This window comes from Roseibium litorale (assembly GCF_014842915.1).
GTDB classification, from domain to species: domain Bacteria; phylum Pseudomonadota; class Alphaproteobacteria; order Rhizobiales; family Stappiaceae; genus Roseibium; species Roseibium litorale.
This window is the reverse complement of record NZ_JACYXI010000007.1, coordinates 56,318-171,010: the sequence shown is the minus strand read 5'-3', so window position 1 is coordinate 171,010 and position 114,693 is coordinate 56,318. Positions and strand designations below refer to the sequence as shown.

Annotated in this window: 105 protein-coding genes and 1 tRNA gene (2 of these 106 only partly in view); 64 read left to right on the top strand and 42 right to left on the bottom strand. The window is 59.0% G+C overall.

Features of this window, described 5'->3' with window-relative positions:
- From IG616_RS12500 to IG616_RS12470, 7 genes are all read right to left on the bottom strand, one after another.
- Window positions 1-936: the 5' portion of a B12-binding domain-containing radical SAM protein gene (locus tag IG616_RS12500; RefSeq protein ID WP_192148503.1), read on the bottom strand. It extends 672 nt beyond the left edge of the window; only the first 936 of its 1,608 coding nucleotides appear in the window; the start codon lies at window positions 934-936; its stop codon lies beyond the left edge, outside the window.
- A 310-nt stretch (window positions 937-1,246) separates the two neighbouring features.
- Window positions 1,247-1,447 (bottom strand): cold-shock protein, encoded by a 201-nt coding sequence (locus IG616_RS12495; RefSeq protein ID WP_192148502.1) that lies wholly within the window; start codon window positions 1,445-1,447, stop codon window positions 1,247-1,249.
- A gap of 394 nt (window positions 1,448-1,841) precedes the next feature.
- A complete protein-coding gene (locus IG616_RS12490; RefSeq protein WP_192148501.1) occupies window positions 1,842-3,527 on the bottom strand; it encodes a methyl-accepting chemotaxis protein in 1,686 nt (561 codons plus the stop codon).
- A gap of 27 nt (window positions 3,528-3,554) precedes the next feature.
- On the bottom strand, window positions 3,555-4,172 hold the full coding sequence (locus IG616_RS12485) for a hypothetical protein (protein ID WP_192148500.1): 618 nt from the start codon (window positions 4,170-4,172) through the stop codon (window positions 3,555-3,557).
- A 172-nt stretch (window positions 4,173-4,344) separates the two neighbouring features.
- The gene (locus tag IG616_RS12480) at window positions 4,345-5,208 is read right to left on the bottom strand and encodes an SDR family oxidoreductase (protein ID WP_192148499.1); all 864 of its coding nucleotides are present in this window, start codon (window positions 5,206-5,208) and stop codon (window positions 4,345-4,347) included.
- A 38-nt stretch (window positions 5,209-5,246) separates the two neighbouring features.
- On the bottom strand, window positions 5,247-6,086 hold the full coding sequence (locus tag IG616_RS12475; RefSeq protein WP_192148498.1) for a TrmH family RNA methyltransferase: 840 nt from the start codon (window positions 6,084-6,086) through the stop codon (window positions 5,247-5,249).
- Window positions 6,083-7,024 (bottom strand): class I SAM-dependent rRNA methyltransferase, encoded by a 942-nt coding sequence (locus tag IG616_RS12470; RefSeq protein WP_209007476.1) that lies wholly within the window; start codon window positions 7,022-7,024, stop codon window positions 6,083-6,085. The genes IG616_RS12475 and IG616_RS12470 overlap by 4 nt, the downstream gene beginning before the upstream one ends.
- A 226-nt stretch (window positions 7,025-7,250) precedes the next feature.
- On the opposite strand from IG616_RS12470, the gene IG616_RS12465 reads away from it, so the two are divergent.
- From IG616_RS12465 to IG616_RS12445, 5 genes are all read left to right on the top strand, one after another.
- Window positions 7,251-8,231, top strand: a complete 981-nt coding sequence (locus IG616_RS12465) for a GAF domain-containing protein (protein ID WP_192148497.1) — start codon at window positions 7,251-7,253, stop codon at window positions 8,229-8,231.
- A 444-nt stretch (window positions 8,232-8,675) separates the two neighbouring features.
- Window positions 8,676-9,362, top strand: a complete 687-nt coding sequence (locus IG616_RS12460) for an SRPBCC family protein (RefSeq protein ID WP_192148496.1) — start codon at window positions 8,676-8,678, stop codon at window positions 9,360-9,362.
- Between the two features lie 75 nt (window positions 9,363-9,437).
- A complete protein-coding gene (locus IG616_RS12455) occupies window positions 9,438-9,926 on the top strand; it encodes a (2Fe-2S)-binding protein (RefSeq protein ID WP_192148495.1) in 489 nt (162 codons plus the stop codon).
- Between the two features lie 65 nt (window positions 9,927-9,991).
- Window positions 9,992-12,352, top strand: a complete 2,361-nt coding sequence (locus IG616_RS12450; protein ID WP_192148494.1) for a xanthine dehydrogenase family protein molybdopterin-binding subunit — start codon at window positions 9,992-9,994, stop codon at window positions 12,350-12,352.
- Window positions 12,353-12,364: 12 nt separating this feature from the next.
- Entirely contained in the window at window positions 12,365-13,162 is a 798-nt protein-coding gene (locus IG616_RS12445) for an FAD binding domain-containing protein (RefSeq protein ID WP_192148493.1), read from the top strand.
- 83 nt (window positions 13,163-13,245) lie between these two features.
- On the opposite strand, the gene IG616_RS12440 is transcribed toward IG616_RS12445, so the two are convergent.
- Together IG616_RS12440 and IG616_RS12435 are read right to left on the bottom strand one after the other, a co-directional pair.
- The gene (locus IG616_RS12440) at window positions 13,246-15,681 is read right to left on the bottom strand and encodes a methyl-accepting chemotaxis protein (protein ID WP_192148492.1); all 2,436 of its coding nucleotides are present in this window, start codon (window positions 15,679-15,681) and stop codon (window positions 13,246-13,248) included.
- A 312-nt stretch (window positions 15,682-15,993) separates the two neighbouring features.
- A complete protein-coding gene (locus IG616_RS12435; RefSeq protein ID WP_192148491.1) occupies window positions 15,994-16,752 on the bottom strand; it encodes an SDR family NAD(P)-dependent oxidoreductase in 759 nt (252 codons plus the stop codon).
- Between the two features lie 138 nt (window positions 16,753-16,890).
- Between IG616_RS12435 and IG616_RS12430 the strand changes: the two genes are divergently transcribed.
- Together IG616_RS12430 and bfr are read left to right on the top strand one after the other, a co-directional pair.
- A complete protein-coding gene (locus IG616_RS12430) occupies window positions 16,891-17,127 on the top strand; it encodes a (2Fe-2S)-binding protein (protein ID WP_192148490.1) in 237 nt (78 codons plus the stop codon).
- A 27-nt stretch (window positions 17,128-17,154) separates the two neighbouring features.
- Window positions 17,155-17,640, top strand: a complete 486-nt coding sequence (bfr, locus tag IG616_RS12425) for a bacterioferritin (protein WP_192148489.1) — start codon at window positions 17,155-17,157, stop codon at window positions 17,638-17,640.
- Window positions 17,641-17,662: 22 nt separating this feature from the next.
- On the opposite strand, the gene IG616_RS12420 is transcribed toward bfr, so the two are convergent.
- The 5 genes from IG616_RS12420 to IG616_RS12400 form a co-directional block, all read right to left on the bottom strand.
- Window positions 17,663-18,496: a DUF1186 domain-containing protein gene (locus IG616_RS12420; protein ID WP_192148488.1), complete on the bottom strand. Its 834-nt coding sequence runs from the start codon at window positions 18,494-18,496 to the stop codon at window positions 17,663-17,665.
- 91 nt (window positions 18,497-18,587) lie between these two features.
- Window positions 18,588-21,059 carry an ATP-dependent helicase HrpB gene (gene hrpB, locus IG616_RS12415; protein ID WP_192148487.1) on the bottom strand — a complete coding sequence of 824 codons (2,472 nt, stop codon included), beginning with the start codon at window positions 21,057-21,059 and terminating at the stop codon, window positions 18,588-18,590.
- A gap of 12 nt (window positions 21,060-21,071) precedes the next feature.
- Complete coding sequence (gene glk / locus IG616_RS12410; RefSeq protein WP_192148486.1) at window positions 21,072-22,112, bottom strand: glucokinase; 1,041 nt, start codon at window positions 22,110-22,112, stop codon at window positions 21,072-21,074.
- A complete protein-coding gene (locus IG616_RS12405; RefSeq protein WP_192148485.1) occupies window positions 22,109-22,540 on the bottom strand; it encodes a methylglyoxal synthase in 432 nt (143 codons plus the stop codon). Before IG616_RS12405 ends, glk begins: the two co-directional genes overlap by 4 nt.
- 171 nt (window positions 22,541-22,711) lie before the next feature.
- Window positions 22,712-23,509: a DUF1194 domain-containing protein gene (locus IG616_RS12400; RefSeq protein WP_425504185.1), complete on the bottom strand. Its 798-nt coding sequence runs from the start codon at window positions 23,507-23,509 to the stop codon at window positions 22,712-22,714.
- Window positions 23,510-24,146: 637 nt separating this feature from the next.
- Here IG616_RS12400 and IG616_RS12395 point away from each other — a divergent pair.
- From IG616_RS12395 to IG616_RS12340, 12 genes are all read left to right on the top strand, one after another.
- A complete protein-coding gene (locus tag IG616_RS12395) occupies window positions 24,147-25,130 on the top strand; it encodes a sugar-binding transcriptional regulator (RefSeq protein ID WP_192148483.1) in 984 nt (327 codons plus the stop codon).
- Window positions 25,131-25,203: 73 nt separating this feature from the next.
- On the top strand, window positions 25,204-26,202 hold the full coding sequence (locus tag IG616_RS12390) for a BMP family lipoprotein (RefSeq protein ID WP_425504183.1): 999 nt from the start codon (window positions 25,204-25,206) through the stop codon (window positions 26,200-26,202).
- A 95-nt stretch (window positions 26,203-26,297) separates the two neighbouring features.
- On the top strand, window positions 26,298-27,296 hold the full coding sequence (locus tag IG616_RS12385) for a BMP family lipoprotein (RefSeq protein ID WP_192148482.1): 999 nt from the start codon (window positions 26,298-26,300) through the stop codon (window positions 27,294-27,296).
- Window positions 27,297-27,360: 64 nt separating this feature from the next.
- Entirely contained in the window at window positions 27,361-28,893 is a 1,533-nt protein-coding gene (locus IG616_RS12380; RefSeq protein ID WP_192148481.1) for an ABC transporter ATP-binding protein, read from the top strand.
- Window positions 28,890-29,996: an ABC transporter permease gene (locus IG616_RS12375; protein ID WP_192148480.1), complete on the top strand. Its 1,107-nt coding sequence runs from the start codon at window positions 28,890-28,892 to the stop codon at window positions 29,994-29,996. The genes IG616_RS12380 and IG616_RS12375 overlap by 4 nt, the downstream gene beginning before the upstream one ends.
- A gap of 9 nt (window positions 29,997-30,005) precedes the next feature.
- Complete coding sequence (locus IG616_RS12370) at window positions 30,006-30,974, top strand: ABC transporter permease (RefSeq protein WP_192148479.1); 969 nt, start codon at window positions 30,006-30,008, stop codon at window positions 30,972-30,974.
- Entirely contained in the window at window positions 30,971-31,366 is a 396-nt protein-coding gene (locus IG616_RS12365) for a cytidine deaminase (protein WP_192148478.1), read from the top strand. Before IG616_RS12370 ends, IG616_RS12365 begins: the two co-directional genes overlap by 4 nt.
- Before the next feature lie 6 nt (window positions 31,367-31,372).
- Window positions 31,373-32,185, top strand: coding sequence for a purine-nucleoside phosphorylase (locus IG616_RS12360; RefSeq protein ID WP_192148477.1), 813 nt, complete (start codon window positions 31,373-31,375; stop codon window positions 32,183-32,185).
- The gene (deoC, locus tag IG616_RS12355; RefSeq protein ID WP_192148476.1) at window positions 32,178-32,957 is read left to right on the top strand and encodes a deoxyribose-phosphate aldolase; all 780 of its coding nucleotides are present in this window, start codon (window positions 32,178-32,180) and stop codon (window positions 32,955-32,957) included. Before IG616_RS12360 ends, deoC begins: the two co-directional genes overlap by 8 nt.
- A gap of 1 nt (window position 32,958) precedes the next feature.
- A complete protein-coding gene (gene deoA, locus IG616_RS12350) occupies window positions 32,959-34,275 on the top strand; it encodes a thymidine phosphorylase (RefSeq protein WP_192148475.1) in 1,317 nt (438 codons plus the stop codon).
- Window positions 34,276-34,353: 78 nt separating this feature from the next.
- Window positions 34,354-35,574 carry a phosphopentomutase gene (locus IG616_RS12345; RefSeq protein WP_192148474.1) on the top strand — a complete coding sequence of 407 codons (1,221 nt, stop codon included), beginning with the start codon at window positions 34,354-34,356 and terminating at the stop codon, window positions 35,572-35,574.
- 104 nt (window positions 35,575-35,678) lie between these two features.
- Window positions 35,679-36,674 (top strand): adenosine deaminase, encoded by a 996-nt coding sequence (locus tag IG616_RS12340; protein WP_192148473.1) that lies wholly within the window; start codon window positions 35,679-35,681, stop codon window positions 36,672-36,674.
- Window positions 36,675-36,681: 7 nt separating this feature from the next.
- Here IG616_RS12340 and IG616_RS12335 read toward each other — a convergent pair whose 3' ends face one another.
- Entirely contained in the window at window positions 36,682-37,947 is a 1,266-nt protein-coding gene (locus IG616_RS12335) for an MFS transporter (protein ID WP_192148472.1), read from the bottom strand.
- Window positions 37,948-38,170: 223 nt separating this feature from the next.
- On the opposite strand from IG616_RS12335, the gene IG616_RS12330 reads away from it, so the two are divergent.
- The 6 genes from IG616_RS12330 to IG616_RS12305 all read left to right on the top strand — a co-directional run bounded on the left by IG616_RS12330 (window position 38,171) and on the right by IG616_RS12305 (window position 44,567).
- On the top strand, window positions 38,171-39,436 hold the full coding sequence (locus IG616_RS12330; protein WP_192148471.1) for a DUF1688 family protein: 1,266 nt from the start codon (window positions 38,171-38,173) through the stop codon (window positions 39,434-39,436).
- Window positions 39,437-39,500: 64 nt separating this feature from the next.
- On the top strand, window positions 39,501-40,130 hold the full coding sequence (gene upp, locus IG616_RS12325) for a uracil phosphoribosyltransferase (protein ID WP_192148470.1): 630 nt from the start codon (window positions 39,501-39,503) through the stop codon (window positions 40,128-40,130).
- Window positions 40,131-40,281: 151 nt separating this feature from the next.
- Window positions 40,282-40,812 (top strand): retropepsin-like aspartic protease family protein, encoded by a 531-nt coding sequence (locus IG616_RS12320; protein WP_192148469.1) that lies wholly within the window; start codon window positions 40,282-40,284, stop codon window positions 40,810-40,812.
- 71 nt (window positions 40,813-40,883) lie between these two features.
- Window positions 40,884-42,383, top strand: coding sequence for a phosphomannomutase/phosphoglucomutase (locus IG616_RS12315; RefSeq protein WP_192148468.1), 1,500 nt, complete (start codon window positions 40,884-40,886; stop codon window positions 42,381-42,383).
- A 117-nt stretch (window positions 42,384-42,500) separates the two neighbouring features.
- Window positions 42,501-43,499, top strand: a complete 999-nt coding sequence (locus tag IG616_RS12310; protein WP_192148467.1) for an aldose epimerase family protein — start codon at window positions 42,501-42,503, stop codon at window positions 43,497-43,499.
- A 30-nt stretch (window positions 43,500-43,529) separates the two neighbouring features.
- Window positions 43,530-44,567, top strand: coding sequence for a histone deacetylase family protein (locus IG616_RS12305; RefSeq protein ID WP_192148466.1), 1,038 nt, complete (start codon window positions 43,530-43,532; stop codon window positions 44,565-44,567).
- 56 nt (window positions 44,568-44,623) lie between these two features.
- Here IG616_RS12305 and IG616_RS12300 read toward each other — a convergent pair whose 3' ends face one another.
- Complete coding sequence (locus IG616_RS12300; protein WP_192148465.1) at window positions 44,624-45,241, bottom strand: HAD family hydrolase; 618 nt, start codon at window positions 45,239-45,241, stop codon at window positions 44,624-44,626.
- Window positions 45,242-45,362: 121 nt separating this feature from the next.
- Between IG616_RS12300 and IG616_RS12295 the strand changes: the two genes are divergently transcribed.
- The gene (locus IG616_RS12295) at window positions 45,363-46,277 is read left to right on the top strand and encodes a PhnD/SsuA/transferrin family substrate-binding protein (RefSeq protein WP_192148464.1); all 915 of its coding nucleotides are present in this window, start codon (window positions 45,363-45,365) and stop codon (window positions 46,275-46,277) included.
- Window positions 46,278-46,285: 8 nt separating this feature from the next.
- On the opposite strand, the gene IG616_RS12290 is transcribed toward IG616_RS12295, so the two are convergent.
- The 5 genes from IG616_RS12290 to IG616_RS12270 all read right to left on the bottom strand — a co-directional run bounded on the left by IG616_RS12290 (window position 46,286) and on the right by IG616_RS12270 (window position 50,664).
- Window positions 46,286-47,461: an acetate/propionate family kinase gene (locus IG616_RS12290; protein ID WP_192148463.1), complete on the bottom strand. Its 1,176-nt coding sequence runs from the start codon at window positions 47,459-47,461 to the stop codon at window positions 46,286-46,288.
- A 5-nt stretch (window positions 47,462-47,466) separates the two neighbouring features.
- Window positions 47,467-48,876 (bottom strand): bifunctional enoyl-CoA hydratase/phosphate acetyltransferase, encoded by a 1,410-nt coding sequence (locus IG616_RS12285; protein WP_192148462.1) that lies wholly within the window; start codon window positions 48,874-48,876, stop codon window positions 47,467-47,469.
- Between the two features lie 129 nt (window positions 48,877-49,005).
- Window positions 49,006-49,572 (bottom strand): TadE/TadG family type IV pilus assembly protein, encoded by a 567-nt coding sequence (locus tag IG616_RS12280; RefSeq protein ID WP_192148461.1) that lies wholly within the window; start codon window positions 49,570-49,572, stop codon window positions 49,006-49,008.
- Between the two features lie 11 nt (window positions 49,573-49,583).
- Window positions 49,584-50,132, bottom strand: coding sequence for a TadE/TadG family type IV pilus assembly protein (locus IG616_RS12275; protein WP_192148460.1), 549 nt, complete (start codon window positions 50,130-50,132; stop codon window positions 49,584-49,586).
- A 49-nt stretch (window positions 50,133-50,181) separates the two neighbouring features.
- On the bottom strand, window positions 50,182-50,664 hold the full coding sequence (locus IG616_RS12270) for a pilus assembly protein N-terminal domain-containing protein (RefSeq protein ID WP_192148459.1): 483 nt from the start codon (window positions 50,662-50,664) through the stop codon (window positions 50,182-50,184).
- 511 nt (window positions 50,665-51,175) lie between these two features.
- Between IG616_RS12270 and IG616_RS12265 the strand changes: the two genes are divergently transcribed.
- From IG616_RS12265 to IG616_RS12225, 9 genes are all read left to right on the top strand, one after another.
- Entirely contained in the window at window positions 51,176-51,349 is a 174-nt protein-coding gene (locus tag IG616_RS12265; protein WP_192148458.1) for a Flp family type IVb pilin, read from the top strand.
- 174 nt (window positions 51,350-51,523) lie between these two features.
- Window positions 51,524-52,030 carry an A24 family peptidase gene (locus IG616_RS12260; protein ID WP_192148457.1) on the top strand — a complete coding sequence of 169 codons (507 nt, stop codon included), beginning with the start codon at window positions 51,524-51,526 and terminating at the stop codon, window positions 52,028-52,030.
- 218 nt (window positions 52,031-52,248) lie between these two features.
- Window positions 52,249-53,028, top strand: coding sequence for a Flp pilus assembly protein CpaB (cpaB, locus tag IG616_RS12255; RefSeq protein ID WP_192148456.1), 780 nt, complete (start codon window positions 52,249-52,251; stop codon window positions 53,026-53,028).
- Complete coding sequence (locus IG616_RS12250; RefSeq protein WP_192148455.1) at window positions 53,025-54,491, top strand: type II and III secretion system protein family protein; 1,467 nt, start codon at window positions 53,025-53,027, stop codon at window positions 54,489-54,491. Before cpaB ends, IG616_RS12250 begins: the two co-directional genes overlap by 4 nt.
- 9 nt (window positions 54,492-54,500) lie before the next feature.
- On the top strand, window positions 54,501-55,214 hold the full coding sequence (locus IG616_RS12245; RefSeq protein ID WP_192148454.1) for a CpaD family pilus assembly protein: 714 nt from the start codon (window positions 54,501-54,503) through the stop codon (window positions 55,212-55,214).
- On the top strand, window positions 55,214-56,521 hold the full coding sequence (locus IG616_RS12240; protein WP_246476214.1) for a CpaE/TadZ family protein: 1,308 nt from the start codon (window positions 55,214-55,216) through the stop codon (window positions 56,519-56,521). The genes IG616_RS12245 and IG616_RS12240 overlap by 1 nt, the downstream gene beginning before the upstream one ends.
- A gap of 30 nt (window positions 56,522-56,551) precedes the next feature.
- The gene (locus IG616_RS12235) at window positions 56,552-58,042 is read left to right on the top strand and encodes a TadA family conjugal transfer-associated ATPase (protein ID WP_192148453.1); all 1,491 of its coding nucleotides are present in this window, start codon (window positions 56,552-56,554) and stop codon (window positions 58,040-58,042) included.
- A gap of 8 nt (window positions 58,043-58,050) precedes the next feature.
- Window positions 58,051-59,061, top strand: a complete 1,011-nt coding sequence (locus tag IG616_RS12230; RefSeq protein WP_192148452.1) for a type II secretion system F family protein — start codon at window positions 58,051-58,053, stop codon at window positions 59,059-59,061.
- 11 nt (window positions 59,062-59,072) lie between these two features.
- Window positions 59,073-60,053: a type II secretion system F family protein gene (locus IG616_RS12225; RefSeq protein ID WP_192148451.1), complete on the top strand. Its 981-nt coding sequence runs from the start codon at window positions 59,073-59,075 to the stop codon at window positions 60,051-60,053.
- 97 nt (window positions 60,054-60,150) lie between these two features.
- On the opposite strand, the gene IG616_RS12220 is transcribed toward IG616_RS12225, so the two are convergent.
- Window positions 60,151-60,933, bottom strand: coding sequence for a tetratricopeptide repeat protein (locus tag IG616_RS12220; protein ID WP_192148450.1), 783 nt, complete (start codon window positions 60,931-60,933; stop codon window positions 60,151-60,153).
- Window positions 60,934-61,144: 211 nt separating this feature from the next.
- Between IG616_RS12220 and IG616_RS12215 the strand changes: the two genes are divergently transcribed.
- The 3 genes from IG616_RS12215 (at window position 61,145) to IG616_RS12205 (ending at window position 63,882) form a co-directional block, all read left to right on the top strand.
- Entirely contained in the window at window positions 61,145-62,539 is a 1,395-nt protein-coding gene (locus IG616_RS12215; RefSeq protein ID WP_246476213.1) for a leucyl aminopeptidase family protein, read from the top strand.
- Window positions 62,540-62,605: 66 nt separating this feature from the next.
- Window positions 62,606-62,956, top strand: a complete 351-nt coding sequence (locus IG616_RS12210) for a MarR family transcriptional regulator (RefSeq protein ID WP_073008195.1) — start codon at window positions 62,606-62,608, stop codon at window positions 62,954-62,956.
- A 44-nt stretch (window positions 62,957-63,000) separates the two neighbouring features.
- A complete protein-coding gene (locus IG616_RS12205) occupies window positions 63,001-63,882 on the top strand; it encodes a C40 family peptidase (protein ID WP_192148448.1) in 882 nt (293 codons plus the stop codon).
- Window positions 63,883-63,909: 27 nt separating this feature from the next.
- Here the strand turns inward: IG616_RS12205 and IG616_RS12200 are convergent, their stop codons facing one another.
- The gene (locus IG616_RS12200; RefSeq protein WP_192148447.1) at window positions 63,910-65,082 is read right to left on the bottom strand and encodes a DNA recombination protein RmuC; all 1,173 of its coding nucleotides are present in this window, start codon (window positions 65,080-65,082) and stop codon (window positions 63,910-63,912) included.
- Between the two features lie 91 nt (window positions 65,083-65,173).
- On the opposite strand from IG616_RS12200, the gene def reads away from it, so the two are divergent.
- The 5 genes from def to truA are packed head-to-tail and all read left to right on the top strand — an operon-like array spanning window position 65,174 to window position 68,765.
- A complete protein-coding gene (gene def, locus IG616_RS12195; protein ID WP_192148593.1) occupies window positions 65,174-65,692 on the top strand; it encodes a peptide deformylase in 519 nt (172 codons plus the stop codon).
- 44 nt (window positions 65,693-65,736) lie between these two features.
- Complete coding sequence (locus IG616_RS12190; protein ID WP_192148446.1) at window positions 65,737-66,369, top strand: MarC family protein; 633 nt, start codon at window positions 65,737-65,739, stop codon at window positions 66,367-66,369.
- A 46-nt stretch (window positions 66,370-66,415) separates the two neighbouring features.
- Entirely contained in the window at window positions 66,416-67,357 is a 942-nt protein-coding gene (gene fmt / locus IG616_RS12185) for a methionyl-tRNA formyltransferase (RefSeq protein WP_192148445.1), read from the top strand.
- A 17-nt stretch (window positions 67,358-67,374) separates the two neighbouring features.
- Window positions 67,375-67,914, top strand: a complete 540-nt coding sequence (locus IG616_RS12180) for a GNAT family N-acetyltransferase (RefSeq protein ID WP_192148444.1) — start codon at window positions 67,375-67,377, stop codon at window positions 67,912-67,914.
- An 8-nt stretch (window positions 67,915-67,922) separates the two neighbouring features.
- Entirely contained in the window at window positions 67,923-68,765 is an 843-nt protein-coding gene (gene truA / locus IG616_RS12175) for a tRNA pseudouridine(38-40) synthase TruA (protein WP_192148443.1), read from the top strand.
- Between the two features lie 18 nt (window positions 68,766-68,783).
- Here the strand turns inward: truA and IG616_RS12170 are convergent, their stop codons facing one another.
- Window positions 68,784-69,617, bottom strand: a complete 834-nt coding sequence (locus tag IG616_RS12170; protein WP_192148442.1) for a DUF2189 domain-containing protein — start codon at window positions 69,615-69,617, stop codon at window positions 68,784-68,786.
- A 168-nt stretch (window positions 69,618-69,785) separates the two neighbouring features.
- On the opposite strand from IG616_RS12170, the gene IG616_RS12165 reads away from it, so the two are divergent.
- From IG616_RS12165 to IG616_RS12155, 3 genes are read left to right on the top strand one after another with little or no spacing between them, the layout of a single operon-like run.
- Window positions 69,786-70,217: a DUF805 domain-containing protein gene (locus tag IG616_RS12165; RefSeq protein ID WP_192148441.1), complete on the top strand. Its 432-nt coding sequence runs from the start codon at window positions 69,786-69,788 to the stop codon at window positions 70,215-70,217.
- Window positions 70,218-70,247: 30 nt separating this feature from the next.
- Window positions 70,248-71,423: a succinyl-diaminopimelate desuccinylase gene (dapE, locus tag IG616_RS12160; protein ID WP_192148440.1), complete on the top strand. Its 1,176-nt coding sequence runs from the start codon at window positions 70,248-70,250 to the stop codon at window positions 71,421-71,423.
- Between the two features lie 9 nt (window positions 71,424-71,432).
- Window positions 71,433-72,029: a hypothetical protein gene (locus tag IG616_RS12155; RefSeq protein WP_209007475.1), complete on the top strand. Its 597-nt coding sequence runs from the start codon at window positions 71,433-71,435 to the stop codon at window positions 72,027-72,029.
- A gap of 94 nt (window positions 72,030-72,123) precedes the next feature.
- Here IG616_RS12155 and dapD read toward each other — a convergent pair whose 3' ends face one another.
- Window positions 72,124-72,972: a 2,3,4,5-tetrahydropyridine-2,6-dicarboxylate N-succinyltransferase gene (gene dapD, locus IG616_RS12150; RefSeq protein ID WP_192148439.1), complete on the bottom strand. Its 849-nt coding sequence runs from the start codon at window positions 72,970-72,972 to the stop codon at window positions 72,124-72,126.
- Window positions 72,973-73,168: 196 nt separating this feature from the next.
- Between dapD and IG616_RS12145 the strand changes: the two genes are divergently transcribed.
- Complete coding sequence (locus IG616_RS12145) at window positions 73,169-74,074, top strand: DMT family transporter (RefSeq protein WP_192148438.1); 906 nt, start codon at window positions 73,169-73,171, stop codon at window positions 74,072-74,074.
- Here IG616_RS12145 and IG616_RS12140 read toward each other — a convergent pair.
- The 9 genes from IG616_RS12140 to rpmH form a co-directional block, all read right to left on the bottom strand.
- Complete coding sequence (locus IG616_RS12140) at window positions 74,058-74,936, bottom strand: LysR substrate-binding domain-containing protein (RefSeq protein ID WP_192148437.1); 879 nt, start codon at window positions 74,934-74,936, stop codon at window positions 74,058-74,060. The genes IG616_RS12145 and IG616_RS12140 overlap by 17 nt on opposite strands.
- 72 nt (window positions 74,937-75,008) lie before the next feature.
- Complete coding sequence (locus tag IG616_RS12135; RefSeq protein ID WP_192148436.1) at window positions 75,009-75,911, bottom strand: DUF817 domain-containing protein; 903 nt, start codon at window positions 75,909-75,911, stop codon at window positions 75,009-75,011.
- Window positions 75,912-75,938: 27 nt separating this feature from the next.
- Window positions 75,939-76,697, bottom strand: a complete 759-nt coding sequence (locus tag IG616_RS12130) for a pyrimidine 5'-nucleotidase (protein ID WP_192148435.1) — start codon at window positions 76,695-76,697, stop codon at window positions 75,939-75,941.
- The gene (gene argB, locus IG616_RS12125; protein ID WP_192148434.1) at window positions 76,694-77,581 is read right to left on the bottom strand and encodes an acetylglutamate kinase; all 888 of its coding nucleotides are present in this window, start codon (window positions 77,579-77,581) and stop codon (window positions 76,694-76,696) included. The genes IG616_RS12130 and argB overlap by 4 nt, the downstream gene beginning before the upstream one ends.
- Before the next feature lie 89 nt (window positions 77,582-77,670).
- Entirely contained in the window at window positions 77,671-78,318 is a 648-nt protein-coding gene (gene yihA, locus IG616_RS12120; protein ID WP_192148433.1) for a ribosome biogenesis GTP-binding protein YihA/YsxC, read from the bottom strand.
- A gap of 64 nt (window positions 78,319-78,382) precedes the next feature.
- The gene (locus IG616_RS12115; RefSeq protein ID WP_192148432.1) at window positions 78,383-79,033 is read right to left on the bottom strand and encodes a CatB-related O-acetyltransferase; all 651 of its coding nucleotides are present in this window, start codon (window positions 79,031-79,033) and stop codon (window positions 78,383-78,385) included.
- Window positions 79,034-79,233: 200 nt separating this feature from the next.
- The gene (gene yidC / locus IG616_RS12110; protein ID WP_281393058.1) at window positions 79,234-81,042 is read right to left on the bottom strand and encodes a membrane protein insertase YidC; all 1,809 of its coding nucleotides are present in this window, start codon (window positions 81,040-81,042) and stop codon (window positions 79,234-79,236) included.
- Between the two features lie 5 nt (window positions 81,043-81,047).
- Window positions 81,048-81,455, bottom strand: a complete 408-nt coding sequence (gene rnpA, locus IG616_RS12105; protein ID WP_192148430.1) for a ribonuclease P protein component — start codon at window positions 81,453-81,455, stop codon at window positions 81,048-81,050.
- Between the two features lie 65 nt (window positions 81,456-81,520).
- Entirely contained in the window at window positions 81,521-81,655 is a 135-nt protein-coding gene (rpmH, locus tag IG616_RS12100) for a 50S ribosomal protein L34 (RefSeq protein WP_192148429.1), read from the bottom strand.
- A 403-nt stretch (window positions 81,656-82,058) separates the two neighbouring features.
- Between rpmH and IG616_RS12095 the strand changes: the two genes are divergently transcribed.
- The 6 genes from IG616_RS12095 to nagB all read left to right on the top strand — a co-directional run bounded on the left by IG616_RS12095 (window position 82,059) and on the right by nagB (window position 88,512).
- Window positions 82,059-82,811 (top strand): TVP38/TMEM64 family protein, encoded by a 753-nt coding sequence (locus IG616_RS12095; RefSeq protein ID WP_209007474.1) that lies wholly within the window; start codon window positions 82,059-82,061, stop codon window positions 82,809-82,811.
- Between the two features lie 47 nt (window positions 82,812-82,858).
- Window positions 82,859-84,250 carry a dihydrolipoyl dehydrogenase family protein gene (locus IG616_RS12090; RefSeq protein WP_192148427.1) on the top strand — a complete coding sequence of 464 codons (1,392 nt, stop codon included), beginning with the start codon at window positions 82,859-82,861 and terminating at the stop codon, window positions 84,248-84,250.
- 20 nt (window positions 84,251-84,270) lie between these two features.
- Complete coding sequence (locus IG616_RS12085; RefSeq protein WP_192148426.1) at window positions 84,271-85,761, top strand: sensor histidine kinase; 1,491 nt, start codon at window positions 84,271-84,273, stop codon at window positions 85,759-85,761.
- A 256-nt stretch (window positions 85,762-86,017) separates the two neighbouring features.
- Window positions 86,018-86,094 (top strand) — tRNA-Arg (locus IG616_RS12080).
- 278 nt (window positions 86,095-86,372) lie between these two features.
- Window positions 86,373-87,575: an ROK family transcriptional regulator gene (locus tag IG616_RS12075; protein WP_192148425.1), complete on the top strand. Its 1,203-nt coding sequence runs from the start codon at window positions 86,373-86,375 to the stop codon at window positions 87,573-87,575.
- A gap of 160 nt (window positions 87,576-87,735) precedes the next feature.
- On the top strand, window positions 87,736-88,512 hold the full coding sequence (nagB, locus tag IG616_RS12070) for a glucosamine-6-phosphate deaminase (protein ID WP_343072370.1): 777 nt from the start codon (window positions 87,736-87,738) through the stop codon (window positions 88,510-88,512).
- Window positions 88,513-88,636: 124 nt separating this feature from the next.
- Here the strand turns inward: nagB and IG616_RS12065 are convergent, their stop codons facing one another.
- Window positions 88,637-89,596 (bottom strand): ROK family protein, encoded by a 960-nt coding sequence (locus IG616_RS12065; RefSeq protein WP_192148424.1) that lies wholly within the window; start codon window positions 89,594-89,596, stop codon window positions 88,637-88,639.
- Between the two features lie 154 nt (window positions 89,597-89,750).
- Between IG616_RS12065 and pglB the strand changes: the two genes are divergently transcribed.
- The 11 genes from pglB (at window position 89,751) to bglB (ending at window position 107,334) form a co-directional block, all read left to right on the top strand.
- Window positions 89,751-91,094, top strand: a complete 1,344-nt coding sequence (gene pglB / locus IG616_RS12060) for a polygalacturonase PglB (protein WP_192148423.1) — start codon at window positions 89,751-89,753, stop codon at window positions 91,092-91,094.
- A gap of 260 nt (window positions 91,095-91,354) precedes the next feature.
- On the top strand, window positions 91,355-92,362 hold the full coding sequence (locus IG616_RS12055) for a LacI family DNA-binding transcriptional regulator (RefSeq protein ID WP_343072369.1): 1,008 nt from the start codon (window positions 91,355-91,357) through the stop codon (window positions 92,360-92,362).
- A 166-nt stretch (window positions 92,363-92,528) separates the two neighbouring features.
- Window positions 92,529-95,654 (top strand): alpha-mannosidase, encoded by a 3,126-nt coding sequence (locus IG616_RS12050; RefSeq protein WP_192148421.1) that lies wholly within the window; start codon window positions 92,529-92,531, stop codon window positions 95,652-95,654.
- A 523-nt stretch (window positions 95,655-96,177) separates the two neighbouring features.
- Complete coding sequence (locus IG616_RS12045) at window positions 96,178-98,070, top strand: ABC transporter substrate-binding protein (RefSeq protein ID WP_192148420.1); 1,893 nt, start codon at window positions 96,178-96,180, stop codon at window positions 98,068-98,070.
- A 174-nt stretch (window positions 98,071-98,244) separates the two neighbouring features.
- Window positions 98,245-99,231 carry an ABC transporter permease gene (locus IG616_RS12040; RefSeq protein ID WP_192148419.1) on the top strand — a complete coding sequence of 329 codons (987 nt, stop codon included), beginning with the start codon at window positions 98,245-98,247 and terminating at the stop codon, window positions 99,229-99,231.
- A gap of 10 nt (window positions 99,232-99,241) precedes the next feature.
- Window positions 99,242-100,378, top strand: a complete 1,137-nt coding sequence (locus IG616_RS12035) for an ABC transporter permease (protein WP_192148418.1) — start codon at window positions 99,242-99,244, stop codon at window positions 100,376-100,378.
- A gap of 12 nt (window positions 100,379-100,390) precedes the next feature.
- On the top strand, window positions 100,391-101,428 hold the full coding sequence (locus tag IG616_RS12030) for an ABC transporter ATP-binding protein (protein WP_192148417.1): 1,038 nt from the start codon (window positions 100,391-100,393) through the stop codon (window positions 101,426-101,428).
- The gene (locus tag IG616_RS12025; protein WP_192148416.1) at window positions 101,428-102,462 is read left to right on the top strand and encodes an ABC transporter ATP-binding protein; all 1,035 of its coding nucleotides are present in this window, start codon (window positions 101,428-101,430) and stop codon (window positions 102,460-102,462) included. The genes IG616_RS12030 and IG616_RS12025 overlap by 1 nt, the downstream gene beginning before the upstream one ends.
- The gene (locus IG616_RS12020) at window positions 102,459-103,676 is read left to right on the top strand and encodes an HAD family hydrolase (RefSeq protein WP_192148415.1); all 1,218 of its coding nucleotides are present in this window, start codon (window positions 102,459-102,461) and stop codon (window positions 103,674-103,676) included. Before IG616_RS12025 ends, IG616_RS12020 begins: the two co-directional genes overlap by 4 nt.
- Complete coding sequence (locus IG616_RS12015; RefSeq protein ID WP_192148414.1) at window positions 103,673-106,207, top strand: hypothetical protein; 2,535 nt, start codon at window positions 103,673-103,675, stop codon at window positions 106,205-106,207. The genes IG616_RS12020 and IG616_RS12015 overlap by 4 nt, the downstream gene beginning before the upstream one ends.
- An 11-nt stretch (window positions 106,208-106,218) precedes the next feature.
- Entirely contained in the window at window positions 106,219-107,334 is a 1,116-nt protein-coding gene (bglB, locus tag IG616_RS12010; RefSeq protein ID WP_192148413.1) for a beta-galactosidase BglB, read from the top strand.
- 99 nt (window positions 107,335-107,433) lie between these two features.
- On the opposite strand, the gene IG616_RS12005 is transcribed toward bglB, so the two are convergent.
- From IG616_RS12005 to hpaE, 7 genes are all read right to left on the bottom strand, one after another.
- Entirely contained in the window at window positions 107,434-108,942 is a 1,509-nt protein-coding gene (locus IG616_RS12005; RefSeq protein WP_209007472.1) for an amidase, read from the bottom strand.
- 134 nt (window positions 108,943-109,076) lie between these two features.
- Window positions 109,077-109,850, bottom strand: coding sequence for an aldolase/citrate lyase family protein (locus IG616_RS12000; protein ID WP_192148412.1), 774 nt, complete (start codon window positions 109,848-109,850; stop codon window positions 109,077-109,079).
- 9 nt (window positions 109,851-109,859) lie between these two features.
- Complete coding sequence (hpaH, locus tag IG616_RS11995; protein ID WP_192148411.1) at window positions 109,860-110,660, bottom strand: 2-oxo-hept-4-ene-1,7-dioate hydratase; 801 nt, start codon at window positions 110,658-110,660, stop codon at window positions 109,860-109,862.
- Entirely contained in the window at window positions 110,657-111,508 is an 852-nt protein-coding gene (locus tag IG616_RS11990) for a fumarylacetoacetate hydrolase family protein (protein ID WP_209007471.1), read from the bottom strand. The genes hpaH and IG616_RS11990 overlap by 4 nt, the downstream gene beginning before the upstream one ends.
- Entirely contained in the window at window positions 111,508-112,905 is a 1,398-nt protein-coding gene (locus IG616_RS11985) for a pyridoxal phosphate-dependent decarboxylase family protein (protein WP_192148410.1), read from the bottom strand. The genes IG616_RS11990 and IG616_RS11985 overlap by 1 nt, the downstream gene beginning before the upstream one ends.
- Window positions 112,906-112,994: 89 nt before the next feature.
- Window positions 112,995-113,975, bottom strand: a complete 981-nt coding sequence (gene hpaD / locus IG616_RS11980) for a 3,4-dihydroxyphenylacetate 2,3-dioxygenase (RefSeq protein WP_192148409.1) — start codon at window positions 113,973-113,975, stop codon at window positions 112,995-112,997.
- A 30-nt stretch (window positions 113,976-114,005) separates the two neighbouring features.
- Window positions 114,006-114,693, bottom strand: partial view of a 5-carboxymethyl-2-hydroxymuconate semialdehyde dehydrogenase gene (gene hpaE / locus IG616_RS11975; RefSeq protein WP_192148408.1) — the final stretch only. Its footprint extends 824 nt past the window's final position; 688 of the gene's 1,512 nt are visible here — the last part of the coding sequence; the start codon falls outside the window, past its right edge — the gene reads right to left on this strand; its stop codon occupies window positions 114,006-114,008.

Below are 114,693 nucleotides of genomic sequence, written 5' to 3'. Positions count from 1 at the left end.
AACGCTCTTCGCGATATCACGCCGGGTGTTCTGCTTCTTGCGCGTGGCGTTGAGCACGTCCGGATCCGGGGACTCGATGCCGATGAACACGGAGAAGAAGCGAGCTTCCTGCATCATCTTGAGCAGTGCTTCGTCATCCGCGAGATTGAGTGAGGCTTCCGTGGACATTTCGAACGGATTGTTGCGTGCCTTCTGCCACTTGATGAGTTCGGGCAGGAAAGCCTTCACGGCTTTTTTGTTGCCGATGAGATTGTCATCGACGAAATCCACATGCCCCCGGTATCCAAGCTCATAGAGACGGTCTAGTTCAGCCAGCATCTGCTCGCTGGTCTTTGTCCGCGGCACCCGGCCATAAAGCTCGATGATGTCGCAGAATTCACAGGTGAAGGGACAACCGCGCGAGAACTGCACGTTGACCTGCACATAGTTTTTAAAGTTCAGCAAGTCGAAGCGCGGGATCGGAGTGCTGGTGACATCTGCCTTGAACTTTTCGGCTGAGAAAGTGCCCGACCGTTGTCCCTGTGCCCAAGCTTCCAGGAAGCGGTCGAGAATGCCTTCCGCTTCGCCAAGAACCCTGAAATCGGCATCTGCGTAGACTTCCGGGCTGGAGGTGGCATCTGGGCCTCCAACAACCACCGGAACGTTCCGGGATTTGCATTGCCGGATAATCTTGAGGGCATCCGATTGCTGCGGCAGCATTCCCCCGGTGAACACCATGTCGGCCCAGTCGAGATCTTCTTCCTCATAAGGATCGGTGTTCCGGTCAATCAGGCGGACATTCCAGGACTTGGGCAGCATGGCTGCCACAGTGATAAGCCCCAGAGGCGGAGCAGGATATTTCGCGCCGACCAGTTCGCAGGTTGCGCCATAGTTCCAGAAAGACCCGGCATTGAAACGCGGATATACGAGCAGTACATTGCAAACATCGGATGCCATTCAAAAACTCCTGGGGCGCTTCGGCTGAAAACGGATGCCGTAACGAATAGTTAGAATAGAGCAAAATAATGCCCGCGAAAGTCCCGAGCGTGACCGGGCAATAAAAAAGGGCGGTGAACCGCCCTTCAGACTGCTGACAAACCTCTGAAGCCTATCGAAGAGGTTCAGATTCACGGAACGTCACAGATTCAAATCGTGAACATATCGGAATCAAAACCCCTCGATTCTGGCTGCCGCCAAAAACCGAGGGGTTTGTAATCAATCTGAAGGGCGGTGAACCGCCCTTTCGTCCAGAAGCTTTTGCTTCCGCTCAGAGAACCTTGAGGTCCTCAGCAATGGCTTCACCACGGCGCCAGTTGAGGTCAAAGGCAACAACCTGACCTTCGCGCAGCGTGCTGATACCAGAGCGCCGGAGAGCGGCGCTGTCGACGAGGATGTCCTCGCCCTGTTCCGGTTCGATTGAGCCGATACCACGGCTCAGATCAAACCACTTAACGTTTCCATGATGCATGGAGTTACTACTTCCGTTCTTATAATTCTGACATCCAAACACTGCGCTTCTAGCGAAGGTTTTAGACGTCCTGATGACAGTTATTTATGAAATACCCGCCTTTGCCTTAAGCGAAGGCCTTAATTCCAGCATCAGCGAAACATATTAACGCTTCGTTAGCCATAACAGCGGATGCGGGAGAGGCAGCAGGTCGCAAGACTTGCAAGACGGTATAGACGAATTGTCTGCACCGATAAGTGGGGTGCCCGGCGCGGATTGCAAGATGTCATTGGAAAAAAGATAAATTAGCGGACCATTGTGTCCGGCTCGGCAACGGAGACGCCCGGCAACGAAAAAAGCCGCCCGTTGAGCCGGGCGGCTTGCCTTGATTTGCAATTGCTTGTCTGACTTTAGGTCAGGCAGCTTTCACCTCAGAAAGGAAGCGGTGCATGGCATCGCGAAGTTCCGTCGAACGGACATGCAAATGTTCCACGGCCTGCCGCATATCCGCGCTTAGTTCGCCTGTCTGATTGGCTGAACTGCTGACGTCGGTGATCGACTGGGACACGCTCCTGGTGCCATCTGCCGCTTCCGTAACGTTGGTCGCGATTTCGCTCGTCGCCAGATTCTGCTGCTCCGTTGCCTCGGCCATAGAGGACGTGCGTTCGGCGATCGAGCGCACCATGTCGGCGACGCTGTTGGTCGCGGACATACTGTCATCTGCGGCTGCACGCATCTCGCTGATCTGACGGTCGATTTCCTCGGTCGCCTTCGAGGTTTGCGTCGCAAGTGCCTTCACTTCCGAGGCAACGACCGCGAAGCCCTTGCCCGCCTCACCGGCGCGAGCGGCTTCGATCGTTGCGTTCAGAGCCAGAAGGTTGGTCTGGTTCGCAATCTCGTTGATGAGGCTGGTGACATCGCCGATTTTCGCGACGACCTGCTGCAGAGTGGAAACGGCCTGGTTCGAACGCTCAACTTCGTGAGACGCATCGCTGGCCAGTTGAGACGAAGCACGCACCTGCTCGGTGATGGCTCTGATTGACGCAGACATTTCTTCTGCGGCGCCTGCAACGGTATTGACGTTTGCCGTCGCCTGCTCGGCTGCTGCGGAGACCGACAAGGCCTGTTGAGACGTGCCGTTCGCGATTTCGGACAGGGTGCCAGACTTGAGGTTCAGATTGTCCAGCTGCTGGATGATTTCCTCGCTGATGCTGAGAACCGTGCGCTCGAAATCTCCGGCAACCCGTTCCATTTCTGCACGCTTCTCGATCTCGGTCAGTTCTCTCTGGCGTGCTGCCTGCTCTTCAAGCTCATGGGTCTTGATAAGGTTCATCCGGAAGATCTTCAGCGCGCCGCCCATTGTGCCGATCTCATCCGTCCGGTTCCCGAAGTCGACGTTCAGGTCAGTGTTGCCCTCTGCAAGGCTTTCGACGATCTTGTTCAGGTGTGCCAGGGGCCGGGAAACGAGCGCGTGGTTGATGAAGCCAAGCGCCACCGCGAATGCGACGATCAAAAGGGCGCTGCTCAGCGCGATAATCTTGACAACGCTCAACTCGCTGCTTTGAAGCGCCAGCGACGCGTCCTCGATGGCGTTGAGAGTGCTTGCCAGTTCCGTACGGCTTTTTTCGATCGCCGACATCAGGTCACGGCTCTCTTTGGTCAGCTCCATGGCACGGGCATAATCCACCGTCTGCGGGTCGCGCATGAAGGTTATCTGTTTGCCTACGAAGCTGGTGTTCCACTGGGACCAGGCCGCATTCATCTCTTCCAGCTTGGCTGAAGCTTGAGGAGCGAATTCAAGGATGTTGGACTTAAGGTCCATAAAGCCTTCGGTAATGGCGGCTTCTTTGTCGTTTGCCTGCTTCAGCCAGTCGCGGTCCCCGGTGAGGAGAAAGGTTTTGACTGACAAGGCCTGGGCATTGATTGCCCCCTCAAGTGTCAGGGCATCGGTCGTGAGCGAACTCACTTTGGTTGCCATCGCGACTTCATTCATCGCGCCGACGGTCTTGATGTAAGACAATCCGCCTGCAATCGCTCCGATTAAAGCCAGGGCGAAGAACGCCGCTGCGCCTTTCTTTGTGACAGATATATTTCCCAGCATTTTGATACTCTTTCGACTTGTGCGGGATTAGCTTGCCGGAGCGCTGCGGCGCTGCAGTTCGGTCAGGTTGATCTCGACGGTCGCGGCGCCTATGGCCTTGCCACTGGATTGGCCGGCAATGGTCACATTCAGCTGTGCGCGCCAGATCTTCAGATCCTCGTCCCACTCTGGCTCGTCGACGAACACAGCATCCGCGGCAACAGGAAATGTCTTCTGGAACTTGGCTTCATCGCCTTGCCAGTAGTCACTGGTTATGGAGCTCTGACCAACATTGAGGCCATTCGCGTCCATAATGAAAAGTTCGCTGTAGAGGCCCAAATTCTGAGCCTGCACGCGCAGAAGATAGATCGAGAGAGGAGCGCTGAGTGTCGCTGCGATCAGGGGCTTGTCTTCCTGCTCCCGCTCGGACCGCCACTGCTTGTCCAGTGCGTCAATTTGATCCTGGCCGAGAGATCCGCGAAGATCGTTCTGTGCATTGATCGACAGCTCTACGATCGGATTTGCAAGCCATGCGCGGACATTGGAAATAACGGCGGGAGTGATGAGTGCCGTTGTGTCTGGAGCAGCGGGCTGGGCGAAGGCTACCGATGGGACCGCGCAGCCAAAGAGGATGAGAGCGCTGGCGAAGCCGGTCTTGAGTGTCATTTGGGCCACCTGACGTAGGTTTAAGTGACCCAGATGTTGCGCTCAAATAGTTAAGGAAGACTGCACTTAATTTGTGCAACTTGCGATCATGTTGTGTAATGTTCCTGTAATAGAGATTGAAAGTTTTTTATTACGCTGTGATTATTTCGGATAATAATAAGAAAAACAAAATTTACCCATGTGAATTTTCGTGCAAACTCTCAAGTGCCGACCTGTAGTTCGGAAACTTGAATTTATAATTTAGATCATTCTTGATTTTCTTATTCGAAACGCGTTTGTTCTCTCCGTAAAAGGACCGGGCCATTGGAGAAAGGTTTGCGTCTTCGAAAGCTATTTCTTCCGGAGGTTGAACTCCGAGTAGTAAAGCGGCGAATGTGACCACATCTTGCGGGGGAGCCGGTTCGTCGTCCGTCAGGTTGAAGATGTTGGTTTGCGGCTTCTTCATCGAGGCAGCCAGGGCTCCGGCGATGTCTGCAACATGGATGCGGTTGAACACCTGACCGAGCTTGATCAGCCGCCGTGCCGTGCCCTTGCGCAGGTTCTCGAGTGCGTTGCGGCCGGGGCCGTAGATCCCCGACAGGCGGTAAATCTGGACGGGCAGCTTCTCTTCTTTAGCAAAGTCAAGCCAGGCTTCCTCTGCTGCAACACGTTGAACTGAGCGTTTGGAAACAGGCTTGCAGGGGGTCGTCTCGTCTACCCACGCACCGTCATGGTCGCCATAGACGCCAACGGTCGAAAGATAGGCCATCCATTCTGGACGGGCGGCTGCGATGTCCTTGCCATGATGGATCAGCACCGGATCCCCGGCTTCGTCCGGAGCGATGGACAGAAGGACATGTGTCGCTTGCGCCAGAGCTTCGGTGATACCTTCTCCGGGCTTTTTGCCATCGAAAAGAAACGGCGTGATGCCCTTGGCGCGCAGCAAATCGGCCTTCTCAGCGGACCTGGTGGTTCCACCGATCCAGTCGAATTTCTCGCGCACCTCTTCGATGAATGCCTGAGAAGAATAGCCTGCGCCGAAAACAAAAAGCCGCATCAAAGACTCCGGTCCTGTCTGGAATTCTGACTTATTATCTAGAGCTCAAGCTGCTTGCGCCGGATCTCGTAAAGAGAGATGCCGGTCGCAACCGCGAGATTGAGGCTGTCCGCTTGTCCTACCTGGGGAATTCGGATCAGGGTCTGGCAGCAATCGGCCATCTCGTCTTCCAGTCCCTGCTGCTCATTGCCCATGAGCAGGAGCGTCGGCTCCTGGTATTCCGGCGTGCGGTAGTCGACGGAGCCTTTCAGATGGGTACCGACAACGCTGCCCGGCCAGCTTGCAGCAAGCTGCTTGAACTTGTCCTTCTGCATCTTGACCAGCGGCACATGAAACAGGGAGCCCATGGTGGCGCGGACCGTTTCGACGGCGAAGGGATCGGTGCAGTCCCCCACGAGAATGACGCCGGACGCTCCGGCAGCATCGGCCGTGCGGATGATCGTGCCGAGATTGCCCGGATCGCGGACCCGGTCGAGCGCGATCCAGACCGTTGATTGACGCGGGTCAATGGCTTCCGGGTTGACCAGGCGCTGCTCGTAGACGCCGACTACCATTTGCGGGTTGTCCTTGCGGGTCATCGCCGCCATCACGGCGGTGTTGACCTCGAGGATCAACGCGCCACGGGCCTTGGCTGTTGCGGCGGCTTTCTGGGCAACCGGATTGTCGCGGGCTTCCGGGCCGATGGCCAGATAGGAACAGGCCCAACCGGCGTCGAGTGCATCCGTGGCAAGCTTCAGGCCTTCGGCGACAAAAAGGCCGGACTGGGTCCGGAACTTGCGCTGGGAGACCAGTCCCTTGATCTCCTTGACGATCGGATTGGAATGACTGGTAACCTGCTTGACGGCACCGGCGCGCTGGGGACGGGAAGTCTCGGTCATCGGCTGCTCCAGCGCGAGAAGAGGGACGTGGACAGGGCGCGCTTGCCATCTTCCTCGCGCAGGACCAGTTCACCGGATTCCAGCAGGCCGCCCTGACGGGGCAGCGTTTCTGCCATGAGTTCGTGAATGGAGACGAAGCTCGAGCGGATGGCATAGGCGGTCAGGATCATGAACAGGGCGTCTTTCGATAGGATCTGCCGCAGGTTGTCGAGCATCTCGGGAAGGCTTGTGTAAATGTCCCAGACTTCGCCCTTGGGTCCGCGCCCATATTTCGGCGGGTCCAGAATAATGCCGTCATAGGTGTTGCCGCGGCGGACCTCCCGCGCGACAAACTTGGACGCATCTTCGCAAATCCAGCGGATTGGAAGGTCCTCAAGACCGGACAGTTCCTGGTTCTCGCGGGCATAGGTGATCGCCTTTTTGGAGGCGTCGACATGAGTGACCTGCGCGCCTTCAGCTGCCGGAAGCAGCGAGGCAAGGCCTGTGTAGCCGAAGAGGTTCAGAATGTTCAGCGGCTTGTCCGGCTGACGGGCTTTTTCCTCGCGGATCTTGCCGCTGACCCAGTCCCAATGGGCGGCCTGTTCCGGAAACACGCCCACATGCCGGAAAGACATGAACCGGCCAACATAGCGCACCGGGCCATAAGCCATGTTCCAGGTTTCTTCGACATTCCCCGAGAACTTCCAGCGGCCGGGGCCTTCCTCATCCGTATCACCGGTGAAGACCGCGTCCGCCTTGTCCCAGACGCTTTGCTTCAGCCGGGGCTTGCCCATTGCCTGAGGCTCCGGCCGGTCAACGGTGTAGCGGCCATACCGCTCCAGCTTGCGGCCGTTGCCCATATCGAGCAGGCGGTAGTCTTTCCAGCCGCGTGTTTCGAGGATCACAGGCCAGGTCTGCTTGGGAGGCTGGCCGGGAAGGGGCAGGGCGGTATCCGTCAAGGGGTCTCTCGCGGGTTCTGTTTCGTTTGTGCGTGGCCTTAGTCTTGATATGGTCCGGGGTCAATCGTCCGGCCAATCTGCCATCGCCTCAGTTGGGTCAGTGTATCGCCAAAAGCGGCGGTTCTGTCGATGGTCTCGCGCTAATTCCTTTGACAAGCCTGACTTTGTTTGCTCGACTTGAGCAAGCGTTGGGAGGCCGACTGGCGCTGAGGGAGGAGAACGGCTGATGGCACTTGCAAGCACGGCTGCATCTCATGTGGATGTGGTCGCGGCGACTGTCCGTGACAGCATGAATGCCGCGACATCGATTGTCGCCGCATCCTGGCGGCGGTCAATGATCTATTACGGTCTCGATCCCGCGAAACCTTCCGCGCCCATGCGTCTTGAAGCGCCTCAACTTGCGCTCTCGCGGGAGCGGAATGGCAAGCTTCTCGAAGTCGCCCGCCCCTGCCTCGACCGTCTTTTCCAGACGGCAGGGCGTGCCGGGTGCTGTGTTGCCCTGACAGACGCAGATGGCATGATACTGGAGACGAGTGCTACTGAGGGAGACCGCAAAACGTTCTCTGAGTGGGGGCTGGTCGAGGGGGCCGTCTGGAACGAAGCCAGTGAGGGGACAAACGGGATCGGCACCTGTCTTGCCGAAAAGCGTCCCGTAATCATTTTCCAGAACCAGCATTTCCGGGCAAAGAACATCGCAATGAGCTGCATGGGGGCACCGATCCATGATGCGTCCGGCGAACTGATTGCGGTTCTGGATGTGTCTAATTGCCGGAATGACCTGTCGCAGTCCTTCGCGCAGGTGCTGGGAGCAGTGGTGACCGAGAGTGCGCGCACCGTGGAGGCGGATCTTTTCCGGGCCTCGCATCCGGGAGCGCGCATCATCATGGCAGAAGGCCATGGTCCTGGAGGGGTGTCGCTGCTGGCGGTCGACGAGGACAACCTGGTTGTTGGCGCTTCCCGGCTGGCCCGCCGTAATCTTGGCCTCACGGCGGAGGCGCTCAGCCTGCTGCCTTCCTTGTCCGAGGTGCTGGAGGGGGCGGAGGGGCAAAGAGGACTTGGTCAAGCGGAAAAGGCTGAAATCCGTAGAGCATTGGTCCGCCGGAAGGGGAATGTGACGGCTGCTGCCAAGGACCTCGGGATCAGCCGGGCAACCATGTACCGGCGCATGAGCCAGTACCGCCTGACTGCCGAAGCTGCCGGATACTGAAAGGGCGGTCCCGGTTCCGGGCAAAAAATGCGGTTGTCTCACCAATGAGACAGTTTTTCCGGTACCCTGTGTTCCGCATGCTTTGCAATACGGGCCAGGCCTGCGCAGATTTAAATTGCCGGATGCCCGGGTTGCCGGGATATCAAGCGAACGAGGCTTTGGGAGGAGCTGAGTGGTGAAGGCAAAAGAGTGCCGGAAATCCGTCTGGATGTCCTGCATCATCGCGGGTTTTCTTCGACGGCAGGAATGGCGCGGGCTAGCCCTTGCCGGAGCTCATATATTGCAATGTCTGCGGTCTCTGGTTGAAGTGGACTTGCAACCAACTGATTTAACAGCCACATTCTCTCCCAGTGTTGTGCGTTTCCGTGGTCCGGCTTTGCCGGGGGCGGCCCTTCGAGCGCACGCCGCCTTGTCTGACAGCAGTTCATGGAGAGGCCACGTCACATGGAAATGACCGGCAAATACACAATTCCCGCAAGCCGGGAGGCGGTCTGGCAGGCGCTGAACGACCCTGCAATTCTCAAGCAGTGCATCCCCGGCTGTGACGAGCTCGAAATGACGAGCCCAACCGAGATGACTGCGCAGGTCACGAGCAAGATCGGCCCTGTGAAGGCCAAATTCAAAGGGGAAGTCACCCTTCAAAACATCAATCCGCCGGAGAGCTATACCATTGCAGGTGAAGGCAAGGGCGGTGTTGCGGGCTTTGCGAAGGGCGGTGCGGACGTGCACCTTGAGGAGAGCGCCGAAGGAACCATCCTGACCTACACCGCCAATGCTCAGGTCGGCGGCAAACTGGCCCAGCTCGGAAGCCGTCTGATCGACTCCACTGCCAGAAAGATGGCGGACGAGTTCTTTGGCAAATTTTCCGAGGTCGTCGGCGGGGGAGCTGATGGAGGCGATGATGGCCTGGACGCGGGCGAAATCGCCGCAGCTCAAACGGCGGCAGTCGATGAAGCCCCTGTGCTCGTTTCCGAGGCCGTGACGGATATCGAACATGCAGTCGAGGAGAAGATCCACGACGCGGAAGAAAAGATCGAGGTTGCGGCAGGGAAAGGGGTTCTTGGAGGTCCTTTCGTCTGGGGTCTTATTGCCCTGGCCGCTCTTATCGCAGTTCTTGCGGTTCTGAACTGAGGGTTCAGGACCGGGAATAGGGTTTCCGCCCCTTGTCGCGAAGGTGGCGGACTGGAAATTCAGAGGGAGAGAAAAATGACGACAGTGTCTATGACATTGAACGGCAAGAAGGTCTCGGCCAATGTCGAGGATCGTACCCTTCTTGTTCATTACATTCGCGAGGCCCAGAATCTTACGGGTACTCACGTCGGCTGCGACACCTCGCAGTGCGGAGCCTGCGTGGTCCACGTCAATGGCGAAGCGGTCAAATCCTGTTCCATGCTGGCTGTTCAAGCGGACGGAGCCGAGGTCACGACCGTTGAAGGCCTTGCCAACGGTACAGAGCTTCACCCGGTTCAAGCGGCTTTCCGTGAGCACCATGGCCTGCAGTGCGGTTTCTGCACACCGGGCATGATCATGACCGCCGTAGACATGATCCGCCGTCACGGCGCTCATCTCGATGAAAAGACGATCCGCCACGAGCTGGAAGGCAACATCTGCCGCTGCACGGGGTACCACAACATCGTCAAGGCGATTAAGGCCGCTGCTGATCAGATGGCCGCAATGAAGACCGCGGCAGAATAAGCCGGGCGTATCGCCGTTCCCGCAAGGGATTCAGAGGGAAAACCATCTGTGTTGGGAGACACGCCATGGGAGTTCAAGGTATCGGGGCACGCGCCCTTCGTAAGGAAGACAAGCGTTTCATCACTGGCAAAGGCCGCTACACCGACGACATGACACTGCCGCGCATGACCTATGCGTCCTTTGTCCGTTCGCCTCATGCTCACGCCAAAATCGTCAGCATCGACGCATCCGCCGCGCTGGAAATGCCCGGCGTTGACGCCGTTCTGACGGGTGAGCAGCTGGTCGGTGACGGTATCGGCAACCTGATCTGCGGCTGGATGATCCATTCAAAGGACGGCACGCCGATGAAGATGGGCGCCTGGAGGGCGCTTGAACCGGAGACGGTCCGGTTTGTCGGTCAGGCGGTCGCCGTTGTCATTGCGGACACCCAGGGCCAGGCCCGCGACGCAGCTGAAGCTGTTCTGGTCGAATATGAGGAGCTTCCGGCCGCGGTCACTTCAACGGATGCCCTGAAAGAGGGCGCGCCTCAGCTTCATCCCGAAGCACCGGGCAACCTGATCTATGACTGGGACATCGGCGACGAAGCTGCAACCAATGCGGCGTTCGATGCGGCTGCCAAGGTCGTAGAGATGGATGTCGTCAACAACCGGTTGGCCCCCAATCCGATGGAGCCACGGGCCGCAGTTGCGGATTACGATACGGCGGAAGAGCATTATACGCTCTACACCACCTCCCAGAACCCGCATGTGGCGCGTCTGGTGCTGTCCGCATTCTACAACGTTGCGCCCGAGCACAAACTCCGGGTTATTGCTCCGGACGTGGGTGGCGGCTTCGGCTCCAAGATCTTCATCTATCCGGAAGAAATCGTTGCGCTTTGGGCATCCAAGCGCGTCGGCCGTCCGGTAAAGTGGGTCTCTGACCGTACCGAAGCCTTCCTGACCGACGCCCATGGCCGTGACCATGTCTCGCACGCGGAACTGGCTCTGGATGCGGACAACAAGATCACCGGTTTCCGGGTGAAGACGGTCGCGAACCTCGGCGCCTACATGTCGCTGTTCTCGTCGTCCGTGCCGACCTATCTCTATGCGACGCTGCTGTCCGGCCAGTACGACATTCCGAACATCCACTGCAATGTGAAGGCGGTTTACACCAATACCACACCGGTGGATGCCTATCGCGGAGCCGGCCGTCCGGAAGCCACCTTCCTGGTCGAGCGCATGATGGAAACGGCAGCACGGCAGGTGGGCATGTCCCCGGCCGAGTTCCGCCGCAAGAACTTCATCCGCTCCTTCCCGCATCAGACCCCGGTGATCATGTGCTATGACGCGGGCGATTACGACGCGACGCTGGATGCGGCCCTGAAGGCGATCGACTACGATGGCTTCCCGGCCCGCAAGGCGGAAGCTGCCCGCCGCGGCAAACTCCGTGGCATGGGGCTCTCCTGCTATATCGAAGCTTGCGGTATCGCACCTTCGGCAGCCGTCGGCTCATTAGGCGCAGGCGTTGGTCTCTGGGAGTCTGCCGAAGTGCGGGTCAATCCCGTCGGCTCCATTGAGGTTCTGACCGGCTCGCACAGCCACGGCCAGGGGCATGAGACGACCTTTGCCCAGCTGATCTCCGAGCGGTTCGGTGTGGACACGGACACTGTCTCCATCGTCCATGGGGATACGGACAAGGTTCAGTTCGGCATGGGCACCTACGGGTCCCGTTCTGGTGCCGTGGGCATGTCCGCCATCGTCAAGGCGCTCGACAAGGTCGAAGCAAAGGCCAAGAAGATCGCAGCCCATCTGATGGAAGCCTCCGAAGGGGACATCCAGATCGAGGGCGGTGAGCTGAAGGTCGCAGGCACCGATAAGAAGCTGACCTTCACCGAAGTCGCCTTGGCGGCTTATACGGCCCATAACCTGCCGGAAGGCATGGAGCCGGGACTGAAAGAAGGCGCCTTCTACGATCCGACCAACTTCACCTTCCCGGCAGGCACTTATGCCTGCGAAGTGGAAGTCGATCCGGAAACCGGCAAGACGGAGATCGTCAACTTCGTGGCTGCCGACGACTTTGGCAAGATCATCAACCCGATGATTGTCGAGGGCCAGGTTCATGGCGGCATCGCACAGGGCGTCGGTCAGGCGCTTCTGGAAAGTGTCGCCTACGACGAGACTGGTCAGCTCCTGACCGCCTCTTACATGGACTACGCCATGCCACGTGCGGACGATTTGCCGTCCTATACCCTGCTGACGACTGAGACCATCTGTCCGGGCAACCCGCTCGGCATGAAGGGCTGCGGTGAGGCTGGGGCGATCGGTTCGCCGCCGGCGGTGATCAACGCGATCACCGACGCTATCAACAACAACGACCTCGCCATGCCGGCAACGCCGCAACGCGTCTGGCTCGCCAGCCGGGCAGCGCTCGCTCAGGCTGCCGAATAAGGAGACCGAGACATGTATGAGACCCAATATCACCGGGCAAGTTCCGTCGCGGATGCGGCGGCCCTGATGGAAAAGGCGGAGGACGGTAAGTTCTTGGCCGGCGGCCAGACCCTGATCCCGACCATGAAGCAGCGGCTGGCTGCGCCGAGCGATCTGATCGACCTGCGCAACATTGCCGAGATGAAGGGGATTTCCGAAGAAGGGGGCGCCATCAAGATCGGCGCCGCCACCAGTCACTACGCGGTTGCCAGTTCGGATGTGGTCAAGCGTCTGATCCCGGGCCTTGCCGCCCTGGCTGGCGGTATCGGCGATCCGGCTGTGCGCCACATGGGCACCATTGGCGGATCCATTTCCAATAACGATCCGGCTGCCGACTATCCGGCCGCTTTGATTGCTCTAGGAGCGACGGTCGTCACCAACCAGCGCAGCCTGTCTGCTGAAGACTTCTTCACGGGCATGTTTGACACCGCCCTGGACGAAGGTGAGATCGTGACCGCTGTCAGTTTCCCGGTGCCGGAAAAGAGTGCTTACTCCAAGTATCCGAACCCGGCTTCCCGCTATGCGATGGCGGGCGTGTTTGTTGCCAAAGGCAAGGATGGAGCTGTGAAGGTCGCCGTGACCGGTGCCGGTCAGGGCGGTGTCTTCCGGGTTGAGGAAATGGAAAACGCCCTGTCCTCCAACTGGTCAGCCGATGCCGTCGCGGGGATTTCCATTCCGGCGGATGATCTTCTGGCCGATATCCATGGCTCTGCGGAATACCGGGCCAATCTTGTAACGGTCATGGCCAAGCGCGCTGTCGCCGCGGCCTGAGACCGCAAAGACAATCACAATAGGGAAAGGGCGGCTCCAGAGCCGCCCTTTTTGTGTGTCTGAAAGGGAAAGGCGGCAGCTGATCAGGCGGCTGCGACGTCCTGCAGGAAACGCTCGACCTCCGATTTCAGCCGGTCTGTCTTTTCGGAAAGATCGCCAGAGGCGGACAGGACCATGTCTGCGGACTGGGTGGTCTGGTCGACGGCTTGCGAGAGCTCCGACATGTTGCTGGAAACCTGCGTGGTGCCTTGAGCTGCCCGCTGCACATTCTGCGAAATCTCGGCGGTGGCGGATCCCTGCTGTTCAACAGCAGAAGCGATCGTCGCGGTGTAGGAATTGACTTCTTCCATGATGCTGCTGATCTGGGCGATGGCATCGACGGATTCTTTTGTTGCCCCCTGAATCGCCGAGATCTGGCTGGCAATCTCCTCGGTCGCCTTCGATGTCTGGGTCGCCAGTTCCTTGACTTCCGATGCCACGACCGCAAAGCCCCTGCCGGCATCCCCCGCTCGCGCGGCCTCAATGGTAGCGTTCAGGGCCAGAAGGTTGGTCTGCTCTGCAATCGCCTGGATCAAGGTGATGACTTCCCCGATCTTAGCCGCCGACGCGGCGAGGCCCTCGACCTTTTCGTTGGTCTCACGGGTGCCTTGGGTGGCTTTGGCAACGATACCGGTGGTCTGCGCCACCTGGCGGGAGATTTCTCCGATGGAGGCTGCAAGTTCTTCAGCCGCGCTGGCAACGGTCTGAACGTTCTGCGTGGCGGTATCGGACGCGTTCAGGGTCTGGGATGCGTGGCCAGAGCTTTCCCGCGCAATCTCGGTCAGGGACCGTGCGGTCTGGTCCAGGCTGTCCGCCGTCTGATCTACCGTTGTCAGAACTTCTGAAGCGGTTGCCCGGAAGTTTGCAATCAGGTTGTCGATGCGGCTCTGACGCGCTTTTTGAACTTCTTCTTCCCGTTCCTGCTGTTCCTGCAGTTGTGCCCGCTCCAGCGCATTGCGGCGGAAGATCTCCACAGTGCGGTTCATGTCTCCGATTTCATCGCCGCGATTCACGCCGGTAATTTTGACGCTATTGTCGCCTTCTGCCAGCCGCTGCATGACAGCTGTGGTGCTGCGGATCGGGTGGGTGATTGCCATATTAAGGCCAAGGGCGATGCCGATGCCGGCGGCAATCGCAATCAGCAACGTCAGTCCGATGGCCGCTTGCGCATTTTTGCCTGCATCACGAGCCTGCTCGCTTTGATCGACAACAAGATTGGAGATCTGCTCGTTGATTGAGGCCGCTATGGTGTTCAGGCTTGCCTTCTGGGCCTGAAGGTTCTGCCGGGAGGTGATCATTTCCTTGAAGGCACGGTCAAAGGAAGCAAGGGCGACCGGAATGTTGCCGACTGCCGTCTCGATCCCGGTGACGCCCTTCGACATGGAGGCCATCTGCTCTTCAATTGTGGAGAGTTCGGCAACGCGGGTTTCAACGGCCGTTGCATCGCCCGCGGCGAAATTGCCGAACAGCTCCAGCGTGTCCGACTTGGCGGCGATGGACCGGTTGCTAAGTTCCGATGCCTTTCCCCATATGTTCCGGGCGAGGCTCAGCTGAGTGGTCGCCTCCATGGCTGTGGACTTCGCATTCTCGACGATTGGAAGGCTCTGGTCCAGGATCTTGCCGGTGGTGGTTGTCAAGTTCTCGATAGCTTCGCCGATCGAGGTGCGCACTTCAAAGACTTCGTTGAAGGAGAGCTGCGATCCCATTTTATGCAGCCCTTCGGTAAGGTTCTTGCCGTAAATGGCCATGCTGCTCAAGAGGGCAGGCTCGATGCCTTCAACCCGCTTGTACTGAAGCCCCTTGGCCAAAGGCAGCAGGCTATCGGCCAGCTCCAGCGCCTTGGTCAGCTGATCACCACCCAGGTTTCCATTTGCCTTCAGATACAGTGCCTGGATCGCTCCAGCCTGTTCCTTGATGGTGTAGATCTGCTGGGCAATCTTATTGGCATCATAAAGCGCGTTGTTCGACTTCATGGCCTGCTCTTCAAGTTCGTCTGCCATGGTCTGGACAACGGTCTCGATCTCGTTGGCAACGCTTTCGAGGGAGGCAGTGGCTTCCAGCAGGGTATTCAGGCGGGCTGCCTGGTTCGTGGTCTCGGAGACGACGTTGTCGAAGGTGTTGGCGAATTCCTGGACGGACGCAATGGCCTGATCGGTCTGGGCCTTTGCTGCGCCATCTGTTGAGACGGAGGCAGAAAGGCCTTTGAGGGCGTTCTGCAGGCTGGCAACCACGGTGCGGGTCTCTTCTGCCCGTTGCGTGTCCGGCGCGTTCAAATAGGTCTCACGCAAGCTGGACGCTGTTTGCAGTAGCTGCACAACCTTTACGGACTCGTCATTGACCTCGAAACGGGAAGATAGATTGATGATTGCAAGGAACCCGGAGAAACCAACCACAGCTGTCAGCAGCAAAATGGCAAGGAAACCGCCTCCCACCTTGTAGCTGAACTTGAGGTCATTGAGTCTTCTGGACAGACCGCGCATTCCACATCTCCCATAGCACACCAAAGAGGTGCATTTTTTGTTTCATCAATTATGCTGGGAAGTGCTGAAAGGAGCGTAAATGGAAGGGTTAATCTTTATGTTTGATACGCCAATCGCGATCTATTGTGCAATTTGCTGAAAGATTTGAGGAATTAGGTTTGGCTTTGAAGGATTGGTGAAAATGACAGGTGTATTTCGTTCATAGGTTGCCGGCCCGGGCGGAAACTTCTTGCTGAAAAAGACAAGGCCCTCACATGGTGGGTGTCATGTGAGGGCCTTGCCGGAACTTGGTATGATTGTGCAATGCAGATGTCAGACGTGCTGGCCGCCATTGATGTGAATTTCCGCGCCCGTCACATAAGATGATGGGCTGCTGCAGAGGAAATGGATGGTGTCGGCAACTTCATCCGGACGGCCAAGACGGCGCAGCGGAATGTCGTCGATCATCTTTTCCGTGCCCGGAGACAGGATGGCGGTGTCGATTTCGCCCGGTGCGATCGCATTGACGCGGATGCCATGGGGGCCGAAGTCAGCGGCCATTTCGCGGGTCAGCGAGGCAAGAGCCGCTTTCGAGGTGGCATAGGCGGTCCCCGCGAAGGGGTGTACGCGTGAACCGGCAATTGAAGTGACGTTCACGATCGAGCCGCCAGCATTCTTCAATTCGTTGAAGAGGCCACGCCCGAGCATAATAGGGGCGAAGAAATTGACCTGGAACACATGCCGCCAAACATGCATCGGAGTCGTGATTGAGTCGAGGCGGCCCTTGTTGTCATCCTTCGGGCTGATGCCGGCATTGTTCACAAGCGCGTGAAGCTTTGAGCCGTGCGGTTCCAGCCGCTTGCGCATTTCCTGCACCGCGTAGCCAAGGTTCTCCGGGTCTGACAGGTCGATCTGAATATGGTCTTCCGGCCCCATCGGCCAGGGGCATTTGTCGGAGAAAGGGTACCGGGAACAGGTGATAACCCGCCATCCAGCTGCGGAGAAGCGTTTGACGGTCGCATGGCCGATTCCGCGGCTGGCCCCTGTCAGGACGATTGTGCGCCGTTCATCAATTTTCTTGGTCTCGTTCATGCGCCTTGCCTTGGTCGAATAGTCGATGCGTTTGAAAGAAAGTTGACTCTTTCACTTCACTTTAGATATGCCCAATGAGCCTTCACGCCACAATAGCGCATCTGAAGGTCATATATACGAAACGTCGCGGACCCGGGAATGATCATCTGCTCGTGTAATGTGTTGTCCGACAAGCAGCTGCGCAAGGCAGCTGAAGAAATGCGGGCCGATCCGAACGGCAAGGTTCCTACCCCAGGGGCCGTGTTCCGGCATTTGGGCTGCCGTCCGAGATGTGGCAGCTGCTTTCCTAGAGTCATTGACTTGATCCACGAAAAAGCGTCTGAAGAGCAGGAAGACGCTTATAGCCGTCTAAAGAGAGCTGCGGCAGGCAGCTGACCCTATCACAACTGAGGAGAGGCTTTCATGAAGGGCGACACGCGAGTCATTGAATATCTGAACAAGGCTCTGCGGCATGAACTGACTGCGGTCAATCAGTATTTCCTTCATGCAAGCATGCTGGCCGATTGGGGCTTCACTCATCTGGCGAAGAAAGAGAGCGAAGAGTCTCTGGAAGAGCGGGCTCACGCCGAACAGCTGATGGACCGCATCCTGTTTCTGGAGGGTCTGCCGAACCTTCAGGTTCTTGATCAGCTGCGCATCGGAACGTCCCTGAAAGATTGCCTGGAGTGTGATCTTGCGGGCGAATATACGGCCCGCGCCCTCTATCACGAGGCCCGTCAGGTCTGCGACGAAGCGGGCGACTATGTATCGATGAAGCTGTTTGAAGCTCTGCTCGCGGATGAGGAAGGTCACATCGACTTCCTGGAGACACAGCTCAACCTGATCGAGCGGATCGGTATTGAGCGCTACGGCCTGCTTCAGTCCGGCTCAGCAGAAGCTTCCGAATAGGCAACAAGACACGGCTTCACCTTCAGTGATTGTAAGGGCTGTCGCTTTCAGCCGCCTTTAGCAGCATGGAGCTTGTCTCTTCCTCCTCCTCGCGCGTCAAAACATGACGGGCTGCGCGCATGAAGTCTTCGTTCGTTGGCTGGAACGGACGGTATCCCCGGCGGAGTAAAATGGCTTCGCGCTCCTTGGGATCGCTGGCCGCCATCCGCGCAAGGTCCGACCGGAATGTCTCGATATCGGCGGGAAAGAAACCGAACTCGTCCGCCGAAATCTGTCCATTCTCAAAAGCTCTGCCCGCATTCGTCTGCAGCTCCTGAAGGTTAAGGTCGGCAATGGCATTGAGCCAGCCTGCCCACAGGAAACTGTCAGGTTCGGGGCAGACCGTTGCCGGAAACTGCTTCAGCTTCTCTGCTGCGATGTCGAGGGGAACCTCGCCTTGGAGCACGGCAAAGGTCCAGGCCCGCAGGAAGGCCTCCCGGATGATCCAGTCGATCTGGGGGGAGGCGACAACGTCCCAGGCATGATCCGCCATAGCTGGTGTGAACGCCATGAGAAGACGGGGCACGGTGTCGCCAATGGAGTCCCCCACGAGTTCCGCCGCTTCTTCAAGATTGCCGCATAAGACGGCGGTGAGGGGCGCCGCGGCCTCCCGCACCTTCAGGGCGGCCAGCAGGTGAATGCCATAATAAAGGGCGCGGTTTTCGTCTTCATTGAGGGACAGTCCGCGTGCCTTCCGCTCGAGCAGCAGCAGCAGAGGCGGAATGCAGAGGCTGGGATCTTTCAGGCACAGATCAATTGTCCGCCAGGGGAAGAGGTCCCTGCGGGCAAGCGATGCGATCAGTTCCTGGCGGTTCATATGATCCCTATCCCCGGCGATTCCGCCTCTTTTCCCGCAACTCTAGCACAGGCTCTGACCGCGGGCGACGACTGGCAGATCTTTGAAGCTGTCAGCTTCGCGGCTTTGCCTTGCGTGTGGCTTCTGCGGCAGATGGGTCATCCGGCCAGGGATGCCTTGGGTAACGGCCTTTCATGTCAGCCTTCACATCCGTCCAGGACCCGGCCCAGAACCCCGGCAGATCGCGGGTGATCTGGATCGGGCGTTGTGCGGGAGAGAGAAGTTCCAGCGTCAAAGGAATCCGCCCGCCGCAAACGGAAGGGTGGGTGGCAAGGCCGAACAATTCCTGCACCCGGATCGAGATGGAAGGACCAGCCTCTGCGCCATAATCGATCGGAACACGGCTTCCTGTCGGTGCTGTAAAATGTGAGGGGGCGAGCCGGTCCAGGCGCTGTGGCATGTCAAAAGGCAGCCAAGCGGTGAGCGCGTCCCCCAGGCAAGCCGCATCAACCGACGCGACAGAGGTTTTTCCCGCCAGAAACGGTCCCAGCCAGTCGGACAGGTTTTCTGTCAGGGCTGCGTCAGACATGTCCGGCAAATCGGTTTCACCGGACTTCCGCAGATAATCGATACGGGCCCGCCAGCGGATCTGGTCGTTGGTCCAAGGCAGGCGCTGGATGCCCCGGCGCTTGAGCTCCCGCACCAGAGCCAGCTCCACAGCGGAGGCATCGGGATTGCTGATGGGGCGGCTTTCCAGCTCCACCTCTCCGAACCGGCGTATGCGCCTCGCCCGGATCGTTCCGTCTTTCTCCAGGCGCACGTCGTCTTCCTCGACGATGTCGTTTGCGAAATCGGTCTCTATGTCTTCGCGGCTGACCGGCGCGCAAAGGGCAATCCGGCCATTGGCGGCCTTGCCCTGAATGTCCGCGACAACCAGAAACGGGCTTGCGGCAAGAGCGTGCTCTTCGGGCAGTTCCGCCCCGCGGCCATTGGCCAGCCGGAAGCGTCCGCGCTGGCCACGTGCCTGCGCCACCCGGTCCGGATAAGCAAGGGCGAGCAGGCTGCCTGCCAGATCCGGATCAGCAGAACCCTCCGGCGTGCCACCCGCCAGTTTCAGCCAACGCTCGGCCATGGCGCGGCTGTCGCGGGCGCGTTGGGAGCGGTCTTCGCGCAGCCTGCGGATTTGATCGCGCAGGTCCGGATCGCGCCCGCCAAGTCCGGGGTCTGAGAGGAGTGCGGCGAGATAGGCGGCGGTCAGCCCCTCGCCACGGGCAGTGCCTTCCTGCAGCATATGGGCGAGCCGGGGGGCGAGCGGAAGCTTGGCCAAGGCCTTGCCAGCGTCGGTCAGGTGTCCGGCCTCATCGAGCCCATGCAGGGCCTTCAATAATGTAACCGCTTCTGACCATGCGCCTTCCGGCGGCGGGGTCAGGAAGGGCAGGGCCGCCGGATCGGTCACGCCCCAGGCGGCGAGATCCAGTGCGAAAGACGAGAGGTCGGCTTCCAGCATCTCGGGATTTTCATTGGCCGGCAGGGAGACGGTTTGCGCTTCGTCCCAGAGCCGGTAGCAGACACCGGGTTCTGTCCGGCCCGCACGGCCACGGCGCTGGTCGGCAGAGGCGCGGGACACACGAACGGTTTCCAGCCGGGTCAATCCGGTTTGCGGTTCATAACGGGGAACACGGGCAAGGCCGCTGTCGATGACCACACGGATGCCTTCGATGGTCAGGGACGTCTGGGCAATGGCGCTGGCCAGAACGATTTTGCGCGTGCCTTCAGGTGCCGGGCGGATTGCGGCATCCTGCGCCTTGCCATCGAGAGCTCCATAGAGAGGGGCAAGCGTGCAATTGGCCGGTAAGCGTGCCGAGAGAAGTTCCTCGACGCGCCGGATCTCTCCTTGCCCGGGGAGAAACACAAGCAGAGACCCTATTTCCTCGGACAATGCCCGGCGGATGGCGCCGGCGACCTGCGGCTCGATGCGCTCTTGCGGTTTGCGTCCGAGGTACCGCGTTTCCACCGGATAGCTCCGGCCCTTGCTCTCGATCACCGGGCAGCCACCCAGCAAGTCTGCAACAGACGCAGCATCGATGGTCGCGGACATGGGCAGCAGCCTCAGATCCTCCCGCAGAGCGGATTGGACGTCCAGTGCCAGCGCCAGTCCCAGGTCGCCATCCAGCGAACGCTCGTGGAATTCATCGAAGAGGATGGCGGCAATGCCGTTCAACTCGGGATCGTCGAGGATCAGACGGGTGAACACCCCCTCGGTGATGACCTCGATCCGCGTCCTGCTGCTGACCTTGGTGTCCATGCGGACGCGGTAGCCAACAGTCTGGCCGACGCTTTCGCCAAGTTCCGAGGCCATACGCCGGGCAGCTGCACGAGCGGCGAGACGCCGGGGCTCCAGCATCAGGATTTTGCCATCGCCCCGCCACGGAGCATCCAGAAGCGCGAGCGGGACGCGGGTCGTCTTGCCTGCGCCAGGTTCGGCGACAAGCACTGCATTGGAACCTGTGGCGAGGGCCTGTTCCAGTTCCGGCAGGGCCGCATCGATCGGAAGCGGAGCTTTAAAGGACCGGGGCACAGCCATTTCCTTCCGGTGTCAGGAGGCCTTGGCTATCCCCGAACTCCAGCGGCGCCCTGTCATCTCCACGGCAAACTGATCGGGATGCCGTGCGAAGGCGGCGAGGCCCTCAAGTGCCGGATTGGGGTGATGGATGATGAAGGTCGGAATGGAGGCCATCAGACGGTCATGCGGCGCCTTGGCTTCAAACGAAGCCCGGAAAGCGCCATCAGTCAGAAAACCTGCAATGCGTGGTGTCACACCACCTGTCAGATAGACCCCCCCGCGGGCAAGCAGCGACAGGGCAAAATCACCAGCCATGCGGCCAAGAGCGCGCGCGAACACTTGAAGGGTAGTCACCCCGACCGGATCGCCGGCTTCCGCAGCCTTGGTTATATCGGCGGCATTGGCGAAGGAGCGCTCCAATCCCATGGCTGCTGAGACAGCACGCGCAAGCCTCGGCATCCCGGTTCCACTGAGGATCTGTTCGGCTCCCAGGCGTCCACCTACTTGCTCTATATGGGACCAGATGAGGAACTCCTCAGGGCTGACCGGGCCAAGCTCCACATGTCCGCCTTCACCCGGCACCGGGATCCAGGTATTGGCGGCATGGATCAGGGCCGCGGCGCCGAGACCGGTTCCCGGACCAAGCACGAACTTCGTCGACGCCTCGCGCACGCTGCCGCCGCCGATCTGTTCGATATCTGGGCCGGAAAGACCCGGAAGGGCAAGAGCCTGAGCCTCAAAGTCATTGACGACAATGACCTCTTGCAGATCCAGATCCTCGATCATCTTGCGGGGCTCAATGACCCAATGCGCGTTGGTCAAGGGGATCTTGTCGCCAGTCACCGGACCGGCAACGGCGATAATCGCAGTTTTAGGCGCCTCCAGGCCTGCATCATCCAGGCTCTTGCGGATCGCCGCCGAGATATCCGGGTGGTCCGCCGTAGCAGTCGAAGCGCTTTGAATGGCAGCGCTATGAGCGTCCCGGACAAGGGCAAAACGGGCATTCGTGCCGCCGATATCGGCCACAAGTACAGGAAAGGGAAAAGATGCGAAGGACAGGGACGTCTGGGTCATTGAGCCGGTCCGCCGATTTCCGGGGTAGCGGAGGTGCTCTTGAGCCCCGTCAGACGGGCGGAGCGAAGAAGAATTTCAGCGGTTGACAGGTTCAGGGCCATCGGCATGTCATAGACGAGGGCCAGGCGCATCAGCGCTTTCACATCGACGTCGTGTGGCATTGGGGACAGCGGATCTACAAAGAAGATCAGACCCTGCAGGCGGCCTTCGGCAATCATGGCCCCGATCTGCTGGTCGCCGCCGAGCGGACCGCTCTTGAGGCGGACGATGTCAAGTTCCGGGCAGGCTTCCTGTATCCGTCCACCTGTTGTTCCTGTTGCAACGAGAGAGAATGCGTCCAGCTTTGCGCGGTTCTTGACCGCGAACTCGACCATACGGTCTTTCTTTGCGTCATGTGCGACGAGGGCGAGCGTTGGGCGGGCAGTCATCAGCGCGGCATCTCCATACCTTGCAGCGAAGGAAGCTGTTGCTGGTTTAGCCCAATAATGGACGCGTGCAAGGCCAACTTGCTGAAATGATGAGGATCGTTCGCCAAAGTTCTGCCGCAAGAGACCAAAAAACCGCGCAATTGTCTCCTGGCTGCCGGTCAGAGCCCGGTTTCAGTCGAATATCGAGCATTGCACAGGTTTGCGGTCAGCTGCCTGCTGCACCAGCGGCCGTTGCATTTGCAGTCCAGCGATCTCCATGACCAGCTTCATCTTGATCGCATCTGCAAAGCCCTCCTTGGATCTCACTGGGATGGTGAAGGAGCCGGGACCGCCAATGACGCAATCCTCGTAGTATTGATCGAGATTCAGCATAGCCTGCCAGGCATTGGAGCTGGATTTCATCATCAGCGGCAGACCATTGATGGTGACACCAGTGGTCAGAAGCTTGTCTCTGGCCTTGGTGACCGAGCCCCCCTGATTGTTGGGGCCGTCTCCCGAAATGTCGATGACCTGACGCATGCTGTTGTAGCTGTTTGTCTGCATCATCTCGACGGCTTTGGTGAGTGCAGAAGCAATGGATGTGCGCTGAACCTGCCTGAGGGGGGATTCCGCGATCTGCGCGGCGAAGGAAGCTGCGGAGGCCTCGTCCTGGATCACGGTCCAGTTGGCGACAATAAAGTGCTCGTCAACGCCGCCCCATTCCAGATAGGTGACGGCAATGCGGCCGATTGGTCCGAAGCGGACGGCCTCAAGCACATCGGGTGATGTGATGGCTGACACATAGCCAGCCCGCTGCACCTCCTGCTCGTCGGTATCCATGGATTGTGAAATGTCCACCGCGAGCACCAGCTCAACGTCAACCTCCCTCGACGCATCATATGCGGCGATAATGGGGGAGACGCCGGTTCTAAGGGCGTCCAGAGCCCGGGCGGAGCTTGGAAAGAGAAGTGAGACAAGGCCGGCCAGCAAAGTCGCACCGGCAACGCGAACTGATGATCCACAAAAATCTAGACGCATGACTTGTTCTCCTGGCTTTGCCTTACGGCAGATTCGTCATGCCTCCCCAGATGTCATCGTATGGACGAAATTCTTATCGCTTCGTTCCTCGTGAAAACAGCGTATGTTCTCCCGGTCAGGTTAGTTGTCAAAACGCATAATACTTTGATATGAAGAGGTAATACTGCCTGATTCACTTGAATCCGGCAAAGGGAAATGACGTTTCCGTAACCATCGTGACGCCGGGATCGTGTAGACGTGAACCGTCCGGAACTCAACGGCCTGAATTTGGGTCTGGCAGCCGGCGTCCGCTCGAAGGACGTCCGCACGGACTTTGGGCAATGCATTTCTAAGTCTGCCCAAGTCCTGTTGCTTGCGCCTTGGAATTAAGCAGAGTCCAAAAATGAGTCAAAAGTGACAGGCTTTTGCCCTTTTCCCGCTTGACGGGGCGGCTTTGAGCGGGCCACTATCTGAATAAATTCTCAGCTGGTGAAGAATTTTTCGATCCCGGATTGTGCGGAATGCGCATCCGGGACGGTGCTGGTCAGGCCGGTTGGAATGATAGCACAAAGCGGCGATGTTATTAATCGGGAAGGCATTGAAAACGCCCATGCAGGCGCGGGACGACGATTGGACCACTTATCTCGCCATCCGGGCGGCCTGGCTGTCCTTTGTCGGCGGACGGACGCAGGGGGAGATCGCCGATCAGCTTGGCATCTCTCCGGCGAAAGTTCATCGCCTGATTGCTCACGCCCAGAAAGCTGGATACGTCAAGTTTCAGGTCGACGGCCGCCCATTGGAGTGTCTGGAGCTCGAAGATGAGATCGCATCGCATTTCGGGCTGAAAAGCTGTGTTATTGCCCCGGATCTTGGGTCTGGTGATCAGGAAACATCGATCAAATCCGTGTCGTCAGCTGCCGCTCAGGTTCTGTCCGGTATTTTGTCCTCTCCATCCGTAGGCCGCGTCGGAGTCGGCATGGGCCGGACTTTGAAGGCCGCCGTCGAGGAGATGCCGCGCCTAGCGCGTCCAGATCTGGCGGTGATCTCCATCTGCGGTTCCTTGACGCGCACGCTTTCTGCAAACCCCTTTGACGTGGTGCAACTGCTGCAGGACCGGACCGGTGGCGAAGGCTACTATCTGCCCGTTCCGTATTTCGCCGAGAGCCTTGAGGAAAAGGACATGTTCCTTGGCCAGCGCAGTGTGCAGGATCTTCTGCTTCGTGCGCGCCAGTCGGACGTCTTCATCGTTGGCATCGGGTCGGTTGAGGAAGAGGGGCATCTGATCCAGCGCGGCATGATCAGCAAGGAAGAGCAATCGGAACTGAACAAGAGCGGCGCTGTCAGCGACCTCATGGGCCGGTTCCTGACCATTGATGGCAAGCTTGCGCCTGTCCGTCTTGGAGACTGCGCTGTCGGTCTTCATTTCAACGAGGTGCGGGGGGCGCGTGTGATTGCGCTGGTGGGCGGTGAAAGCAAGGTCGAGGCGACCCTTGCGGCACTGCGTGCCGGTGTCATTACCGATTTGATCGCAGACGAAACCCTGGGAAGGGGGCTGCGGGAGCGGATCGGTTTGGAGTTGGCACGTTCGGCGTGAGGCCGGATGTTCCAGAGGGGAAGTAACGAAGGGTCTGGCCCAATGTTGGATCCGGTGTCGGAGGACATGTAAAGTGAAGAAGTTCCTGACGATCAGTGCTGCCATCGCAGGCGTTGCATTCAGTGCATCGGCTATGGCTGCGGACATCAAGCCAGCCGTGGTCTATGACCTTGGCGGCAAGTTCGACAAGTCGTTCAACGAAGCCGCTCACACGGGCGCTGAAAAGTTCACCACCGATACCGGTGTGGCTTACCGCGATTTTGAAATCCAGAACGACAGCCAGCGCGAACAGGCCCTGCGTAACTTCGCAAAGCGCGGTCAAAGCCCGATCATCGCCATCGGCTTCTCCCAGGCCAATGCTGTCGAGAAGGTCGCCAAGGAATTCCCGGACATCCAGTTCGGCATTGTCGACATGGTGGTTGATCTGCCGAACGTCCGTTCCATCGTCTTCAAGGAAGATGAAGGCTCCTATCTTGTTGGCCTCCTGGCCGGCATGGCCTCCAAGACAGGCAAGGTCGGCTTTGTTGGCGGCATGGACATTCCGCTGATCCGCAAGTTTGCCTGCGGCTACAAGCAGGGTGTCAAGGCTGCCAATGCTGATGCAGAGATCTTCGAAAATATGATTGGCACCACCGGTGCTGCCTGGAATGACCCGGTCAAGGGTGGTGAGCTGGCGATGTCTCAGTTCGACCGCGGCGCGGACGTTGTCTATCATGCTGCAGGCGGTTCCGGCATCGGCGTTCTGCAGGCGGCAGCTGACGCTGGCAAGTACGGCATCGGCGTCGACAGCAACCAGAATGCTCTGCATCCGGGCTCTGTCCTGACCTCCATGCTGAAGCGCGTTGACAACGCTGTGTACAAGGCTTTCGAGGATTCCAAGAACGATGCCTGGACCTCTGGTGTTCAGGTTCTCGGTCTTGCTGAAGGCGGTGTGGACTGGGCTCTCGACGAGAACAACGAGAAGCTGATCACGCCGGACATGAAGGCTGCTGCCGATAAGGCAAAGGCTGACATTATCTCTGGCACGATCAAGGTGCACGACTACATGTCGGACAGCTCCTGCCCGCTCTAAATCCCTGACAGAATGATCCCGCGCTTTCCGGGGGCGGAAAGCGCGGGATTTTTGCCAATACCCGGGCCATGGTCCGGGTGAGGAGGCGGATCGCAATGAAAGCCTACTGGTGTCTTCTGTTTCCAGTTCTTGCCGCAGTGCTTGCCCCCTCGGGGCAGGCAGCAGCTGAGCCTGCCATCGTTTATTCGGTCGGCGGCAAGTTTGACGGCTCGTTCAATGAAAGCGCCTTTCGCGGGGTCGAGCGCTTTCGCGACGAGACCGGCCTGACCGTCCGGGAATTCGAGTTGGAGCGGGATGCCCAGAGCTTACAGGCTCTGCGGACATTCGCAGGAAGAGGGGATGAGCCCGTCGTCGCGATTGGCTTCAACCAGGCATCGGCGGTGGCGGAGGCCGCAAAAAACTATCCTGATACTGACTTTGCCATCATCGATATGGTTGTCGAGGCTCCGAACGTCGCATCTTACGTTTTCAAGGAGCAGGAAGGCGCTTACATTGCGGGCGTTCTGGCGGCAAAGGCAAGCAAGACCGGAACCATCGGTTTCGTCGGCGGCATGGACATTCCGATCATCCGCCGGTTCCTTTGCGGCTATCAACTGGGTGCAAGGTCTGTCTCCGGGGATGTGAAGATCCTCTACAACATGACCGGCAGCACGCCGGCGGCTTTCGCCGATCCTGCCCGGGGAGCCGAGCTGGCCAGAATTCAGATCCGCTCCGGCGCTGACGTTGTCATCCAGGCGGCTGGCGGCACGGGGATCGGTGTCCTGCAAGCCGTCGCGGATGCCGGCGTGCTGGGGATCGGGACGGATTCCAACCAGAACGGTCTGCATCCCGGCCATGTTCTGACGTCGATCCGCAAGCGTCTCGACAATGCGGTTTACGACAGCTTCAAGTCGGCCCAGGAAGGGGCCTTCAAGCCGGGCATCCGGGTTCTTGGTCTGGCCGAAGGCGGCATGGACTGGGTGCTGGATGAGAATAACAAGGATCTGATCACGCCGGAAATGAAGGCCGCTGCGGCCGCTGTGGCCGCAGGGATTTCAGACGGGTCGATCCATGTCCACGATGTCGTTTCGGAAGGCGCATGCCCCGTCTCTTGAGGCGGAGCAGTAATGGAACAAGAAAAAGAATGACACTCCGGTGCAATCAGAAGCGGGGAATGCCATGACCGGAACTCCAGCCATTGAGCTGCGCAAGATCAACAAGCGGTTTGGCTCCGTCCATGCCAACAAGGACATCGACCTGGTGGTGGGCAAGGGCTCGATCCACGGCATCATCGGGGAAAATGGTGCGGGCAAGTCCACCCTGATGTCGATCCTTTATGGATTTTACCAGGCGGACAGCGGCGATATTCTTGTCGATGGCAAGAAGGTGGCTGTTCCTGATTCCAAGACGGCGATTTCTCTCGGCATCGGTATGGTTCACCAGCACTTCATGCTGGTCGATAATTTTACCGTGCTGGAAAATGTGGTGCTGGGCGCTGAAGGCGCAGCCCTTCTGTCCGGAGGCGTTTCCAAGGCCCGCAAGGAGCTGGCGCGGCTGGAGAGCGATTACGGCCTGAAGGTTGATCCGGATGCCCTGATCGAGGATCTGCCGGTCGGTCTGCAGCAGCGGGTCGAGATCCTGAAGGCCTTGTTCCGGGGCGCTGACATTCTGATCCTGGATGAGCCGACTGGGGTTCTGACGCCTGCAGAAGCGGACCACCTGTTCCGGATTCTCGAAGTGCTGAGAGATCAGGGCAAGACAGTGCTTCTGATCACCCACAAGCTGCGCGAAATCATGGCCATTACCGACACGGTGTCGGTCATGCGCCGCGGCGAGATGGTGGCAACGCGCAAGACAAGCGAAACCTCCATGGCAGAATTGGCCGAGCTCATGGTTGGCCGCTCGGTCTTGCTTCAGGTGGAAAAACAGCCTGCCAAGCCGGGCAAGACCGTTATGAAGGTCGATAGCCTGGATGTCATCGACAGCCGCGGTGTGAAGGTCGTTAAGGACGTATCCTTCGAGGTGCGCGCCGGAGAAATCGTCGGCATCGCAGGCGTGTCCGGCAACGGTCAGTCAGAGCTGCTGGAAACACTGGCAGGGATCCGCAAGGCGTCGAAGGGCACTCTCTGGATCGACGGGGATCAGACAAATCTGGGCGAGACCCGGATTGATCCCGCGGAAATGCGCGGCAAGGGTCTTGGCCACGTTCCTGAAGACCGTCACCGGATGGGGCTGATCACCAAGTTTGCCGAATATGAGAATGCGATTCTCGGCTATCACAACGATCCAAAATACGCCAAGGGTCCGTTTCTGGACATTCCAGCGATCAAGCAAACGGCGAAGGCGGAGATCGAGAAATACGATATCCGGCCGCCCAATTGCCAGCTCAAGACCGCCAATTTCTCCGGCGGCAACCAGCAGAAGGTTGTTCTCGCACGTGAGATTGAGCACGACCCGACGGTGCTGCTCGTCGGCCAGCCGACTCGCGGTGTGGATATCGGCGCGATCGAATTCATTCACAAACGGCTCGTCGAGCTGAGGGATGCGGGGAAGGGCATTCTGCTTGTCTCCGTGGAACTGGATGAAATCCGGTCTCTTGCCGACCGTGTGCTCGTCATGTTCGACGGCAAGATCGTTGGCGAACGCGGACCGGAAGCAGATGAAGGTGAACTCGGCCTCTTGATGGCTGGTGTAGAGGGAGACGCCCGATGAGTGCAGGACAACTGCCGCGCTGGGTCGATTTCGGACTGATCCCGGCCATTAATCTGGCCGCTGCGTTTCTCGTGTCCGGGCTTGTGGTGCTCTTGATCGGCGAAAATCCGATCGAGGCGGTCAAGATCCTCATCTGGGGATCGCTGGGATATGGCGAGGGCATTGGTTTTACCCTTTTCAACGCGACGAACTTCATCTTCACTGGCCTCGCCGTCGCCGTGGCGTTCCACGCGGGTCTCTTCAACATCGGTGGCGAGGGACAGGCCTATGTCGGTGGCCTTGGCGTCGCTCTAGCCTGTCTGGCGCTCGATCACTATGTGCCCTGGTGGGTGACGCTGCCGTTCGCTGTTCTGGGCGGGGCTGTCTTCGGTGCGGCTTGGGCGTTCATTCCGGCTTGGCTTCAGGCCAAGCGTGGCAGCCATGTCGTGATCACCACGATCATGTTCAATTTCATTGGTGCGGCGCTAATGGGCTACCTGCTTGTCGACGTGATTTCCAAGCCTGGTTCCATGCAGCCTGAAACCCGCACTTTTGAAGAGGGCGGCCGTCTTCCGCTGCTGGACTCTTTGCTGCCGGGAGATTTCTTCGGCACTTCCCAGGTTAATCTTGCCCTGATCCTCGCCCTGCTGGCCTGCGTTTTCGTCTGGGTTCTGATCTGGCGCACGCGTCTGGGCTATGAGATCCGCACCTTTGGCGCGAACCCGACGGCAGCGGTCTATGCCGGTATTTCTCCGGTCCGCATCATCATCATCACGATGATGATTTCCGGCGGGCTTGCCGGGCTGATGGCGATCAACGAGATCATGGGCGCACAGAACCGGCTGCTGCTGGAATTTGTCTCCGGCTACGGCTTCGTCGGGATCGCGGTCGCCCTCATGGGACGGGCGCATCCGGTCGGAATCGTTCTGTCAGCCATTCTCTTCGGCATGCTCTACCAGGGAGGCGCGGAGCTCTCCTTCGAGATGCCGGCGATCACCCGCGACATGATCGTTGTTATTCAGGGGCTCGTGATCCTGTTTGCAGGAGCGCTGGAATATATGTTCCGGCCAGCTCTGGTGCAGATGTTCAGCTTCGCCCGCACACCGGCAACGCAGGCTGGATAGGAGCGCGCCATGTTCGATACCCTGATCCTCATTCTTGATTCCACGGTGCGCCTGTCTGCCCCTCTGCTTCTGGCCTGTCTGGCTGGCCTTTATTCGGAACGCTCCGGCGTGGTCGATATCGGCCTTGAAGGGAAGATGCTGGGGGCTGCCTTCGGTGCCGGTGCGGTTGCCTATCTCACGGCGAATGCCTGGCTGGGCCTGCTGGCAGGAACCGGCGTTGCTGTGGGGCTTGCGCTGGTGCATGGCTTTGCGTCCATTACCAACCGTGGCAACCAGATCGTGTCCGGCGTAGCGATCAATTTTCTGGCGCTTGGACTGACGGCGCTTCTCGGCCAGACCTGGTTCCGGCAGGGTGGCCGGACGCCTTCTCTCTCCGGCGGCGGCCGTTTCGGGAATATTGAACTGCCATTTGCCGCAGAAATGGCGCATGTGCCGGTAATCGGGCCAATTTATTCTGAGCTGATTTCCGGCCATAACATCCTCGTCTACATCGCCTTTGCGATGGTGCCGCTGACCTGGTGGATACTGTTCCGGACCCGCTTTGGCCTGCGCCTTAGAGCGGTCGGCGAAAACCCTGCAGCGGTGGATACGGCTGGCATTTCCGTCACATGGCTGCGCTATCGTGCGGTCATCGCCTGCGGAATTCTGTGCGGCATCGCAGGCAGCTATCTGTCCATTGCCCAGTCTTCTGGCTTCATCAAGGATATGACGGCAGGGCGCGGCTACATCGCACTGGCGGCCTTGATCTTCGCCAAGTGGAAGCCTGGTAATGCCATGTGGGCCTGCCTCTTGTTCGGCTTCCTCGATGCGCTTGCCATCCGTCTTCAGGGTCAGGAAATCCCGGGCATCGGCCAGGTGCCGGTGCAGTTCTTCCAGGCGCTGCCGTACATCCTCACGGTGATCCTGCTGGCCGGTTTCATCGGCAAGGCAATCCCGCCCAAGGCGTCGGGCGTGCCCTATCTCAAGGAGCGCACATGAGCGCGGTACAGACGCTGTTCGAAACGGCTCTCAACGCCCAGAAGGCCGCTTATGCGCCGTATTCCCGGTTCAAGGTGGGGGCTGCAATCCTCGCCGATGATGGCAAGGTCTATGCGGGTTGCAACGTGGAAAACGCTGCTTTTCCGGAAGGAACCTGCGCTGAAGCGGGAGCCATAGCGGCGATGATCCTTGGTGGTGGAAGCCGGATTGCCGAAGCGGTTGTTGTGGGCGATGCAGCTCTTTGCACGCCTTGCGGCGGCTGCCGTCAGAAGCTCAAAGAGTTCTCCGGTGACGATGTGGTGATCCACGTCGCCAACCTGGATGGCATCCGCCGCAGCTTCACCATGGCGGAGCTTCTGCCCGCCGGTTTTGAACTTGAACAAAAGGACTGATCAGTCATGAGCGGTTTTGGCCGAGAGTGCGCGGATATCGTCCGCGCCGCCCGTCCCGGGTCCTATCGCACCGGCATGATCCTGGGTTCAGGCCTGGGATCGCTGGCTGATGAAATCGATGACGCCGTCCGTATTCCCTACGCCAAGCTGCCGGAGTTTCCGGTGTCGACGGTCACGTCTCACTCGTCCGAGCTTGTCGCGGGCACCCTGTGCGGTGTGCCGGTGGTGATCCTTGCGGGCCGCGCGCATTACTATGAAAGCGGCAATCCCGCGATCATGCGCACGCCGGTCGAGACCTTGAAGGAGCTGGGCTGCGATATTCTACTGGCCACCAATGCGGCGGGTTCCTTGCGGGAATCTGTTCCCCCGGGAAGCCCGATGCTGATCAGTGATCACATCAACTGGTCCGGCATGAACCCGTTGATCGGCGAGGAAGACGAAAAGCGCTTTCTCGACATGAGCGCGGCCTATGATCCGGAACTGCGGGCAGTCATGCAGAAGGTCGCTGCCGAAACCGGCCATCCGCTGGCCGAAGGTATCTATATGTGGTTCTCCGGCCCGTCCTTCGAGACGCCGGCGGAAATCCGTATGGCCAAGACCCTTGGCGCGGATGCGGTCGGCATGTCCACCGTGCCGGAAGTGATCATCGCGCGCTTCCTGGGCATGCGCGTTGCCGCCATGTCCATCATCACCAATCTGGGCGCGGGGCTGCAAAGCCACGGCCTGTCTCATGACGAAACCAAAAGCGTGGCGCTGACCGGCATGAGCCGGATGAAGCAGCTCGTCCGCGGTTTCGTGAAGGAAATCGGAAATGATTGATCAAGCCGTTGCCTCTGCCGCCCGCCGCATTCTGGGGCTGGTGGATCTCACCAATCTGAACGACGACTGCACGGCTGCCGACATCACGGCCCTGTGCAAGCGGGCCGTCACCGTCCATGGCTCAGTTGCCGCGGTCTGCATCTGGCCGCGCTTCGTGGCGCAGGCCGTCGCTGAGCTGAAGGGCTCCGGGGTCAAGGTCGCGACCGTCGTCAACTTCCCGGCAGGCGGTATCGACACCAGTGCGGTCGTCGCAGAGACGGAAGCTGCGATCCGTGATGGCGCGGATGAGATCGATCTCGTCATGCCTTACCGGGCCTTCATGGAGGGGCGCAAGGGTTTTGCCGAGGAACAGATCATCCGGGTGAAGGCAGCTATTCCGGCTCCCGCCATCCTGAAGGTCATTCTGGAAACCGGGGAATTGAAGGATCCGCTGCTGATCCACATGGCCTCCGAGATTGCTGTCAATGCGGGAGCAGATTTTATCAAGACGTCCACCGGCAAGGTTCCGGTCAATGCCACCATCGAAGCCGCCGAGATCATGCTGACCGTGATCGAGGAACATCGCCGCGAAGCCTTGAAGGACGTTGGCTTCAAACCTGCCGGCGGCATTCGCACGGTCGCGGATGCAGCGTCCTACCTGACGATTGCGGACAAGATCCTGGGCGCCAACTGGGTGTCTGCCTCGACCTTCCGCTTTGGGGCAAGCGGTCTGCTGGATGCGCTGATCGGGGCTCTTGATGGAACCGGCAAGACGGCTGGAGAAGGATACTGACATGCTGCCTCAGGAACTGATCCGCAAGAAGCGGGATGGCGGCTCGCTGGACAAGGAAGAAATCGCCTTCTTCGTGAAGGGGCTTGCCGACGGCAGCGTGACCGAAGGCCAGGTGGCCGCTCTTGCCATGGCCGTGTTCTTCAAGGGGCTCAGCGTCGATGAACGCGTGGCCCTGACCCTTGCCATGCGCGACAGCGGCGATGTCATGGACTGGTCCGATATCGAAGCGCCGGTGCTTGACAAGCATTCCACCGGCGGCGTCGGGGACAACGTGTCCTTGATGCTGGCCCCCGCGCTGGCCGCCTGCGGTGCCGCGGTGCCGATGATCTCTGGCCGTGGCCTTGGTCATACCGGGGGAACGCTGGACAAGTTCGACAGCATCCCCGGCTACAAGACCCAGCCGGACAACGACCTCTTTCACAAGGTGGTCAAGGAAGTCGGCTGTGCGGTCATCGGTCAGACCGGCAATCTCGCGCCTGCCGACAAGCGCTTCTACGCCATTCGTGATGTGACTGGGACTGTGGAAAGCCTTGATCTGATCACCGCCTCCATCCTGTCCAAAAAGCTCGCAGCTGGGCTTCAGGGGCTTGTGCTGGACGTGAAATGGGGCAGCGGTGCTTTCATGGCAAAGCTGGAAGACGCGCGTGCGCTGGCGGAAAGCCTGGTGCTGGTCGCCAATGGTGCAGGGCTCAAGACCACGGCGCTTCTGACCGACATGAATGAGCCGCTGGCCTCTGCCGCGGGCAATGCGGTCGAAATGCAGAATGCCGTCGACTTCCTGAAAGGCACGGCCATCGACAACCGTTTGTGGGACATCACGGTCGCTCAGGGCGGCGAGCTCCTGGCAACCGGCGGTCTTGCAGCTTCGGCCAGTGATGGGGAAGACAAGATGCGCGCCGCCTTTGAAAGCGGCAAGGCAGCTGAAGTCTTCGCCCGCATGGTGACTGCGCTCGGCGGTCCCGCCGACTTCATGGAAAAGTCCGAACTTTACCTGCCGAAGGCGAAGGTCGTGGCGCCGGTCTATCCGGAGCAGGATGGCGTTGTGACGGCAATCGACACGCGCGCTGTCGGTGTCGCGGTCGTTGGCCTTGGCGGTGGACGGCGGGCAGCAGCCGACGTGATCGATCCGTCTGTCGGCTTCACGGATCTGGCAGGTATTGGCCATTCGGTTGATGCGGATGCGCCGATTGCCATCGTGCATGCGGCAACGGAAGCCGACGCGGAAGAAGCGGCGGTGATGCTGCGGCGTGCCTACAAGGTCGGATCGCCCGCCGAGGTGACCGACAGACCCTGTGTGGTTGGCCGCATCGCGCCCTGATCAATCCGGAGCCGGCAGACAAGCCGGCCCATTCTTCATCCGGCGTTCAAGCCGGTCATGACAAAAGGGGAAACTCCCATGCCTCGTGCGATCCTGTGCGTTTTGGACAGTTTCGGCATTGGCGGAGCAGAGGACGCGGCCCGGTTCGGGGATGCCGGGTCGGACACGCTTGGCCATATCGCAGCCGCCTGCGCCAGCGGTCAGGGCGACCGGGAGGGCTTGCGCTCCGGTCCCTTGCACCTGCCGAACCTGAACCGTCTGGGGCTTGGAGCTGCAGCGCTCCTATCCACAGGGTCTCCTGCTGCTGGCCTTCCGGTGGATCAGGACCCGGAAGGTCTCTGGGGTTATGCGGCGGAAGTTTCCAACGGCAAGGACACGCCATCCGGCCATTGGGAGATTGCCGGTGTTCCGGTCCGGTTCGACTGGGGCTATTTCCCCGAAACCATCCCGACCTTCCCGGCGGAGTTAATCGAGAAGGTCATCGCGGCTTCCGGTATTGATGGCATTCTCGGTGACAAACATGCCTCAGGCACGGAAATCATCGCCGAACTGGGTGAAGAGCACCTGCGCACTGGCAAGCCGATCTTCTACACGTCGGCGGACAGCGTCATCCAGATCGCAGCCCACGAAGAGGCTTTCGGTCTCGAACGGCTTTACAAACTCTGCGAGATCACTCGCGAGCTGGCAGATCCCTATAACATCGGCCGGGTGATTGCCCGCCCCTTTGAGGGAACATCTGCCGCCGATTTCCAGCGCACACCCAACCGGCGCGACTATTCGGTTCTGCCCCCGGAGCTGACGCTGCTGGATCGTCTGACGGAGGCTGGCCGGACGGTCATCGGCGTGGGCAAGATTTCCGACATCTTTGCCCACCAAGGCGTCGCCAAGGTGCTGAAGGGCGCTGGCAATGATGCCCTGTTCGACAAGACGCTGGAAGCGATGGACCTGGCAGGGGACGGAGATCTCGTCTTCTCCAACTTCATCGACTTCGACTCCCTTTTCGGACACCGGCGTGACGTGCCCGGCTATGCGGCAGCGCTTGAGCACTTCGACCGGCGGCTGCCGGAATTGACCGCCCGGATGCGGCAAGGGGATATCCTGATCCTGACCGCCGACCACGGCTGCGATCCGACTTGGCGTGGAACGGATCACACCCGTGAACATGTTCCGGTGCTGGTGACCGGTCCAGGCCTTGAGGGGCGCAGCATTGGAGGCAGGCCCACCTATGCTGATATCGGTGAAAGCATTGCCGAACATCTTGGCATCGCGATAGGTCCGCATGGCAACAGCTTCTTGTGAAGCTGCCATAGGGGCACGACGAGAAGGGCAAACGCGCTGGACGGGAATCGGCAAGGCGCGTAGTCCTACAGAATCTCATCCGCAAAGGTCGGTTCAGAAGCGCCATGATCCAGCATGTCAACGTGCCAAAGGCAGAATTGCATTGCCATATCGAGGGTGCCGCGCCACCCTCGCTGGTTGAGCGCCTTGCGGAGAAATACCGCGTTGATGTGTCCTCGATCATCAACGCCAAGGGTAAATACGTCTGGTCCGACTTCACGAGCTTCCTGAAGGCTTATGACCTTGCAAGCTCGGTGTTCCGGACACCTGCCGACTATGCCCTTCTCTCAGAGACCTATTTCCGCATGCTGGCGGCGGAGGGTGCGATCTACGGAGAGATTTTCATCTCTCCTGATCATGCCCAGTCTGCCGGTCTTTCCTATCGCGCCTATGTCGAAGGCCTTGCAGCCGGGATCGAGGCGGCCAAGGAAGGCACGGGTATCGAAGGCCGCATGATCGCCATTGGCGTCCGCCATTTTGGCGCAGCTTCCGTCGAAAGGGTGGCACGGGAAGTCGCGGCAACGCCACATCCCATGGTGACGGGGTTCGGTCTGGCGGGTGACGAGCGGGAGGGGCATCCGGCCAATTTCGCCAAAGCGTTCCGTATCGCCGGAGAAGCAGGCCTCGGCTTGACCGCTCACGCGGGAGAATTTGGCGGTGCAGACAGCATCGTTGCCGCTCTTGAGTTCTTGCGGGTCAAGCGGATCGGCCACGGTGTCCGGGCCATTGAGGACAAGGACCTGATGAAGCGTCTGGTCGATGAAAAGATCGTCCTGGAGGTCTGCCCCGGCTCGAACACGGCGCTTGGGGTTTATTCGGTTCTGCGCTTCCACCCGGTGAACATGCTGCGCAAGGCCGGGGTCCGTGTGACGCTGAATTCGGATGATCCGCCGTTCTTCCACACGACGATCGGCAAGGAATATGCCTCCGTTGCCAAGACATTCGGGTGGAGCTTCGACGAGCAGATGGACATCACCCGCACGGCGCTTCAGGCTGCCTTCTGCGATGAAGGCACCCGTCAGCGGTTGCTGGTTCGTCTGGACAGCGCCCGGCACGGCTGAGCTTTGCTCAGCTCGCTTCCTGCATTTCAATGGCTTCTTCCTGATCCGTCCTGGGGTCAAGCGTCGCTGACTCCAGCGTACCCATTCGGGTTGTCGAGACCACCGGTACGAAGTCGGTCTTCTGCTCCGTGGTTAGCGTCGCCCGCTGGGTGATGCGCCAGATGGCAAACAGCATCATGGTGAGATGCGCCGCCGCTGTAACCTGGAACAGGGCGCCGGGCGAGGTCGCTGTCATTAGGCCTGCGGCGGCCAGCGGACCGATCATGGTGCCGGTGCCGAAGATGAGAAGCAGGCCACCGCTGGTCTTGAGGAAGTCGCCAGGGTCTGCGTGATCGCTGGCGTGGGCCACGATGACCGGATACATGGAATAGATCGTGCCGCCGAAACTGCCTATCAGCGCGATGGTCAGAACCGGGCTGGAGCCGCCGAAGATGGAGATGGCCGTACCCAGGGCCATGGCAGCAAGAGCAAGGCCGACGAGAACAAAACGCCTGTCGATCCGGTCGGATATGAAACCAACCGGGATCTGGATCAGGGCCCCTGCCAGCAGCGCAAGGCTCATCATGATGGCAATATCGGAGACTTCAAGGCCGATCCTGCGTCCGTAGACAGCACCAAGGGTGCCGAAGGCGCCGTTGGAAATGCCGACCAGAAACACGGCGACCACGGCAATCGGCGAATTACGCCAGAGCTTCTTTGGGTCCAGGCGGGCCTGGGTCAGCGGCGTCGGGCTTGAGGCGGTGGATAGGGCGGTGGGCAGCAGCGCCAGCGAATAGATGATCGAGCCAATGACGAAGAAGGTGAAGCCGTTCGGGTCACCGGTTGTCAGCAGCATCTGACCGGCGGTCGTCGCCCCGAGATTGATCATCGTGTAGATGCCGAAGATCTTGCCTCGGGTCGCGTTGGTCGCCCGCTCGTTCAGCCAGCTCTCCACGATCATGGCAGCGCCAGCGAAGCAGAATCCGGAGAGAGACCGCAAGATCACCCACGCAAGCGGGTTCATGAGCAGCAGGTTCAAAAGCAGGGTGATGCCCGCCAGCGAGCAAAGCGCGCCAAACGAGCGGACATGGCCGACGCGCTTCACGATGACCGGTACGAGCAGGCAGCCTGCCATGTAACCCATCGCCCAACCGGCCCCCAGAAGACCCAGCGACGTGTCGGAAAAACCCTCGGCAAGGCCCCGGACCGGCAAAAGCAGTCCGTGCAATCCGCCCGCGAGTAAGAGAAGCGCGGATCCGATGAGCAGGGCGGCGATGGAAATGACAGTGGACATACGGTCTCAATCAAAGTCTGAAGCAGGATAGTGAATCTTGCGGAGGCGTGTTCTGCAACAGGTACATGAGGCAGCCGCCAAAGGTTTCAATGCCCCGACCAGTTGCCTGAGCAGCACAAACATTAGACAAGGGTTTCACGGCACTGGTTTCTTTTCAAGGCGGCTTGTGAAAGCGCCCACACTCCGTTTTAGCTGGTTTTCATCTCTTTCCCTGGAGTTCCCCGTGACTGTCTCTGTCCATCCTACTGTCGCCATCCGGCTGCTGTCCGCAGCGGAAGTGAAAACGAGATCGGCACGCGTCGCCGAGGCCGTTATGGGTGGAGCCTCGCAAACTGGGGTGTCCGTGGATCTTGCGAAGCTCGCTGATGCCGCAGACCTGGCGGAAAAGACCTTGACCGAAAGGTTTCCGGATCTGCAGCTTCCCCCACACGGATGCTGGCGCTCGTTCGAGTTGGACGGGCTCGACCGGTGGGCCATGCTGGCATCGGCCAGAGAATTTGTGTCCGCTGAAGAAATGCTGTGCTGTGCCGGGGACCTTGCGATCCTGTCCGCCGTGCTGGATGTGGCAATGCCAGAAGGCTGGACGTTCGAGGAACAGCTGACAGGCAAGCGATATTCCGGCGCTGCTGGCCGCGCCATAGCCGCCTTGACCATGTTTGCGGCGGGCAGTTTTTCGGCAGAGCCTGAAGATCCCTTGCGGCTTGATGCACATGCTCTGATCCGCCTTGAAGCTAGCGAAATTGCCGGTGGGTTGCAGCTGGAGCCCGATGAGAATTCTGATCTGATCAGGGACATTACCCATCAGCTGAAACGTCTGGGCGAGGCAGCCGGTCTGAGACCGGATCTGTTTGAAAAGGATGGAAGCATCCGGCCAGGACATGTGCTGGACCGGCTGTGGGCGGATGCGGAAGACGGTATGGTTCCGGCTGCGGACTGCCTTGAGCTGCTTCTCGATGGCCTCTCGCCTCTCTGGCAGGGGGGGGCAAGCCTCGGCGAGGTTCTCCTGGGAGATTGCTGGCAGCACTCCTGGCTTGTTCTGGATGAAGAGGCGCCGGGACTGGTGCCTTTCCACTTGCCTGCCGTCCAGATTGCCTACTCCTTCATAGAGCCCCTCGCCTGGGCAGGCGTGCTCGTTTCCGGTTTGGAAGAGCTGCCCGGTCTTGCAGATCTGAATCATGTTTTCTTCTTTCTGGAGACCGGCGCTTTGAGGGTTTTGCCATCGCAGGATGCGGGAGCTGGCAGCCCGCAGGCCGCGGTGGACCTTATGATTGAGCTGCGGGCGATGTCCCTGGTTCTTCTCGACAAGCTCGCCGCTCTTTTGCGCGAGCGGTTGGAAGCTTCCGTTGAAGAACTCCCCCTGACGTGCCTCATGGCAGCGGCAACTGTGCCCGCCTCCCGCGAATTAGCGGGCAAAAATCCCGCCCAATTGGAGAAAGCAGCGGAGAGCCTTGGTGGCGGGGGTGTTTTTTGGCTTCCGTTCGGGGCATAGGACGGTAAAACAGATCATCCACTCCCGCCCCGGACAAGGGGCCAGAGCTAAAGAGAGGCACATCATGTCCGGAGCCACCGTCGTCAATCATCCCCTGGTCCAGCACAAGCTGAGCATCATGCGGGACAAGGCAACGTCCACCCAGGGCTTCCGCCGCCTGCTGCGTGAAATCTCGCTGCTGCTTTGCTATGAGGTGACCCGTGATCTGCCTGTGGTTCTGCAGACCATCGAAACTCCGATCTGCGAAATGCAGGCTCCGACAATTGCAGGCAAGAAGCTGGTGTTCGCGTCGGTTCTGCGTGCCGGCAACGGCCTTCTGGAAGGCATGCTGGATCTGGTTCCGTCCGCACGCGTGGCGCATATCGGCCTTTACCGCGATCCGGAAACCCTGAAGCCGGTCGAGTATTACTTCAAGGCGCCGGAAGACCTGAACGAGCGTCTCGTAATCGTCGTTGATCCTATGCTCGCTACCGCAAACTCCGCAATTGCCGCGGTTCAGAGGCTGAAAGATCGCGGCGCGACCAATATCCGGTTCCTGTGCCTGCTGGCGGCTCCCGAAGGTGTGGCCAAGTTCAATGAAACCCATCCAGACGTGCCGGTCTTCACCGCTTCCATCGACGAGAAGCTGAATGACCATGGTTATATCGTCCCGGGCCTCGGTGATGCGGGCGACCGCATGTATGGGACGAAATAAGCCGTCGCAGCTATTCTGACTTTTAATGGCGCCAGTCTCCGGTCTGGCGCCATTTTTCATTTGTCTCGCGTTTCAACTCTTGGCCACCTTCACAGGATGATAAGGCTCCTCTGCTAGGAAACCGTAAGTTCATTGGGGAGAGCCTGCATCCATGTGGCGCTACGCCATTTTCATTGGTCTCTTTTTAGTAATTGTACCCCTTGTTCCTCAGTATTTCGGGAACCAGAGCGATGGTGCGCGCTTTATCCGTCCGAAGGACGACCGGTCGCCGGGCACAAAGCTCGATCAACAGTCGGAGAGATCGGGCGTTGGCCGCCGTCATGTTGTCCAAATGTCGCCTAATGGTGCCTACATAACCGAAGCGCGGCTGAATGGGCGCAGGTTGACAATGCTAATTGATACTGGAGCGAGTGCGGTAGCGCTTCCGGAGCGGGATGCTCGATCAATGGGTATTTTTATCCTGCCTTCCGACTATCGGATTCCCGTGAAAACCGCTAATGGCGTTGTCAGCGGCGCGTCGGCCACCGTGAGGGACTTGGAGCTTGGAGACGTTCGACTGAAAGACATTCCGGCCTTGATCTTGCCTGACCGGGCTCTTTCCACCCCGTTGCTGGGCATGTCCGCTCTCAACCGGCTCAGCAGGTTCCATTTTTCCAATGACACGCTAATTCTGGTTCAATAGTATCCCTGCCGTTTCTATGCAGTTCTTTATCGAGTGCAAATTCATATCCGGCAGTTCCTGAGGAGTGATAGATGTTTCCCAAGCCGCAGGCTTCCCTGAAACCGAATACTTATGCCTATGAATCGCAGCCCATGGTGAAGCCGACCGGCTTCCGCGAGTACGATGCGCGCTGGCTGTTTGAAAAAGAAATCAACCTGATGGGCATGCAGGCTCTTGGTCTCGGGATCGGAACCCTGATGCATGAGCGGGGCGTGCGGCCGGACATCGTGGTTGGTCACGATTTCCGCGGTTACTCCGCTTCCATCAAGATGGCCGTCATCAACGGTCTGATGGCTGCGGGCATCAATGTGCATGACATTGGCCTCGCCCTTTCGCCGATGGCGTATTTCGCGCAGTTTGCGCTGGATGTTCCGGCTGTGGCGATGATCACCGCGTCCCACAATGACAACGGCTGGACCGGTGTGAAGATGGGCATTGACCGCCCTCTGACCTTCGGACCGGAAGAAATGGGCCGTCTCAAAGACATCGTCCTTGAAGCCAAGTTCGATGTACGCGGCGGTGGCAGCTACAAGTATGTCGAAGGCTTTGCGGAGGTCTACATCAAGGACCTGACCAGCCGTGCAAAGCTCAAGCGCCCGATCAAGGTCGTGGCAGCCTGCGGCAACGGCACGGCCGGTGCATTTGCCCCGCGTATTCTGGAAATGCTCGGTGCGGAAGTCATTCCGCTGGACGCCGAGTTGGACCACACTTTCCCGCGCTACAATCCGAATCCGGAAGACATGAAGATGCTTCACGCACTTCGTGACAAGGTTCTGGAAACCGGAGCAGAAGTTGGTCTCGGCTTTGACGGCGACGGCGACCGTTGCGGCGTTGTGGACAATGAAGGCGAAGAGATCTTCGCTGACAAGGTTGGCGTGATGCTGGCCCGGGATATTTCCGCGCTCTACCCGAACTCCCAGTTCGTGGTCGATGTGAAGTCCACCGGCCTCTTCAACACCGATCCGGTTCTGAAGGCCAACGGTGCAAAGACCGATTATTTCAAGACGGGTCACTCTTACATCAAGCGCCGGGTGACCGAGCTTGGTGCGATTGTCGGTTTTGAAAAGTCCGGCCACTATTTCTTTAATCCGCCGATTGGCCGCGGCTATGACGATGGTGTCGTGTCTGCGCTCGCCATTTTGGACATGCTGGACCGCAACCCGGACAAGACCATGGCGGATCTCCGCCGTGATCTGCCGAAGACCTGGGGTTCACCGACCATGTCGCCGCATTGCGACGACGAGATCAAATACGGCATCGTCGACAAGGTCGTCGCCCGGTTCAAGGATATGCAGGCCAAGGGTGAAACCGTTGCCGGCTCCAAGATTACCGACCTGATCACCGTCAATGGCGTTCGCGTCGTGACTGAAGACGGCACCTGGGGTCTGGTCCGGGCATCGTCCAACAAGCCGGAACTGGTGGTCGTGGTGGAAAGCCCGGCTTCCGAGGAACGCCTCCATGCCATGTTCAAGGCTGTTGACACCGTGCTGCGGGAAAATCCGGAAGTTGGTGAATACAATCAGACGCTGTGATCTTCTGATCCATGCTGTAGATTGGGCGGCGCAGACTTGCGCCGCCCTTTTTGTATCTGCACAAAGGCGGCCCGCAAGAGCCACGCAAGAGACGTTTGGGGCAAGGAAGAGGCAAAGATGAACCGGGAATTCGGCCGACTGGATGACGGCACTGTTGTTGAGGAAATCACCCTGAAAAAAGGGGCGCTGGAAGCAAAGGTTCTCACTTTCGGTGCGATCATCCGGGATCTGCGTTTCAATGGGAAATCCCGTATTCTCGGTTTCGACAGCCTTGAAGGCTATTTGAACCACGGCCCTTATTTTGGTGCTGTTCCCGGACGGTGCGCGAACCGGATCGCCCATGGCCGTTTTGAAATGGATGGGCAGAGCTATCAGCTTACTTTGAAGCCTGGCAGCAAGCATCATCTTCATGGTGGACCAAATGGCTTCGCCCGGCGGATCTGGACCATTGAACAGCAGGACAAGGCTAGCGTTCTGCTGAAATACATCTCCGAAGACGGGGAGGAAGGCTATCCGGGCCGGGTTGAGGCTTTGTGCCGCTACACGCTCACCGGATCGGGTGCATTGCGCGTGAAGTTCACGACCACCACAGACAAGGTGACGCCGGTGAACCTGACGCAGCACGCCTATTTCAATCTGGACGGCGAAGGCGACATTCTGGATCACACGCTTGAGATTGCAGCGGAAACCTATCTACCGGTTGATGACGATCTGATCCCGACCGGTGAAATCCGCAATGTTGCCTGGACGCCTTATGACTTCCGGGATGGACGTCAGATCCGGCGCAAACCGGGGGAAGAGGGTGTGGTCTTTGACCATAACTTCTGCCTGAGTGAAGCACCGAGGTACGAAGTGGTTTTTGCCGCGGCTCTTGAAGACAGTCAGGGTGAGTGCCGCATGGAAGTCTGGACGACCGAACCGGGCGTTCAGCTTTATGATGCCCAGGGTTTGAACGTTCCTGTTCCGGGCCTTGAAGGCCGCCGCTACGGAGCCTTCGCCGGTCTGTGTCTTGAAACCCAGCGCTGGCCGGACAGTGTGAACCGCGACAGCTTTACGCCTGTGCTGCTGCACCCCGGTGAAACCTACAGCCACGTGACGGAATTCCGGTTTTCCTGACCGGAGGTGCCAGGAGAGGTTGGTCTGCTGATGAAAACGGTCTTTTCGCCAGTGGAGCTGAAACATGCTCCGAAGAATGAAATCTCAGACGGCCAGCTCCGCCCGGCGGTGGAAACTCCCTCACGAGCGGAGATTGTCCTCAAAACCGTGCGGGACCGAGGACTGGGCGAGATCATCGAGCCGCTCGACTTTGGTGTGCAGCCTCTTCAACGCGTGCATGCTCCCGATTATCTGGCCTTCATGGAAGGCTTCTGGGACCGTTGGCTTGCGGAAGGCCGGACGGCGCAGGAGGCTTTTCCCTATGTCTGGCCCGTGCGCACATTGAGGGCTGATCCTGCACCTGAGCACATCGACGGGTTGCTTGGCCGCTACTCCATGGATGCTGGCACGCCGGTTGGACCGTTTACCTTCGAAGCGGCAAAGGCCTCGGCCAACGCCGCACTGACGGCAGCTCAACTGGTCAAGGATGGCGGAGAAAGCTCGGCTTTCGCTCTATGCCGTCCGCCAGGCCATCACTGCGGCAAGGATTTCTTCGGCGGATATTGCTTCCTGAACAATGCGGCGATTGCGGCCCAGTGGCTTCTGGATCAAGGGGCGCATCGTATTGCGATCCTCGACGTCGATTACCATCACGGCAATGGCACGCAGGCGATTTTCTACGACCGTCCAGATGTGCTGTTCCTGTCGCTTCATGCGGATCCCCGGCATGAGTATCCGCATTTCCTCGGTCATGAAGATGAAACCGGTGAGAAGGCGGGAACGGGTTTCACGCGCAATTGGCCCCTGCCGCTTGGGACTGGCTGGGAAACCTATTCCGAGGCATTGGAAGAGGCCTGCCGCTGGCTCCATGTCTACAAACCAGACTATCTTCTGGTGTCTCTCGGTATGGATTGTTACCGGGAAGATCCGATTTCCAAGTTCCTGTTTAACAGCGGGGACTTTACCTCCCTTGGTCAGAGGCTGAAGCGGCTAGGCTTGCCGACCATCTTCCTGATGGAAGGGGGCTATGCCGTCGATGCGCTGGGCACGAATTGTGTCAATGTGCTGGAAGGTTTCGAGACGGCCTGACGAATAAAACGATGCTCCGCCCGCCGAGGGAGGCGGAGCTGCCGGTGTCGTGACTCTCAGACCGGAAGACCCAGCTTCTTCAACTCTGCGCGAAGATGGTCCGGGTGCTGGAAATGGACCGCATGCATACCCGCTGCGCGGGCTGCGTCGACGTTCTTCGGGGAATCGTCGATGAAGACGCAAGTCCCTGCGTCCAGTCCGTTCCGCTCCAGCAGAACTTCATAGATGCGCAGGTCCGGCTTCAGGAGACGCTCGTCAGCGGAGACGACGATGTCCCGGAACGACGTCTTCAGGAACGGGAATCTGGTCTGGGCTTCGGTGAATTTCTCGGAGGAGAAATTGGTGATCGCATAAAGCGGTGTTTGCGCGGCCTTGAGTTCTTCAAGAATTGCGACCGTTCCGGAAATCTCACCCGGTACCATGTCGTGCCAGCGGTCACGATAAGCGGTGATCAGGTCGCGCTTTTCCGGATACTCCGCGACCAGCAGGTCCACGGCTTCATCCCAGCTGCGGCCCCGGTCCTGCTCAAGGTTCCAGTCGTAGCTGCAAATCTCCGTCAGAAAATGCTTCCGCTCCGCCGGATCGGGCAGAAGGTGCTGATAGAGATGGTTCGGGTCCCACTCGATCAGGACATTGCCGATGTCAAAGACGACGGTGGTTGCTTTTGCGGTCATGGGATCCTCAAATGTTGCGGCTGAATGTGCCGCATGAAATAGGCAGGTCAAACTGGTAAATTCAGGTGAGCGACTCGCTCCAGATGGAAGGAAGCCTATCTGAAATGGCAGAAAAATGGTCGTGAGAATTCTTGGCATCCTGGCCTGCGTCTGCACTCTGATGGTGCCGGGCCTGACCGGTTCCGCGTCAGCGCAATCGTTCTCACGGTTCAAATTTGGTGTCGCCGTTGGGACGGATGAAGAGATCCGCGAGCGGATCGAACCCTTCAGGCTGTATTTGGAAGAGGTGCTGAACAGACCGGTTGATCTGTTTCTCATTCCGACCCTTGATGAACTGACTACTGCCCTCGTCAATGGCGATGTGGATTATGCGGTCCTGTCCGGCTCCGCCTATAGTGCAGCCTCTGCCTTTTGCGGCTGCGTGGAGCCCTTGGTCAGCGCAAGACCCGAAGTGGGCAACGGGCGCTATCATGCGGTCGTGATTTCCCGGCGTCCGCTGACAATGGCGGATCTCGCAGGCAAGCGACTGGCGGTTCAGGACAGTGGTTCCACGACAGGCTATCGGATACCGCTCGCCAATCTTGAGAAGCAAGGGATCGATGTCCGCGAGCATTTCCGCACGCTGCTTCGCGTTGAAAGCGGAGTAGACGGTCTTCTGGCCATCATGGATGGCCGGGCAGATGCCAGCCTGGGCTGGTCCACACTGAGCGGGAGTCCTCAAACAGGTTACACCGCGGGGACGCTGAATGACTATTTTCTGAGTGGCGCGAGAGGGCTCGACAAGCTTACGGTCGCCTGGGCGTCTGCCCCGCTGCCCTATGATGCGCATGCGGTGAGAGCAAATCTGCCGGACGATCTCAAGACGCGGCTGAAGGACGGGCTGCTGCAGCTTCTGGCTCAGGCTCCGGATGTCTATCTGGCCATTGAGCCTGACTTGCCGGGCGGGTTCCTGAGTGTGAAGGAAACCGATTATGAGGCCTTCAAGGTGACGTTTGGCGAGGACGCCCGGAAGGTTCTCGAGCGTCCCCAGCAATAGGCCACATCCTACGCCTGTAGAAGCGAAAGCGTGTGCCGGCGGATCATTTCTTCTTCATTTGTCGGCACCACCAGGATCTTGACCCGGGACGTGTGCTTGGAAATGACCGCTTCAGCAGAAGCATTCAGGGCTGTGTCGATTTCCATGCCCAGCCAGTCCTGATTGGCACAGACCTCTGACCGCACGAGGGCTGAATGCTCTCCAATACCGCCGGTAAAGACGACGGCATCCAAGCCGCCCAGGACAGAGGCCATTGCGCCGATTTCCCGGCGGATGCGGAAAACAAAATAGTCGATGGCCTTGCGGGCCTCAGCGCTGGGGCTTTCCGAAAGGGTTCTCATGTCGGAACTGATCCCTGAGAGCCCGAGCAGTCCTGATTTCTTGTAGAGAAGATCCGAGATTTCCGCCCCGGTCATGCCCTTGGTCGTCAGGAGATAGAGAACGACGCCCGGGTCCAGCTGACCGGTTCTTGTGCCCATCGGCAATCCGTCAAGGGCGGTGAAGCCCATGGTGGAGTCGATGCTTCGCCCTGCTTGCAGGGCGCACATGGAGGCTCCGTTGCCCAGGTGGGCGACAACGACACGGCCCCTGAACAGGTCCGGATGCTGATCCGCGAGGTGGGACGCAATATATTCGTAGGACAGCCCGTGGAAGCCGTAGCGCCGAACACCTTCCTCATAAAGCTCCCGGGGAAGTGCGAAGGTGTCGTTGACCCAAGGGTGGTCCCGGTGAAAGGCGGTGTCGAAACAGGCCGCCTGAAAGGCGTCCGGGAAGGCCTGCCGTGCGGCGAGAATGCCCGCAACATTGTGCGGCTGGTGCAGCGGCGCAAGCGGGATCAGGGCTTCCAGATCAAGGATCACGCTGTCATCAACCGCAACAGGTGCCACAAAAGGGTGCCCGCCATGGACCACCCGATGACCGACCGCATCGACCTTCAGGTCGCCGCAAGTTGCGCTGATGGCAGCCAGAACTGCCTGAAGGGCATGGCGGTGATCCTGGCCGTCCGCGGCGGACAGGGCGTCGTCCAGCTTCTTGCCGGACCGGGCGTCCTTGAGTTCGATCCTGGGACTTGTGCCGAGGCCTGAGACCTGTCCGTGCAGCCTGCCGTTCGCTCCTTCATAGAGGGTGAACTTGATAGAAGAGGAGCCGCAGTTGAGAACAAGCGTCGTGATGTTTGGGCTCATGATGGTCACTCCGCAGCCGCGAAAGGAGCGACCGCCGTCCCCGTCTCCTGCCAGTGATGGTAGAGCAGGGCGAGCGCACAGGACGCCATGCGGGAGCGGGCATCGTCCGCTCGGGAGGTCAGGATGACCGGCACTTTCGCGCCGACCACTAGCCCTGCGGCTTCCGCATGGGCGATGAAGGTCAATTCTTTCGCCAGCATGTTGCCGGACTCAAGGTTTGGAACGATCAGGACTTCCGCATGACCGGCGACAAGCGACTTGATGCCCTTGGTGCGGGCGGCTTGAAGATCGATCGCATTGTCCATCGCCAGCGGGCCGTCAACAACGCCGCCCCGGATCTGGCCACGATCCGCCATCTTGGAGAGAATAGCAGCATCCAGGCTTGAAGGAATCGCCGGATTGACGGTCTCGATGGCGGAGAGGATGCCGACTTTCGGCATCTCCATGCCGAGAGACAGGGCAACATTGATGGCGTTCTGGGTGATGTCGACTTTGGCGTCCAGGTCCGGGGAGATATTGATCGCCGCATCGGAAATCAGCACTGGCGTTGCCCGCCCGGGAATGTCCATAATGAAGACATGGCTGATGCGCTTGCGGGTGCGCAGGCCGCCCTCCCGCTTGACCACGTGGCGAAGCAGGTCGTCGGAATGAAGACGGCCCTTCATCACCGCTGCCGCCCGGCCTTCGTGCACCATGGCCACCGCACGGGCCGCCGCTGCATCGTCATTCCCGGCGTGGACGATCATCAGGCCGGAGAGATCCGCGCCAATTTCGTGAGCGGTTTCCTCGATTTTCGCACTGTCGCCGATAAGGATCGGCAAGATCAGTCCCTTGTGAGCGGCGTCAAGGGCTCCCTGAAGAGATGAGCTGTCCTCGGGTGCCACAACTGCCGTCGGCAGGCGGGGCAGGGTTCGGGCCAGCGAAATCAGGCGGTTGAAATGCCGGTGACGCTCAATCAGGAGGGCAGGGATCTGAGATCCGTCGAATTCGATCTGCCGCGTCGGCGCTGAAACCTCCGCCACACCATCGGCGACGACCGTGTCGTCGGGCAGAAGAACGCGCGTGGTCAGACGGACCATGTTGTCAGGCAGTTTTTCCGTGACCTCAATGCGCACCGTTAGGGCATCGCCAAGATCAGCCTGCTTGCGGAATGCCAGTGTCTGGGACCGGTAGACCGTCCCAGGGCCAGGCAGGATGTTACCGAGAACGGCGGAGATCAGCCCGCCAATCCACATTGCCGGCGCGAATGGCTTGTCGTTCTTGCCGTCGCCCGTCCAATCGGTGTCGGGAAGGTGCAGCGGGTTCCGGTTTCCCGAAGCGTGGGCGAAGATCAGCAGATCATTCGTGGAGCAAACCTTGGTGATCTCCGCCACATCGCCTACTGCGATCTGATCGTAAGTCTTGTTGGTCGCCATGATGAGCCCCTTTATCTGGCGTGTGGCCGAGCCGGTCTGTGACGCTGCGGCGCAGCATACCGGGAAACTAGCCATCGCTGATGGGCAATCAAGTCAGGACAAGTCGCTATCGCGTAACGTTAAGTTTTCTCAGGTCTTAGTTACTTTGGTCGTCAGGCGCGGGCGGAGGAACACAACTCCGGACATATCGATGGAAGTGGCGCGAGGGAAAATGTTCTGTGCCAGTGATGCGAACATCGGGACGTAGGTGTATTTGGTCTGGCACACGATGATTGACTTGTTGGCTGCGATTGCCCCATCCGGGATGGTTATTGGTGGAGCTTGGTCTTTTGCCCATGGCGTTCCACCCGACTGGTCGGCACTCCAGTCCACTGTTGCTTTCTTGTCCTTGTCGAAGGAGACGCTGGCCACAATAACAGTCATATTGCTCGCGTCGTAAGGCTCCATGATGTAGGTGCGGGCCTTCATCAAGTCCGCAAGGCTGGTGGAACTGACGGAGGTGGCACGGGCGACCATATCGCCGATAGAGCTGGCAACCTGGGCGACCTTCCGGTTCTGGTTCAAGCCCGTGGTGGCTTCCGCCATGCCTATGAGCAAGATGATCAAAAACGGCAGGATCAGTGCAAACTCAACAGCTGCCACACCGCGGGTGTTTTTTTGCAGCCGGATAAAAAGGGAGACGCGGTTGGTCCTCATCACATCAATCCCTAGATATACGGTTCATTGCGGAAGACCGCAGTTGAGTAGAGCAGCCGTTCCATGTTGCCGGTATCCCCGGCATCCATTCGGGTGAACGAGGTGAACATGGGCCACCGGTAGAGTACTCTGACAACCATAATCGAGCTGGCTTTTCCAGGCGTATAGGAACTGGTTCCCGTCGACTTTCCACTTGCGTCGGTCATGTCAGGCAAGCTGTCAGGGTCCGCAAGCGCAGCAAAATCCTCAAAGGAACGGACGTCGATTTCAATGCGGGTTGCAACACAAAGGACACTCAGATTCTCGCACAGATCTGTCGCAAACTGATCTTTGCTGAAGTTTCTCGCCTGGCCTGTTCTTAAAAGGCGGGAAGATTCAAATGTGGCGTGATCCAGAGCCTGATTGACGAAAAAGGCGAGGCCGAATTCGATAAGGCCGAAGAGCAGCATGAAAAAGGGAATGCCTACCGCTGCGAACTCGATTGCAGTGACGCCTCTTTGATCCCGCTTAAATCCGCGGAAAAGCCGGATTAGTCCAGCTCTTTGCCTGGTACCCTTCATTGCTTCTTTCTTCCGGATCTGAAGAGGGCGGAAAAGCATGTTGAGCCGTTCAGTTGGAGGATGGGGCAGCGCTACCGGTCGCGGCGCCGAGCGAGAGGTCGTTTCGCGACGATGCCTGTTCGGCGAGGACTTTGAAACCGGTCTCGGAGTTTCCGACCTTCAGGGTCGGATCGCATTGAGGAGAGCAGGAATAGGTGTCTTGTACGGCGTTCCGGGTCACGACAACAGTATTTGCGGTTGGGCTTCCAACGGTGACGACCTCGTCAATGATCGGCTCGTTCTTGGCATCGAGAATCACCAGGTTGGTGCTGCCGTACAACTTGCCGGTCACCACAACCGTATATCTGTCCTGCATGACAACATCTGCAATCAGCGGGTTGCCGACAATGACGGAGGATGCGGGTTCTTCAATCCTGAAAACTTTGGCGTGGTCCATCACCACATGAACGCCTTCGCCTGCTGCTGCCTGAGCGCAGGGCGCGGCAGCCAAAAGGGAAGCCATTCCGATCAGTTTTTTGAAATCGGTACGCATAGCCAAGCCTACTCCACGTCAAAATCAGTTTATCTGCATTTACCGAGACTATGGTGAAGGAAGCCCTAACGAGTCGTCTTGTGCCGTCTTTTCAGGACGATGGATGATTTCATCGGATGCGTTATTCCCAAGGTTGCGACCGGGAATAAGATATTTTTCCTTGTGCAGATTTTATCTGTTCTGATTTTTAAACATTACGTTTCCGTGATACTTCGGATTCGTAGAAAATAATAATTTTAGATAGTTTTTAAAATTATATATTGAATTAATACATTGAAAGTTAAAATTTATTAATAATAAAATTCTTACTATTTGATGTTATTATATAATTTTGAGGAATTATCTGATAGTTTTGTTAACTATAATTCGGCGCGGAGTGATTTTTATTCGAAGAGGCAGTAAATTTAACTCTATGGAAAGTGATGGGCACTATGTTGTCCTCATGTTCGAACGGCTGGTCAACGGGCTGGCGAACTTGAGCTGTCAATATGTGGTAACTAGGAGCAAACTTATGAAGAACCTTTTCGCACGCTTCGCCAAGGATGAATCTGGCGCAACTGCTATTGAATATGGCCTGATCGCCGGTCTGATCTCCATCGCGTTGGTGACCGTGCTCGGAACGACCTCGACTTCTTTGAATGGCGTATTCACCAAGATCCAGACGGCTCTGGGTAACGTGAAGTAAGTTATTTACGGCAAGTATCTGGCGTAATCTTTGCCTTTGGTTGAAGATCTAAGCCATATCTATGCTACATGAAAGCGGGCGATCATTTTGCCCGCTTTCTTCTTTTCAGGTAACGAAACATCCAGATTTATCTGCTAATTTCTTGCCAGTCGCGCATGAATGGAGAGTGATTGCATGCTCGAAGCAGCTGTGCTTGTCGTTTTCCCAATACTCGTTGCCTATTCTGGCTGCTCAGATCTCTTTACGATGACCATCCCGAACAGGGTGTCCATTCTCCTCATCTCTGCCTTTCCGTTGTTGGCACTCGCCAGCGGTATGCCACTTTCTGAATGGGGAACACACGCGCTCGGTGGAGCGGTGGTTTTTTTCCCTTGTCTGGTGATGTTCTCATTGGGATGGATGGGCGGTGGGGATGCCAAGATAGCAAGCGCCGTTGCGTTATGGTTCGGATTTGGTCCTGACTTGCTCGCCTTTGTTCTTTTTACGGCCATTTATGGCATGGTGCTGACAGGTGGCTTGCTTGCCTTCAGACAGATTCCGGTTTTGCCAAATGCACTTGCACGTCAGGATTGGCTGTTCCGGTTGCACCACCCGAAGACAGGTATCCCCTACGGAATAGCGATCGCCGCTGCTGCACTTCAGGTTTACGGCACCACCCAGTGGATGGAATTAGCTCTCTAAAAGGACATGACCTTCCTGAGAGTGAAGTTGGTTGGCTTCTGATTATGGTTATTGAATCGTTAATATTATAGCTGAATGCGAAAAATAATATTTTGTTAAACTTAGTTAAATAATATTAACTATCTATTCTCACAGATATTTAACCATGTTTTGACGAATTCTGTCCCAAACTGAGTGAAAGGGTAGGGCTTCCTACCGGATTCGATGGGATATTTGTGATGAAACATGCACGCCTTCTGGTGTTGGGAGTGGCTTTGGGCGCCGGACTATTGGCTGCCCGCATGGTCATGACCAGAAGCACGCCCGAGCCGCTTCCGATGCCTGCTCCAGAAGCAGTTGCCACAGAAACAGAAGAGGTTCTGGTTGCCTCGCGGGACATTAATCTGGGGGGCAAGCTGAATCCCTCAGACCTTTCCTGGAGCAATTGGCCAAAAGACTCCATGCCCAAAGGCGTGATCAGCAAGGCAGCTGAACCTGGCGCGATGGAGACTTATGCCGGTCAGATTGCCAAGTCTCCCATTTATGAAGGCGAGCCAATCAGGCCACAGCGTCTTGTGAACACTGATCGCGGGTTCATGGCTGCCATCTTGCCCAAGGGCAAGCGCGCGATTGCTGTCCGGGTCGAAGCTGAAACGACAGCAGGCGGTTTTATTCTGCCAGGAGACAAGGTCGACCTGATCCTGACCAAAGGGCGTGAAAACCAGCAATCCGGTCCGACCAGTGAGACAATTCTGGAAAACGTCCGGGTTCTGGCAATCGACACGACCACTGCGGGTGAACAGGACGAAAAAAACCTGGATCCCAAAAGAACCGCAACACTTGAGCTGACACCCGAGGAAGCTGAGATCGTCGCCCAGGCGCAGCAAGCAGGCACAATTTCGCTGGCGTTGCGAAGTGCTCAGGACTCTTCCGATGACGCTCAAGAGGAAGTCCGGCGCAATCGCGGTGGGGTCAACTTCGTGAAATACGGCATTTCCAGTCAGGCAGCGGCAAAATGATTGAAGTTTTTCAAAAGGCAATCTTAGCGGGCGGCAGGCGCTTTCAACTCATCGCCGTCCTCCTGGCTTTTTCCGCCTGTACGGTTTTCCAGCCGAAAGCTGCGGCATTTGCGGATGCAAGCTTCCCTAAACAGATCCACATTGCTTCCGGTGAGCGCACACAGGGACGAATGCTGCGTGTAGGTGTCGGTCGGTCGGTCGTCATCGATCTGGCTGAACCGGTTGCGGATGTCCTTGTCTCGAATCCCGCCATCGCCGATGCAGTCGTTAAGACACAGAATCGCGTCTTTGTATTGGGTAACAAGCTTGGCCAAGCAAACTTGGTTCTGTTCGCGTCCAGCGGCCGGGAATTGGCAAGCTTCAACCTGCGTGTCGAGGCGGATTCGTCAGATCTGGAGTCCCTGATCAAACGTTTGCTGCCGCGCACTCGAATTGCGGTCGAGACCCTTAATGGAAGTGTCATTCTGACAGGATCTGCGGCGTCGGCAGCGGATGCCCAGGCTGCTGGTGACATTGCGTCGCGTTTTATGGGCACTGGCGGTGCGCCGGAATCCGGTACACCGTCTGTTCTGAACATGATTGCGGTTGACGAGAAGGATCAGGTTCACCTCAAAGTGACCGTTGCCGAAGTGGAGCGCTCGATCATAAAGCGTCTCGGCGTCGAGATGGGCGGTTCGGTTGGGATTGGCAACTATACCGCCGGCTTCAACATGCCTGCCTCCTACAACGTGAATTCCAACGTCGTCAGTCAGGCATCTTTAGCCGGAACTTTCGTCGCGGGGAACACATCCCTTGCGGCCAACATTGAGGCGCTGCAGCGCGATGGGGTGATCCGGACGCTTGCCGAACCAACGCTGACTGCCATTTCAGGCGAGAACGCGAATTTCCTGGCGGGTGGCGAATTCCCCATTCCGGTTGGCTATGACAACGACAGCAACAAGGTTACCATTGAATTCAAGAAATTCGGTGTTGGACTGGATTTTACCCCTGTTGTCCTGTCCGGTGGCCGTATCAGCCTGAAGATAAAGACTGAAGTAAGTGAGCTAACCACCGACGGCGCGGTGCAGCTCAGCAGTATTACGATACCGGCTTTGAAGGTGCGGCGGGCGGAGTCGACCCTTGAGCTGCCATCTGGCGGTACGCTGGTGATGGCCGGCCTGTTGAAAGAGTCTTATAAGCAGTCGATCAACGGTGTTCCTGGTCTCATGCAGCTTCCGGTGCTCGGATCACTTTTCAAAAGCCGTGACTTCCTGCGTCAGCAAACTGAACTGGTGGTTTTCGTAACACCCTACGTGGTGGCGCCGGTCGCAGCCAGCCAGATCCAGCGGCCCGATCAGAATCTGATGCTCGCATCTGACGCTGAAACCGTTTTTCTGAACCGTCTCAACAAGATCTTCCGGCCTTCCATCGATGTGGCGCCGCAGGAATCCTATCATGGCCAAGTTGGCTTTATTTATAAGTGAGGGTGGAAGATGAGCACCAGTCGTATCCATCTTGCCAGTGTCGTCACGAAGGCTGCGGCTTGCGGTCTCTTGCTGACGGTCCTCGCTGCATGCCAGAGCCAGCAGCAGGACAGTCAAGTGTCTCAACTGGCGCTGAGTGACTATGGTATTCGTCATCCGATCGTCGTGTCGGAGCAGCCAGAAACCTTTGACATGCCGGTGGGGGCACAAACGCGTCACCTCGGCCCGCAACTTGCGGACAGTGTCATGGAGTTTGCAGCTGAATCCCGCCGGCGGGGCAACGGCCGTGTCGAAATCCTGGTGCCTTCCGGAGGTATCAACGAAGCTGCTATTCACTCCGTCACTCCGGAAGTCCGTAAGGCGCTCCATGCAGGTGGCCTGTCCCGCTCTGCTGTAACCACCCGTTCTTACGCGGTGACTGATCCAGGTTCTGAAGCTCCTATCCGCTTGTCCTACATGCGGGTTAAGGCAAGTGCCGGACCTTGCGGAACCTGGCCAAGCAGTATCGATGGCAAGTTCAACAGCAATGTTGACTACGAGAACTACGGGTGCGCGACACAGGCCAATCTTGCCGCAATGGTCGAAAATCCATCCGATTTGCTAAGGCCTCGTGCAAGCACGCCTGTGGACCAGCAGCGGCGTGCAGAAACATTCAAGCAATATCGCAGTGGTGAGATCAAGCTCAGCTCTGAAAGCGGAAGCTCTCTGACGGATACCAAGTGATGACAGACCTCGATCAGATCATGCCAGCGCAAAACGGCGATCAGGACCATGCTTCGGATTGGCTTGATGCCGTTCCGGCTGTAATTGATACGGCAAGCTTGCGGCCCGTGCCACGTATCTCGGTTCAGGCATTTTGCCTGAACGATCAGACGGCAAAAGTGGCCGAGTCTGCTGCCGAAGACCGGCGGATGGCGAAGGCGCATGTAAAAGTGCACATGGGTGGCATCCCGGCGGCAATAGAGTTCTATGCGCAGGCGCCGACCCCCAACCTGATGGTCCTCGAGGTCGGCAATGATGCACAGAAGCTCCTGAGCGATCTCGATCAGCTGGCAGAATATTGCGATTCCGGGACGAAAGTCGTTATCATCGGCCAGATCAATGATGTCGCCTTTTACCGTGAGCTCATGCATCGCGGCGTAAGCGAATATCTTGTCGCCCCGGTTGATATTTATCAGCTTATCGGAGCGATCGGGTCGCAATATTCAGATCCCGCGACAGAGCCGCTTGGCCGTACCATAGCTTTTTTTGGCGTGAAGGGCGGGTGCGGAGCCTCTACGGTTGCGCACAATGTTGCCTGGTCGCTGGCAAGGAGCTACCGCAACGAAGTGACTGTCGCGGATCTGGATCTGCCTTTCGGCACTGCTGGACTCGATTTTAACCAGGATCCCTTGCAGGGTGTCTACGAGGCTGTTTCAGCTCCCGAGCGGCTTGATGAGACACTTCTCGACAGAATTCTCTCCAAGTGCTCCGATCATCTGAGTCTTCTGGCCGCTCCAGCGTCCCTTGAACGGACCTATGATTATTCTGAAGCTTCTTTTGACGGGCTTCTTGATACGATGCGGAGCAGCACACCCTCCATCATTCTGGATGTGCCGCATGCATGGAACGCTTGGGTCCGTAAGGTTCTGGTCAGCTCCGATCAGGTCGTTATCGTTGCTGAGCCGGATCTTGCGAACTTGCGAAACGCCAAGAACGTCATCGACACCCTGAAGCAGCTCAGACCGAACGACAATCCACCCATGCTTGTCATGAACCGGGTGAATGTCCCCAAACGGCCGGAGATCAAGCCGGAGGAGTTCGCGACGGCTCTGGGTTTGAACGCCCAGTGCGCTATCCCGTTTGAACCGCAGCTGTTTGGCACGGCGGCAAACAATGGCCAGATGGTTGGGGAAGTGGACGGACGGCATGCGGTCAGTGACATGTTCGCGGCCATCGCCCAAGTTGTGTCCGGTAGAAGCGACGGCAACAAGATCAAACGGTCTGCAATCAACTCACTGTTGTCCAGACTGAAGCGCAAGTCGGCCTGATAGGCTCGAAGAGGGAGTGCGATAGTCGTCATGTTCGGAAGACGCGGCACATCACCACAAAGCCCGGCACCGGTACGCGTTCAGGTGCCTGTAGAGCCCGTTGCCACGCCTGTTCCGGCTCCAGCGGCTGAACCAATGCCCGCGCCTGCTGCAGTTGCGCCTGTTAAACCCTCAACTCCTGCGCCGTTAGAGTCTCCTCGGGCCTCGGAAGACACGCGCCGACGAAAAACCAACGACTATTACGAGACCAAAAGCCAGATCTTCAATTCCCTGGTCGAGGCAATCGACCTCTCGCAGCTGATCCGCCTTGGGGCCGAGGACGCAAGGGATGAAATCCGGGATGTGGTCAACGACATCATATCCCTCAAGAATGTGGTCATGTCGATCGCCGAGCAGGAGGACCTGCTCGACGACATTTGCAATGACGTCTTGGGATATGGCCCACTTGAGCCGCTGCTGGCGCGCGATGATATTGCCGATATCATGGTCAATGGCGCTCATACGGTTTACATCGAAACCCAGGGCAAGATGGAGCAGACAAACATCAGCTTCCGCGACAACGCGCAACTGATGAATATTTGCCAGCGTATCGTTAGCCAGGTCGGCAGGCGGGTGGACGACTCCAGTCCGATCTGTGATGCCCGGTTGCCGGATGGCTCGCGTGTGAACGTCATTGCCCCGCCGCTGGCGATCGACGGCCCCGCACTCACGATCCGTAAGTTCAAGAAAGACAAGCTCACGCTCGACCAGCTTGTCCGCTATGGATCGATTACTCCCGACGGTGCGACTATTCTTCAGATTATCGGCCGATCCCGTTGTAATGTTCTGATCTCCGGGGGAACCGGTTCGGGCAAGACGACCTTGCTGAACTGTCTGACGGGTTACATTGAAAGCACCGAGCGCATCATCACCTGCGAAGACTCTGCCGAACTGCAACTGCAGCAGCCGCATGTCGTGCGCCTTGAAACAAGACCACCCAACCTGGAAGGGGAAGGCGAGATCACCATGCGTGATCTTGTGAAAAACTGTCTGCGCATGCGCCCTGAGCGCATCATCGTCGGCGAAGTGCGTGGCCCGGAAGCATTCGACCTGCTCCAGGCCATGAACACCGGCCACGACGGTTCCATGGGAACCTTGCACGCAAACTCCCCGCGTGAGGCACTCTCCCGGCTTGAATCCATGATCACGATGGGCGGCTTCTCTCTTCCGTCCAGAACCTTGCGGGAAATGATTGTGTCATCCATCGACGTGGTGGTTCAGGCAGCCCGCCTGCGTGACGGCTCGCGCCGCATTACCCATGTCACCGAAGTGGTCGGCATGGAAGGAGATGTGATCATTACCCAGGATGTCTTCCTTTACGACATGATCGGGGAAGATGCGAACGGCAAGATCATCGGGCGGCACCGGTCTACAGGTATCGGGCGGCCGAAGTTCTGGGAGCGTGCGCGATACTACGGAGAAGAGCAGAGACTGGCTGCTGCTTTGGATGCTTCTGAAATGCCGGAATACATCAATGATTGAGCGCCGCCATGATTGAAACCCTGCCTCCAGTGGTCTCCACACTTGCAGTCGCACTGCTTTTTGCTCTCTGCCTTGGTGGTGTGATTTACGCCGTCTTTCAGCCGGCGCTCTCAGGCTCCAAGCGGCGGGATGCCCGTTTGAATGTGATTGCGGCCCGGCCTCAGTCGATTGAGAAACGGCGCCAGGCAAAAGATGGTGACCGCCGGCGGCGCTCTGTCCAGGATCAACTGAAGGATTTTGAAGAGCGGCAGAAAAACAAACAGAACCGGCGCAACAACCCCTCCCTCAACACGCGGATTGAGCAGGCAGGGCTCCAGTGGGAGAGGCGGCATTTCATCTATTTCAGTATTGCCAGTGCCGTGGTGTGCCTCGTTCTGGGGCTTCTGGTTAGTCCCAACATTTGGGTAGCGCTTGGGTTGACTTTCGCAGGGGGGCTGGGATTTCCGCGCTGGTACGTGAACTACAAGCGCAAGCGGCGCTTTAACAAGTTTCTGGATGAGCTGCCGTCTGCCGTCGATATCATTGTGCGCGGGGTAAAGGCCGGGCTGCCGCTGGGTGACTGCATCAAGATTGTCGCCCGTGAGGCGAACGAGCCTGTCGCAAGCGAGTTTGGAAAGATCGTGGAAACGCAGGTTATGGGAATTTCGCTGGCCGATGCCGTTGCGCGTCTTCCTGATCGAGTGCCCCTAGCCGAAGCCAATTTCTTCGCGATCGTTGTCGCCATTCAGCAAAAGGCGGGTGGTGGCTTGGCCGAAGCTCTCGGAAACTTGTCAAAAGTTCTTCGTGGCCGGAAGACGCTGAACCGGAAAATCAAGGCTCTTAGCTCCGAAGCAAAGTCTTCCGCGGCGATTATTGGTTCTCTGCCAATTATTGTGACAGGGATCCTTGGACTAACTGCACCTGATTATATTGGTCTTCTATTCACGACGACTACGGGGAACATTATTATCGGCGGGGGACTGTTCTGGATGTTCTGTGGCATCATGGTGATGCGGCAGATGATCAATTTTGATTTCTAGAGGGGCGGGGCATGTTCAATATTGATAAGCTGGCTGATAGTCAGTTTCTACTGGCCGCTCTTGCTCTGATTGCTGTTGCAGGGACCATGTTCACGCTGCTCTTGCCATTGTTCGAGCGCGATGGATTGAAGTCGCGAATGAAGTCTGTGGCCTTGGAGCGCGAGAAAATCCGGGCGCGGGAGCGGGCCAGGATTGCTGCGGAAAAATCAACACCAAGGGCCTCTTTGCGGTCAGAGCCGAAGGCTCAGGTTAAAAAGATCGTTGATCAGCTGAATCTTAAGGCAAAACTATCGGACGAACAGACACAGGATAAGTTGCGAATGGCGGGCTTCCGGGGCAGCCGGCCGCTTTATACGTTCTTGTTCGCTCGTGTCGCCTTGCCCCTTGTGCTGTTTGTGATCGCGGCATTCTACGCCTTTGTCGTCATGCCAGACACGGTCCCAACGATGTCGAAGCTGGGCGGTACGATTATCGTGAGCGGCTTGGGCGTCTTTCTTCCCAACATCTATGTTAAAAACAAAATCACAAACCGGCAGCTATCTATCCGCCGCGCTTGGCCCGATGCGCTCGATCTTATGCTGATCTGCGTTGAGTCCGGTATGTCGATCGAAGCGGCCTTTGGCCGTGTGGCCGAGGAGATTGGCTCTCAATCGATACCGCTCGCCGAAGAGTTGACGCTGACCAATGCGGAGCTATCGTTCTTGAGTGAGCGCCGTCAGGCCTATGAAAACCTAGCCAAGCGGACAGGTGTCGACGGGGTCAAGAACGTGATGATGGCGCTTATTCAGGCGGAGCGTTATGGCACGCCAGTTGGCAATGCGATCCGCGTCATGGCGGATGACAACCGCGAAGCGCGTATGCAGGAAGCTGAAAAGAAAGCCGCATCCCTGCCGCCGAAGCTGACGGTTCCGATGATTGTTTTCTTCCTGCCTGTGCTGTTTTTCGTCATCCTGGGCCCTGCGGTTATGCAGGTCATGGACACGTTCAAGTAATCAAATTTCTGCGGTAAAGCGACCACTTCGAAACAAAAAACGCCGGAAACCAGCGATGGTTCCGGCGTTTTGACTTGTCTGGGGAAGTGTTTTGCTCTTACCCGCGGCTTTGGCTGAGCATCTTGCGTAAGTAGGCCACGTTCTCGGCAGCCTCTGCTGGGCTGAGTTCCGCGGTAGCGACCTGTTCGGCCTCGCCGAATTTTCCCTGCAGACCAAGCACAAGCGCCAGGTTTTGCCGGATGCGGCTATCTGACCCTGGCAAAGCAGCTGCCCGGCGGAGATTATACTCGGCTTCCGGAAGCTCGTTGGAAAGCAAGTGCGAAAGAGCCAGATTGTTCAGCAGGGAAGGCTCATCCGGATGGATCTTGAGGGCCTGATGATACAGCGACCGTGCGCGGTCGTGATTGCCCATCTGATCGTGGACGGCCCCTTCCGCGGACAGGAGACGCCAATCCGGCATCTGGGGTGTTTGTGCCCCCTGGAGGACATTCAGAGCCTCCGGGAACTGGCCGTTCATCGCCAGGATCTTGCCATAGGCTGACGCGATATCCCTGTCGCCAGGATTGGCAATGACCGCACTGCGCAAAATAGCGGTTGCTTGCGGAATCTGCTCATTCTGGCTGAGCGCATTTGAGTAGCCAAGGATAGCACTCTTTTCCTTGGGGTTGTTCTTGTAGCTGTTAGCCCAGGAAGACACCGCGTTCCGGGCGGCAGCCGAACCGGGGGCAGCATAAGGCTGGGAAGAGGCGTGTGCGTGACTTCCGACCGCGCTCTGCTTGGAGGAAGCGCAGCCACCTGCAAGCAGGGCAACCGCGGTCATGGCTGCAACGATCTGCAGCCGGTGCCGCTTCAAGGGCTGGCGGTGAGCAGCAATAGCCATGTTCTCTCTCTCCAAATGAAATTGGATGCGCGATAGCGCCTGCCTCTGAAATACCTTGTTAACCCTAACGCTTTCTTAAACTGTGCATTTTGCATGTGCATCCGGTCGAGAATGATTTCGGTAGCTGCCGGTTGCCAAGCGCTTTTGAGGCGCTTAACTCTGCTAGAGAAATGCCCGCTGAGCTTGGGCACCTGCCAGAATGGAGTTCACCTTGCGCAATTCCCTGATCCGGAAATCCGAAGCCGGCCAGACCATCCAGATCCATCCGGTCACCCCGGAAACTCTGGACACTGTCCTTGAAAAGCTTGGGGCGGCGGCAAAAAGCTGGATCAGCCTCAACGGCTATTCTGCTGCAGAAGGCGCTTCGATCATTGTTCCGGCCGGGGAGGGCGGACAGGCAGCTGTTCTTTTCGGAACCTCTGCCGGAGCTTTGCCTCACGCCTTCGCACTGGGGGGGCTGGCAGGCAGCCTGCCTGCGGGGGACTATGAGCTCGCACAGCCTTTCCCTGATCCGGAACAGGCTCTTCTCGGCTTTGCCCTCTCGTCCTACCGGTTCACCCGCTACCGTGCGAACTCGGCTGCACAGTCCCGCCTAGTTGTCCCGGATGATGTCGATATCGACCGGATCCACACGATTCTGGATGGCGTTGCCATCGCCCGGGATCTGATCAACACGCCATCGAACGACATGGGGCCGGAAGAACTGGCCGCCGCGATCAGCAAGGTCTTTGAAGCCAATGGCGGCAAGGGGTCTGTGATTGCCGGGGACGATCTGCTCGCCCAAGGATTCCCGATGGTGCACGCTGTCGGACGCGCCAGTGACCGCGCACCGCGTCTGGCTGACTTCACCTGGGGCGATGAAAACGCTCCGAAGGTGACGCTCGTCGGCAAGGGCGTGGTTTTTGATACGGGTGGTCTCGACATCAAGCCCTCCAGCTCCATGCTCCTGATGAAGAAGGACATGGGTGGCGCTGCCAATGTGCTGGGCCTCGCCTCCATGATCATGGCTGCCAAGCTGCCGGTTCGTCTGCGCGTCATTGTGCCTTGCGTCGAAAATGCGATCTCTGGCAATGCCTTCCGTCCGGGTGACATTCTCCCAAGCCGCAAGGGGATCACCGTGGAAATTGGCAACACCGATGCCGAAGGCCGTCTGGTTCTGGGCGATGCGCTGGCACTGGCAGACGAGGAAAGCCCGGAGCTGCTGATCGACATGGCGACGCTGACAGGTGCTGCCCGTGTGGCTCTCGGGCCCGACCTGCCGCCGTTCTACACCCATGACGAGGATCTGGCGGAAGAGATCGCGCTTGTGTCGGAAGCAAGCGCCGATCCGCTGTGGCGTCTGCCGCTCTGGCAGCCATATATGAAGTATCTCGACAGCAAGATCGCCGACATCAACCACGTCAACACCTCCGGCGCAGGCTTTGCCGGATCCATCACGGCAGCCCTGTTCCTGTCGCGTTTTGTCGAGAATGCCGGTAGCTGGGTGCATTTCGATATCTTTGGCTGGACGCCGATCGAGCGCGCTGGCAAGCCTGCCGGTGGAGAGGCCCAGGGCATCCGGTGCCTGTTTGATCTTCTGAGCGAGAGATATCCTGTCACTAAATAACGGCTCCGAAACGAATTCCGTGTTTAAGTGTGCCAGACAGTCACCGGATGGGGTTTGCCAGGCACAATGGCAGTAGACATTCGCGCTTCACAGGCGCTGAAGCTGATGCATGAAGTCAATCTTGCGCTGGTGCGCGATGGGGAACAGGATCTCTCCGCGCGCCAGCTCACGATATTGCTCACGGTTTATCTTGAGCCGCCGCCCCACACGGTGCGTGGATTGGCTGCCAAGCTCAATGTGACCAAGCCCGCAATCACGCGGGCGCTGGACACTTTGGGTGGAATGAGGCTTCTGTCACGCAAGCGCGACGAGGCGGACCGCCGGAATGTGATTATCACCCGCACGGTTGAAGGTGCACTTTATCTTGATACGCTTGGCGACCTGGTGGTCGAAAAAGCACGTGAATTGCCGCGTTAGCGGAAAGGCAAGGCAGTCCCGGTCCGGGCTGCGCCAGGAGCAACATGTCGACATATGCATCTCCCGTCTCACTTGACCGGCGCCGTCATCCGGTCCGGCTGGATCTTGCCGCAGCGTCCTACAAGGGAAAGGTGGAAGCGGCTTCTTTCGTCGAAGGCTTCCGCCGCAGCGTTCGTGCGGATGTGCTGGACCTGCGCCCTGCCGCCCAGCTTGAGAAGGGCATCGATACTCAGGCCGTTTACGGCGAAGCGTTTCAGGTGTTCGAAGAAACACCGGATGGCTGGTCCTGGGGGCAGCTCGGTACGGATGGCTATGTCGGCTGGGTCCGCACCTCAGGGCTGGCAGATTCCATTGCTCCAACCCATCGGGTCAGGGCCTTGCGGACTTTCCGCTATCCGGGTGCTGATCTGAAGTTCCCGCCGCTTGGCCTCATCAGCCTTGGGGCGATGGTTTCTGTCACGGGATACACGGTTACGCGCGGGCTGGAATATGCCCTCCTCAGCGATGGTTCCGCCGTTGTGGCCCGGCACCTGGTGCCCGTTGGCCACTTTGAAAACGACTGGGTGGCTGTTGCCGAAGAACTGATCGGAACGCCTTATCTGTGGGGTGGCAGATCAAGCCTTGGCTTGGATTGCTCGGCTCTGTCCCAGATTGCCGCCAGCTTTGGTGGCCATGCATTGCCCCGTGACAGCGACATGCAGGCGGCAGAGGCTGGCGATGCAATCCCCCATGAGGATCTGTCAGGCCTGAAGCGCGGTGACTTGATATTCTGGCGGGGTCACGTGGCAATTGTCCGTTCACCCGACAGTCTTCTCCATGCCAACGGCTACACTATGACGGTTGCGGTTGAACCTCTGGAGGCAGCAATCAAGCGGATTGCGGCAACCGAGTGGGGCGTGGTGACGGGGGTCCGCCGTCTCGGTTGACAGGGCGGGTTCTGACTTGCTGCGGGATTAGCTGGAGGCAGGCAGCCGCTGTCCTGCTTCAAGATTGGCTGATGGCAGATCACCCAGGTCCAGCTCTTCGATCTTGCGGCTGCGCCGCGTGATCTTGTCGGTCGAAATCAGGATCTGCTCGATATCCCTGTTTGCCTGTCCGAAATGGGTCTGCAGCTTGGTGACCCGGTCATTCAGACGGCCGACATCATCGGTCAGATGTGCGACCTCTGCCTGGATCAGATGCGCCTGCTCACGCATCTTGGCATCCCTCAGCACGGCCTGAATGACCTGGATCGACAGCATCAACAATGATGGCGAGACGATCACGATCCGTGAGCGGTGCGCTTTCTGGATCAGGTCCTCGAAGCTTTCGTTCAACTCCGCGAAGATGCTCTCGGACGGCACGAACAGAAACGCCGTGTCCTGGGTTTCTCCCGGGACCAGATATTTCTCGTGAATGTCCTGAATGTGCTTGGAGAGATCCCTGCGGAACTGGGCTTGAGCCTGCTTCAGATGATCTTCGTTCAGGGCCTTGCGTAGGAGATTGAAGCCTTCCAGCGGGAACTTTGCGTCGATCGCAAGAGATGGGGCGCCATTTGGCATATGCACCAGACAGTCGGGCCGCGAGCCGGTCGAGAGCGTGGCCTGAAACGTATAAGCAGAGGAAGGGAGCTGATCCTGGATGATCGCTTCCATCCGTCCCTGACCGAAAGCGCCTCGTGTCTGCTTGTTGGAAAGGATCGACTGCAGTTCGACCACCTGACCTGACAGATCGGTGATGGTGCGCTGGGCTCTATCAATGACGGCGAGCCTTTCATGCAGTTGCTGAAGGCCCTCGTGCGTTTGTTTGGTCGTATTTGCCATGGAGAGGCCGAGCTTGTGCCCCATGCTATCAAGACGTTCGTTGACTGCCCGCATCATATCCGACTGGCGCGAGCCAAAGATCTCGGCCATGGTCTGCATACGCCCGGACATTTCGCCTTGGGAGCGCAGTAGTGTGGAGAGGTGCTGTTCCAGTTCGTGAATGCGCTCGGCAGCGGCACTCTCCTCGTCGGAGCGGTACCGGATCTGGCGCAAGGCGGACCAGGCCACCATCAGGATGAGACCCAACAGCATGAAGCCGGCGGCGACAGATGCCTCCAGAACGGTGACCGCCCGTCCGCCAATGACGAAGAGAATATCCTGCATGAAACAAACATAGAACGATTCGGGCCTGATTGCAGTCAGATCCGTGTTCAAACGCGTTGACCGGCGCGGCCGCTTTGCCTATGTGATGCGCATGACAAAACGTGACATCATCATCATTCCCGATCCGCTTCTGCGTCAGGTCTGCGCGCCGGTCGCAACCGTGGATGACAGTATCCGTGCTTTGGCGGATGATATGCTTGAAACCATGTATGAAGCGCCTGGTATCGGCCTGGCCGCGAGCCAGATTGGTGTGCTCAAGCGCCTCTTCGTTCTGGATGTGGCCAAGGAAGATGCTCCCAAGGAGCCGATGGTGTTCATCAATCCCGAGATCACCTGGGAAAGCGAAGAGCTTTCGGTGTATCAGGAGGGGTGCCTCTCCATTCCCGACTATTATGAGGATGTGGAGCGCCCGGCGCAGATCCGCGTCAGCTTCCAGGATCTGACAGGCAAGAATAACGAGATCGAGGCCGACGGGCTTCTGGCCACGTGCATCCAGCATGAACTCGATCATCTCAACGGTGTCCTTTTCATCGATTACCTGTCCAAGCTGAAACGGGACCGGGTGATGAAAAAATTCATCAAACAGTCTAAGCTGACCGGCAAAGGCTGAGACTTGCCGCAGAGCCTGGCCGGCGGAGCGAAAGGAGACAGGAAATGGACGTTGCCTTCTTCCTGAAACTCTTTGCCGCTCTGTTTGCAATCATGAACCCGGTCGCCAATCTGCCGGTCTTTCTGTCCCTGACGGCCGGCCGGGACACTGCGGGTCAGCGTGCGATCGCGCTGACCGTGATTGCTGGCCTTGCCGTCGGCACCGTGCTTGTGGCGCTGGCGGGCGAGGCGATTCTCAATCTCTTTGGCCTCTCGGTCGACAGCTTCCGCCTTGCCGGCGGTCTGCTCATTCTTCTCATCGCCCTGAAGATGGTCTCGGGCGAGCAGAGCAAGTCCCACAGCGGTACCGACCAGGAAAAAGAGCATCACGAGACCCTGGACAATCCGGGCATCTATCCGCTCACCGTTCCGCTTCTGCTCGGGCCTGGCACCATCTCGACCTTGATCATCTTCCGTCAGCAGACTCATGGTGCTGAACAGATGACCGCCTATGCAGCGGCAGTTGCCGCCTCTGTCGCGCTTTTGGGCGTGACGTTTCTGGCCGCGCCCTGGCTTGGGCACAAACTCGGACAGACGGCGACAAGCATCATGAGCCGTCTCATGGGGATGATTTTGGCCGCGATTGCGATGGAAATGATGACATTGAGCCTCAAAGCCCTGTTGCCCGGCCTCGCCTGATTGCGCCATAAGGGCACCTACTGTCGTCACAACATCTGGAACCATCATGTCCTTGCGCATCGTCTTCATGGGAACCCCGGACTTTTCCGTGCCAACCCTGATGGAAATTGTCGGCCAGGGGCATGATGTCGTCGCCTGTTATTCCCAGCCGCCGCGCCCGGCAGGCCGCGGCATGGAGCTGAAGAAATCTCCGGTGCATGAGGCTGCGGAGTCCTTTGGCATTCCGGTCTTTACACCGGTTTCCCTGAAGGATCCGGAAGAGCAGCAGAAATTTGCGGATCTCGATGCGGATGTGGCCGTGGTGGTCGCCTATGGCCTGCTGCTGCCCAAGGCGGTTCTCGAGGCGCCGCGTGAAGGCTGCCTCAATCTTCATGCGTCCATTCTGCCGCGCTGGCGTGGGGCAGCTCCGATCAACCGGGCGATCATGGCCGGGGACCGCGAGACAGCGGTTCAGGTGATGCGCATGGAAGAGGGCCTGGACACAGGTGCCGTCTGCATGTCCGAAACCCTGCCGATCAGCGAGACGATGACCGCCGGTGATCTGCACGACCGTCTGTCGGCGCTGGGCGGTGACCTGATGGTGCGCGCGCTTGCGGCCCTGTCGCGCGGTGCCCTGACCGAGACGCCCCAGGCGGAAGAGGGCGTGACCTATGCCCGCAAGCTCTCCAAGGACGAGACGCGGATCGACTGGTCGCAGGAGGCCAAACAGGTTCATGATCATATCCGTGGTCTTTCGCCGTTTCCCGGCGCATGGTGCGAGATGAACCTGTCCGGCAAGCCGGAGCGGGTGAAGATCTTGCGCAGCCTGCTGGCGGAAGGCACGGCAGCCCCCGGCACCGTTCTGTCCGTTGAGGGCGCTGGGCCGGTGATTGCTTGCGGCAGCGGCGCTGTCCGGCTGGTGCAGGTTCAGCGGGCAGGCAAAAAGCCTATGTCTGGCGAGGAGTTTCAGCGCGGCGCAAAGCTCTCCGAGGGACAAGATCTGAGCTGATATCAGGAGAGCTTCCGATGAGTGATGAGCGCGAGGAGATATCTGTGCAGATCCGTCCTGTAACGGCTGCGGATGAGACTGGCATCAAGGAACTGGTAACGGCGGCTTTCGGGCAGGAAACGGAAGCCCGGTTGACACACCGCCTGCGTCATTGCGGGGCATTCGTTCTGGAGCTTGTTGCAACCTCAGAGCACGGGCGCCTTCTCGGTCACATCGGCTTCAGCCGGGTGACGCCAGCCGACGTCGGGCCGGGGCAGTCTCTTCTTGTAACCTGCATGGCACCTGTTTCCGTGTGGCCGGAATTTCAACATCAGGGCATTGGCGCTGCGATGATTGAAGAGGGTATTTCGCGGATGAAAGAGTTGGGGGAGGATCTGATCCTGGTTCTGGGGTGGCCCTCCTACTATCCCCGTTTCGGCTTTGACGCGGAGCTGGCGCGCAAGGTGAAGGCACCTTATGCCGGCAACGCGTTCATGGCTTTGGCATTGACTGAGGATGGCCACCGGAACCTGCCGGTTGAGGTCACTTTCGCGACGCCCTTCCAGGATTTTGACTAAGAGCTCTCATGCCCCGTTACAAACTGACCGTGGAATATGATGGCAGGCCCTTTTGCGGCTGGCAGCGCCAGGCGAACGGTCCTTCCGTTCAGGCCGTGCTGGAGCGCGCCATCAAGTCCTTCTGCGGAGAGGATATCGCCGTTGGCGGAGCAGGGCGGACGGACACTGGCGTTCACGCGACCGGGCAGGTCGCCCATGCGGATCTGACCAAGGACTGGCCTGCGGAAACCGTCATGGCGGCAATGAACTTTCATTGCCAGCCGGATCCCGTCGTCATTCTCGATTGCGAGAAGATGCATGACGGGTGGGACTCGAGATTTTCCGCAATCCGCCGGTCCTACCGTTATCGCATTTTCAACCGTATTCCGCCGCTCACACACGAACGGGGCCTCGCCTGGCATGTGAAAGCGGACCTGGACGCGGAAATCATGAACGAGGCCGCGCAGGAGTTCGTTGGCCATCACGACTTCACGACCTTCCGTCACACCCGCTGCCAGGCCAAAAGCCCGGTGAAGACGCTTGAGCATTTCTCCGTGCGCCGCGAGGGGCAGATGATCATTGCGGAGTGTTCCTCCCGCTCCTTCCTCCACAATCAGGTCCGCTCCATGGTGGGCACCTTGCGGCTTGTCGGCGAGGGTAAGTGGCAGCTGGGCGACATCACCAAGGCGCTTGCGGCGCGGGACCGCATCGCTTGCGGCCCGGTTGCTCCAGCTGACGGTCTTTATCTGACGCGCGTCGACTACCGCTCCGTTGAAGCGGATCTTGAAGCTGAGGCAGCCTGGCAGGCCGAGAAGGCGGACCTGCTAAACGGTCAGACACACGCTTCCGCTGACGACGACGGCGAAGCCTGACCGCAGCAAAGACCGTTGTCAGACGGGGCTGCCGGTTGCGGCAGCTGCTTCCGGCTCGACGCATTTGCGGTAGAGATGCCATGTTGTATGGCCAAGCACCGGCAGAGTGACGATCAAACCGAGAAATGCCGGTGCCATGGAGAGCATCAGCGTCACAGTTACGATGCCTGCCCAACCGATCATGGGCACGGGTGAAACGGCAACCGCTTTCACACTGGTGATCATGGCGGTGATGAAGTCCCGGTCTTCCTCCAGCAGCAGCGGAAACGAGATCACGGTCAGGGAAAACAGAACGACCGACAGGATGGCTCCCACCACATGGCCGACAGCCAGGAACATGAGCCCCTCAGGTGTGCTCACGATTTCTGAAATGAAGTCTTGGAAAGAGGTGAAGGATTGGAAACCGAGGAAGACCGCGAGCAGAAGCCGCACCTGATACATCCACATGATCTGCACGAAGAGAACCACGAAAGCCATCCACGACAGTTCACGGCTTTTCTGCGCCCACATGGTGCCAAGGATCGCATGCCAGCTGAGTGGGGCACCAATCTCCTGCCGCCTGCTGACTTCATAGAGGCCGACAGCGGCAAAGGGCCCGATCAAGGCAAAGCCCGCCGCGAGAGGGTAGCTGAGATAGCTCATGCCGAGCGCTGACGCACTTAGGACGATAAACAGGCCGCCGGCTGCGAAAAAAGCGCCGATCCCCAGCCCATAGATGGGGGCCTTGCGGAAATCCCGGAGACCTGAGGCCAAGGCGTCCAGCACGTCGGATGTGGTGATGGGCCGCACAACGGGCATGGGACGGTATTGAGAGTCTGCGCCATCTGCGGGCAGTTGTGAGTTTTCTGTCATGACTTCCTCCCTTGCGCCCCTCCCAGGACTCTTTCACAATGCCGTTCCCAGTGCAGATTGCCAATGGGAAGAAAGCAGTAAAACGCGATGCGGCACCGGGCGCACTTGATCCGCGGCAGAGTTCCAACTAACTGCTAGACAGCAAATACAAAACCGACCGGGTTTCTGATGTCGTTCCAAAACGTACCTGCCAACTTGACGCCCGGCCTCGGGTGGCTATTCGCTAGCCCTATCGGGCGCCTCTCCCGCGAACCCTATTGGCTTGGCATGATTTTCAGCTGGCTCATCATTGGCGTCGCGATCAGCATGTGGTTGAACTCGCTTGATGCCAGCCATCCGCTGGAGCAGATCGATATTTCCACGTTTGTTCAATCCAACCCGCTGTTCCCGGTTCTCTTTATCGTTCTGCAGTGGATCGAACTGGCCCTGGTGATGAAGCGGTGCCAGGACGCGGGATTTCCGGGTTTTGCCGCCATGCTGGTTCTCGTACCCTTCGTGAATGTGCTTTTCGTTGCGGTGATGGGTTTTGTGCCCAGTCAGCAAAGCGCGAACCGCTATGGCCCAATGCCGAACAGCTATTATCGCAAACCGGCCGCCTGAGCCGCAGCCGTCCGTCTATCCGAGGTTTCCATGTCTACAGAGCTTCCGCACGCTGCTGTCATTGCCCGCGACCTGATCCGTTGTCCGTCCGTCACGCCATCCGAGGGCGGCGCACTGGCATTTCTGGAGCAGCTTTTCGGCAAGGCGGGGTTCACGGTTGATCGCGTGACCTTCCAGGACAAGGACACGCCGGATGTCGAAAACCTCTTTGCCACAATAGGCTCGGGGAAGCCGCATTTTGTCTTCGCGGGCCATACCGATGTGGTTCCAGCGGGCAACGCAGACGACTGGCGGCACGGCCCTTTTGAGGGCGAGGTCGCTGATGGCGTTCTCTATGGCCGGGGCGCGGTGGACATGAAAGGGGGCATTGCCTCTTTCGCCGCTGCAGCGCTCGCGTTCATTGAAGAAAAAGGTGCGGACTTCGGCGGCGCGATCTCATTCCTGATCACCGGAGATGAAGAGGGGCCGGCGGTCAACGGCACGGTAAAGCTGCTCGAGTGGGCTCAGAAGCAGGGTCATGTTTTCGACGCTTGCATCGTCGGTGAGCCGACCAATCCGAATGCCCTGGGCGATGCCATCAAGGTCGGGCGCCGCGGGTCTCTGTCGGGCATCGTCACCGTGAATGGTGTTCAGGGACACGCCGCCTATCCGCATCTCGCGGACAACCCTATACCTGGTCTGCTCCGTCTGATGTCTGCGCTTGATGCGGTCGAGTTTGACCGCGGCAACGAGCGGTTCGAGCCATCCAATCTGGAAATCGTCACCTTTGACGTCGCCAACCCGGCGTTCAACGTCATCCCGGCCCGCGCTCAGGCCCGGTTCAACATCCGTTTCAACGATGAATGGACATTGGACAGTCTGAAAGCGAAGATCTCAGCCACGCTGGAAGAGGCCGCGGACGAAGGGCTGAACTGGGCCCTTGAGTTCCGCCCGGATTGCAGCGAATCCTTCCTCACCAGGGACGACACGCTGATCGGCGCGCTCAGCGATGCAGTGGAGGCGAGCACGGGCCGCCGTCCGGAACTTTCCACTGGCGGGGGCACCTCCGATGCCCGGTTCATCAAGAACTACTGCCCGGTGGTGGAATTCGGTCTTGTCGGCCAGACCATGCACAAGGTCGATGAATGCACCAAGGTGGTGGATCTCGACGATCTGGCGAAGATCTACCGGGTTTTCCTCGACGCCTATTTCGCCGCAAAGGCGTAGGGGGGCGATATGCTGCCATCCGGTCAAGAGTTGCGGCTGTCTCTCAAAGGCGCCTGGCTGCTGCTGTTCAACAGGCCGGAGGGCATGTCTTATTTCGACCTGTCTCTCCCCGGCTTCTGGAGATCTTTTGGCGTGGTGGTTTTCCTGCTGCCCGCCTTTTTCATCACCTCGATTGCTGAGTGGCAGCTCATTCTTGCCGAGACAGGTCTTGCCGCAGAAGATCTGCCAGCCGAAGCCTATTGGCTGGCGCAGTCGCTCAATTTCGGCATCGACTGGGTGACATTCCCGTTCCTGTTCGCCTTGCTTGCGGGGCATCTCGGTTATTCCCGGACCTTTGTTCCGTTCATCATCGCAAGGAACTGGGCGAGCCTGATCTCGACGGCTCCCTATGCCCTGGCCGCCCTGTTATATGTAACAGGCGCCATTCCGGCCGGGATCATGGTTCTGTTTTCGCTGGCAGGCCTGATGGTTGTGGCCTGGTATCATTTCCGCGTTGCCAGGATTGCGCTCGGCGCAACCGTCAGCGCGGCCACCGGAATTGTAATTCTGGACTTCGTGCTCTCGCTGCTGATCAGTGAGCTTTCAGGCCGTCTGCTGGGCTTTTAAGGACCCGGAGAGTTTTTTCCGCCAGCGCTGATGAAGAAAAAGCCCACCACGATGTTTCGTGGCGGGCTTTTCCGATCTGACGGATTGGTTTGGATCAGTCGCGCAGCAGCTCGTTTATGCCGGTCTTGGAGCGTGTCTGGGCATCGACGCGCTTGACGATGACAGCGCAATAGAGGCTCGGGCCCGGTTCGCCGTTCGGCAGAGGCTTGCCCGGAAGAGTGCCTGCAACCACCACGGAGTAGGGCGGAACTTCGCCATACATGATCTCGCCGGTTGCCCGGTCAACGATCTTCGTGGACTTGCCGATGAAGACGCCCATGCCGAGAACGGCGCCTTCGCGCACGATGCAGCCTTCCACGACTTCCGAGCGGGCACCGATGAAGCAGTTGTCTTCAATGATGGTCGGGCCAGCCTGAAGCGGCTCCAGAACGCCGCCGATGCCGACGCCGCCGGACAGATGCACATTCGCGCCGATCTGCGCACAGGATCCGACAGTTGCCCAGGTGTCGACCATGGTGTTTTCGCCGACATAGGCACCAAGATTGACGAAGGACGGCATCAGCACGGCGCCCTTGGAGATGAAGGCGGAGCGCCGGACAACGGCGTTCGGAACAGCGCGGAAGCCTGCTGCACGGAACTGGTTTTCGCCCCAGCCTTCGAACTTGGACGGCACCTTGTCCCACCATGTAGAAGCACCCGGACCGCCCTTCACCACCTCCATGTCGTTCAGGCGGAACGACAGCAGAACTGCTTTCTTGGCCCATTGATTGACGACCCAGTCACCGTCTTTCTTTTCCGCAACGCGCAGGGTGCCCTCATCCATGAGGGTCAGCGCTTTTTCAACGGCATCACGAACGTCGCCCTGGGTATTGATGTCGATGTTTGCGCGGTCGTCAAAGGCGGCGTCGATGGTCGAGGCCAGTTGAGCGAGGTCTGTGGTCATGGACGGGAAAGTCTCCTGCGAGGCTTGTTGGCATGAATGTGGACCGGACCTAAGCGTCCGCGCGCTTCGCTGTCAAGCCAACCTTCAGTGGCAACGTCAAGCATCGTTGAGTTTATGTCCCGCCTGCTGCCCGCTCCCCCGTGGTATCGGGCAAGGAACGCTTGAGATATCCGCGTGAGGCAGAGTGGAGGCCTTGATGGAACTTTGGATCCCGATCACGCTTTTTGCGGCCTTCTGCCAGAATCTCCGCTCTGCGATGCAGAACAAGATGAAGGGCGCCTTCGGCACGACCGCGGCAACCTTTGTCCGGTTCAGCTATGGTTTTCCCTTTGCGGTGATCTATGTGGCTGTGCTGCATTTCGGTTTTGGCCTGGCTTTTCCCGGCTTGAGCTTGGCTGCGGCTCTGAATGGCGCGGTTGGTGGTCTGGCCCAGATTGCAGCGACCTTCCTGCTGGTTCACCTCTTTTCCTACCGGAACTTCGCGGTTGGAACGGCCTATTCCAAGACAGAGCCTGTGCAGGCGGCCCTGTTCGGTTTCCTCATTCTGGGGGAGCACTTGAGTGTCGTTGCAGGTCTATCGATTCTGGTGGGTGTGATCGGCGTGATTGTGATCTCGGTCGCGCGTACGCCTTTGACTGCTAAGGCCGTGGGGGCAGCCCTGATCGGCAGGCCTGCTCTGATAGGTCTGGCATCCGCTGCCTTGTTTGGAGGATCTGCCGCTTTCTACCGGGCGGCAACCCTGTCGCTTGATGGCGGAGCGGTTGCCATGCGGGCCGGTTTTGCCCTTGCCTGCGTCACCCTGTTCCAGACCCTCGTCATGGCGCTCTGGATGGGGCTGAGGACGCCTGATCAGCTTTTGGCCTGTGTCCGGCACTGGCGTGTTGCGGTCTGGATTGGTCTTGCAGGTATCGCCGGGTCCGTCGGCTGGTTCACCGCCATGACCTTGCAGCAGGTGGCCTATGTCCGTGCGCTTGCCCAAATTGAGCTGGTCTTCACCTTCGCAGCCTCCTGGCTCTATTTCCGCGAACATGTCTCCCGCACGGAGGTTGCTGGCTGTGTTCTGATCATCGGTGCCGTCCTAAGCCTCATTCTATGGGGCTAGCGGCGGTCTCCTGCAGCCAGTCACGGAAGGCGGCGACGGGCCGGGAAATGGGCCGGTTGGGCGAGCGGACAAACCAGTAGCCGGTTTCCAGCTCCAGCACCGGCCAGTCCGGCATGACCAGATGGCCCGCACCGATTTCCTTTTCGACAAAGCGCCGGTCAATCACCAAGGCGCCCATTCCGGCAACTGCCGCCTGAATGGCAAGGTCGCGGCTTTCCAGAACGGTGCCGGAAGCCGCATCCGCATGGGTGAGGCCGGTCTTCTGCAGCCAGAGCGGCCAGTCGCCACGGCGGCTGGCACTATGCAGCAAGCGCAGACGTGACAGGGCGGGCTGGACATCGCCTCCGCTGTCCGGCAGCAGCTTGGGGGCAAGGGCGACGGCAAGATGCTCCTGCCACAGCAAAGACCGGTCAACACCCGTCCAGTTGCCTTTGCCGAGCCGGATGGCGCAGTCGTAGTTCTCCCGCTCCAGATCAATCACGCGGGTTGAGGCGGACAAAAGGATCTCGACATCCGGCTGGCGGGCCTGAAATTCAGGCAGGCGCGGGATCAGCCAGCGGGTGGCGAAGGTGGACACTGTGCTGATGCGCAGCTCTGTGCGGCCTCTGCGGCGGAAACTGTCCACCGCATCATCGATCCGCTCGAAGGCATCGCCAATCCCGATGGCAAGCCGTTGTCCTTCTTCGGTCAGGGTCAGACCTCGGCCATCGCGCAGGACAAGCGTGGTGCCCAGCTCGCTCTCCAGCTTGCGCATCAGATGGGAGAGGGCGGATGGAGAGACGCCAAGCTCTTCGGCTGCCTGAGCCGCGCGGCCATGGCGGGCCAGCAGGGAAAAGGCATGAAGGGCACGCAGGGAAGCCATGAGGATCTCTTGAAACAGTTGAGTTTCAATCAATAGATCCAAGCTTGGCGCCCGTCCAGAGCGGGCGGCGGCTCACGCTTTGTTCTTCTGCCGTTTGGCCTCGTTTTCCGGTGGGCTGACCAGGGTGACCAGCACGAAGGAAATGATCATCAGCAGAACCCAGGCATTGAGTTTTGCGAGCGACACCAGTTGCCAGCCATGCTCCTGGCCGGGATAGCGCCAGGCATTTGCGAAGGTGCCGATGTTCTCCGCCAGCCAGATGAACAGCCCGACCAGGAAGAAACCCAGAACCAGGGGCATCCGGTGCCGGTAGCGGTAGACCGAATAATGAACCCAGGTCCGGCCATAGAGCAGGAACAGCAGCGCGAACAGTCCGATCCGGAGATCGATGATGAAGTGATGGGAGAAGAAATTCACATAGATGGCTGCTGCGAAGAGCCAGGTGCTCCAGAGCGGTGGATATCGTGTGTAACCGAAATCGAAGATGCGGCTGACGCGGGCAAGATAACTGCCGACTGCGGCATACATGAAGCCTGTGAAGAGCGGGACACCGCCAATACGGAAGAAGCTGTCTTCCGGGTAAACCCAGGACCCGGCGTGTGTCTTGAAGACCTCCATCGCGGTGCCGACGATGTGGAAGATGATAATCACCTTCGCCTCGTCCAGTGTCTCGAACTTCGCCGCCAGCAGCCAGATCTGGATGCCGACGGCTGAGAGGAACAGGAAGTCGTAACGGGTGAGGAAGGCGTCGGCGGGATACAGGAACCGGGTGCCAAGAATCAACGCGAGAAGCAGGCCGCCGTAGATGCAGGCATAGGCCTGTTTGACGCCGAAGGCCAGGAACTCAGCGACAGCCCGGGCAAGAAGACCCTTGCCGAGCATGCGGTAGACGCGCGGAAGGCTGGCATGCAACAGGCGCTCGGTCCGGGAAGCCGCATGGGCAGGGCGGCCCAGCCGTTGAATGATCGGATTCATCTTGATCATCCCGCGGCAGCGCCTCCGTTAATGGGCGTCGAGATTGCGGAGTGCTCCACCAACCGCCTTCAGGAAACCGGCCAGATCCTCGGTCACGAAGTCCACATGCTTGGTGCCGTCGGCCTCCAGGTCCCACTCTTCGCGGAAGACGTCACGTGTGCCGGGCGGCACGATCAGGACGGTTTGCATGCCGAGCTTGTGCGGTGCATCCAGGTTTTTCGGAAGATCCTCGAACATGGCGGCCCGGACCGGGGAGATACCGGTGCGTTGAACGAATAGCTCATAGGTTGCAAGGTTCGGCTTGGGCAGAAGATCGGCCGCGACGATGTCGAAGATATCCTCGAATTCTCCAGTGATGCCGAGCGCTTCAGCTGTGCGTTCCGCGTGGGGGCGGTCACCGTTGGTGAAGATGAACTTCTTGCCCGGCAAGGCTGCAATGGCCTCACGCAGTTCCGGATTCGGCTTCAATGCCGAATAGTCGATGTCATGGGCGTGGCGGAGAAACTCGTCCGGGTCGATCTTGTGTTCGACCATCAGCCCGCGCAGCGTGGTGCCATACTCATGATAGTAGGCTTTCTGGCGGATCTGGGCTTCGTCATGCCCAATGCCGAGCAGACGTGCCACATAGGACGCGATCTGGTCATTGATCTGCGTGAAAAGATCCGCGTCTGCCGGATAGAGGGTGTTGTCGAGGTCGAAGACCCAGGCTTCGACCCCATGAAAGACACGCAGGTCCCGGCGGTGAGCGTGCTGACCTTCTGCCGGAAGAGTTTTCTTGCCTGTCACGGTCTGATCAACGTCCCCGCGCCACCGTCGGTGAACAGTTCGAGAAGCACCGCGTGAGGCACCTTGCCGTTCAGGATGACGACGCCCTCGACACCTTGCTCCAGAGCCTCGAAGCAGGTTTCCACCTTCGGGATCATGCCGCCGGAGATGGTGCCGTCGTTGATCAGCTCCTTGGCGCGGGCAACGGTCAGCTGCTTGATCAGCTTGCCATCCTTGTCCAGAACACCCGGAACGTCCGTGAGGAACAGAAGACGCTTTGCATTGAGCGATCCGGCAATGGCGCCAGCGAAGGTGTCGGCATTGACGTTGTAGGTCTCGCCGTCAACACCTGGGGCAACCGGTGCTATGACCGGAATCAGGTCTTCCTTGAGCACCAGCTTCAGAACGGTTGGGTTGACCGTTGCAGGTTCGCCGACGAAGCCGAGATCGATGACCTTCTCGATGTTGGAATCCGGATCAATGGACGTGCGGCGCAGCTTCTCAGCTGTCACCATGTTGCCGTCCTTGCCGCACAGGCCGACCGCACGGCCGCCTTCGGCGTTGATCGTCTGGACGATTTCCTTGTTGATCGATCCGGCCAAAACCATCTCGACAATCTCAACGGTGGCCTTGTCGGTCACGCGCAGGCCGCCCTGGAACTCGCTCACGATGCCGAGACGGGTCAGCATGCTGCCAATCTGCGGGCCGCCACCATGAACCACCACCGGCTGGACACCGGACTGGCGCAGCAGGGTGATGTCCCGCGCGAAAGCCTTACCCAGTTCCGGATCGCCCATTGCATGACCGCCGTATTTCACCACCACGGTCCGGTTGTCGTAGCGCTGCATGTAGGGCAGGGCCTGGGCAATGATGTGGGCGCGGTTGAGTTCTTCAGTCGTGGTCATGGGGCAGGTGAACTCGCTGTGACTGGAGTAAACAGAGTTTCGCTTGATAGCCGGTTTTGAAGCGGCACTCAATCGGCGGCTGCGTATCGTCAGTTGGTGACGAGCTGATGAATTTCAGCTTTCAGCTCGGCCATGCCGTGTCCCTTTTCGGAGGACGTGGCGAGAATCTCGGGATAGGCAGCCGGGCGTTTGATCAGCTTTGCGGCGGTTTCATCCATCAGCTTGACCAGAGCAGGCGGCTTGATCTTGTCGGACTTGGTGAGCACCACCTGATAGATCACAGCGGCCTTGTCCAGAAGCGCCATGGCTTCCAGATCATTGGCCTTCAGACCATGGCGGCTGTCGATCAGCAGGAAGACACGGCGCAGTGTCGGGCGGCCGCGCAGGTAGGAGAAGACGAGCTTTGTCCACGAGTCGACCAGTTCCTTGGGCGCCTGCGCATAGCCGTAGCCGGGCATGTCGACGATGGTCAGGGGCGTGTCGTCGGCCGCAAAGAAATTCAGCATCTGGGTCCGGCCAGGGGTGCTGGATGTGCGCGCCAGATCCTTGCGCCCGGTCAGGGCGTTGATCAGGCTGGACTTGCCCACGTTGGACCGTCCCGCGAAGGCGATTTCGGTGTTGCCGATCGCAGGCAGGTTGGCCATGTCCGCTACGCTTGTGCGGAAGGTCCAGGGCTTTGCGAACAGCAGCCGTCCGGCTTCCAGCTGTTCCGCGGAGAATTTTGCATCGTCGCTCATGGGAGGACTTCTAGCGGGCAAAAACGCTCCCGTCGAGTAGCAGCAGGTACCGGACGGCCTGGTTTCATGGCTCTCTGGCAGCGATTTCCTCAAGAGCGTCGATGCCGCCGCCGCGAAGAGCCGGCAGAGCACGGGTTATCTTGTCCGCTGGCCAGTCCCACCAGGCAAGCTCCAGAAGCCGTTTAACCTCATCCGGAGCGAACCTTGACCGGATCTGCTTGGCAGGATTGCCTCCAACAACCGCATAATCGGGCACATCCGTGGCGACAACGGACTTTGCCCCGATGATCGCCCCATGGCCGATCCGGATGCCTGGCAGGATGGTCGCGCCATTGCCGATCCAAACGTCGTTGCCGACGATAGTGTCGCCACGAATTGCCTTGGAGAAACTCGCGGGGTCGAAGCCTTTTTCCCAGCCGTTCTGGAAGATGCTGAAGGGGTAGGTGCTCACCCCGTCCATCGCGTGATTGGCGCCGTTCATGATGAACTGCACCCCGGAGGCGATGGCGCAGAACTTTCCGATGATGAGCCTGTCACCAATGAAGTCGAAATGATAGCGGACACATTTTTCCTGAAATCTGTCCGCCTCTTCGAAGTCATGGAAATAGCTGTAATCTCCAGCCTCGATATTGGGTCCGGTGATCACGTTTTTGATGAAGACGGTGTGCGCCGCGCCTGGAAACGGGTAGCGCGCATTCGGGTCCGGGCCGTGCATGGGGCCTCCTAAGATCAGATGTTGCAAGGGGGAGGGGCAGCGCCGTTGCGCTGACGACCCGTAGCGGGTGGTGTCACCTTGCTGAACGGGGCTGAGCTTAGTGGATCATTGGCCTGCGGTTCCTGTGCCGGGGAATGCAAAAAGGGCTCCGTCATCGGGAGCCCTTTTCTTTTAGCAGCGTTTGCCTTGCGCTTCAGCCGTTATTTGCCGGCTTCGGCGGGCTTTCGCTTGAATGTGGCTTTCAGGTTGTCCAGCAGCTCCACCTTCACGCCCTGGCGGCGCATGATGATGTACTGCTGGGTCACCGAGAGGGTGTTGTTCCAGGCCCAGTAGATCACGAGACCTGCCGGGAACGACGCCAGCATGAAGGTGAAGATCACGGGCATCCAGGTGAAGATCATCTGCTGGGTCGGATCCGGCGGAGCCGGGTTCATCTTCATCTGCACGAACATGGTCACACCCATGATCAGCGGCCAGACGCCGAGCATCAGCATCTGCGGCGGATCCCAGGGGATCAGGCCGAAGAGGTTGAAGATCGTCGTGGGATCCGGGGCACTAAGGTCGTGGATCCAGCCGAAGAACGGTGCGTGCCGCATTTCGATGGTGACGAACAGAACCTTGTAGAGCGAGAAGAAGACCGGGATCTGGACCACGACCGGCAGACAGCCTGCCAGCGGATTGATCTTTTCCTTCTTGTAGAGCTCCATCAGGGCCTGCTGCTGCTTGGCCCGGTCATCCGCATAGCGCTCGCGGATTTCCGTCATCTGCGGCTGCACAAGCTTCATCTTGCTCATGGAGACGTAGGACTTGTTGGCCAGCGGGAAGAAGATGGCCTTCACGAGGACGGTCACCAGCAGGATGGCGATGCCGAAGTTGCCGACCAGGTGATACAGGTGATCAATGGTCCAGAACATCGGCTTGGTCAGGAAGTAGAACCAGCCCCAGTCAATAAGCAGGTTGAACTTCTGGACGCCGATGGTTTCTTCGTAATGGTCGAGAACGGCCTTCTGCTTCGCGCCGGCAAAGAGATAGGACGAAGCCTTGCCGGAACCGTTGGCGGGCACTTCAACCGCGTCACCAAGATAATCGGCCTGGAAGTTCTTCGAGGCATCCGAATAGGAGAAGCTTGGCTGGAAGCTGGTTCCTGGAGCCGGGATCAGCGTGGTGGCCCAGTACTTGTCGGTGATGCCGAGCCAGCCCTGATCAACCCGTGCCGGGCGGATCTGCTTTTCCTTTTCCAAATCCTTGTACTTCACTTCCTGCAGGCCAGCTTCACCGAAGACGCCGAGCAGACCTTCATGCAGAATATAGAAGCTCTTGTGATCCGGCATGCCGGTGCGGGCGATCAGGCCGTAGGGATAGAGCGTGACCGGGGTCCCGGTGCTGTTGTCGACAGACTGCTCGACCGTGAACATGTAGTCCTTGTCGATCGAGATGGTCCGCTTGAAGGTCAGGCCTTCACCGTTGTCGAAACTCAGAACGACAGGGGTCTCCGGGGTCAGCTTGTCGTTGCCATCCACCGTCCAGACCGTGTTGCCATCCGGAAGAGCCACCTTGGCGCCCGGATCCGCAACCCAGCCGTAGTCGGCATAGTAGGGATGGGGGCTGCCTTTGGGCGACAGCAGCTCGACGAGCGGGCTGTCCTTCTCCACGGTCTCCCTGTAATCCTTGAGGCGCAGGTCGTCGATGCGGCCGCCGGTCAGGTTGAGAGAGCCGACAACACGCGGTGTGTCGATGGTGATGCGCGGGCTTGCGGCAATGGCCTGGTCGCGGGTCAGCGTCACAGCTGCGGCTACTGCTGCCGGCGCGGAAGTATTGCCGGGAGCTGCCGGTGTGCCCGCAGGCGACGGCACTGTCGCATCGGCTGTCTGCTGAGCTGTTTGCTGCTGGGCCTGCAATTCGGCCTGCTGGCGTTCGAGCTGTGGCTTGGCAACGAAATATTGCCAGCCTAGCAGAACTGCCAGGGACAGGACGATCGCCAGGATCATATTGCGATTTTCCGAGAACAACTGGATTACCCCTGTTTTCTGCTCGGCGCGTGTCCGCCTCCGCGCGTGCCTTTCGGCTTGCGTGAAGACCTGTGGCGCTGTGCGGACTTCGGGTCGAGCGAGAGCGGAAGTCCGGATTTAAGGTCCGATATCAGATTTTCAAAGGGTGCAGTCAACGCGGCTTCGCGGGCCACGAGAACAAAATCTGCCTGGATCGGGATGTCTTCTGGGGCAAGGGCGGCAACGGCTGCCCGAAGCCGGCGCTTGATCCGGCTGCGCACAGCCGAATTCCCGGTCTTCTTTGTGACCGTGAAGCCAATGCGCGGCGGCTCGCTGCCATCACGCTTCAGCCCCTGTAACACAAAAGCGCACCGGCCCACCCGTCCACCTTTGGCGACGGCTAGGAACTCGGAGCGCTTTTTAAGAGTGTTCATGTGCGGCGGCGTTTGCTGGGTGTCCTTGACAGTCATCACCGACAAAGCCGCATGCGCTGGCCCGCTTAGGCGCTCAGGCGCTTGCGGCCCTTTGCCCGGCGGCGAGCGAGAACCAGACGGCCATTCTTCGTCGCCATGCGCGAACGGAAGCCGTGACGGCGCTTGCGGACAAGACGGCTCGGTTGATACGTACGCTTCATTGTTCTTCCCCGCGCGAACAGCGCGGCCCTTGTTTTTCAATGTTCTTGGAGGAAGCACTCGAAGCGCCATGTGGCGCGCCCAAGACAGGAGCGTTGTTCCGAATGCATGTCCCAGTCGGAGGCGCTTATACGGATGAGTCCGGAGCAAGTCAACGCGCAGCGCTGCAATTAAGTACATTCTCTGCGCTCAATCACAGGCCTGAACACGGTTTATCTCACCGAAGTGTCACTTGTCTGTGACAGCTGTCTGGCCTTAGCTGGCTTTATAGAGCCACTCATCGGAACCGGTGGGCGTGTTGCTGAACCTCCAATCCGGAGGTTGGATCGCGCCAAGGCGCACAAGAAAAGGCTGGCAGGATCAGTGGAAAATACGTCTCTCCAGTCTGAATTCAGGGAACCGGAGTTGAGCGGCAGGAGTGGTCGGAAACGCTGGATTCCGGCAGGTCTTCTTGTCCTCGTGGCAGTTGCCTTCTGGGCGTTTGGCTTGAACCGCTACCTGGAGCTTGCCTGGGTGATCCAACGGCAGAACCAGCTGCAGACTTATGTCTCTGAACATTGGGCGGCGATGCTGTCCGGCTATATGATTCTCTACACGCTGATTGTCGCGCTTTCGATTCCGGGCGCTTCGATCTTGACGATTACCGGAGGGTTTCTTTTTGGCTGGATCTGGGGAGGGCTTGCGGCCCTTTTGGGGGCGACATTCGGCGCTCTCGCCGTTTTTCTGGTTGCACGCAGTTCTCTTGGCGCCGTGTTCGCGCGCCGGGCAGGTCCGTTTCTCACGCGGCTTGCGGGTGGTTTCCGGGAAAGTGCAGCGAGTTACCTCCTGTTTCTGAGGCTGACGCCCGTCTTTCCCTTCTGGCTGGTGAACATCGCGCCCGCTCTTCTCGGCATCCGTTTTAATGTCTACCTGTGGACGACCATCCTCGGAATTCTGCCCGGCACGTTTGCCTTCTCGGTGATCGGCTCCGGTCTTGGCAGTGTGATCGAGGCTCAGGAATTGGCCAGTCCCGGCTGCACAGTGTCAGGCGCTTGTACGGTGGAGCTGGAAGCGCTCATCACGCCGCAGCTTCTGGCGGCGTTCTTTGCTCTGGGGATTGCGGCGCTGATCCCTATCCTTGTCCGGTTCTTGCGCCGCAAGAGCCGTCAGAAAGCCTGACGCCACTCCCAGTTATTTCTCAGAGACGCCATCGTCATAGGTCCATCATGTCAGGAACCGTCACACCAGATATATGCGTCATAGGAGCAGGCAGTGCAGGGCTTTCGGTTGCTGCCGCAGCCGCAGCATTTGGCGTTGAAGTTGTCCTGATCGAAAAGGGTGAGATGGGGGGCGACTGCCTGAACCACGGTTGTGTGCCCTCAAAGGCCCTCTTGTCCGCGGCCAGGGAGGCCGTTTTGCGGCCAGTTGCCTTTTCAGAAGCGCAGAAGAATGTCCGCCGGGCGATCGAGGCGATTGCGCCGCATGATTCCGCCAGCCGGTTTGAGGAGCTTGGCGTGACCGTGCTGCGGAGCGCGGCGGAGTTTGTGTCGGCACACTGCGTCAGAGCCGGTGATGTGGACATTCGCGCCAGACGGTTCGTAATCGCAACCGGCTCAAGACCTGCCATCCCGGCTATTCCCGGGCTGGAGAGCGTTCCCTACGTGACAAATGAGACCCTGTTCGGCCTCGATCGCCTGCCGGATCATTTGATCGTTCTGGGTGGTGGGGCCATTGGCATCGAGATGGCGCAGGCTCACCGGCGCCTCGGGAGCCGCGTTACAGTCCTTGAGGCGGGCAAGGCCCTGGGCCGGGAAGATCCGGAGATGGCTGCCATCGTGCTGGATGCGCTGCGCAAGGAAGGGGTGGTTATTCGCGAGAACACCTGTGTGACCGGTGTGACCTCCTCCGGCGTGGAGATCGCCGTCAGCCTCCTGCAGGACGGTCGGGATGTCGAAACCCTGTCAGGCAGCCATTTGCTCGTCGCAACCGGCCGCCGTCCCTCGGTGGAGGGCCTGGGGCTGGAGAAGGCGGGTATCCGTTATGGGCCGGGTGGAATTCATATCGATGACGGGCTGAGGACCTCCAACCGCCGGGTCTATGCGATCGGTGATGTCACGGGCGGGCCGCAATTCACTCATGCGGCGAACTATCAGGCGGGGCTTGTCATCCGCTCGGCGCTGTTCCGGCTGCCGGTAAAGGCGTCTTCTTCCGGTCTGCCGAGGGTTCTCTATACTGCGCCCGAACTGGGGCATGCCGGCCTCAGCGAGGAGGAAGCCCGCAAGAAGTATGGTGCGCGTGTCCGGGTGGTTTCTGCCAGCTACAGCGGCAATGACCGTGCGGTGACGGAGAACCTGACCACCGGGCGTCTGAAGCTGATTGCGGGGCCTGGTGGACGGCTGATCGGGGCGGAAATTGCCGGTGCGCAGGCTGGGGAGCTGATAAATTCGCTTTCTTTGGCGATTTTTGCAAAAATGACAATGCGGGACCTGGCCGGGTTCGTGACACCTTATCCAACGCTGGGCGAGCTGATCCGGCGCGCGGCCTTGTCCTATTATGCGGATGTTCCCCGGCGTCTGTGGGTCCGGCGCTTGCTGGCCTTTTTACGGTTGTTCGGCTGACCGGCTGAAAGTGATTCAGAATGAAGCATGTTGAACTTCCCACCGGAGGGAGTGACTCTCCAGCCTCCGGGCAAGCCTATCTGGAGCCTCAGGTTGCTCCCGGGCATGCCCAGAAACAGGGACGGCGATTGGGCGGCCTGTCAGGAAAGCTGCTGTTCCTCACGATCGCCTTCATCATGTTGTCTGAGATTTTTATCTATGTTCCGTCGGTCGCCAATTTCCGGAACAACTGGCTGAGGGACAGACTGACCACGGCAGGGGTTGCCGCCGCCGTTCTCAGCGAAACGAACACGATCGCTCCGCGTCTGCAGGAGGAGCTTCTGCGCACCACCGGGGCAGTCGCTATCTCTATCGACCAGGGAAGCCGACGGTCGCTCATCGCCATGAGCGAGAAGCCTCCGGATATCAGCTTTGTGGTCGATATGGGGGAAATGACGCCCTGGCGGGCAATCATGGAGAGCTTTGAGACGCTTTTCGCGCCGCCGGATGCCCTGATGCGGGTGATCGGAGCAGGCTCCATGGGAACTTCGATGAAAGTCGATATCGTTCTGCCTGCCGGGCTTCTCAAAAGCGACATGCTGTCTTTTTCCGTACGCATTCTGGGATTGTCGCTCGTCATTTCCATCGTCACGGCATCGCTTGTCTACCTCAGTCTCCGGGCGCTTTTTGTCCGGCCGTTACAGCGGCTGACCCGGTCGATGGTGCATTTCGCAGAAGACCCGGAGGATGCCTCGCGCATCGTCAGGCTCTCGCCGCGCAATGATGAGCTGGGAGACGCGGAAGCGCAGCTGGCGGCCATGCAGCTGGCGCTGAACCGCGCACTCCAGCAGAAGCAGCACCTGGCGGATCTTGGGCTGGCTGTTTCGAAGATCAATCATGACCTGCGGAACCTGCTGGCTTCTGCGCAGCTGTTCCTGGAACGTCTGGAACATGTGCCGGATCCCACCGTGACCCGGCTGGCGCCGAAAATCCTTGCGACACTCGACCGCGCCGTTGCCTACACTCAGGCGGTGATGGCCTATGGCAAGGCCAGCGAGGAGCCTCCCAAACGCCGCCTGCTGGCCCTGCGGCGTGTCGGCGATGACATTTGCGATGTGCTTGGCCTCAACGAACACGCCACCATCCTGTTCGATAACCAGATCCCGGAGGGGCTGGAGGTGGATGCGGACCCGGAGCAGCTTTTCCGGGTGCTGCTCAATTTGTGCCGGAACTCTATGCAGGTGCTGGATGCCGAACGGGATGGCACGCTTGTCCGCAGGATTGTCCTTGAAGCTGATCGTGGCCCCTCGGGCGTCTGGTTGAGGGTGTCGGATACGGGGCCTGGGATTCCCCCGGCGGTGCGCAAGACCCTTTTCAAGGCCTTCCAGAGCCGCTCCAAGACAGGCGGCACAGGTCTCGGTCTTGCGATCGCAGCCGAACTCGTGCGCGCGCATGGCGGCAGCATCCGGCTTGAGGAGGGGGGAGCCGGTGCCTGCTTCCGCATCGAGCTGCCTGACCGCGAGGCTGTTTAATGGGCTGTTTTCCGGCAAACAAAACTCAAGCAGCGGGCCGGTGGTTATCAACAGGCGTGAAAGCCGTTGTTTTCTAGGGTTTTTTACCTTCCGGAGCTTTCTTGCCAAAAAAAACGAAAACCGCTCTTGCAATCGTCCGGGGAGGGCAGTAGAGATGCGCCCATTCCGGGGGTGCAAACAACGCGCCCCGCACGGATGCCTCAGGCAATCTTCGTAGAGATCACATGGTCTCAAGCGGTTGCCGCCAAGGTATTGCGCGCCCGTAGCTCAGCTGGATAGAGCACCAGACTACGAATCTGGGGGTCAGGAGTTCGAATCTCTTCGGGCGCGCCATTTATCTTCATACGTAAATTCAAAGAATGTAATGTCTGACAGGTTTTGTCTTTCAGGCGTAAAGACTTGCTTTGACGCAGGTCTGCGAAGCGTGTGGCTCTTGAAGCTGCGTGGGCATCGCCAAGACACTGCCTTTACGGGGGCGCTGGATTTTGCCGGCAAGGCGTCTTCCCCCAGGTTTCCGCTACGGCCCCCCGGCGCTTTTGCGTTCAGAGCTTGCAAGAACAACCTGGATTCCGGACAAGTGGAAAACGCTCTGTCCGCAAAAGGTTGGCTGCATGACAATTTCCGGCACTCCCTATCCGGTTCTCCGGCAGATTTCAGTGCGTGCCGCAGTGGATGTGCTCTTGCAGGAAGGGCCAACCTCCCGGGCAACGCTGGCGAAGAAGACAGGCCTTTCCAAACAGACCATGTCCGAAGTCATCCGGCTTCTGGAAGAAGATGGCTGGGTCCGGATCAAGGGCATTGAAAGCGGGCGCGTGGGACGGAGCGCGGTCACTTATGAATTTGCCGGCGAACGCGGCTATGCCGCCGGAATTGAGATCGGCAGCGGGCTGATCCGGGTTGCGCTTGTGGATGTGACAGGCGCCATCCGCCTGGAGCGGGAGGAAGCTGCGGCGGGCTCGGGAGCAGATCTTGTCGAAAGGGCAGGGCGGATCGTCGTCAGCTGCCTTGCCGGCGAGGGCATTCCGGGCGAGAGGTTGTTGCTGGCGGCCGTGGCAATGCCCGGCGTTGCGGACCCTGTTAGTGGACGGTTGACCCTTGCGCCCGATATGGATCCTTCGGAAAGCCTTGATGTCGCGGGGCGTCTGCAGGAGGTGCTCGGATGCGAGGTCTGTGTCGAGAACGACATCAATGCCGCCATGCTGGGCGAGGCCTGGCGCGGGTGCGCGGCCGGGCTGGAAACATGTGCCTTTGTGTCGCTGGGAACCGGAATTGGGCTTGGCCTCATGGCGGGAGGCCGTCTGATCCGCGGAGCGCATGGAGCCGCAGGAGAGCTGGCCTACCTGCCGTTTGGCGGCGATCCGGAGGCCAGTGCAAGCCTGGAGCGTGGCGCACTCGAATGCGTTCTGGGAGCCCGGGGGATCGTCGAGCGGTATGATGAACTTGCTGGAGGAGTGAGCGGACTGGCCGCGGACGACATTCTGAGGCGTGCCGAAGATGACGGGGCCGCCGCCCAGGTTCTTCAGGAAACCGCCCGGCTTGCAGCGCTCTCTGTGGTTTCCATCGATGCGCTGTTTGATCCGGAGCGGGTCGTGCTTGGTGGTTTCATCGGTCTTGTACCCGGATTGCTGGAGCAGATCCAGGCGCTCTTGCCCTCAATCACCCGGCGGCAGATCCATCTTGAACGCAGCCAGCTCGAGTTAAAAGCGCCCTTGATCGGTGCTGTGGCCGTTGCCCTGAACCTGATGCACAACCGCTTGTTTTCTCCGCAAGATCTTCCCAGTCAACTGCGCCTGCCTCCCGTCCCTGCCGATTGATCCTGGCCAGGTGCTCCGCCTGTTGAAAGGCTGAAGCGGCAAGCAAGACCCTTATTGAAATGCTTTAAGTTCGGAAACTTGACGAATTAATTTTCTCCTTCTATCTCATCAGATGAATGACCGGCTGTGTTGCCGGAGGACATGCTGCGGGGAATGAGAAGTGGCCAAAACGTCAGCAATCCGGGCTGAAGCCGTATCCGGTAATTCCTCTGTTCCCGTCAGCTTGCATGAAACCGCAGCCTCCGCTGCCGGCCATGTGGCGGAGCTGGTTCGGGCTCAAGTGCGCAGCAAACCTGGCTCCGTTCTGGGGCTGGCAACCGGGGCGACCATGGAGTCGGTCTATGCGGATCTGGTCAGCTCTGTCCGGTCTGGAGCGCTCAGCCTTTCCCAAGTCACGACTTTCAACCTGGATGAATATGCCGGGCTGACGGCCAGCCATCCGGGATCCTATCGCGGCACCATGAATGCGCTTCTGTTTGATCATACGGACATCGATAAGAACCGTTGCTTCCTTCCCGATGGCACAGCTTCCGATCTGACCGCGGAAGCTGACAGGTACGAGGCACTGATTGCGGAACGGGGCCCGGTTGACTTGCAGCTTCTGGGCATTGGCCGGAACGGGCACATCGGTTTCAACGAGCCGGGTTCTGATTTGGAAAGCCGCACCAGACTGGTGGATCTCCATCCGTCGACACAGGAAGCAAACAAGAGTTTCTTCAGTGGAGAGGCTGTGCCTTCTCAAGCTCTGACAATGGGGATCGCGACTATTCTGTCTGCCAGGACGATCGTCGTCCTGGCGACGGGCGAAGCTAAGGCAGAAGCGGTGGCCAAGGCCCTTTCGGGGTGTTTTGACGCCACCTGTCCGGCTTCGGCGCTGATGAGCCACGCTCACGTCCATTGGGTATTGGACCGGGCCGCTGCTCAGCTTCTCGCCTAGTAAGCTGGCGTGAGCGCACCAGACGCATCAAGCCATTCAGAACCGGCTCCGGTCAGAAGGCCCGGCCGTTGACTGGCTCCCAAAGTTTTCACTTTGAACTTCCGTTCATGAAGAACAGGCGGTTTCAGGTGTGCCGGAGGGCAAACAGGGCTGCGCCGATCACGCCGGCTTCTGCGCCAAAGCGGCTGGGCTGCAGCGCGCAGGGGAAGGGCAGCAGGGAGTCCACGTGCCGGGCAAGTGCCTTCTGAAACCTCGGCTGGCTGCCGATTCCGCCGCCAATCACGATAGCCATGGGGTCTAAGAGACTCTGAATGGCGCCAACGCCTGCCGAGGCTTCGCGCGCCACGCCGTCGATCGCCGCAACTGCGTCAGCCTCACCTGCTTCTGCCCGCTGAAACAGATCGGCGACGGTTTCGCCTTCCCGGCAATAGGTTGCGCGGATACCAGGCGTGCCGACGATGTCTTCGAAGATGCCATTCTGCGACCCAGGAGCCTTTTCGTGCGGAGAAGGGCCAAGAGGCAGATAGGCAATCTCGCCGCCTCGTCCGAAAGCGCCGCGGATCAAGTTCTTGCCTATCACGAGCCCCATTCCGACGCCTGTTCCGAAAGACAGGAAGACAACCGGCTCGCCATCGGGAGCCTCCATGGCACTGGCTTCCCCATAGGCCGCAAGATTGACGTCGTTCTCAACGAGAATGCATGTCAGCGGCAGCCTCTCGCCCAGAAGTTCGGCGAGTGGAATATCCTCCGGCAGGTAGAGGTTTGGGGAAAGGGAGGCCAGGCCCGTCTGGGGGGAAATGGCAGCAGGTATTCCGATAGCCACCGTGCGGACGTCTTCAGAAGAAGCGCCAGCCTGGTTTGCTAGACTGGTCACGACGCGCGAAAGCTGATCAAGGACGGGCGCATCCGGGCCGTGGGCGGTTGGCTCGTTGACCCTGGCGAGGATTTTGCCGTGATTGTCCACAACCATGGCATTGATCTTGGTGCCGCCCAGGTCGATGCCAACCGATAAGCCTGGTTTTCCGCCGTTTTTACTCGTTGCGGGAAACGCGTTTTCGAGAGGCAGATATCTGTCGTTGGGCATGATCACGGTCTGGGAATAATTAGTTCGATAAACTGACGAATTGACTTGGCAGCTAAATCTTGCTCTGTCAAGAAAACCTGACGGTGGGCGGTCTGCCCATGCCGGAATTGTCCTGACATCTTTCAACTGCCCCGACTGCGAAGGGAGCGTCGCAATGCGTGATCGTGAAACTGTGTTTTCCTGCCGCGAGGGGGATTGTACCTCCGGGCTTCAAGCCGAGCTGAATGCAGCGGCGGAAGCTGGCACCACTCTGGTTCTCGGTCCAGGAGTCCACCATTGTGGTGCTCTCAAGCTGCCCTCCGGTTTGCACCTGCATTTCGAGGAAGGCGCGATTCTCCGCCTCGCGGACACCTATGATGCCTATGAGAGCAACAAGGTGGACGTGATTGCCGAAAGTTCGGACCGGGCTGCTCTGCTGGCGCAAAATGCCTCCGGCATCCGCATCAGCGGCAAAGGGCTCATCGATGGACAGGGCGCGGCCTTCATTACTGGTTACATCGAGGACATGGGCACCCATGTCCCTGCGGCTCTCCGGCCCCGCGTACTGGTGTTCGAAAACTGCTCCGACATCACTTTGGAAGATTTCTCGGTTCACCAGTCGCCGATGTGGACCATCCATCTGATCGGATCCGACCGAATCTCGATCCAGCGCCTGCATGTCGATAATGACCGCGAAATGCCGAACACCGATGGCATCGTCATCGACGCCTGCACCAATGTGACGATCAACGCCTGCAATATCGCGACAGCGGACGATGGCGTGGTTTTGAAAACCAGCGCCAAGAGCGATGGCCAGCCAGCAGGCATCTGCCGCTCGATCACTGCCTCCAACTGTGTCATTGAAAGCCGCAGCTGTGCGCTGAAACTGGGTACCGAGAGCTTCGGCAACTTCGAAAACATCCAGTTTGTAGACTGCAAGATTGTTCGCTCGAACAGGGCGCTTGGCATTTTTTCCCGCGATGGCGGGGCCGTCCGGAACGTGCTTTTCCAGCGCATCGACATCGATTGTGAGGAAACACCCGAGGGGTTCTGGGGATCTGGCGAGGCGATCACCGTCAACTGTATCGACCGGCGCAAGACCAATCCGGCTGGCACGGTTGAGAACCTCGTCTTTGAGGACATTACCGGGCGGATGGAAGGCGCGATCAACCTGGTTGCCGACGCGCCGGCAGGTATCCGCAATGTTGCCTTGCGCCGGGTTTCCGTGCGGCAGGAGCCTAGCCGCTTCAATGGGCTGCGCTACGATGTGCGTCCGACCCGCTTCGACTTAGAGCCGTCACCGGATGCTGCCGGGCGCGCGAATGCCTGGATCAAGGATGCAGAGGGGAAGGTAATCGGGCTGGTGGACTACCCGGACGGCATGCCGGGTGTCTTTGCAAGTAACGTCGAAAACCTTGAGCTGAATTCAGTGTCGGTCAGCCGTCCGGCGCCGCTGCCTGCCGGATGGCACGCAGACGAGATCGTTGTGCTGAGCGGAGTGCCAAACCGCTGGACGTGAACCTGTCCGGACAAATGAAAATATTTTAATCACAACTATCAATGGTCAAAACGCTCAGTTCTCAGAAAACTGTTGTGTTTTGGCCATTCTTGTTCTGTTATCTCACAGAATGGCCCTGCAATTAGATAGGGTGGTGAAATGATTTTCACTGACACTGCGGAGGTGCTGCCAAATCTTTGGTTTGTGTGGCTGGTGGGCGCGTCAGTGCGTGGGTGGGAGTGAGAGCAATAGCAGGCAGGCGAAAGGTTGGCATTAAAGACGTGGCGCGTGTAGCGCAGGTCGCCAACTCAACGGTATCGCATGTCCTCAACGGGACTGCGTCGATTTCACCTGAAGTCCGGGCACGTGTCCTGGATGCGGCGACTGAACTTGGCTATCTCGCGGAACGGAAGGTCAAGGCGACGATTTCTGCGCTTCGCACTGTGCTGCTCGCGGTGAACGACGATGCCTTGCCAGAAAACGATACGAACCTCTTTTCCTGGACCGTCCTGAACGCGCTTAGCCGCGATTGCGAGCGCAGGGGTGTCCGGCTTGCCCCTTATGCGGCGGCTGGGAATCTGTCAGCCGAAATGGTCCTCTCAGCAGCGGAAGAGGTGCAGGCCGATGGTGTAATCATCGTCAATGATGACAATCGTAACCTTCTGAACGGTGTGCGTGCCGGTGGACTGCCCGCCGTTCTGATCAATGGCGAAGATCAGGGTATGCAGGTGGACAGCGTCACTCCTGGAAACCGGTTTGCAGCTCAGCTTGCGACCAGCTGGCTGATTTCCCGTGGACACCGCAAGATTTTGCACATCACCTGGGAGGGCCGCACGACCATTCATCGCCGCCTTGACGGATTTCACGATGCATTCCGTGCCAGCGGGTTGCCCATGACAGATGCCCCAGTGCTCCTGGTGGGCGGGTATGAGCCGCGCTTCGGTGAGGGGGCGGTCCGGCAATGGATATCCGAGCATGGCGGAATGGATGGCGTGACAGCGTTGTTCTGTGCCTCGGACAATCTCGCCTTCGGAGCCATGCGGGGTCTTGCCTCTGCTGGCCTCAAGGTTCCAGGTGATGTCTCCGTCATGGGGTTCGATGGCGTTGCTCTTGGCGAACTGGTGGTCCCTCCGCTCAGCACTGTCAGGGTGCCGCTGGAACAGATGGGCCCCGCGGCACTGAACCTGCTGGAGCAGCGGATCCTTGCCGCGGATGGGGACCGGGCCGCGCACCGGCTCGAGCTGGGGTGCAGCATCATCGACAGAGCTAGCGTCGCCACTCTGCCGTAATTGGTTGCCTGTGCGCGCATAAAAATATTTTCAAATTGAACCTGCTGCGGGCTCTCCTGTAATCAAGAGGCATTCGACTTCTTGTGCGGCTGATGTGAAAATATATTCATGAGGCCAGCTGAAACTTAGGGAAGAGGCCGTCTCCAGACGGCCAATGAGTACAATCATGCAGCGCTTTAAAAAGCTCGACCACCTCCTTGCTCAGTTGAAGGAGCGTATTTTCACGCGCGTCGGAGACGATGTGCCCTTGCGGTTCCGCAGAGCCCTGCCGGAAGAGCGCGGCCAGGCCTCGACAGAGCCGCGGGGAAACTGGGTCGAGGTGAATGCGGATCTGATCTGGGGGGAGCCTGAGGCCTATTTCTGGTTTGCCGGAACTGCGGCAATACCTGAGCAGGCCCATGGATGCCGCGTTTATCTGCGTGTTGAGGCTCAATTCGGCAATGTGATGGGCCGCTCCGATCCCCAATGTCTTGTCCGGGTGAATGGCAAGCTTGCTCAGGGCGTTGACGGCAATCACCGGGAGCTTTTGCTGTCTGAGAACGCTCAGGCAGGCGAAGCCTTCGACATCGCCATCGAGGCCGGCACGATCGAAAGCCGCCGCCAGGCGGGGTTCTCCTGCCATCTGCAGGTGCATGATCTCCTTGCTGAGACGGTCTTTTACGACCTGAGCGTTCCGCTTGAGGTGGCCCGTCTTCTGCAAGTGGATGATCCGCGCCGGCACTTCATTGTCAACGCTGTCGATGAAGCTTTGAAAGTGATCGACTTCCGGCCGGGAGATGCAGCCCGCTTTGCTGCCTCTCTGGAACAAGCCCGGGCCATTGCTGCGAGTATTTATGAGGCGCAGGACTTTGCGGAAAAACCGGTTATCACTGTGACCGGTCACACGCATATCGATGTTGCCTGGCTATGGCGTATCCGCGAGACGCGCCAGAAAATGGCCCGCTCCATGGCGACAGCGCTGAACCTGATGGACCAGTACCCCGACTACACCTTCATGTATAATCAGGGCTTGCTGCTCGATTACCTAAATGAGGACTACCCGGAGCTTTTTGAGCGGCTGAAAGCGAAGCATGCTGGCGGGCAGTTCGAGATCGAAGGTGCGCTCTGGCTGGAGCCGGATGCCAATGTCACGAGCGGCGAGTCCTTCATCCGCCACATCATGCACGGTGTTGCCTATCATGAGCAGACATTCGGCGTGCGCCCGAAGATCATGTGGCTTCCGGACACATTCGGTTATGCTGCGGCTCTGCCCCAGCTCATGCGTCTGTCCGGTATTGAGGTGTTCGTCACTCACAAGATGAGCTGGAACGACACCAACCGGATGCCGAACGAGACCTTCTGGTGGCAGGGGATCGATGGGACGGAGGTGCCTGCCTACTTCCTGACTTGCCAGCCCTATACCTCGACCAGCATTGGCACGACCTACTGTCCGAACCTCAAGCCAACCCATGTCATGGGGGCCTGGCGCCGTCATGGGCAGCAGGATCTGAACAGGGATCTTTGGCTGGTCTATGGTCATGGGGACGGTGGCGGCGGGCCGACACGCGAGATGCTGGAAAATATCCGCCGCATGGAACGCGGCATTCCGGGGTGCCCCGCTGTCGTCCATGGCCCGATGGCACCGTTCTTCGATGGTCTTGTTAGCCGGATGAATGCCGAACCCGGAAAATTCCCGAGCTGGGTCGGTGAGCTGTATCTGGAATTCCACCGCGGCACGCTGACATCGGTCGCCAAGAACAAGCGGAACAACCGCAAGGCCGAGCAGGAACTCCGCGAGTTGGAAGCCTTGGCGGTTCTCGCCCGGCAGAGAGGGCACGTTTATCCGGCTGCCGAGCTGCACAGGCTTTGGCGGATTGTGATGCTGAACCAGTTCCATGACATTCTTCCGGGATCGTCTATTGGCCAGGTGTTCGATGACAGCGACCGTGACTATGCCGGCTTCTTCACCTCCGCGGCAAAGCTGCGGAGTGAACTGAACGGTGCTGTTCTGGGTGGGGAAGGGCTCGCTGTGCTCAATGTGCTGGCCCGCCCGAGAAGCGGTCTGGTCTCCCTGTCCGGAGACACTCCAAAGATACTGCGGAGGGGGGAGACCTCCGCGGTCACTCAGACGCTCCACAGGGCGGATGGCACATTGGAGCAGGCGGCGCCTCTAAAAGATCTGGCCCCGCTCAGTCTGACGGGCGTATCCGTCGCCGATGGACCGGCCGTTGAAGGCAATCCGGCTCTGGTTATGTCGGAAGACCGGCTGGAAAATGCTGTTCTGTCAGCGCGTTTTGATGATAAGGGGCGTCTCGTTTCCCTGTTCGACAAGCGCAAGGGACGGGAAGTCATCCATCCGGGCCATACCGGGAACCGGCTTCAGGCGTACCGGGATATGCCGGCGCAATTTGATGCCTGGGACATTGACGACAGTTTCGAGGATCAGGTTTGGGAGATCGACGATCTGGTCTCAGCTGAGGTGGTTGAGACCGGTCCCTACCGGGCCGCAATCCGGTTTGAATGGCGCTATGAAAACTCCCGGATCGTGCAGGTTGTTTCGCTTCAGGATGGGGCAGCGGAGATCGAAGTCGATAGCTTCATCGACTGGCACGAGCACAACACGATGATCAAGGCTGCGTTTCCGGTCAATGTTGCGGCGGACAAGACCATTGCCGAAATCCAGTTCGGTCATGTCAGCCGTCCGACGCACAGGAATACGTCCTGGGATCAGGCCCGCTTTGAAACAGCGATGCATCGCTGGGTGGATCTGTCGGAACCGGGCTTTGGTCTCGCCCTGCTGAATGACTGCAAATACGGCTATGATGCCAAGGGTACGGATCTCCGCCTGACGATCTTGCGGTCTCCGACTTATCCGTGGCCGGACGCGGATCAGGGAGAGCACCGGTTCCGCTATGCTCTAGCTGTTCACCATGGCCTGTTTGAGGGAGAGGGGATCCCGGCGAAAGCAGAGGCCTTCAATCATCCTCTGCGCCTTAGCCCGGCGGCTCTGCCCGCAGAAAGTGTGGCACAGGCTGGTGCGGCGGCTGTAAGTGCGCAGCTTTTGCAGCTGGAAGGCGGAACGGTCACCGTGGAGAGCGTAAAGCAATCCGAGGACGGTGACGGTATCGTCGTGCGTCTTTGGGAAACCCATGGCCAGGAAACGGCCACTCGTCTCGCCCTGCCGCCTGAAGCGAAGGGGCTAATGGAGGTGGACATCCTGGAGAGGTCGCCAAGCCAGATCGAGATTTCCGGATCTTCCGTGGAGTTGAGGTTCCGTCCGTTCCAGATCCGGAGCTTCAGGATCGAGATGTAACATGCAAGGGCAGGGACGCGCATCCGCGCCCCTGCCCAGCTCGCGGTGGGCAATATTGCCGCGCTTGGATTTTTGAGATCAGTCTGACGGTGACAGCCGCGGCTCATTTCCCGGTTCCAGAGTGGGCCTTGCTGCAGGTCAATAATCTTGCTGCAAGCCTGTCTCTGACGAAGCGGAATCTTGGGCAGATGGTGCCGGGTCCAGCTCGGCCCTATCCTTTTCCGGCTCAGAAAACAGACGGCTGACGGTGCTGTGCAGCATAAATTTTCATGAAAAAATTTGCTGAGCAAATTTCCATATTCGGCAGGTGTGAAAAAATTTTCTTGTTGCTTTCCGGAATTAGTTCGAGCAATTGTCTAATAAACCTCTCATGAGGGGCAAGATCGTAAAAATATTTTCATAAAAATTTTTACGTCTTGCTGGCAGGTTGTGAAAAATATTTTGCAATCGTCCTGTAGGGGGAGGTGTTGGCAACAGGGCTCTAAAGCCCGGGCCGCAGGAAGTACGGAGGAGTGATAGCGAAATGAAAGCAACCAAGTTACTCGCAGCATTGGCTATGGGTCTGCTGGCATCCACGTCGGCATATGCCTTCCAAGAATCGCCGATGCTGACCGAGATGGTCAAGAAAGGCGAATTGCCGCCTGTTGACGAGCGTCTGCCGGAACATCCGACGGTGATCAAGGCGGTTGAAGTCGGCCAGTATGGTGGCACTTGGCATCGTGCCTACAAAGGTCCGGGCGACCGCTGGGGCCCGACCAAGCTTATGGAAGAGCGTGTTCTTAAGTGGTCGCAGGATGAGGAAGGCCAGCTTGGCCTCGTCAAGGGCTACATCTCCGACTACAAGGTCAGTGACGATTCCCGTGAGTACACCTTCACCCTGTTGAAGGGCCTCAAGTGGTCCGATGGCGTGCCGGTTACGACTGAAGACGTGAAATTCTGGTACGACGACGTCTACCTCAACACTGCCATTCTCCCCACCATCGACCAGTCGCTCGCTCCGGGCGGCAAGCCGATGAAGCTGGAAATCATCGACGAGCAGACCTTCAAGGTCAGCTTCGAAGAGCCTTATGTCTACTTCCTCGACATTCTGGCTAAGGACTCCACCGGCAACCCGAGCCTGGACCGTCCGAGCTTCCTGTTCCCGAAGCACTATCTCAAGCAGTTCAACAACCACTACGCCTCCGAAGAAGAGCTGCAGGCTGCCGCCAAGAAGTTTGGCGTAGAGAAGTGGGATGATCTTTGGGGCTCCAAGGGTCCGGCAACCGCCTGGTGGCAGAACCCGGATCTCCCGGTGATCACCGCGTGGAAGATCGAAAAGCCGGCGCCGGGTGAAGTCGTGACCATGGTCCGCAACCCCTACTACTGGGCAGTGGACCAGGACGGTAACCAGCTGCCCTATATCGATCACATTGCCCACAAGCTGTTCGACAATCAGGAAGCTTTCAACCTGATGATCGTGCAGGGCCAGATCGACATGCAGATGCGTTATGTCGAGCCGCAGGACTTCACCTTCTACAAGGAAAACGAAGCCAAGGGCGACTACACGGTCCGCCGCTGGACCCAGGCCCAGACCTGGTCGCTGGTTCCGAACCTGACCGTCAAGGATGAAGGTCTGCGTGACCTTTATGCCCAGGCTGACTTCCGCGAAGCGCTGAGCATCGCGATTGACCGTGAAACCGTGAACGAACTGGTGTTCTCCGGTCTGGCGGAAGCCCGTTCAGCATCTCCGGTCACAGGTTCCCCGAACTTCGATCCGGAACTCGAAACCCACTGGGCCGAGTACGACCCGGACAAGGCCAACGAGCTGCTTGATGGCCTGGGCCTCGACAAGCGCGATGGTGACGGTTTCCGTCTGCGTCCGGACGGCAAGCGCCTGTCCATTGTCGTGGAGATGCAGCATGAGAATGGTCCGAAGACCATGGAAATCATTGCTGACAACTACCGCGACGTTGGCATTGAACTGCTGCCGCGTCTGATCGACCGTACTCAGTGGGACGCAAGCCGCGACAACAATGACTTCCAGATGCAGTGGTTCCCGTTTGACCGCCTGTCGGTTGTTGCGGCTGACCCGCGTATCATGATGGGCAACGACACCTACGGTCATCAGTATTACATCTGGTATTCGACCAACGGCGCTTCCGGTATCGAGCCGCCGGCCGACCATCCGATCCGCAAGATCTTTGCGGACTGGGACAAGGCAGCCAGCGCGGGCAACCGGGCTGAAGCGGACGCTGCCCTCAACGATCTGATCAAGACCTTTGTCGATGAAGGCTACGTGATCGGTGTGGTTGGTGAAGTTCCGGCCATCTCGATCGTGAAGAACGACTTCAAGAACTTCCGCGATGGCCTGATCGAAGACGACATCACGCGCGGGATTGGCATCGGTGTCACCCAGCAGATGTGGATGAAGCAGTAACAGCTGCTTTTTGAACCTCGTTCCTTAAAAGACCGCCGCCCGTGACGCTCACGGGTGGCGGTCAGGGACATTCGTAACTTCAGTAAATCCTGGGTTTCGTCCGATGATGCACGGCTTTGTCTGACGCATCAGCAGGGAGCATGTTTGCTCCGGAACGAAACAGGGGGAGGAACAATGCTAGGCTTTATTGTCCGGCGCACATTGTGGGCAATCCCCACACTGGCCTTCGTGTCATTCATATCTTTCGTGATCATTCAACTGCCGCCCGGCGACTTCGTGACCGCTTATGTGGCGCAGTTGAGGAACGGGGGCGAATACGTCACTGACATCGAAGAAGCGATGATGCGGGCTCAGTACGGTCTCAATGACCCGCTGCTGGTACAATATTGGCGTTGGATCTCCGCCATTATCTTCCATGGCGACTTTGGGCGCTCGCTTGAGTGGAATGCGCCGGTCAGTGATCTGATCTGGGACCGTTTGGCTCTGACCCTGATCATTTCGACCCTCAGCATGGTCTTTACCTGGATCATCGCGATCCCGGTTGGCGTCTATTCCGCGACCCGCCAGTACTCGTTCTTCGACTATATCTTCACGGTCTTCGGGTTCCTGGGAAAAGGCATTCCGGACTTCCTGCTTGCTCTTATCCTGATGTGGGTGGCGTTCATCTGGATGAATCTCGACGTTGGCGGGCTCATCTCGCCGCAGTTTGAGGGCAAGCCATGGGACAGCGCGAAGATCATCAACATGCTCTCGCATATCTGGATTCCGCTTGTGGTTCTGGCGACCGGCGGGGCAGCGGGCCTGATCCGCGTCATGCGCGCCAATATGCTGGATGAGCTGCGCAAGCCCTATGTGGAAACAGCCTATGCACAGGGTTTCTCCGAGCGCACCGTCGTGTGGCGCTACCCTGTTCGTGTAGCGCTGAACCCCTTCATCTCCACGGTTGGCTGGGCACTACCCGCACTCTTCTCCGGCGACGTGATCACGGCGGTGGTTCTGAACCTGCCGACAACTGGTCCGCTGCTTCTGCAAGCTCTCAAGATGCAGGACATGTATCTGGCCGGCAGCTTCATTCTCATCCTGAGCGTGTTCACCGTCATCGGTACGCTCGTATCCGACATTCTTCTGGCGTGGTCCGACCCGCGCATCCGCTATTCGTGAGGAGGCGACAATGACACTTGAAGCAACCGCCGCCTCTGGCGAACCGGAAGTCAAAGGCCGCGAAGAGGATCTTTACACCGCAAAGCCATGGACGCTGATCTGGTGGCGCTTCCGCAAGCATAAGCTTGCCGTAGCGTCGCTGGTTTTCATGATCATCCTGGCCATCACGGCAATCTTTGCGGATTTCATTTCGCCGTATACGCCCTTCAGCTTCAACCGGCTGAACACGTTCGCTCCTCCGAGCATCGTGCGCATCATCCATGATGGTGAGTTGCAGCGGCCGTTCATTTATGCCGTCAAGCGCAAGCGGGACCCGGAAACCGCCCGTGTTCTGTATGAAGAAGACAGGAAAAAGGTTCTCCCGATCGAGTTTTTCGTGAAAGGGCAGCCCTATAAGTTTCTTGGCCTTGTTGAGACGGAAACCCATCTCTTTGGCGTTAATGACCGCAAGCAGGAAATCAACCTGCTGGGAACGGATTCGCTTGGCCGCGACCTTTTCACCCGTCTGCTCTATGGGGCCCGGGTTACGTTGTCTGCCGGTCTGATCGGCGTGGCCTTCTCTTTCGTCCTCGGCCTCGCCCTTGGCTCTATCGCCGGTTATTACGGCGGCTGGTGGGACTCGGGCATTCAGCGGCTGATGGAGTTCATCCGTTCCGTTCCGACCATTCCGCTCTGGATGGGCCTTGCCGCGGCTCTGCCGGTGGCTTGGGACCCTCTCTTCGTCTACGTGCTGATCACCATCATCCTGTCACTCATCGGCTGGACGCATCTGGCACGCGTCGTCCGCGGCCGCTTCCTGTCCTTGCGTACGGAAGATTATGTCCTCGCCAGCCGTCTGTGCGGTGCATCCGAGTACCGGATCGTGACCAAGCACATGCTTCCGGCGATGACGAGCTACATCATCGCAGCCATGACCCTTGCGGTTCCTGAGATGATCCTCGGCGAGACGGCCCTCAGCTTCCTCGGCCTGGGCCTGCGCCCGCCGGTCGTCAGCTGGGGCGTGCTGCTTCAGGATGCTCAGAACTTGCGCTCCATTTCACTGGCCCCCTGGCTTCTGAGCCCCGGCATCGCGGTCGTGCTCGTTGTCCTGGCCTTCAATTTTCTCGGCGATGGCCTGCGTGACGCAGCCGATCCCTACGGCCATTGACGGGGAGGAAAAATGACCAACGCAAATACAACCCTGCCGCCTGAACGGCTGCTCGAACTCAAGGACGTCAATGTTCAATTCGAGCTGCGTGAAGGAACCGTGCGCGCCGTCAATGGCGTCTCCTACCACGTGAACCGCGGCGAAGTGCTCGGCATCGTCGGCGAGAGCGGGTCCGGTAAGTCTGTGACCGTCCGTTCGATCATGCGGCTGCTGCCGAAGAACACCTCCCGCGATGACGGTTCGATCCTGTTCCAGCCGGAAGCGGGCAAACAGATCCAGCTGGATGGCCTGCCATCCAAGTCCCGGAAAATCCGTGAGCTGCGCGGTGATGCCATCGGCATGATCTTTCAGGAGCCGATGACGGCTCTGTCTCCGGTTCACACCATCGGTACGCAGATCATGCGGACCATCCTGCTGCACCGGAACTGCAGCAAGAAGGAAGCCCGTGAGCGGGCCATCGAGCTTCTGCGCAAGGTGCAGCTTCCGCGCCCGGAACAACTGGTCGACAACTATCCGCACCAGCTCTCCGGCGGCATGCGCCAGCGTGCGATGATTGCGCTGGCTCTGTCTTGTGATCCGGTTCTGCTCATCGCTGACGAGCCGACCACTGCGCTGGATGTGACGACGGAAGCCCAGATCCTGGATCTCCTGCGTGAGCTGCAGGCTGAAACCGGCATGTCGATCATCTTCATCACCCACAACTTCGGGGTGGTGGCAGATATCGCGGACCGGGTGGCGGTCATGTACCTCGGCCAGGTTGTGGAAACCGGCACGGTCGATGACATCTTCTACAATCCGCAACACCCTTACACCCGTGCCCTTTTGCAGTCCGTGCCGCGGCTTGGCCAGGCGCCGGTTCACCGTTTGAAGACAATCCCGGGCATGGTCCCCGATCCCTTCAACGTGCCCAAGGGCTGCTCCTTCAATCCGCGTTGCGAGTTCGCCGTTCAGGGAACGTGCAATGTGGAGGTGCCGCCTCTCGTCCGTTTCTCCGATGACCAGCAGGCCCGCTGCCACTTCGCCGGAAAGCTTCCGGAGGAGGTTGCGTGATGACCGATATGACACCTGTACCCGACGACGTTCTTTTGTCCGTCACCGGCCTGAAGAAATACTTCCCGATCAATCATGGCTGGCTTCAGCGTCAGGTCGGAGAGGTCAAGGCCGTAGACGACGTGACCTTCGACATCAAGAAGGGCGAGACTTTCGGCCTTGTTGGCGAGAGCGGCTCCGGCAAGTCGACTGTCGCGCGGCTGATCCTGCGTGCCTATACGCTGACGGACGGATCCATCCGTTTCCGCCGGGCCGATGAGAGCGTCACGGAACTCGCCCATCTGGATGAAAAGCAGCTGCGTCCGATCCGCAGCGAAATGCAGATGATCTTCCAGGATCCGTATTCCTCGCTGGATCCGCGCATGCGTCTGCTTGATCTCATCGGCGAGCCGCTGGTCATTCAGGGCAAGCTCACCAAAGCGGAAATCCGTGATCGCGCTCAAGAGCTTCTGGGTCTCGTTGGTCTGCGTCCGGAATATGTGATGCGCTATCCGCACGCGTTCTCCGGCGGTCAGCGTCAGCGTATCGGCATCGCCCGCGCCCTTGCCCTTAATCCCAGCTTCATCGCAGCTGACGAAGCCGTTTCGGCGCTCGACGTGTCGGTGGCGGCTCAGAATATCAATCTGTTGCAGGATCTGCAGGAAAAACTCGGCCTGACCTACATGTTCATCACCCATGACCTGGGTATGGTGGAACATATCTCCGACCGGATCGGGGTCATGTATGTTGGCCGTATTGTGGAGCTGGGCGACACCGCCGAGATCTTCCGCAAACCGCTGCACCCCTATACGGAAGCGCTCCTGTCTGCAGTTCCGCAGCCGGACCCGCGCCGCCGCAAGGAAGGCAAGCGGATCATCCTGAAGGGGGAAATCGCTGATCCGGCAAATCCGCCTTCCGGCTGCGCCTTCAACCCGCGCTGCCCCTATGCGACCGAGAAGTGCCGGGTTGCGATTCCGGAACTTCGCGAGATCAAAGGCCGTCAGGTCCGCTGTCACCACGCCGAAGAACTGAACCTTACAGGTGTCGGTGAATGACTGATGTCTCGCGTCTTTCGGGTCATCTGGAAGACCTGCGGGCAACCGCTGTGGCTGGATCCCATTGGGATCTGGCCCGCCGGCACATACCGGTCATCATGCTGGATGAGGCGGAACCCTATCCGCCGCTCGCCATGGGCTACACGGTTTTCGTGGAGGCGGGACAGTCTCCCTCCTCGAAGTTCCAGGTTGTTCCCCAAGGCGGCCCGGTCATCGAATACGCGATCTGGTACGACTGGGATATCCAGCACATGTACGACCTGGAGCACATCTGGGTCTATCTGGACAAAGCTGAGCAGCCGGTTCGTGTGGATGCGTCCCGGCACGGCAACCGGGTGGCGATGCAAGCCGAAGGTGGCCGCTTCCTGTCGCGGGAAGGCCGTGCGGTCGTCTATTCCGAAGCTGGGAAACATGCGCATTGGGCCGATGGCGAAGAGATGCGGGCAAAGGCCGGAACCTATCTTCCGGCCATGTGCTGCGATCTGGCGGCTTTTGAGGGTGTGCATCTGGGCAACCGTTATTGCGAGAGCGGACTGGTCGTGCCGGAAGGTCTCGATCACCGGCTGGCGAAGTTGCAGATGAGAGCCGATGCCTTTCTTCCGGTCTACCGGTTTTATCCGGCGGTGGATTCCAGCATCGCGCTTGTCCCCTGGCCATTGCTCGACAGCTGGATTCCCGAGCGCGTGCGCCTGTTGATGTCGGATCTTCGGCAGCGAATGCCCCGGATCAACACCATTCTCGTTGATGGCACTCTGCAAGGTGGCCGCAATCTGGTTTGCGGAACAACTCTGGTTCCTGGCCTTGGTGACATGCTCCGCCGTCTCCGGAATGCGGGTTACCGGCTCGTGCTTCTAGCGGATGATATGCTGCAGGGTGCAGCAGGTCTCATGAAGGACGCCGGACTTTTCGAGCTATTCGACAGCCTGATCAAGGCGGATGGTGCCGGGTCAGTCTTCGAAGCTGAAGAATTTAGCGATCTGCCTTCTTCTTGGACCCTCGTGCTCAGTGGCTCCACTGAAACGGTTGCCGCCGCGAAGGCGCGCGGCGTCCACACCGCTGAGCTGATCTGGACGCACAAGCAAGCTGATCGCGCTCCACAGGCCGGCGCTGAGCTCCAGGCCGAGACCCCTATCGATTTTCTGTCTCAGCTGAAGCCGCTCGAGGAGCGGATGGCGGAGACGGCACGTACGCAAGTTGCAGTGAGGAGCGCATGAGCGCAGTTGCACACAAAACAGCCGAGCGGCAATTGTCCCGTTTCCCGGTTGCTCCGGGAGACACGGTGACGGCCTGGGCGCTGTCCGGTATTTCGGAGACCTATTATCCGGGCGAAGTCGCGCTGGCTGAAGACCGGGTCAACTACCGTTTCATCAACGGGTTTGTTGATGTGGGCGATTTGCCCTGTCGCGTGGCAGTCTGGAAAGACATTGCCGAGCGTACCGTGGAGCTGGAAACAGATTGGGAGGTCGAGAGCATCAATCTTCCCGGCTTCAACCGCCGGCTGGAGTTTTCTGACTTCTGGCACAGACCGACGCGGCTGAAGCGCTGGTGCAAGACTGTTCTGGAGCCCGCTCAGGATGGGGATGTCCCTTTCCGCGTGGCGACATGCGGCGGCGTTCACATCTGGGTAGACGGAAAGCTGGCTGCGAAGTTCGAACCCTATTCCCGCAACAAGGAACAGCAGGCAGAAATCACGCTGCCGCTGAGGTCCTCGGGCAGCGAGATCATCATGCTGTCCGAGGACATGGCTGAGCGCGATACCAATTGGTACGTGGAACTGACGCTGCTGGGTGATCAGCTGGTAACGTCCGCCATTCCGAGTTCCGCGGATCCCGAAGTGATCCGCGAACTGATGGCATTGGCCCGCGATGTGCGTCCTGTTGGTGAGTTTTGCACCGGCAATCCGCTCGTTCTGACCTTCGATGAAGCGCCGGTCTCTGCGGTCGAGATTTCCGCTCAGGTTCTGCCAAGCGTCCACCGTCGCGGGACACCGCCGATCCTCTCCGCGAAGACGGTGCTGGAGGCTGGTCAGAAGACTGTCGAGATACATGGTCTGGACTGCATGGCGGAAGCCTATCATCCGCTCAATCTGGCATTTTCGGTTGGGGAGACCCGTGTCTTCCGTCAGATCGCCTTCGCCCTGCTGCACGATGTGCAGCCGGCGCGCGACAACGGCGGCCTGAAACAGCGCAAGCGCGTAGCTCTTCGTCACGCTGCTGATCACGGAGATCTGCGAATTGGCCGTGCCTTCGCCATCCTGGCGTCTGGAGATGGTTGCACGCGTCTTTGCCGTGAGCTGATTGAGTACACGCTTGAGTCTGTCGATGAGCGGCGGGATTGCTCCGATTTTGTTCTGGTGCCGCTGCTCTGGCTCTATGGCGCATACCGTGACCAGCTGCCTGCGGATCTGGCGGCGACGGTCAAGGCATCGATCCTGAACTACCGCTACTGGGTGGACGAGCCAGGCAACGACACCATGTGGTTCTGGAGCGAGAACCACGTCTTGTGCTTCCACGTCTCCCAATATCTTGCCGGGCTGCTGATGCCTGGCGAGCGGTTCACGGCCTCGGGCCGGCTTGGCAGCGAGCAATTGGCCCTGGCCACCGAACGGCTTAGCAAGTGGTTCGATTCCGTCGAAAGCCATGGCTTTGCCGAGTGGAACTCCGCCGCTTATTACCCGATCGACTTCATCGGCCTGCTTGCCCTCGAGCATTGGGGCAAGGATGAAATTGCCAAGAGAGCTGATCAACTGCTCTCCCGCCTCTTCAAGATGATCTCCCTGCATACGCTTGCAGGTGTTCCGGCAGGCTCCATGGGCCGAGCTTATGACAAGGAACTGCGGGCCGGCCCCTGCACCGAACTGGCTCCGTTTGCAACGGTGGCCTTTGGCGAAGGCTGGCTGAATGAAGGCGTTGCTGCTTTGCCGATGTTCTGCGCGGGTGACTACGAGCCGCCAGCGGAGCTGACCCGTATTGCCATTCCGGAAGACGGGCAGTGTGTTGAGGCACATTACGTCCAGGGCTACGGCCATGCCGGACGGCTCGCGCTCTACAAGTCTGCCGCTGTGCAGCTCTCTGCATCGGTGGACAGCGAGCCCGGTTCCAAGGGGCATCAGCAGCATATTCTGGACGTCCGGTTTGCTGGTCACGCCTTCGCCCGCGCCTGGGTCAACCATCCCGGTGAAGACGACCCCTGGGGCCACCAGCGCCCATCTTACTGGGCAGGCAACGGCACCATGCCGCGTGTTGGCCAGTTCGGTGACGCGGCACTCATGCTGTTCGACATTCCCGAAACGCATCGAATCGGTTTCACCCATGCTTACGCGCCAGCGGATGCCTTTGACGCCTCAGAGCTTCATGGTGATTGGCTGCTTCTGCAGTCGGGCCGGGGCTATGCAGCGATGACCCCTTGCAAAGCTCTTGAACCTGTCTTGAGCGGCCCGGGGCAGAACCGCGAATACCGGGCCGAAGGCCGGAAGGCTGGCTGGGTGGTTCTGGTCGGCGATCTGCCGGAGGGGCAGGGACTCGAAGCTGTTCGCAGCCTGCTGGACGAGGTGAAAACGTCATTTGACCCATCAGAGATGACGCTTTCGCTCAAGCGGCCCGGCCGTCCGGTCCTGACCTTAAACTACCGGGAGGGGCTCACTGCGGGCGGCAAGCCGTATCCGTTCCCCCATCCCGAACTCGAACCAAAGATCTCGTTCGGCCAGGCCGCTGTTCTGGGATCCGGCGCAACGGATAACTCTTGAAAGAATTTGCCATGAAGAGCATCGAAGATATTTCCCGCCTGCTGTCCAGCGTTTCGGTTGGGCTTGCACGCCTCAAGGGAATGAACGAAACCGCGCCGCTGGCCAGCGAAGGCTTTTCCCTTCAGTTCGATGAATGGGACTGGGAAGTCGGAGTTGGTATCTATGGCCTTCTTCGTCATGCGGAAACCTCGGGCGACCGCGAGCTGATTGAGTCCATCGCCGCCTGGTATGACTGGCAGATCGGCCGGGGACTGCCGCCGCGCCAGGTCAACTCCAGCTCACCGATGCTCGCCCTGTCCATCCTGATCGACCACGTCAACCGTCCGGACTGGGAAGCTCTGGTTCAGGACTGGGCCGACTGGCTGGTGAATGATCTTGCCAAGACGGAAGACGGCGGCTTCCAGCACGTGGTCAAGGAGCGCATGAACGACGGTGAACTGTGGGACGATACCCTGTTCATGACCTGTCTGTTCCTGGCTCAGGCCGGCAAGCGCTTCAAGCGCAAGGACTGGATCGACGAGTCCGTCTATCAGTTCCTTGTGCACACCCGGTATCTGGCTGATCCGGTGACGGGGCTCTGGTACCACGGCTGGAACTTCAACGGGCGGCATAATTTCGCTAAGGCCTTCTGGGGCCGTGGCAACTCCTGGATCACCGTCGCCATTCCGGAACTTTTCGGTCTGGTCGGAGATGCAATTGCGCCATCCGACGCGCGCTTCCTGACCTGTGCTCTGCAGTCCCAGGTACGCGCACTGGCTGGTCTGCAGCATGACAACGGCATGTTCTCGACCTTGCTGGACGACAAGGACTCTCCGCTGGAAACCTCCGCCACCGCCGGTATTGCCTATGGCATTCTGCGCGGCATTGAAGAAGGTATCTTGCCGGAAAGCGCCCGCTCTGTTGCGGACAAGGCTTATGACGCCGTTGTCGAGCGGATTGGCGAGGACGGGATCGTCTTGGAAGTGTCTGACGGCACACCGATGGGCCATGACCTCGATTTCTACCGCAAGCTTCCCAATGTTCCGGCTCCCTACGGCCAGGCTCTGGTGATCCTGCTTCTGGTCGAAACCCTCTCCGGGCTTCAGCCGACGGGCGAGAAGGCCCAAAAGAAGGCAGCCAACGCTTGAAGCTGAGGCACGCGGTCTTTGAGCCGCGGTCCGCGTCGGTGTGAAGGTTGCAAATGCGGCCAACTGGGTGCGTCTGAAAGGACGCACCCGTTTTTGCATTCAGCCGGTGGTTAGAAAACCAGGCGCTTCGCTCAAGGGCTGGGCCTTTCGCAGCGCTGCGATATCAGGTCCTTGAAGAGCAAGGCCGGACGTTCCTGCGATGACGCGCTCGAGTTCTGCGGCGACAGCAAGAACACCAAGGTCGTCATGCCTGCGGCCGATGATCTGCAGGCCGAAAGGCATGCCGTTGGCGTCCCTGCCGCAAGGGATCGTGATAGAGGGGTGGCCTGCCAGGGTTGATGCGTAGGCCATGCCGAGCCAGTGATAGTAGCTCTTGGTTGGCTTGCCATCGATCTCTGTCGGATAAAGCTCATGCCAGTCACGTGGGCTGATGGTGACGGCAGGTGCCAGAATGAAATCCGTCGTTTCAAAAAACCTCTGCCAGGCCTGCTGATAGGTGCCATGCAGAACCAGGGCTTGCCCAACGTCCTCAGCGCTGTAGCGGCGGCCTTCCAGCACGTTCTCACGGACATTATCGCCAACCAGTTCGGGCTGCTCGTCCAGATATTTGGCGTGAGTGCCGGCAAACATGACCGCGCGGAGAACCGAGAAGATCCGGTCCGCACCCGTGCAGTCCGGATGGGCTTCCTCAGCCATGCCGAAGAGTGGGGCAAGTTCCTTGATGACGCTGGCGAAATGATTGCGGATGATCTTTTCTGTCGGCGCGTAGCCATAGTCTTCGGTGAAACCGATGCGAAGAGAGGACAGATCCTTGCGCGGCAGCCGGGCAAAGTGCTCCGGGTTCCAAGCTGTCTTGCCGCCAACCACGGCGGTATAGGGATCGCGGTTGTCCGGCTGGGCCTGGACGGAGAGAAGCAGTCCGGCATCGGCGACGGAGCGTGCCATCGGTCCGCTTGTCCCCAGTGGGAAGAGGGCGGCTGCCCTGGTGCCGCCAGGGACAACGCCGAAGCTGGGGCGGAAACCAACGACCCCGCAAAAGGCTGCGGGATTGCGAAGGGAGCCGCCGAGATCAGAACCGGTGGCAAGGGGCACCATGCCGCTAGCCAGAGCCGCCGCGGATCCGCCGGAAGAGCCAGCACTTGACCGGGTCAGATCATGCGGATTGGCAGTGGCGCCATAGACACGGTTGACCGTATTGGCACCGGCGCTCCATTCCGGATTGTTGGTCTTGCCCATAGGGATGCCGCCCGCTGCCCTCAGTGCGGTGACGGAGGCATCATCGGCTGCTGCAATGTTGTTCTTGAAGATCAAGGACCCAAAGGTGGTCGGCAGGCCCTTCACATCGACCATGTCCTTGATGCCGATGGGCAGACCGTGCAGGGCGCCGAGCGGCTTGCCGCTCATGACGTCGTCTTCGGCAACCCGGCTTGCCTTGCGCAATCCCTCCAGATCGAGCGCAACCATGGCGTTGATGGCCGGATTGACCTCTTCGATCCGCCGGATGCAGGCCTCGGCCAGTTCAACGGGAGAAAGAGCCTTCCGGGCAATCAGACTGCGGGCTTCGACGGCGCCGAGATCGGCAGGATCAGTAGACTTTGGATTGGTCAAAACGGTCCCCTGTTTCTGGTGATTTTCTTCGAGAATAGGGGCTCGCTCAGAACTGACAATGTCATTTGTGCGTCAATCCGTTCTGCCCTGAAGGATCATCTTACCGGACAGAACGGATTGAGCAGAAGATTGCACTAGCCGCCGTTTTTGTAGTGTGCGGCAGAGCTGCGCAGAGCACCGGCGAAGGCGAGCACGTCGATGGCAACGCCAACGAAGTTGGCACCTGCTTCCTTGCAGGCGGAGATATAGGCAGGGTCGGTGGACAGAACGCCAGCGGTTTTGCCCGCTGCCCGGATACGGCGCAGGGCACCGGTCACGGCGTCCAGCACTTCCGGGGCTGCCGGATTGCCAAGATGCCCCATGTCCGCAGCCAGATCGGACGGGCCGATGAAGACACCGTCGATGCCCTCAATGGCAAGGATATCGTCCAGAGCTGCAAGACCCGCTCGGGTTTCCACTTGGAGGATCAGGCATATTTCCGCATCTGCCGTGGTCAGATAGTCCGGGATTTCGTTGAACTTTGATGCCCTTGCAATCGCGGCTCCCACGCCGCGGAAGCCGTGTGGCGGGTAACGTGTTGCCCGGAGGGTGCGCTCTGCCTGTTCCTTGCTTTCGATCATCGGGATCAGCAGGCTTTGCGCGCCGATATCGAGCGCCTGTTTGATTGTGGCCGGGTTATCGTCCACCAGCCGCATGATCGGCTGAGAGGGGCTGGCGAGAACGGCGGTAAGCTGGCTGGACAGAGAGCGGATGTCGTTGGGGGCATGTTCACCGTCAATCAGCAGCCAGTCAAAGCCAGCGGTAGCTGCCATTTCTGTCACGTAGGCATCAGCCATGCTGATCCAGCAGCCATGGAGAACCTCTCCGGCAGCCAGTCTGTGCTTCAGTTCATTGCGGGGGGCGGGCATGTCATGTCCTTATGCGAATTGGATGGAAACCTGGCCGAACGGGCCGAAGTCTGCGTGAAAGGCGCTGCCGGATGGGGCTTCCAGCGGACGGATGAAGGATCCGGACAGGACGATATCACCAGCGGAGAGCCCGGCGCCATAGTTTGCGAGCCGATGTGCCAGCCAGACGATGCCCTCAACCGGATCGTTCAGGACCCCTGCACCCAGACCGGTCTCCTCGACAATTCCGTCACGTTTGACGATGGCTCCGACCCAGCGCAGATCGAAGGCATCGACCGGGTGGGTTTCCTTGCCCAGGACAATTCCCGCATTGGCAGCATTGTCCGATACGGTGTCCTGGATGACCCGTGCCTTGCCGGTTTCCGGATCGGCTCTCAGGATGCGCGTGTCGAGAATTTCAAGGCTCGGCACCACGTGACTGGTGGCGGCGATCACATCCTCGCGGCTGACATCCGGGCCTTTCAGATCGTGTTTCAAAACGAACGCAATCTCGGCTTCGATGCGCGGCTGGATGAAGCGGCCTTTAGGCACGGTGGCACCGCTCTGGAACAGCATGTCGTCCAGCAGCACGCCGCTGTCCGGCGTGGTGATGTTGAGGGCCTGCTGCATGGCGCGGCTGGTCAGGCCGATCTTCCAGCCAATGACCTTTGCCCCTGCGTCCTTCTTCATCCGGATCAGTTCGCCCTGAACCGCATAGGCGTCATCCAGTGTCATGTCAGGATGGGCGAGGCTCAGGAGGCCGCATTGCCTGCCGGTCCGTTCTGCCTCAAAAAGCGCCTGAGCTGCAGCTGAGATATCCGCCGGGGTCATTCGTCCACCACTCCGTTTCGCAGGGTTCCGATACCTTCCGCCGACACTTCGATCACATCGCCGGGCTTCAGCCAGACCGGCGGATCAAACCGGGCGCCGGCCCCGGTCGGTGTGCCCGTGACGATGATGTCGCCCGGAACAAGGGTGGTGAAGGTTGAAATATAGGCAATTTGCCGAGCGATCGGGAAAAGCATGCGGCTCGTCCGGTCCTGCTGGCGCAAGTCACCATTCACCCGGGTCTCCAGACCGACGTCGGCAAGCTGGGCAGGGGCGGTGAAGGGAACGAGCGAAGGGCCGATGGCACCAGAACCGTCCCAGTTCTTGCCCTGGGTGACGTTGAACTTCGCGTGCCGCACCCAGTCGCGGATCGTGCCTTCATTGCAAAGGGTCAGACCGGCGATATGGCTCAGCGCGTCTTCTTCCGGAATGCGCCGTCCTCCGGTTCCGATCACGATGGCGATCTCGCCTTCATAGTCGAGCTGCGGGCTTTCCGGCGGGCGGATCAAGGGGACGCCATGACCGACGAAGGAGCGGGCGAACCGGACGAAAAGAGACATGTTGGGCGGAGCTTCCTGCCCATCTTTGTACTCGGCGTTCCGATCCGGAAAATTCACGCCGACACAGATGATCTTTTCCGGGTCAGGCACCGGGATCTCGTAGGTGAAGCTGCCGTCCGGGTGGGTAATGGGCCGTCCGTGACCTGCTTTGGCCAGTGTCCGCAACTCCCCGGCCTCGATCACGTTTTTCAGGGTCTTCCATTGCGGAAACTCAGGCGACAAAGCGATCATGCCGCCTTCCGCCACCACGCCATAGAATTGCTCTCCGCTCGAGCGGAACGTCGCGAACATCAGGAAGCCCCTGCAAATTCTGAAATGACGGCACCAGCCGTTTCGACATCCTCCAGCGTGGCGTCGAACTGGCCGGCCTGGAAGCGGACGGCAATGCGGCCGCCTGCATGGGTCTGGGTCAGATAGATCCGGCCATCATTGTTGATGGCATTGATAAATGCGATATGGGCGTCGTCGTCCCATCCCTTGCGGCGGAAAGTGAAGAGCGAAAGAACCGGCTCGGTCACGATGTCGAAGCGCTCGTCCTCCCGCAGTCTTTCGGCCAGCGCACAGGACCAAGCGACGTGGTTGCGGATGCGCTGGCGCAGGCCCTCAAGACCATAGCTACGAATAAGAAACCAGATCTTCAGGGCGCGGAACCGGCGGCCAAGCGGAACCGTCCATTCGGAATAGTTGATAATGCCGTCTGCGCCGTGGGTCTTCAGGTATTCCGGCCGGATCGCGAGAGTTTTGACCAATGAATCCGGATCGCGGAGAAACTGGAGCGAACAATCGAACTGGGCGCCAAGCCATTTATGCGGATTGAACACAATGGAATCGGCCGCCTCCACGCCCTCCCAGAGCGTGCGGAATTCCGGGCAGATCATGGCAGAACCCGCCCAGGCCGCATCCACGTGGGAGTAGAGCCCATGGGAACGGGCAACCGCCAGCACGTCCTTGAGATCATCGCAAGCGCCGGTGCTGGTGCTCCCGGTGCAGGCGATCACACCGGCGGGGACATGACCGGCGGCCATGTCCGCTTCGATCGCGGCAGCTAGGGCTTCCGGGTCCATGGAGCGCAGCGGGCCTTTCGTGGGGATGCGTACCAGATTGTCCGAGCCGATGCCGGAGATCCAGATGGCCCGGTCAATGGAGGTGTGCACCTCTCCGGAACAGTAGATCCGGAGCAGCTTTTGTCCGCTTAGGCCCGCCGTGTTGCCGGTCCAGTTCAGCGCCCTCTCGCGCATGACCAGAACGGCGGCGAGGGTCGCGGATGACGCGCTGTCCTGAATGACGCCCTGGAAACTGTCCGGCAGGCCCAGGGCCTGGCGCAGCCAGTCGGCCATTACCGTTTCGACTTCCGTTGCCGCAGGAGACGTCTGCCAGAGCATGCACTGGGCAGCGAGCGTCGTGACCAGGAATTCTGCCAGCATGGACGGCGGTGCGGCATTGGCCGGGAAATAGGCGAAGAAACGCGGGTGCTGCCAATGGGTCATGCCGGGCATGACCAGCGTTTCGAAGTCCGAGAAGATGGCTTCCATATCCGTGCCGGATTCCGGCGGGGCAGCGGGAAGTGCCGCAGCAATCGAGCCGGGCGCGGTTTGCGCACGCACGGGCTTGTCCCGCAAGCCGCCGTGATAGTTTGCCGCCCAGTCGGATATACGTGCGCCCCAGCGGGCAAACTCGCTCCAGTTCAAGCCATCCTCCATACATGCTTGAGGAGACCGGAGAGCCGGTCCCCTGTCAGGTGAACTGCGGCTGAGGGATCAGCCGCGCCGAGAATGCCTCACGGGGCAATGATCGGGGAAGCTGCAAGATCACTCTGCCGGGGTTCTGCTCCATGAAAGCGGGAACCGTGCTCGAACCAGCTGCGCGGGGCAGGGGCGCCCCAGAGCGTCTGGCGCTGCGGGTCCTTCAGGTCCCACCGGATAGCTTCCAGATCGGGATCGACCGTCTGGTAGTCCGAGCAATAGATCTCGATACGATGCCCATCCGGATCAAGCACATAGAGGAAGAAGGCATTGGAGATGCCGTGACGGCCGGGGCCACGCTCGATGTTGCCGACCCAGCCCGTTGTCGCCATCAGGTCCAGAAGGTCGATGATGTTCAGCGGCGTCGGCACCCAGAAGGCGGTGTGGTGCAGGCGGGGGCCGAGACCATTTGTGAAGGCAATGTCATGAACGCCGCCCTTGCGGTGGGTCCATGCAGCCCAGAGACGGCCGGTTTCCTCATCCTCGGTATACTCCGTCACCCGGAAGCCGATCTCGTTGTAGAAGGCAACCGAAGCATCGACATCTGGCGAGAAGCAGTTGAAGTGGTCGATGCGCAGCGGCTTCACACCCTTGTAAAGCGCGTATTTCTGATGGATCGGCTCCAGCCGGTCCATCTTCGCGTAGAATTCCAGCGGCACGCCATGGGGATCTCGGGTTACGAAGGTGCGGCCCTGATAGGCGCGTTCGACCCAGTCGACCGGCAGACCCTTGTCCTTGAAGAAAGCCGCCGCCTTGTCGAGATGGTCCTCGTCGAACACCTTGAAGCCCAGATCCCGCGCTTCCGCCTTGTCGGATTTCTTCAGGATGATGCAATGGTGCCCGCGTTCCTCCATCGCGCGCAGCCAGATCGTGTCGGATGTCTCGTCCGTGACCTGAAGGCCAAGGGTGTCGACATAAAAGGCCCGGCTCCTGGCAAGATCCGTCACGGCCAGCTCCACATGGCTGAGCCGGACGATATTGAAGGCGGGGTACAGATTGGGGGCGGGTATCGGCAAAGGTTTTCCTCCCGGCGGATCTCTCCGCCCTTATGCTCCGAGCCGCTGGATCTTGTGCTGACCTAGCGCAAAGGCGATGTTCTTTTGTTCCATGTAAAACTCGAACGACCAGTCTCCCCCGTCGCGTCCGATGCCTGAGGCCTTCACGCCGCCAAAGGGCGTTGGAAGGTGGCGAACATTTTCCGAATTCACCCAGATCATCCCGGCTTCCAGAGCATTGGAGAAACGCAGGGCCCGGGTCAGGTCATTGGTCCACAGATAACCGGCAAGGCCGTATTGCACGTCATTGGCAATGGTCAGCGCATCGGCTTCATCCTTGAAACGGATGGAGGTCAGAACCGGGCCGAAGATTTCCTCCTGGGCGATACGCATCGAAGTGTTCGCCCCAGTGAAGAGGGTCGGCTGAACGAACCAGCCTTCGTTGCCCTTGCGCCCGCCGCCGACGGCGATCCTGGCACCATCCGTCTCGGCAATGGCGAAATAGGACGTGACCTTGTCGAAATGGGTCTTGTGGATCAGTGGTCCGACTTCCGTTGCCGGATCCAGCGGGTGGCCAACCTTCAGGCCTTTCACTCGTTCAATCAGCTTGGCTTCGAGCGTGTCGGCAATGCTCTCCTGAACCAGCAGCCGCGAGGAAGACGTGCAGCGTTCGCCGTTGAGGGAGTAGATCATGAAAACGGCCGCATCGAGTGCCCGGTCAAGATCTGCATCCTCGAAC

What these genes read in the sequence shown, in the direction of transcription:
- IG616_RS12045 (WP_192148420.1), top strand. Translation starts at nt 96,178, where the DNA reads ATGAAAGCAACCAAGTTACTCGCAGCATTGGCTATGGGTCTGCTGGCA.
- IG616_RS12370 (WP_192148479.1), top strand. Translation starts at nt 30,006, where the DNA reads ATGTTCGATACCCTGATCCTCATTCTTGATTCCACGGTGCGCCTGTCT.
- IG616_RS12020 (WP_192148415.1), top strand. Translation starts at nt 102,459, where the DNA reads ATGACTGATGTCTCGCGTCTTTCGGGTCATCTGGAAGACCTGCGGGCA.
- fmt (WP_192148445.1), top strand. Translation starts at nt 66,416, where the DNA reads ATGTCCTTGCGCATCGTCTTCATGGGAACCCCGGACTTTTCCGTGCCA.
- IG616_RS12250 (WP_192148455.1), top strand. Translation starts at nt 53,025, where the DNA reads ATGATTGAAGTTTTTCAAAAGGCAATCTTAGCGGGCGGCAGGCGCTTT.
- bglB (WP_192148413.1), top strand. Translation starts at nt 106,219, where the DNA reads ATGAAGAGCATCGAAGATATTTCCCGCCTGCTGTCCAGCGTTTCGGTT.
- IG616_RS11990 (WP_209007471.1), bottom strand. Translation starts at nt 111,508, where the DNA reads ATGTTCGCGACGTTCCGCTCGAGCGGAGAGCAATTCTATGGCGTGGTG.
- IG616_RS12300 (WP_192148465.1), bottom strand. Translation starts at nt 45,241, where the DNA reads ATGACCGCAAAAGCAACCACCGTCGTCTTTGACATCGGCAATGTCCTG.
- IG616_RS12345 (WP_192148474.1), top strand. Translation starts at nt 34,354, where the DNA reads ATGCCTCGTGCGATCCTGTGCGTTTTGGACAGTTTCGGCATTGGCGGA.
- IG616_RS12030 (WP_192148417.1), top strand. Translation starts at nt 100,391, where the DNA reads ATGACCAACGCAAATACAACCCTGCCGCCTGAACGGCTGCTCGAACTC.
- IG616_RS12285 (WP_192148462.1), bottom strand. Translation starts at nt 48,876, where the DNA reads ATGGCGACCAACAAGACTTACGATCAGATCGCAGTAGGCGATGTGGCG.
- IG616_RS12210 (WP_073008195.1), top strand. Translation starts at nt 62,606, where the DNA reads ATGGCAGTAGACATTCGCGCTTCACAGGCGCTGAAGCTGATGCATGAA.
- IG616_RS12335 (WP_192148472.1), bottom strand. Translation starts at nt 37,947, where the DNA reads ATGTCCACTGTCATTTCCATCGCCGCCCTGCTCATCGGATCCGCGCTT.
- IG616_RS12075 (WP_192148425.1), top strand. Translation starts at nt 86,373, where the DNA reads ATGACAATTTCCGGCACTCCCTATCCGGTTCTCCGGCAGATTTCAGTG.
- bfr (WP_192148489.1), top strand. Translation starts at nt 17,155, where the DNA reads ATGAAGGGCGACACGCGAGTCATTGAATATCTGAACAAGGCTCTGCGG.
- glk (WP_192148486.1), bottom strand. Translation starts at nt 22,112, where the DNA reads ATGACCCAGACGTCCCTGTCCTTCGCATCTTTTCCCTTTCCTGTACTT.
- IG616_RS12205 (WP_192148448.1), top strand. Translation starts at nt 63,001, where the DNA reads ATGTCGACATATGCATCTCCCGTCTCACTTGACCGGCGCCGTCATCCG.
- IG616_RS12430 (WP_192148490.1), top strand. Translation starts at nt 16,891, where the DNA reads ATGATCATCTGCTCGTGTAATGTGTTGTCCGACAAGCAGCTGCGCAAG.
- IG616_RS12465 (WP_192148497.1), top strand. Translation starts at nt 7,251, where the DNA reads ATGGCACTTGCAAGCACGGCTGCATCTCATGTGGATGTGGTCGCGGCG.
- IG616_RS12260 (WP_192148457.1), top strand. Translation starts at nt 51,524, where the DNA reads ATGCTCGAAGCAGCTGTGCTTGTCGTTTTCCCAATACTCGTTGCCTAT.
- dapE (WP_192148440.1), top strand. Translation starts at nt 70,248, where the DNA reads ATGTCTACAGAGCTTCCGCACGCTGCTGTCATTGCCCGCGACCTGATC.
- IG616_RS12450 (WP_192148494.1), top strand. Translation starts at nt 9,992, where the DNA reads ATGGGAGTTCAAGGTATCGGGGCACGCGCCCTTCGTAAGGAAGACAAG.
- IG616_RS12085 (WP_192148426.1), top strand. Translation starts at nt 84,271, where the DNA reads ATGAAGCATGTTGAACTTCCCACCGGAGGGAGTGACTCTCCAGCCTCC.
- IG616_RS12455 (WP_192148495.1), top strand. Translation starts at nt 9,438, where the DNA reads ATGACGACAGTGTCTATGACATTGAACGGCAAGAAGGTCTCGGCCAAT.
- truA (WP_192148443.1), top strand. Translation starts at nt 67,923, where the DNA reads ATGCCCCGTTACAAACTGACCGTGGAATATGATGGCAGGCCCTTTTGC.
- IG616_RS12155 (WP_209007475.1), top strand. Translation starts at nt 71,433, where the DNA reads ATGCTGCCATCCGGTCAAGAGTTGCGGCTGTCTCTCAAAGGCGCCTGG.
- deoC (WP_192148476.1), top strand. Translation starts at nt 32,178, where the DNA reads ATGATTGATCAAGCCGTTGCCTCTGCCGCCCGCCGCATTCTGGGGCTG.
- IG616_RS12405 (WP_192148485.1), bottom strand. Translation starts at nt 22,540, where the DNA reads ATGACTGCCCGCCCAACGCTCGCCCTCGTCGCACATGACGCAAAGAAA.
- rpmH (WP_192148429.1), bottom strand. Translation starts at nt 81,655, where the DNA reads ATGAAGCGTACGTATCAACCGAGCCGTCTTGTCCGCAAGCGCCGTCAC.
- IG616_RS12135 (WP_192148436.1), bottom strand. Translation starts at nt 75,911, where the DNA reads ATGAATCCGATCATTCAACGGCTGGGCCGCCCTGCCCATGCGGCTTCC.
- IG616_RS12200 (WP_192148447.1), bottom strand. Translation starts at nt 65,082, where the DNA reads ATGCAGGATATTCTCTTCGTCATTGGCGGACGGGCGGTCACCGTTCTG.
- IG616_RS12050 (WP_192148421.1), top strand. Translation starts at nt 92,529, where the DNA reads ATGCAGCGCTTTAAAAAGCTCGACCACCTCCTTGCTCAGTTGAAGGAG.
- IG616_RS12220 (WP_192148450.1), bottom strand. Translation starts at nt 60,933, where the DNA reads ATGGCTATTGCTGCTCACCGCCAGCCCTTGAAGCGGCACCGGCTGCAG.
- IG616_RS12015 (WP_192148414.1), top strand. Translation starts at nt 103,673, where the DNA reads ATGAGCGCAGTTGCACACAAAACAGCCGAGCGGCAATTGTCCCGTTTC.
- IG616_RS12265 (WP_192148458.1), top strand. Translation starts at nt 51,176, where the DNA reads ATGAAGAACCTTTTCGCACGCTTCGCCAAGGATGAATCTGGCGCAACT.
- IG616_RS12190 (WP_192148446.1), top strand. Translation starts at nt 65,737, where the DNA reads ATGGACGTTGCCTTCTTCCTGAAACTCTTTGCCGCTCTGTTTGCAATC.
- IG616_RS12320 (WP_192148469.1), top strand. Translation starts at nt 40,282, where the DNA reads ATGTGGCGCTACGCCATTTTCATTGGTCTCTTTTTAGTAATTGTACCC.
- IG616_RS12485 (WP_192148500.1), bottom strand. Translation starts at nt 4,172, where the DNA reads ATGACACTCAAGACCGGCTTCGCCAGCGCTCTCATCCTCTTTGGCTGC.
- IG616_RS12340 (WP_192148473.1), top strand. Translation starts at nt 35,679, where the DNA reads ATGATCCAGCATGTCAACGTGCCAAAGGCAGAATTGCATTGCCATATC.
- IG616_RS12240 (WP_246476214.1), top strand. Translation starts at nt 55,214, where the DNA reads ATGACAGACCTCGATCAGATCATGCCAGCGCAAAACGGCGATCAGGAC.
- IG616_RS12145 (WP_192148438.1), top strand. Translation starts at nt 73,169, where the DNA reads ATGGAACTTTGGATCCCGATCACGCTTTTTGCGGCCTTCTGCCAGAAT.
- IG616_RS12395 (WP_192148483.1), top strand. Translation starts at nt 24,147, where the DNA reads ATGCAGGCGCGGGACGACGATTGGACCACTTATCTCGCCATCCGGGCG.
- IG616_RS12310 (WP_192148467.1), top strand. Translation starts at nt 42,501, where the DNA reads ATGAACCGGGAATTCGGCCGACTGGATGACGGCACTGTTGTTGAGGAA.
- IG616_RS12090 (WP_192148427.1), top strand. Translation starts at nt 82,859, where the DNA reads ATGTCAGGAACCGTCACACCAGATATATGCGTCATAGGAGCAGGCAGT.
- IG616_RS12065 (WP_192148424.1), bottom strand. Translation starts at nt 89,596, where the DNA reads ATGCCCAACGACAGATATCTGCCTCTCGAAAACGCGTTTCCCGCAACG.
- IG616_RS12490 (WP_192148501.1), bottom strand. Translation starts at nt 3,527, where the DNA reads ATGCTGGGAAATATATCTGTCACAAAGAAAGGCGCAGCGGCGTTCTTC.
- IG616_RS12435 (WP_192148491.1), bottom strand. Translation starts at nt 16,752, where the DNA reads ATGAACGAGACCAAGAAAATTGATGAACGGCGCACAATCGTCCTGACA.
- IG616_RS12165 (WP_192148441.1), top strand. Translation starts at nt 69,786, where the DNA reads ATGTCGTTCCAAAACGTACCTGCCAACTTGACGCCCGGCCTCGGGTGG.
- dapD (WP_192148439.1), bottom strand. Translation starts at nt 72,972, where the DNA reads ATGACCACAGACCTCGCTCAACTGGCCTCGACCATCGACGCCGCCTTT.
- IG616_RS12480 (WP_192148499.1), bottom strand. Translation starts at nt 5,208, where the DNA reads ATGCGGCTTTTTGTTTTCGGCGCAGGCTATTCTTCTCAGGCATTCATC.
- upp (WP_192148470.1), top strand. Translation starts at nt 39,501, where the DNA reads ATGTCCGGAGCCACCGTCGTCAATCATCCCCTGGTCCAGCACAAGCTG.
- IG616_RS12305 (WP_192148466.1), top strand. Translation starts at nt 43,530, where the DNA reads ATGAAAACGGTCTTTTCGCCAGTGGAGCTGAAACATGCTCCGAAGAAT.
- IG616_RS12445 (WP_192148493.1), top strand. Translation starts at nt 12,365, where the DNA reads ATGTATGAGACCCAATATCACCGGGCAAGTTCCGTCGCGGATGCGGCG.
- deoA (WP_192148475.1), top strand. Translation starts at nt 32,959, where the DNA reads ATGCTGCCTCAGGAACTGATCCGCAAGAAGCGGGATGGCGGCTCGCTG.
- argB (WP_192148434.1), bottom strand. Translation starts at nt 77,581, where the DNA reads ATGACCACGACTGAAGAACTCAACCGCGCCCACATCATTGCCCAGGCC.
- IG616_RS12420 (WP_192148488.1), bottom strand. Translation starts at nt 18,496, where the DNA reads ATGAACCGCCAGGAACTGATCGCATCGCTTGCCCGCAGGGACCTCTTC.
- IG616_RS12495 (WP_192148502.1), bottom strand. Translation starts at nt 1,447, where the DNA reads ATGCATCATGGAAACGTTAAGTGGTTTGATCTGAGCCGTGGTATCGGC.
- rnpA (WP_192148430.1), bottom strand. Translation starts at nt 81,455, where the DNA reads ATGAACACTCTTAAAAAGCGCTCCGAGTTCCTAGCCGTCGCCAAAGGT.
- cpaB (WP_192148456.1), top strand. Translation starts at nt 52,249, where the DNA reads ATGAAACATGCACGCCTTCTGGTGTTGGGAGTGGCTTTGGGCGCCGGA.
- IG616_RS12275 (WP_192148460.1), bottom strand. Translation starts at nt 50,132, where the DNA reads ATGAAGGGTACCAGGCAAAGAGCTGGACTAATCCGGCTTTTCCGCGGA.
- IG616_RS12460 (WP_192148496.1), top strand. Translation starts at nt 8,676, where the DNA reads ATGGAAATGACCGGCAAATACACAATTCCCGCAAGCCGGGAGGCGGTC.
- def (WP_192148593.1), top strand. Translation starts at nt 65,174, where the DNA reads ATGACAAAACGTGACATCATCATCATTCCCGATCCGCTTCTGCGTCAG.
- IG616_RS12115 (WP_192148432.1), bottom strand. Translation starts at nt 79,033, where the DNA reads ATGCACGGCCCGGACCCGAATGCGCGCTACCCGTTTCCAGGCGCGGCG.
- IG616_RS12290 (WP_192148463.1), bottom strand. Translation starts at nt 47,461, where the DNA reads ATGAGCCCAAACATCACGACGCTTGTTCTCAACTGCGGCTCCTCTTCT.
- IG616_RS12000 (WP_192148412.1), bottom strand. Translation starts at nt 109,850, where the DNA reads ATGCCCGCCCCCCGCAATGAACTGAAGCACAGACTGGCTGCCGGAGAG.
- IG616_RS12235 (WP_192148453.1), top strand. Translation starts at nt 56,552, where the DNA reads ATGTTCGGAAGACGCGGCACATCACCACAAAGCCCGGCACCGGTACGC.
- IG616_RS12170 (WP_192148442.1), bottom strand. Translation starts at nt 69,617, where the DNA reads ATGACAGAAAACTCACAACTGCCCGCAGATGGCGCAGACTCTCAATAC.
- pglB (WP_192148423.1), top strand. Translation starts at nt 89,751, where the DNA reads ATGCGTGATCGTGAAACTGTGTTTTCCTGCCGCGAGGGGGATTGTACC.
- IG616_RS12360 (WP_192148477.1), top strand. Translation starts at nt 31,373, where the DNA reads ATGAGCGGTTTTGGCCGAGAGTGCGCGGATATCGTCCGCGCCGCCCGT.
- IG616_RS12040 (WP_192148419.1), top strand. Translation starts at nt 98,245, where the DNA reads ATGCTAGGCTTTATTGTCCGGCGCACATTGTGGGCAATCCCCACACTG.
- IG616_RS12180 (WP_192148444.1), top strand. Translation starts at nt 67,375, where the DNA reads ATGAGTGATGAGCGCGAGGAGATATCTGTGCAGATCCGTCCTGTAACG.
- IG616_RS12440 (WP_192148492.1), bottom strand. Translation starts at nt 15,681, where the DNA reads ATGCGCGGTCTGTCCAGAAGACTCAATGACCTCAAGTTCAGCTACAAG.
- hpaH (WP_192148411.1), bottom strand. Translation starts at nt 110,660, where the DNA reads ATGACCCCGGCGGATATCTCAGCTGCAGCTCAGGCGCTTTTTGAGGCA.
- IG616_RS12025 (WP_192148416.1), top strand. Translation starts at nt 101,428, where the DNA reads ATGACCGATATGACACCTGTACCCGACGACGTTCTTTTGTCCGTCACC.
- IG616_RS12365 (WP_192148478.1), top strand. Translation starts at nt 30,971, where the DNA reads ATGAGCGCGGTACAGACGCTGTTCGAAACGGCTCTCAACGCCCAGAAG.
- IG616_RS12375 (WP_192148480.1), top strand. Translation starts at nt 28,890, where the DNA reads ATGAGTGCAGGACAACTGCCGCGCTGGGTCGATTTCGGACTGATCCCG.
- IG616_RS12385 (WP_192148482.1), top strand. Translation starts at nt 26,298, where the DNA reads ATGAAAGCCTACTGGTGTCTTCTGTTTCCAGTTCTTGCCGCAGTGCTT.
- IG616_RS12475 (WP_192148498.1), bottom strand. Translation starts at nt 6,086, where the DNA reads ATGACCGAGACTTCCCGTCCCCAGCGCGCCGGTGCCGTCAAGCAGGTT.
- yihA (WP_192148433.1), bottom strand. Translation starts at nt 78,318, where the DNA reads ATGAGCGACGATGCAAAATTCTCCGCGGAACAGCTGGAAGCCGGACGG.
- IG616_RS12140 (WP_192148437.1), bottom strand. Translation starts at nt 74,936, where the DNA reads ATGGCTTCCCTGCGTGCCCTTCATGCCTTTTCCCTGCTGGCCCGCCAT.
- IG616_RS12270 (WP_192148459.1), bottom strand. Translation starts at nt 50,664, where the DNA reads ATGCGTACCGATTTCAAAAAACTGATCGGAATGGCTTCCCTTTTGGCT.
- IG616_RS12245 (WP_192148454.1), top strand. Translation starts at nt 54,501, where the DNA reads ATGAGCACCAGTCGTATCCATCTTGCCAGTGTCGTCACGAAGGCTGCG.
- IG616_RS12035 (WP_192148418.1), top strand. Translation starts at nt 99,242, where the DNA reads ATGACACTTGAAGCAACCGCCGCCTCTGGCGAACCGGAAGTCAAAGGC.
- IG616_RS12225 (WP_192148451.1), top strand. Translation starts at nt 59,073, where the DNA reads ATGTTCAATATTGATAAGCTGGCTGATAGTCAGTTTCTACTGGCCGCT.
- hrpB (WP_192148487.1), bottom strand. Translation starts at nt 21,059, where the DNA reads ATGGCTGTGCCCCGGTCCTTTAAAGCTCCGCTTCCGATCGATGCGGCC.
- IG616_RS12230 (WP_192148452.1), top strand. Translation starts at nt 58,051, where the DNA reads ATGATTGAAACCCTGCCTCCAGTGGTCTCCACACTTGCAGTCGCACTG.
- IG616_RS12315 (WP_192148468.1), top strand. Translation starts at nt 40,884, where the DNA reads ATGTTTCCCAAGCCGCAGGCTTCCCTGAAACCGAATACTTATGCCTAT.
- IG616_RS12380 (WP_192148481.1), top strand. Translation starts at nt 27,361, where the DNA reads ATGACCGGAACTCCAGCCATTGAGCTGCGCAAGATCAACAAGCGGTTT.
- IG616_RS12280 (WP_192148461.1), bottom strand. Translation starts at nt 49,572, where the DNA reads ATGAGGACCAACCGCGTCTCCCTTTTTATCCGGCTGCAAAAAAACACC.